Source organism: Streptomyces sp. DSM 42067 (assembly GCF_055792885.1).
On the sequence record NZ_CM147706.1, the window covers coordinates 445512 to 556702 of the forward strand.

103 protein-coding genes and 8 pseudogenes (2 of these 111 cut by a window edge) are annotated in these 111191 nt (G+C 70.1%); 49 read left to right on the top strand and 62 right to left on the bottom strand.

Annotated features, from left to right (window positions below):
• From ACSMXV_RS02360 to ACSMXV_RS02385, 6 genes are all read left to right on the top strand, one after another.
• Positions 1-509, top strand: the end of a protein-coding gene (locus ACSMXV_RS02360) for a cytochrome P450 (RefSeq protein ID WP_473176025.1). The gene continues 862 nt to the left of window position 1, outside the view; only the last 509 of its 1371 coding nucleotides appear in the window; its start codon lies off the left edge, out of view; its stop codon occupies positions 507-509.
• A 123-nt stretch (positions 510-632) separates the two neighbouring features.
• Positions 633-2303 (top strand): thiolase C-terminal domain-containing protein, encoded by a 1671-nt coding sequence (locus ACSMXV_RS02365; protein WP_473176026.1) that lies wholly within the window; start codon positions 633-635, stop codon positions 2301-2303.
• Positions 2300-3244: an alpha/beta fold hydrolase gene (locus ACSMXV_RS02370; RefSeq protein ID WP_473176027.1), complete on the top strand. Its 945-nt coding sequence runs from the start codon at positions 2300-2302 to the stop codon at positions 3242-3244. Before ACSMXV_RS02365 ends, ACSMXV_RS02370 begins: the two co-directional genes overlap by 4 nt.
• Positions 3241-3759 carry a DoxX family protein gene (locus tag ACSMXV_RS02375; protein ID WP_473176028.1) on the top strand — a complete coding sequence of 173 codons (519 nt, stop codon included), beginning with the start codon at positions 3241-3243 and terminating at the stop codon, positions 3757-3759. The genes ACSMXV_RS02370 and ACSMXV_RS02375 overlap by 4 nt, the downstream gene beginning before the upstream one ends.
• Positions 3760-3814: 55 nt before the next feature.
• Entirely contained in the window at positions 3815-4636 is an 822-nt protein-coding gene (locus tag ACSMXV_RS02380) for an NAD(P)-dependent oxidoreductase (RefSeq protein WP_473176029.1), read from the top strand.
• 95 nt (positions 4637-4731) lie between these two features.
• On the top strand, positions 4732-6177 hold the full coding sequence (locus ACSMXV_RS02385) for an aldehyde dehydrogenase family protein (protein WP_473176030.1): 1446 nt from the start codon (positions 4732-4734) through the stop codon (positions 6175-6177).
• A gap of 71 nt (positions 6178-6248) precedes the next feature.
• On the opposite strand, the gene ACSMXV_RS02390 is transcribed toward ACSMXV_RS02385, so the two are convergent.
• The 3 genes from ACSMXV_RS02390 to ACSMXV_RS02400 all read right to left on the bottom strand — a co-directional run bounded on the left by ACSMXV_RS02390 (position 6249) and on the right by ACSMXV_RS02400 (position 8790).
• Positions 6249-7016, bottom strand: coding sequence for an SDR family NAD(P)-dependent oxidoreductase (locus ACSMXV_RS02390; protein WP_473176031.1), 768 nt, complete (start codon positions 7014-7016; stop codon positions 6249-6251).
• Positions 7017-7159: 143 nt separating this feature from the next.
• The gene (locus ACSMXV_RS02395) at positions 7160-8458 is read right to left on the bottom strand and encodes an amidohydrolase family protein (RefSeq protein ID WP_473176032.1); all 1299 of its coding nucleotides are present in this window, start codon (positions 8456-8458) and stop codon (positions 7160-7162) included.
• Between the two features lie 11 nt (positions 8459-8469).
• Positions 8470-8790, bottom strand: a complete 321-nt coding sequence (locus ACSMXV_RS02400) for a hypothetical protein (RefSeq protein WP_473176033.1) — start codon at positions 8788-8790, stop codon at positions 8470-8472.
• 287 nt (positions 8791-9077) lie between these two features.
• Between ACSMXV_RS02400 and ACSMXV_RS02405 the strand changes: the two genes are divergently transcribed.
• Genes ACSMXV_RS02405 through ACSMXV_RS02415 form a run of 3 tightly spaced genes read left to right on the top strand, consistent with a single transcriptional unit; the run spans position 9078 to position 11387 of the window.
• On the top strand, positions 9078-9491 hold the full coding sequence (locus tag ACSMXV_RS02405; protein WP_473176034.1) for a nuclear transport factor 2 family protein: 414 nt from the start codon (positions 9078-9080) through the stop codon (positions 9489-9491).
• Positions 9488-10576 carry an acyl-CoA dehydrogenase family protein gene (locus tag ACSMXV_RS02410; protein WP_473176035.1) on the top strand — a complete coding sequence of 363 codons (1089 nt, stop codon included), beginning with the start codon at positions 9488-9490 and terminating at the stop codon, positions 10574-10576. Before ACSMXV_RS02405 ends, ACSMXV_RS02410 begins: the two co-directional genes overlap by 4 nt.
• Before the next feature lie 7 nt (positions 10577-10583).
• Positions 10584-11387: an acyl-CoA dehydrogenase family protein gene (locus ACSMXV_RS02415; RefSeq protein WP_473176036.1), complete on the top strand. Its 804-nt coding sequence runs from the start codon at positions 10584-10586 to the stop codon at positions 11385-11387.
• Positions 11388-11485: 98 nt separating this feature from the next.
• On the opposite strand, the gene ACSMXV_RS02420 is transcribed toward ACSMXV_RS02415, so the two are convergent.
• Together ACSMXV_RS02420 and ACSMXV_RS02425 are read right to left on the bottom strand one after the other, a co-directional pair.
• A complete protein-coding gene (locus ACSMXV_RS02420; RefSeq protein ID WP_473176037.1) occupies positions 11486-12268 on the bottom strand; it encodes an enoyl-CoA hydratase in 783 nt (260 codons plus the stop codon).
• A gap of 9 nt (positions 12269-12277) precedes the next feature.
• Positions 12278-12499 (bottom strand): hypothetical protein, encoded by a 222-nt coding sequence (locus tag ACSMXV_RS02425; RefSeq protein WP_473176038.1) that lies wholly within the window; start codon positions 12497-12499, stop codon positions 12278-12280.
• A gap of 130 nt (positions 12500-12629) precedes the next feature.
• Between ACSMXV_RS02425 and ACSMXV_RS02430 the strand changes: the two genes are divergently transcribed.
• Together ACSMXV_RS02430 and ACSMXV_RS02435 are read left to right on the top strand one after the other, a co-directional pair.
• Positions 12630-13307, top strand: coding sequence for a TetR/AcrR family transcriptional regulator (locus ACSMXV_RS02430; RefSeq protein WP_473176039.1), 678 nt, complete (start codon positions 12630-12632; stop codon positions 13305-13307).
• A gap of 76 nt (positions 13308-13383) precedes the next feature.
• Entirely contained in the window at positions 13384-14274 is an 891-nt protein-coding gene (locus ACSMXV_RS02435; protein WP_473176040.1) for an acyl-CoA thioesterase, read from the top strand.
• A gap of 77 nt (positions 14275-14351) precedes the next feature.
• Here the strand turns inward: ACSMXV_RS02435 and ACSMXV_RS02440 are convergent, their stop codons facing one another.
• Together ACSMXV_RS02440 and ACSMXV_RS02445 are read right to left on the bottom strand one after the other, a co-directional pair.
• Positions 14352-15518: a thiolase family protein gene (locus ACSMXV_RS02440; protein WP_473176041.1), complete on the bottom strand. Its 1167-nt coding sequence runs from the start codon at positions 15516-15518 to the stop codon at positions 14352-14354.
• Positions 15511-16968, bottom strand: a complete 1458-nt coding sequence (locus ACSMXV_RS02445; RefSeq protein ID WP_473176042.1) for a class I adenylate-forming enzyme family protein — start codon at positions 16966-16968, stop codon at positions 15511-15513. The genes ACSMXV_RS02440 and ACSMXV_RS02445 overlap by 8 nt, the downstream gene beginning before the upstream one ends.
• 54 nt (positions 16969-17022) lie before the next feature.
• Here ACSMXV_RS02445 and ACSMXV_RS02450 point away from each other — a divergent pair, with 54 nt between their 5' ends.
• From ACSMXV_RS02450 to ACSMXV_RS02475, 6 genes are all read left to right on the top strand, one after another.
• A complete protein-coding gene (locus tag ACSMXV_RS02450) occupies positions 17023-17787 on the top strand; it encodes an SDR family NAD(P)-dependent oxidoreductase (protein WP_473176043.1) in 765 nt (254 codons plus the stop codon).
• Between the two features lie 62 nt (positions 17788-17849).
• Positions 17850-18908, top strand: coding sequence for an NAD(P)H-dependent amine dehydrogenase family protein (locus ACSMXV_RS02455; RefSeq protein ID WP_473176044.1), 1059 nt, complete (start codon positions 17850-17852; stop codon positions 18906-18908).
• A 100-nt stretch (positions 18909-19008) separates the two neighbouring features.
• The gene (locus ACSMXV_RS02460; RefSeq protein WP_473176045.1) at positions 19009-19482 is read left to right on the top strand and encodes a VOC family protein; all 474 of its coding nucleotides are present in this window, start codon (positions 19009-19011) and stop codon (positions 19480-19482) included.
• A 40-nt stretch (positions 19483-19522) separates the two neighbouring features.
• Positions 19523-20359 (top strand): SDR family oxidoreductase, encoded by an 837-nt coding sequence (locus tag ACSMXV_RS02465; RefSeq protein WP_473176046.1) that lies wholly within the window; start codon positions 19523-19525, stop codon positions 20357-20359.
• Between the two features lie 55 nt (positions 20360-20414).
• Complete coding sequence (locus ACSMXV_RS02470) at positions 20415-20660, top strand: hypothetical protein (protein WP_473176047.1); 246 nt, start codon at positions 20415-20417, stop codon at positions 20658-20660.
• Positions 20657-22213: an acyl-CoA synthetase gene (locus ACSMXV_RS02475; RefSeq protein WP_473176048.1), complete on the top strand. Its 1557-nt coding sequence runs from the start codon at positions 20657-20659 to the stop codon at positions 22211-22213. The genes ACSMXV_RS02470 and ACSMXV_RS02475 overlap by 4 nt, the downstream gene beginning before the upstream one ends.
• A gap of 24 nt (positions 22214-22237) precedes the next feature.
• Here ACSMXV_RS02475 and ACSMXV_RS02480 read toward each other — a convergent pair whose 3' ends face one another.
• A complete protein-coding gene (locus ACSMXV_RS02480) occupies positions 22238-22906 on the bottom strand; it encodes a TetR/AcrR family transcriptional regulator (protein ID WP_473176049.1) in 669 nt (222 codons plus the stop codon).
• 88 nt (positions 22907-22994) lie between these two features.
• Between ACSMXV_RS02480 and ACSMXV_RS02485 the strand changes: the two genes are divergently transcribed.
• The 3 genes from ACSMXV_RS02485 to ACSMXV_RS02495 are packed head-to-tail and all read left to right on the top strand — an operon-like array spanning position 22995 to position 26696.
• Positions 22995-24290 carry a hypothetical protein gene (locus tag ACSMXV_RS02485; protein ID WP_473176050.1) on the top strand — a complete coding sequence of 432 codons (1296 nt, stop codon included), beginning with the start codon at positions 22995-22997 and terminating at the stop codon, positions 24288-24290.
• 11 nt (positions 24291-24301) lie between these two features.
• Positions 24302-25714 (top strand): acyl-CoA reductase, encoded by a 1413-nt coding sequence (locus tag ACSMXV_RS02490; protein WP_473176051.1) that lies wholly within the window; start codon positions 24302-24304, stop codon positions 25712-25714.
• Between the two features lie 19 nt (positions 25715-25733).
• Entirely contained in the window at positions 25734-26696 is a 963-nt protein-coding gene (locus ACSMXV_RS02495) for an aldo/keto reductase (protein ID WP_473176052.1), read from the top strand.
• Between the two features lie 26 nt (positions 26697-26722).
• Here ACSMXV_RS02495 and ACSMXV_RS02500 read toward each other — a convergent pair whose 3' ends face one another.
• From ACSMXV_RS02500 to ACSMXV_RS02510, 3 genes and pseudogenes are all read right to left on the bottom strand, one after another.
• Positions 26723-27871 carry a PP2C family protein-serine/threonine phosphatase gene (locus ACSMXV_RS02500; RefSeq protein WP_473176053.1) on the bottom strand — a complete coding sequence of 383 codons (1149 nt, stop codon included), beginning with the start codon at positions 27869-27871 and terminating at the stop codon, positions 26723-26725.
• Between the two features lie 119 nt (positions 27872-27990).
• Positions 27991-28301, bottom strand: a pseudogene (locus ACSMXV_RS02505) (hypothetical protein); the annotation flags it as partial.
• Positions 28217-29596, bottom strand: a complete 1380-nt coding sequence (locus ACSMXV_RS02510; RefSeq protein WP_473176054.1) for an MGH1-like glycoside hydrolase domain-containing protein — start codon at positions 29594-29596, stop codon at positions 28217-28219. The gene ACSMXV_RS02510 and the pseudogene ACSMXV_RS02505, both read right to left, overlap by 85 nt.
• A gap of 531 nt (positions 29597-30127) precedes the next feature.
• On the opposite strand from ACSMXV_RS02510, the gene ACSMXV_RS02515 reads away from it, so the two are divergent.
• On the top strand, positions 30128-30664 hold the full coding sequence (locus ACSMXV_RS02515) for an NUDIX hydrolase family protein (protein WP_473176055.1): 537 nt from the start codon (positions 30128-30130) through the stop codon (positions 30662-30664).
• Between the two features lie 79 nt (positions 30665-30743).
• Here the strand turns inward: ACSMXV_RS02515 and ACSMXV_RS02520 are convergent, their stop codons facing one another.
• Positions 30744-31640 (bottom strand): ketopantoate reductase family protein, encoded by an 897-nt coding sequence (locus tag ACSMXV_RS02520; RefSeq protein WP_473176056.1) that lies wholly within the window; start codon positions 31638-31640, stop codon positions 30744-30746.
• 51 nt (positions 31641-31691) lie between these two features.
• Here ACSMXV_RS02520 and ACSMXV_RS02525 point away from each other — a divergent pair, with 51 nt between their 5' ends.
• Entirely contained in the window at positions 31692-32297 is a 606-nt protein-coding gene (locus tag ACSMXV_RS02525) for a CGNR zinc finger domain-containing protein (RefSeq protein WP_473176057.1), read from the top strand.
• 871 nt (positions 32298-33168) lie between these two features.
• Here ACSMXV_RS02525 and ACSMXV_RS02530 read toward each other — a convergent pair.
• A complete protein-coding gene (locus ACSMXV_RS02530) occupies positions 33169-33519 on the bottom strand; it encodes a hypothetical protein (protein ID WP_473176058.1) in 351 nt (116 codons plus the stop codon).
• A gap of 512 nt (positions 33520-34031) precedes the next feature.
• Here ACSMXV_RS02530 and ACSMXV_RS02535 point away from each other — a divergent pair.
• The 3 genes and pseudogenes from ACSMXV_RS02535 to ACSMXV_RS02545 form a co-directional block, all read left to right on the top strand.
• Positions 34032-34175, top strand: coding sequence for a hypothetical protein (locus ACSMXV_RS02535; RefSeq protein WP_473176059.1), 144 nt, complete (start codon positions 34032-34034; stop codon positions 34173-34175).
• Between the two features lie 474 nt (positions 34176-34649).
• Positions 34650-35029 (top strand): annotated as a pseudogene (locus tag ACSMXV_RS02540) (helix-turn-helix domain-containing protein); the annotation flags it as partial.
• A gap of 314 nt (positions 35030-35343) precedes the next feature.
• Positions 35344-35499: pseudogene (locus ACSMXV_RS02545) on the top strand (IS5/IS1182 family transposase); the annotation flags it as partial.
• 79 nt (positions 35500-35578) lie between these two features.
• Here ACSMXV_RS02545 and ACSMXV_RS02550 read toward each other — a convergent pair.
• Positions 35579-36325: a phosphotransferase family protein gene (locus ACSMXV_RS02550; RefSeq protein ID WP_473176060.1), complete on the bottom strand. Its 747-nt coding sequence runs from the start codon at positions 36323-36325 to the stop codon at positions 35579-35581.
• Positions 36326-36621: 296 nt separating this feature from the next.
• Entirely contained in the window at positions 36622-38247 is a 1626-nt protein-coding gene (locus ACSMXV_RS02555; protein ID WP_473176061.1) for a hypothetical protein, read from the bottom strand.
• A gap of 435 nt (positions 38248-38682) precedes the next feature.
• On the opposite strand from ACSMXV_RS02555, the pseudogene ACSMXV_RS02560 reads away from it, so the two are divergent.
• The 3 genes and pseudogenes from ACSMXV_RS02560 to ACSMXV_RS02570 form a co-directional block, all read left to right on the top strand.
• A pseudogene (locus ACSMXV_RS02560) lies at positions 38683-38983 on the top strand (helix-turn-helix domain-containing protein); the annotation flags it as partial.
• Between the two features lie 70 nt (positions 38984-39053).
• Complete coding sequence (locus ACSMXV_RS02565; RefSeq protein ID WP_473179253.1) at positions 39054-39338, top strand: hypothetical protein; 285 nt, start codon at positions 39054-39056, stop codon at positions 39336-39338.
• A gap of 138 nt (positions 39339-39476) precedes the next feature.
• The gene (locus ACSMXV_RS02570) at positions 39477-40055 is read left to right on the top strand and encodes a dihydrofolate reductase family protein (RefSeq protein WP_473176062.1); all 579 of its coding nucleotides are present in this window, start codon (positions 39477-39479) and stop codon (positions 40053-40055) included.
• On the opposite strand, the gene ACSMXV_RS02575 is transcribed toward ACSMXV_RS02570, so the two are convergent.
• Positions 40037-40747, bottom strand: coding sequence for a helix-turn-helix domain-containing protein (locus ACSMXV_RS02575; RefSeq protein WP_473176063.1), 711 nt, complete (start codon positions 40745-40747; stop codon positions 40037-40039). The two genes, ACSMXV_RS02570 and ACSMXV_RS02575, sit on opposite strands and share 19 nt — an antisense overlap.
• A 79-nt stretch (positions 40748-40826) precedes the next feature.
• Positions 40827-41114, bottom strand: coding sequence for a DUF6461 domain-containing protein (locus ACSMXV_RS02580; RefSeq protein ID WP_473176064.1), 288 nt, complete (start codon positions 41112-41114; stop codon positions 40827-40829).
• A gap of 70 nt (positions 41115-41184) precedes the next feature.
• On the opposite strand from ACSMXV_RS02580, the gene ACSMXV_RS02585 reads away from it, so the two are divergent.
• The gene (locus ACSMXV_RS02585) at positions 41185-41538 is read left to right on the top strand and encodes an STAS domain-containing protein (RefSeq protein ID WP_473176065.1); all 354 of its coding nucleotides are present in this window, start codon (positions 41185-41187) and stop codon (positions 41536-41538) included.
• Positions 41539-41631: 93 nt separating this feature from the next.
• Here the strand turns inward: ACSMXV_RS02585 and ACSMXV_RS02590 are convergent, their stop codons facing one another.
• Positions 41632-43110: an MFS transporter gene (locus tag ACSMXV_RS02590; protein ID WP_473176066.1), complete on the bottom strand. Its 1479-nt coding sequence runs from the start codon at positions 43108-43110 to the stop codon at positions 41632-41634.
• A 479-nt stretch (positions 43111-43589) separates the two neighbouring features.
• On the opposite strand from ACSMXV_RS02590, the gene ACSMXV_RS02595 reads away from it, so the two are divergent.
• Entirely contained in the window at positions 43590-44804 is a 1215-nt protein-coding gene (locus ACSMXV_RS02595; protein ID WP_473176067.1) for an MFS transporter, read from the top strand.
• A 132-nt stretch (positions 44805-44936) separates the two neighbouring features.
• On the opposite strand, the gene ACSMXV_RS02600 is transcribed toward ACSMXV_RS02595, so the two are convergent.
• Positions 44937-45776: a siderophore-interacting protein gene (locus ACSMXV_RS02600; protein ID WP_473179213.1), complete on the bottom strand. Its 840-nt coding sequence runs from the start codon at positions 45774-45776 to the stop codon at positions 44937-44939.
• Positions 45777-45998: 222 nt separating this feature from the next.
• Here ACSMXV_RS02600 and ACSMXV_RS02605 point away from each other — a divergent pair, with 222 nt between their 5' ends.
• Positions 45999-46949, top strand: a complete 951-nt coding sequence (locus ACSMXV_RS02605) for an alpha/beta hydrolase fold domain-containing protein (protein WP_473179214.1) — start codon at positions 45999-46001, stop codon at positions 46947-46949.
• Positions 46950-47067: 118 nt separating this feature from the next.
• On the opposite strand, the gene ACSMXV_RS02610 is transcribed toward ACSMXV_RS02605, so the two are convergent.
• The 5 genes from ACSMXV_RS02610 to ACSMXV_RS02630 all read right to left on the bottom strand — a co-directional run bounded on the left by ACSMXV_RS02610 (position 47068) and on the right by ACSMXV_RS02630 (position 53599).
• Entirely contained in the window at positions 47068-48141 is a 1074-nt protein-coding gene (locus tag ACSMXV_RS02610; RefSeq protein WP_473176068.1) for an Ldh family oxidoreductase, read from the bottom strand.
• Between the two features lie 20 nt (positions 48142-48161).
• Entirely contained in the window at positions 48162-49880 is a 1719-nt protein-coding gene (locus tag ACSMXV_RS02615; protein WP_473176069.1) for a thiamine pyrophosphate-dependent enzyme, read from the bottom strand.
• Positions 49881-49893: 13 nt separating this feature from the next.
• Positions 49894-50754: an amidohydrolase family protein gene (locus tag ACSMXV_RS02620; RefSeq protein ID WP_473176070.1), complete on the bottom strand. Its 861-nt coding sequence runs from the start codon at positions 50752-50754 to the stop codon at positions 49894-49896.
• Positions 50755-50896: 142 nt separating this feature from the next.
• Positions 50897-52096: an L-2-hydroxyglutarate oxidase gene (lhgO, locus tag ACSMXV_RS02625; protein WP_473176071.1), complete on the bottom strand. Its 1200-nt coding sequence runs from the start codon at positions 52094-52096 to the stop codon at positions 50897-50899.
• A 54-nt stretch (positions 52097-52150) separates the two neighbouring features.
• A complete protein-coding gene (locus ACSMXV_RS02630) occupies positions 52151-53599 on the bottom strand; it encodes an aldehyde dehydrogenase family protein (protein WP_473176072.1) in 1449 nt (482 codons plus the stop codon).
• A gap of 226 nt (positions 53600-53825) precedes the next feature.
• Here ACSMXV_RS02630 and ACSMXV_RS02635 point away from each other — a divergent pair, with 226 nt between their 5' ends.
• A complete protein-coding gene (locus tag ACSMXV_RS02635) occupies positions 53826-54113 on the top strand; it encodes a putative quinol monooxygenase (protein ID WP_473176073.1) in 288 nt (95 codons plus the stop codon).
• Positions 54114-54179: 66 nt separating this feature from the next.
• Here the strand turns inward: ACSMXV_RS02635 and ACSMXV_RS02640 are convergent, their stop codons facing one another.
• The 12 genes from ACSMXV_RS02640 to ACSMXV_RS02695 form a co-directional block, all read right to left on the bottom strand.
• Entirely contained in the window at positions 54180-55229 is a 1050-nt protein-coding gene (locus tag ACSMXV_RS02640; protein ID WP_473176074.1) for a uroporphyrinogen decarboxylase/cobalamine-independent methonine synthase family protein, read from the bottom strand.
• A 3-nt stretch (positions 55230-55232) separates the two neighbouring features.
• Positions 55233-55760, bottom strand: coding sequence for a GlcG/HbpS family heme-binding protein (locus tag ACSMXV_RS02645; protein ID WP_473176075.1), 528 nt, complete (start codon positions 55758-55760; stop codon positions 55233-55235).
• Positions 55757-56560: an alpha/beta fold hydrolase gene (locus ACSMXV_RS02650; protein ID WP_473176076.1), complete on the bottom strand. Its 804-nt coding sequence runs from the start codon at positions 56558-56560 to the stop codon at positions 55757-55759. The genes ACSMXV_RS02645 and ACSMXV_RS02650 overlap by 4 nt, the downstream gene beginning before the upstream one ends.
• Positions 56561-56585: 25 nt before the next feature.
• The gene (locus ACSMXV_RS02655) at positions 56586-56957 is read right to left on the bottom strand and encodes a VOC family protein (protein ID WP_473176077.1); all 372 of its coding nucleotides are present in this window, start codon (positions 56955-56957) and stop codon (positions 56586-56588) included.
• Between the two features lie 23 nt (positions 56958-56980).
• Complete coding sequence (locus ACSMXV_RS02660) at positions 56981-57781, bottom strand: fumarylacetoacetate hydrolase family protein (RefSeq protein ID WP_473176078.1); 801 nt, start codon at positions 57779-57781, stop codon at positions 56981-56983.
• Entirely contained in the window at positions 57778-59247 is a 1470-nt protein-coding gene (locus ACSMXV_RS02665; protein WP_473176079.1) for an NAD-dependent succinate-semialdehyde dehydrogenase, read from the bottom strand. Before ACSMXV_RS02665 ends, ACSMXV_RS02660 begins: the two co-directional genes overlap by 4 nt.
• A 95-nt stretch (positions 59248-59342) precedes the next feature.
• Positions 59343-60260, bottom strand: a complete 918-nt coding sequence (locus ACSMXV_RS02670; protein ID WP_473176080.1) for a VOC family protein — start codon at positions 60258-60260, stop codon at positions 59343-59345.
• A 139-nt stretch (positions 60261-60399) separates the two neighbouring features.
• Positions 60400-61311, bottom strand: a complete 912-nt coding sequence (locus ACSMXV_RS02675; RefSeq protein WP_473176081.1) for a LysR family transcriptional regulator — start codon at positions 61309-61311, stop codon at positions 60400-60402.
• A 186-nt stretch (positions 61312-61497) separates the two neighbouring features.
• A complete protein-coding gene (locus ACSMXV_RS02680; RefSeq protein WP_473176082.1) occupies positions 61498-62451 on the bottom strand; it encodes a sugar ABC transporter substrate-binding protein in 954 nt (317 codons plus the stop codon).
• Between the two features lie 88 nt (positions 62452-62539).
• The gene (locus ACSMXV_RS02685) at positions 62540-63559 is read right to left on the bottom strand and encodes an ABC transporter permease (protein ID WP_473176083.1); all 1020 of its coding nucleotides are present in this window, start codon (positions 63557-63559) and stop codon (positions 62540-62542) included.
• Positions 63556-65067, bottom strand: coding sequence for a sugar ABC transporter ATP-binding protein (locus ACSMXV_RS02690; protein ID WP_473176084.1), 1512 nt, complete (start codon positions 65065-65067; stop codon positions 63556-63558). Before ACSMXV_RS02690 ends, ACSMXV_RS02685 begins: the two co-directional genes overlap by 4 nt.
• Positions 65068-65114: 47 nt before the next feature.
• Positions 65115-65735: a carboxymuconolactone decarboxylase family protein gene (locus ACSMXV_RS02695; protein ID WP_473176085.1), complete on the bottom strand. Its 621-nt coding sequence runs from the start codon at positions 65733-65735 to the stop codon at positions 65115-65117.
• Positions 65736-65922: 187 nt separating this feature from the next.
• Between ACSMXV_RS02695 and ACSMXV_RS02700 the strand changes: the two genes are divergently transcribed.
• Positions 65923-66327: a cupin domain-containing protein gene (locus tag ACSMXV_RS02700; protein WP_473176086.1), complete on the top strand. Its 405-nt coding sequence runs from the start codon at positions 65923-65925 to the stop codon at positions 66325-66327.
• A gap of 272 nt (positions 66328-66599) precedes the next feature.
• On the opposite strand, the gene ACSMXV_RS02705 is transcribed toward ACSMXV_RS02700, so the two are convergent.
• The 6 genes from ACSMXV_RS02705 to ACSMXV_RS02730 all read right to left on the bottom strand — a co-directional run bounded on the left by ACSMXV_RS02705 (position 66600) and on the right by ACSMXV_RS02730 (position 71879).
• A complete protein-coding gene (locus tag ACSMXV_RS02705; protein WP_473176087.1) occupies positions 66600-67550 on the bottom strand; it encodes a catechol 2,3-dioxygenase in 951 nt (316 codons plus the stop codon).
• Positions 67547-68632 (bottom strand): 4-oxalomesaconate tautomerase, encoded by a 1086-nt coding sequence (locus ACSMXV_RS02710; RefSeq protein WP_473179215.1) that lies wholly within the window; start codon positions 68630-68632, stop codon positions 67547-67549. Before ACSMXV_RS02710 ends, ACSMXV_RS02705 begins: the two co-directional genes overlap by 4 nt.
• Before the next feature lie 32 nt (positions 68633-68664).
• The gene (locus ACSMXV_RS02715) at positions 68665-69369 is read right to left on the bottom strand and encodes a 4-carboxy-4-hydroxy-2-oxoadipate aldolase/oxaloacetate decarboxylase (protein ID WP_473176088.1); all 705 of its coding nucleotides are present in this window, start codon (positions 69367-69369) and stop codon (positions 68665-68667) included.
• A gap of 100 nt (positions 69370-69469) precedes the next feature.
• Positions 69470-70219 (bottom strand): PIG-L deacetylase family protein, encoded by a 750-nt coding sequence (locus tag ACSMXV_RS02720; RefSeq protein WP_473176089.1) that lies wholly within the window; start codon positions 70217-70219, stop codon positions 69470-69472.
• A gap of 74 nt (positions 70220-70293) precedes the next feature.
• On the bottom strand, positions 70294-70944 hold the full coding sequence (locus tag ACSMXV_RS02725) for a GntR family transcriptional regulator (protein WP_473176090.1): 651 nt from the start codon (positions 70942-70944) through the stop codon (positions 70294-70296).
• Between the two features lie 107 nt (positions 70945-71051).
• Positions 71052-71879, bottom strand: a complete 828-nt coding sequence (locus tag ACSMXV_RS02730) for an EamA family transporter (protein ID WP_473176091.1) — start codon at positions 71877-71879, stop codon at positions 71052-71054.
• A gap of 177 nt (positions 71880-72056) precedes the next feature.
• Here ACSMXV_RS02730 and ACSMXV_RS02735 point away from each other — a divergent pair, with 177 nt between their 5' ends.
• Complete coding sequence (locus ACSMXV_RS02735; RefSeq protein WP_473176092.1) at positions 72057-72911, top strand: LysR family transcriptional regulator; 855 nt, start codon at positions 72057-72059, stop codon at positions 72909-72911.
• 70 nt (positions 72912-72981) lie between these two features.
• On the opposite strand, the gene ACSMXV_RS02740 is transcribed toward ACSMXV_RS02735, so the two are convergent.
• Positions 72982-74418, bottom strand: a complete 1437-nt coding sequence (locus ACSMXV_RS02740; protein WP_473176093.1) for a HAMP domain-containing sensor histidine kinase — start codon at positions 74416-74418, stop codon at positions 72982-72984.
• A complete protein-coding gene (locus ACSMXV_RS02745; protein ID WP_473176094.1) occupies positions 74415-75104 on the bottom strand; it encodes a response regulator transcription factor in 690 nt (229 codons plus the stop codon). The genes ACSMXV_RS02740 and ACSMXV_RS02745 overlap by 4 nt, the downstream gene beginning before the upstream one ends.
• A 162-nt stretch (positions 75105-75266) precedes the next feature.
• On the opposite strand from ACSMXV_RS02745, the gene ACSMXV_RS02750 reads away from it, so the two are divergent.
• From ACSMXV_RS02750 to ACSMXV_RS02780, 7 genes are all read left to right on the top strand, one after another.
• Positions 75267-76610: a ferredoxin reductase family protein gene (locus ACSMXV_RS02750; protein WP_473176095.1), complete on the top strand. Its 1344-nt coding sequence runs from the start codon at positions 75267-75269 to the stop codon at positions 76608-76610.
• Positions 76611-76620: 10 nt separating this feature from the next.
• Positions 76621-77073 (top strand): FMN-binding protein, encoded by a 453-nt coding sequence (locus ACSMXV_RS02755; RefSeq protein WP_473176096.1) that lies wholly within the window; start codon positions 76621-76623, stop codon positions 77071-77073.
• A gap of 1 nt (position 77074) precedes the next feature.
• Positions 77075-77797 carry an FAD:protein FMN transferase gene (locus ACSMXV_RS02760; RefSeq protein ID WP_473176097.1) on the top strand — a complete coding sequence of 241 codons (723 nt, stop codon included), beginning with the start codon at positions 77075-77077 and terminating at the stop codon, positions 77795-77797.
• Between the two features lie 180 nt (positions 77798-77977).
• Entirely contained in the window at positions 77978-78880 is a 903-nt protein-coding gene (locus ACSMXV_RS02765) for an aminoglycoside phosphotransferase family protein (RefSeq protein ID WP_473176098.1), read from the top strand.
• Between the two features lie 166 nt (positions 78881-79046).
• Complete coding sequence (locus ACSMXV_RS02770) at positions 79047-80450, top strand: type I glutamate--ammonia ligase (protein ID WP_473176099.1); 1404 nt, start codon at positions 79047-79049, stop codon at positions 80448-80450.
• A 3-nt stretch (positions 80451-80453) separates the two neighbouring features.
• Complete coding sequence (locus ACSMXV_RS02775; RefSeq protein ID WP_473176100.1) at positions 80454-81668, top strand: amidohydrolase family protein; 1215 nt, start codon at positions 80454-80456, stop codon at positions 81666-81668.
• Positions 81669-81866: 198 nt separating this feature from the next.
• Positions 81867-82715, top strand: coding sequence for an ATP-binding protein (locus ACSMXV_RS02780; RefSeq protein ID WP_473176101.1), 849 nt, complete (start codon positions 81867-81869; stop codon positions 82713-82715).
• Positions 82716-82929: 214 nt separating this feature from the next.
• Here the strand turns inward: ACSMXV_RS02780 and ACSMXV_RS02785 are convergent, their stop codons facing one another.
• Positions 82930-83562, bottom strand: a complete 633-nt coding sequence (locus tag ACSMXV_RS02785; RefSeq protein WP_473176102.1) for a GTP cyclohydrolase II — start codon at positions 83560-83562, stop codon at positions 82930-82932.
• Positions 83563-83665: 103 nt separating this feature from the next.
• On the opposite strand from ACSMXV_RS02785, the gene ACSMXV_RS02790 reads away from it, so the two are divergent.
• Positions 83666-84142: a MarR family winged helix-turn-helix transcriptional regulator gene (locus ACSMXV_RS02790; RefSeq protein WP_473176103.1), complete on the top strand. Its 477-nt coding sequence runs from the start codon at positions 83666-83668 to the stop codon at positions 84140-84142.
• Between the two features lie 89 nt (positions 84143-84231).
• Here the strand turns inward: ACSMXV_RS02790 and ACSMXV_RS02795 are convergent, their stop codons facing one another.
• On the bottom strand, positions 84232-84525 hold the full coding sequence (locus ACSMXV_RS02795) for a zinc-ribbon domain-containing protein (protein ID WP_473176104.1): 294 nt from the start codon (positions 84523-84525) through the stop codon (positions 84232-84234).
• 213 nt (positions 84526-84738) lie between these two features.
• Positions 84739-85256: pseudogene (locus ACSMXV_RS02800) on the bottom strand (DUF4188 domain-containing protein).
• Between the two features lie 90 nt (positions 85257-85346).
• On the opposite strand from ACSMXV_RS02800, the gene ACSMXV_RS02805 reads away from it, so the two are divergent.
• On the top strand, positions 85347-85991 hold the full coding sequence (locus ACSMXV_RS02805) for a MerR family transcriptional regulator (protein WP_473176105.1): 645 nt from the start codon (positions 85347-85349) through the stop codon (positions 85989-85991).
• Positions 85992-86073: 82 nt separating this feature from the next.
• Positions 86074-86694: an L-threonylcarbamoyladenylate synthase gene (locus ACSMXV_RS02810; protein ID WP_473176106.1), complete on the top strand. Its 621-nt coding sequence runs from the start codon at positions 86074-86076 to the stop codon at positions 86692-86694.
• 105 nt (positions 86695-86799) lie between these two features.
• On the opposite strand, the gene ACSMXV_RS02815 is transcribed toward ACSMXV_RS02810, so the two are convergent.
• From ACSMXV_RS02815 to ACSMXV_RS02845, 7 genes and pseudogenes are all read right to left on the bottom strand, one after another.
• Positions 86800-89010: a xanthine dehydrogenase family protein molybdopterin-binding subunit gene (locus ACSMXV_RS02815; RefSeq protein ID WP_473176107.1), complete on the bottom strand. Its 2211-nt coding sequence runs from the start codon at positions 89008-89010 to the stop codon at positions 86800-86802.
• Positions 89007-90002, bottom strand: coding sequence for an FAD binding domain-containing protein (locus ACSMXV_RS02820; RefSeq protein WP_473176108.1), 996 nt, complete (start codon positions 90000-90002; stop codon positions 89007-89009). The genes ACSMXV_RS02815 and ACSMXV_RS02820 overlap by 4 nt, the downstream gene beginning before the upstream one ends.
• Entirely contained in the window at positions 89999-90496 is a 498-nt protein-coding gene (locus ACSMXV_RS02825; protein ID WP_473176109.1) for a (2Fe-2S)-binding protein, read from the bottom strand. Before ACSMXV_RS02825 ends, ACSMXV_RS02820 begins: the two co-directional genes overlap by 4 nt.
• A 78-nt stretch (positions 90497-90574) precedes the next feature.
• Positions 90575-91183, bottom strand: a complete 609-nt coding sequence (locus ACSMXV_RS02830; protein ID WP_473176110.1) for an acetylxylan esterase — start codon at positions 91181-91183, stop codon at positions 90575-90577.
• 453 nt (positions 91184-91636) lie between these two features.
• The gene (locus tag ACSMXV_RS02835) at positions 91637-92983 is read right to left on the bottom strand and encodes an MDR family MFS transporter (RefSeq protein WP_473179216.1); all 1347 of its coding nucleotides are present in this window, start codon (positions 92981-92983) and stop codon (positions 91637-91639) included.
• A 252-nt stretch (positions 92984-93235) separates the two neighbouring features.
• Positions 93236-93523 (bottom strand): annotated as a pseudogene (locus ACSMXV_RS02840) (GNAT family N-acetyltransferase); the annotation flags it as partial.
• A 111-nt stretch (positions 93524-93634) separates the two neighbouring features.
• A pseudogene (locus tag ACSMXV_RS02845) lies at positions 93635-94371 on the bottom strand (hypothetical protein).
• Positions 94372-94753: 382 nt separating this feature from the next.
• On the opposite strand from ACSMXV_RS02845, the gene ACSMXV_RS02850 reads away from it, so the two are divergent.
• A complete protein-coding gene (locus ACSMXV_RS02850) occupies positions 94754-95074 on the top strand; it encodes an ATP-binding cassette domain-containing protein (RefSeq protein WP_473176111.1) in 321 nt (106 codons plus the stop codon).
• A 171-nt stretch (positions 95075-95245) separates the two neighbouring features.
• Here the strand turns inward: ACSMXV_RS02850 and ACSMXV_RS02855 are convergent.
• Positions 95246-96010, bottom strand: a pseudogene (locus tag ACSMXV_RS02855) (IS200/IS605 family accessory protein TnpB-related protein); the annotation flags it as partial.
• Positions 96011-96115: 105 nt separating this feature from the next.
• Between ACSMXV_RS02855 and ACSMXV_RS02860 the strand changes: the two are divergent.
• Positions 96116-96880, top strand: coding sequence for an SDR family NAD(P)-dependent oxidoreductase (locus ACSMXV_RS02860; RefSeq protein ID WP_473176112.1), 765 nt, complete (start codon positions 96116-96118; stop codon positions 96878-96880).
• Between the two features lie 55 nt (positions 96881-96935).
• Positions 96936-97637 carry an alpha/beta fold hydrolase gene (locus ACSMXV_RS02865; protein ID WP_473176113.1) on the top strand — a complete coding sequence of 234 codons (702 nt, stop codon included), beginning with the start codon at positions 96936-96938 and terminating at the stop codon, positions 97635-97637.
• A 21-nt stretch (positions 97638-97658) separates the two neighbouring features.
• On the opposite strand, the gene ACSMXV_RS02870 is transcribed toward ACSMXV_RS02865, so the two are convergent.
• Together ACSMXV_RS02870 and ACSMXV_RS02875 are read right to left on the bottom strand one after the other, a co-directional pair.
• Positions 97659-99101, bottom strand: a complete 1443-nt coding sequence (locus ACSMXV_RS02870) for an FAD-dependent oxidoreductase (RefSeq protein WP_473176114.1) — start codon at positions 99099-99101, stop codon at positions 97659-97661.
• Entirely contained in the window at positions 99079-100752 is a 1674-nt protein-coding gene (locus tag ACSMXV_RS02875) for a polysaccharide pyruvyl transferase family protein (protein ID WP_473176115.1), read from the bottom strand. Before ACSMXV_RS02875 ends, ACSMXV_RS02870 begins: the two co-directional genes overlap by 23 nt.
• 435 nt (positions 100753-101187) lie before the next feature.
• On the opposite strand from ACSMXV_RS02875, the gene ACSMXV_RS02880 reads away from it, so the two are divergent.
• Positions 101188-102159 (top strand): zinc-binding dehydrogenase, encoded by a 972-nt coding sequence (locus ACSMXV_RS02880; RefSeq protein ID WP_473176116.1) that lies wholly within the window; start codon positions 101188-101190, stop codon positions 102157-102159.
• Between the two features lie 108 nt (positions 102160-102267).
• Positions 102268-102825, top strand: coding sequence for a DUF6234 family protein (locus ACSMXV_RS02885; protein WP_473176117.1), 558 nt, complete (start codon positions 102268-102270; stop codon positions 102823-102825).
• A gap of 53 nt (positions 102826-102878) precedes the next feature.
• On the opposite strand, the gene ACSMXV_RS02890 is transcribed toward ACSMXV_RS02885, so the two are convergent.
• The 5 genes from ACSMXV_RS02890 to ACSMXV_RS02910 form a co-directional block, all read right to left on the bottom strand.
• The gene (locus ACSMXV_RS02890) at positions 102879-104108 is read right to left on the bottom strand and encodes a serine hydrolase domain-containing protein (RefSeq protein WP_473176118.1); all 1230 of its coding nucleotides are present in this window, start codon (positions 104106-104108) and stop codon (positions 102879-102881) included.
• Between the two features lie 209 nt (positions 104109-104317).
• A complete protein-coding gene (locus ACSMXV_RS02895; RefSeq protein ID WP_473176119.1) occupies positions 104318-106141 on the bottom strand; it encodes an alkaline phosphatase family protein in 1824 nt (607 codons plus the stop codon).
• A gap of 379 nt (positions 106142-106520) precedes the next feature.
• Positions 106521-107609, bottom strand: a complete 1089-nt coding sequence (locus ACSMXV_RS02900; RefSeq protein WP_473176120.1) for a sugar ABC transporter substrate-binding protein — start codon at positions 107607-107609, stop codon at positions 106521-106523.
• Positions 107610-107786: 177 nt separating this feature from the next.
• Entirely contained in the window at positions 107787-108389 is a 603-nt protein-coding gene (locus tag ACSMXV_RS02905; RefSeq protein WP_473176121.1) for a sarcosine oxidase subunit gamma, read from the bottom strand.
• On the bottom strand, positions 108382-111191 hold the 3' portion of the coding sequence (locus ACSMXV_RS02910) for a sarcosine oxidase subunit alpha family protein (RefSeq protein WP_473176122.1). The gene runs 472 nt beyond the window's last position; the window shows 2810 of its 3282 coding nt (coding positions 473-3282); the start codon falls outside the window, past its right edge — the gene reads right to left on this strand; its stop codon occupies positions 108382-108384. Before ACSMXV_RS02910 ends, ACSMXV_RS02905 begins: the two co-directional genes overlap by 8 nt.

A 111191-nucleotide genomic window follows, 5' to 3' on the forward strand; every position in this document is an offset into this window, starting at 1 on the left:
TCGACTCGGCGACGGAGGAGTTCCTGCGCTTCTACACCCCGGCACCGGGGGACGGCCGTACCGTCTCCGCCGACTGCGAGCTCGCGGGCACGGAGTTCAAGGAGGGCGACCGGGTGTGGCTGTCCTGGGCGATGGCCAACCGGGACCCCTCGGTGTTCCCCGAACCGCACACGGTCGATCTGGACCGCAAGGGCAACCGGCACAACAGCTTCGGCCTCGGCATCCACCGCTGCATCGGCTCGAACGTGGCCCGTACTGCGTTCAAGCGGATGCTGCTCCAGGTCCTCGACCGTATGCCGGACTACCGGTGCGATCCCGAGGGCACCGTCCACTACGAGACGATCGGCGTCATCCAGGGCATGCGCAAGCTGCCGGCGACGTTCACGCCCGGCAAGCGGCTCGGCCCCGGCCTCGACGAGACCCTGGAGACCCTCCAGAAGGTCTGTGACGAGCAGCGGCTCGCCGAGCCCGTCACGGTGCGCACGACGCGGGCCGACATCCCGCGTTGACGGCGATCCTCCGCTGAGCGCGCCGTCGTTCACACGTCGCACGTGGCCGTCCCGGGCGCGGACGGCCACGTGCGGGGCATCTACCACCCGTTGATCCGCGAGAACCGTCTGTGAGGAGATCCTGTGGCCAAGCCTTCGGGGCGTCCCCTGCCTCTGCTGACCGAGGAGAGCGAGTTCTTCTGGACGTCCGGGTCGGACGGCCGTCTGCGCTTCCAGGAGTGCGAGTCCTGCACGTCCCTGGTCCACCCGCCGCAGCCGGTGTGCCGCCACTGCCGGGGGCACGACTTCCGTGTGCGGGAGGTCTCCGGGTACGGCACGCTCGTCGGCTTCACCGTCAACGAGCGGTTCAGCCTGCCCGGACTTCCCGCCCCGTACGTCGTGGCGCAGGTGGCGATCGACGAGGACCCGCGGGTCCGGCTCACGACCAACCTCGTCGAGTGCGAGCCCGGGCAACTGAGCCTCGGCATGCGGATGGAGGTCGTCTTCGAGCACATCGAGGATGTGTGGCTGCCCCTGTTCCGCCCCGCGGCCGACCAGCCGGAGCCCGCCGAACTGCCGCCGGACGAGGTGGAACCGGACAAGTATCCGCGTCTGGTGCGGCCGCCGGTGCGTACCGAGAAGTTCGAGGAGAAGGCCGCGCTCACCGGCATCGGAGCCTCCGAGCTCGGGCGCCGGCTCATGCGCTCGCCGCTGTCGCTGACGATCGAGGCGTGCGAAAGGGCCGTCGCGGACGCCGGTCTGACGCTCGACGACATCGACGGCCTGTCGACCTATCCGGGGGCCGGTGCGTTCGGCGGCTTCGCCGAGGGCGGCGTCACCGCGCTCGAGTCGGCCCTGGGCATCCGGCCGACCTGGTACAACGGCGGCGGTGAGACCTTCGGTCCTGGCGGTTCGGTGATCGCGGCGATGCTGGCGGTGGCGGGCGGTCTGGCCCGGCATGTGCTGTGCTTCCGCACACTGTGGGAGGCCACGCACGCGGATCTGGCCCGCCGCGGCAAGCTGCCCCAGGCCGCGCCCGGTCGGGTGGACGGGACCCACGCCTGGCGGATGCCGTTCGGCGCCACGTCCGCCGCGCACGTGCTCGCGCAGGGCGCGCATCGCCACTTCCACCGGTACGGCACCACCCGCGAGACCCTCGGCTGGATCGCCCTCAACCAGCGGGCCAACGCGGCCCTGAACCCGACGGCGATCTACCGCGATCCGATGACCATGGACGACTACCTGTCGGCGCGGACGATCACGACACCGTTCGGGCTGTACGACTGCGACGTGCCGTGCGACGGTGCCGTCGCCGTCATCGTGTCGGCCGTCGACGCCGCACGGGACCTGGCCAAGCCTCCGGTGCTCGTGGAGGCCGTCGGCACGCAGATCATCGAGCGTCTGGAGTGGGACCAGAGCACGCCGACACACGAGCCGCAGGTGCTCGGGCAGGCAGCCCATCTGTGGACGCGGACATCGCTGCGGCCCTCCGACGTCGATGTGGCCCTGCTGTACGACGGCTTCACCTTCAACTGCCTGTCGTGGATCGAGGCGCTCGGCTTCTGCGGCATCGGCGAGGCCGGGGACTTCCTCGACGGGGGCAAGAACATCGCCCGCGACGGCGTACTGCCGCTCAACACCCACGGCGGCCAGCTGTCCCACGGGCGCACTCACGGCATGGGCCTGATGCACGAGGCCGTCGTCCAGCTGCGCGGCGAGGGCGGGGAACGCCAAGTGGCCGACGCCCGGGTCGCCGTGGTCAGTTCGGGCGGCCTCACCCCCAGCGGCGTACTTCTCCTCAGGACGGACACGTGACCTACAGCGACACCGAACACGCGGCGGAGGCCGAGGCGGACGATCCGCCGTACGCGCACGGCAGTCCCGTCGTGCCGCGCGTCGTCGACGTCGACGGCATTCCCCTGTCGGCGCTGGTGTGCGAGGCGCCCCGGCCCCACGCCGTGATCGTGGCCCTGCACGGCGGCGGCACCACGTCGACGTACTTCGACTGCCCAGGCCATCCGCGGCTGTCGCTGCTGCGGACCGGAGCCGCGCTCGGGTTCACCGTCGTCGCACTCGACCGCCCGGGGTACGGCGCCTCGGCCGACTACGCGGCGAAGGTCACCGACACCGCGCGCCGCGTGGACCTCGGCCATGCGGCGGTCGAGGAGCTGCTGGCAGGCCGGTCGCGCGGCGCCGGGGTGTTCCTGCTGGCGCACTCGGCAGGGTGTGAGCTGGCGGTGAGGATGGCCGCCGACGAGCGGGGGCGGGACTTTCTCGGCCTGGCGATCGGCGGGTTCGGACGGGAGCTCGACGCGCACGCGAAGCAGGTCCTGGACAGGACCGATGAGGAGGCGGGCGGGGATGCCAGGCCCGCCCGCGGCCGGCGCGCCGTGCTGTGGGGACCGAGCCGGCTGTACGCACCCGATGTGTACCGGGGCGCCGCGATCTCCTCGCCCTCTCCCCCGTACGAGACGGAGGACCGGCCCTGGAGGACCGAGTACCCCGAGCTGGCGGCACGGTTGCGGATCCCTGTGCAGATCAGCCTCGGCGACCACGAGACGGTGTGGCGGTCCGGGCCCGCGGCGCTGGCCGAGATCGCCTCGCTGTTCACCGCGTCGCCGCGCGTGAGCGTCAACGAGCAGGCGGAGAGCGGCCACAACCTGAGCCTCGGTCTCGCGGCCCTGGCCTACCACCTGAAGGTGCTGTCGTTCGTCGAGGAGTGCGTGGTGCGGCGCGAGCAAGGGAGGACGCGATGACGGGCGTCGACGCGGTCGCCGTGCTGCTGGTGCGGGCCGTCCTCGGCATCACCATGATCGTGCACGGTGTGAACCACTGGCGGGGCGGCGGCCGCATCGAGGGCACCGCCCGTTGGTTCTCCGGACTGGGCCTCAAGTACGGGCGGCTGCAGGCGTGGATGAGCGTCGTGACGGAGATCGGCGCCGGTGTGCTGCTCCTGCTCGGGCTGGCGACACCGCTGGCCTGCGCCGCCGTGATCTCGGTGATGCTGGTCGCGGGGCTCCTCGCGCACCGGAGCAACGGCTTCTTCGTCTTCAAGGACGGCTACGAGTACGTCCTCGTGCTCGCCGTGGCGTCCCTGGCGCTGGCCATGCTCGGCCCGGGCAGCCTGTCGATTGACGCAGCGGGCGACATCGAGGTGACCGGGTGGGCCGGCGGCGGCATCGCGCTCGGGGTCGCCGTGGCCGCGACGGCGGGACTCCTCGCCCTGTTCTGGCGCCCCGAGCGCCCCACCTCCGCGGACGAAGCCGCATGACGGCCGTGGCCCGCACGCAAGCACCACGACACGCACCCTCGGACCAGGAGGCCCCGTGACGCACGTCGGATTCATCGGCCTGGGCAGCCAGGGCGCCCCCATGGCCCGCCGGATCATCGAGGCGGGTCATCCGGTGACGCTGTGGGCCCGCCGCCCCGCCACCCTCGTACCGTTCGAGGGCACCCCGGCCAAGGCGGCCGCCTCACCGGCCGAACTCGCCGCGGCCAGCGACATCGTGTGCGTGTGCGTCGTCGACGACGCGGACGTGGAGGAGGTCGTCCTGGGCGAGCGGGGTGTCCTCGCCGGGCTGCGCCGCGGCGGCGTCATCGCCGTGCACAGCACGATCCATCCCGGCACCTGCAGGCGGCTCGAGGCGCGCGCCGCGGCACAGGACGTCCAGGTGGTGGACGCGCCGGTGAGCGGAGGCGCGCCGGCCGCGGCGGAGGGGCGGCTGCTGGTGATGGTGGGGGGCGAGTCCGGCACCGTGCGGTACTGCCGCCCAGTCTTCGAGAGCTTCGGCGACCCCGTGGTGCACCTCGGCCCGCTGGGGTCCGGGCAGGTCGCCAAGCTCCTCAACAACGTGCTGATGACCGCCAATCTGGCGACCGCAGCCGACACGCTCGCCCTCGGCCGCGAACTGGGCGTCGATCCGCGGGCTCTCGCCGAAGCCGTCGGGCACGGCAGCGGCGCCAGCTACGCGCTGGGCCGGATCGCCGGGCACGGCGGCTCACTGGAGGCGATGGCTCCGTACGCCGGTCGGCTGCTGCGCAAGGACGTACGCCTCCTGGCGCAGCTCACCGGCGCCGCCGGTGAGGGCGGGGGCACCGTGCTCGCGGCCGCCGACGCCGCGCTGGAGGAGATGGACCACCCCCGGTGACGCGCCTGCGGCGGACGCATCCACGAGGCCGCACGCCCTAGGCGTAAGCAGATTTCCACATCAGAGAATATGACTTCAGCGATGCAGGAGGCGGGATGCCTGTCAACGGGAAACTGCTGATCGACGGTCAGCTCCTCGACGCGCCACGGACCTACGAAAGCCTCAACCCGGCCACGGGCGAAGTCCTCGGTCGGGCGCCCGACGCGACACCCGCCGATGCCGAGGCCGCCGTCGCGGCCGCCCGCCGTGCCTTCGACACGACCACATGGGCGACGGACAAGGACTTCCGCATCCGGTGCCTCGACCAGCTCTATCAGGCGCTGAACGACCACAAGGAAGAGCTGCGCGAGCTGACGATCGCCGAGGTCGGCGCGACCCGCGCCCTCACTCACAGCGCGCAGCTCGACGACCCCATCAACATCGTCCGGTACAACGCCGATCTGCTGCGTACGCACCCGTTCACGGTCGACCTCGGCGAGATCGACTCGCGCGGGCAGCGCCACCACCGCTGGGTGGAGAAGGAGCCCGTCGGCGTCGTCGCGGCGATCCTGCCGTACAACTACCCCAACCAGCTGGCACTGGCCAAGCTCGCCCCCGCGCTCGCCGCCGGTTGCACGGTCGTCCTCAAGGCCGCTCCCGACACCCCGCTGATCACCCTCGCACTCGGCCAACTCATCGCCGAGCACACCGACATTCCGCCCGGCGTGGTCAACGTTCTGTCCTCGTCGGAGGCAGCGGTCGGCGAGGTGCTGACGACGCACCGCGACGTCGACATGGTCAGCTTCACCGGCTCGACCGCGACAGGGCGCCGCATCATGGCCGCCGCGAGCGAGACGGTGAAGAAGGTCTTCCTGGAACTGGGCGGAAAGTCCGCCATGATCCTCCTGGACGACGCCGACCTCGCCGCCGCCTCCATGCTCGCCGCGTACATGATCTGCACACACGCGGGCCAGGGATGCGCGCTCACCTCCCGGCTCCTCGTGCCTCGCGAGCACCACGACGCCGTCGTGGAGCAGGTCGCGCAGCACTTCGGCCGTGTCCGCCACGGCGACCCGTCAGATCCCAAGACGTACATGGGCCCCCTGATCAGCGAACGGCAGCGCGACAAGGTGGACGGCATGGTGCAGCGCGCCGTCGCCGCGGGCGCGAAGCTGGTGACCGGCGGCGAGCGCGTGAACCCCGGCTTCTTCTACACGCCGACGCTGCTGGCGGGGGTCGACCCGGACAGCGAGATCGCCCAGGAGGAGGTGTTCGGCCCGGTCCTCGCGGTCATCCCGTTCGAGGACGACGACGACGCGGTGCGCATCGCCAACAACTCGGTCTACGGGCTGTCGGGCGGCGTGCAGAGCCGCGACCAGGAGCGGGCCCTCGCGGTGGCGCGCCGCATCCGCAGCGGGACGTTCAGCATCAACGGCGGCAACTACTTCGCGCCCGACGCTCCGTTCGGCGGCTACCGGCAGTCGGGCATCGGCCGGGAGAGCGGCGTCGCCGGGCTGGAGGAGTTCCTGGAGTCGAAGACGTTCGCGACGGTGGTGGCGTAGGCCCGATGAAGGGGCGGCCTGCTGAGACGAGGTCTCGGCAGGCCGCCCCTTCGTTGGGCGCCGCGATGCCGTCACATCACCAGGCCGCCGTCCACGGGCAGCACCTGTCCGGTGATGAACGACGCGGCGTCCGACGCGAGGAACACGAACGCTCCGGCCACCTCCTCGGGGGCCGCCCAGCGTCCCAGCGGGATGCGCGCGAGCATCGGCGCGGCGAACTTCTCGTTGGTGCGGATGGTCTCCGTCATGGGCGTGGCGGCCAGCGGCGCGAGCGCGTTCACGAGGATCTGCTTGCGCGCCAGTTCGCGGGCGAGGGACTTCGTCAGACCGACGATGGCGGCCTTGGCCGCGGAGTAGTTGACCTGGCCGAGCGTGCCCGTGATGCCGGCGGACGAGGTGACGTTGATGATGCGTCCCGTGCCGTCGGCCGGCAGGTGGGGCAGGGCGGCCTGCGCGCAGTGGAACGCACCCATGACGTGGATGTCGATGACGCGCCGGACGTGCTCCTCCTCGAGGTCGGGGAACATGGCCGGCGCCGTCACGCCCGCGTTGTTGACGAGGATGTGCAGTGTCCCGCCGCCGAGCGCAGCCGCCTGGGCCGCCGCGTCGTCGGCCGCCGCCCGGTCGCGTACGTCGAGGCCGGTGCTGTCGGCCTTGCCCCCGTCGGCGCGGACATGCTGGGCCGTTGCGGCTGCGGCCGTGGCGTCGATGTCGGTGACCAGTACTGCGGCGCCCGCGCGGGCGAGTGCCTTCGCCACGGCGGCGCCGATCCCGCCGGCCGCTCCCGTGACCAGCGCCGAGCGCCCCGTGAGATCGAACGGCGCGGCGTGATTCGCCATGACATACCTCCTGCTTGAACTCATGAAGGGCGGGCCCGACCGTGAAGTGCCGCCGCCCGGACGGCGGCGGCACTGACTGCGCCTTGCTGTGTCCTCTCCCGCGCCGAGGAGCCTCCCAGGCCCCAAGGCGCTGGGCAGAGGACCTACTTCTTGGCAGCCGCCACGGCCGCCCGCGCACGCGACCGGAACGCCTCCAGCTTCTCGGACGGCTCGATCACGCGCTTACTGCGGGACTGGATGCTGACGTCGTGCCCGGCCACGGCGCGCCGCAGTGCCCCCACGGTGGCCTGCTCGCGCGGCACGTGGGCGAACGGGTCGAAGGAGTACCAGCGCATGGCGTTCTCGTGGGTCATCTTGTTGGTGTCCTCGTCCGGCACCTCGAACCGCTCCAGGACCTCGCCGAGTTCCTCGGGGGCCCCCGGCCACATCGAGTCGCTGTGCGGGTAGTCGGCCTCCCAGCAGATGTTGTCGATGCCGATCTCGTGACGGAGCTTCACGCCCAGCGGGTCGCTGATGAAGCAGGTCAGGAAGTGCTCGCGGAACACCTCGCTGGGCAGCTTCCCGCCGAAGTCCTGGAGGGTCCACGTCGCGTGCATCTCGAAGGTGCGGTCGACGCGCTCCAGGAAGTACGGGATCCAGCCGGTGCCGCCCTCCGACAGCGCGATCTTGAGGTCCGGGTAGTCCTTCACCGGACGCGACCACAGCAGGTCGGCCGCCGCCGAGACGATGTTCATCGGCTGGAGGGTGATCATCACGTCGGGCGGCGAGTCGACAGCCGGGACCGCGATCCGCCCCGAGGATCCGATGTGCACCGACAGCACAGTGTTCGTGTCGCACAGCGCCCGCCACAGCGGATTCCAGTACGGGTCGTGGAAGCTCGGGTAGCCCATCACGGCCGGGTTCTCGGTGAAGGTCAGCGAGTGGCAGCCCTTGGCGGCGACCCGGCGCACCTCCTGAGCGCACAGCTCGGCGTCCCAGATGGCGGGCAGCGCCATCGGGATGAACCGGCCGGGGTAGGCCGCGCACCACTCGTCGATGTGCCAGTCGTTGTACGCCCGCACCAGCGCGAGCGAGAAGTCGGGGTCCTCGGTGGCGAACAGGCGGGCAGCGAAGCCGGGGAAGGACGGGAAGTTCATCGAGGCGAGGATGCCGCCCGCGTTCATGTCCTTGACGCGCTCGTGCACGTCGTAACAGCCGGGCCGGATCTCGTCCAGGCCCTGCGGCTCGAGCCCGTACTCCTCCTTGGGCCGCCCGGCGACCGCGTTGAGCGCCGCGTTCGGGATCACCGTGTCCCGGAACTGCCACACATCGGTGCCGTCGTCCCGGTGGACGAGCTGCGGCGCGTCGTCCCGGTACTTCTTCGGCAGATGGTTCACGAACATGTCGGGCGGCTCGATGATGTGGTCGTCGACGCTGATGAGGATCAGATCGTCCCGTTGCATGTCGGTCCCTTTCAGTCGGACGCGGGCAGCGCCTTGGCCGCCTTGAGGGTCATCGGGACGCCGTCGCAGCTGAGCGATCCCGAACCGGAGGAGGTGCAGAGCAGCTCGAGCGTCTCGCCTGCGTCCACGTAGCGCTTTCCGATGAGCGTGGCCGCCTCGGGGCCCCCGGGTGGCGGTGCGGGCCTGGCGGAAGGCGCCGGAACCATCGGCCCGCCCCCGCAGGTGATGGCCGGCCGGCGGTCGGCCGGGGCACGGACGACGATCACCCGGGTACTGCACACGGTGCTGGCCAGCTGGAGACCGGGGCGCAGTTCCTGGGCCGGTGACGTCATGGCGATTTCCTTTCGGACGGGCGCCCACGGGCCGGGCACGGTCCATGGACACCAAGTCACCCTCTCAGTAAAGGGAAACTAGCTTCTCGCTACACGGCAATCAACCACTCGTACCGAACAATCGGCGAACCTTGCACAAGCCGCCGCGACGGCGGTTGACGCGGCCTCGCCTCCGTGAAACCCTGAAACGCACATCTGGAAACATCGTTCTCGATACAGAGAATCAACCGAGCGCCCGCCTTGTCGGCGGGGCGTCCCGTGCGTCGTAGGGAAGGACGGAATCACCCGTGTCCACTGACGACCTGATGGAGATCCACCAGTTGCTCGCCCGCTACGCGGTGACCATCACCAAGGGCGACATCGACGGCCTGCTCAAGGTCTTCACCTCCGACGGGACGTACAGCGCGTTCGGCGACACGTATCCCCTCGACGAGTTCCCGGCGTTGGTCGCGGCCGCTCCCAAGGGCCTGTTCCTCACCGCCACGGCGGTGATCGAGCTGGACGGCGACACGGCGACGGGAACCCAGCCGCTGTGCTTCGTCGACCACGCCACGCACGACATGCGCATCGGCTACTACAACGACACCTACGTACGCACACCGGACGGCTGGCGTCTGCGCACCCGCGCGATGACGTTCATCCGCCGCAACGGAGCGCACGACTCCGGCCGTCCGCACGCCTTCGAGCGCAACAGCGCATGAATGTCGCCGAGTTCCGGGCGGGCCTGACAGCCTGGCTCGACGAGAACGACCTACAGCCAGGACCCGACCACACCCTCGACGCACACGTCGAGCAGCTCTCGCGGGTACGCCGCGCGCTGTACGAGGCAGGGTGGATGCGGTACGGCTGGCCCGCCTCGATCGGCGGCCTCGGCGGCCCCGCCGTCCTGCGTGCCGTACTCGGCGAGGAGGTCGCAACCCGCGGCCTGGCCGAGCCCGGCATCTACTCGATGATCGAGGTCCTGGCCCCGACGATGATCTCGTACGCCCGTCCGGAGCTGGCGGCCGAGATGGTGCCGCTGCTGCTTGGCGGGCGCGAGCAGTGGTGCCAGGGCTTCTCCGAGCCCGGCTCCGGCAGCGACCTCGCCTCGCTGTCCACACGCGCCGAACAGCGCGGCGACCACTGGGTGGTGACGGGCCAGAAGGTGTGGACGAGCCTCGCCCAGTACGCCTCGCGCTGCGTCCTGCTCACCCGCACCGCACCCGGCCATGCCGGGATCACCGCGTTCTTCGTCGACATGGAATCCCCCGGCATCACCGTCCGCCCGCTGCGCACCATGCACGGCGTCGACGAGTTCGCCGAGGTGTTCTTCGACGAGGTGGTCGTGCCCGGCGAGCGGATGCTGGGCCGCCCCGGCGACGGCTGGCAGCTGGCGATGGACCTGCTGCCACACGAGCGCTCCACCTGCTTCTGGCACCGTGTCGCCCACCTGTACACGCGACTCGACCGGCTGATCGGGGAGACGAGCGTGCAGGACGAGGATGCCGTCGGTGCCGCCTACCTGGCGCTGCACACCGTCCGGTGCCGCTCCCACGCGACCCAGCGGCGCCTTGCCGAGGGCGCCAGGCTCGGCCCGGAGACGTCCGTCGACAAGGTGCTCCTGGCCACGGCCGAGCAGCGGCTCTTCGACACCGCACGGGACCTGCTGCCGGGGGTCGTCGAACTGGACGACACTCCCTGGCGCACCGAGTTCCTGTACTCGCGCGCGGCGACCATCTACGGCGGCACCGCGGAGATCCAGCGGAACATCATCGCCCGCCGCCTGCTCGACCTGGGAAAGGAGTGACCGCCACGTGGCCGTCGACGCCGGCGAACTGGACCTGCTCGCCGAAACCCTCCGCAAGTCCATGGCGACACACACGGGCGGCGCCCTGGACACCGCACTGAAGGAACTGGGCTGGGCCGAGATGCTCACCGAGATGCCCGACGAGACCGTCCCCGTCGTGTTCCGGCTGCTCGGCGAGACGGGGGCCCATGCCCCGTTGGTCAATGACGTGGTCCTGCACGCGTCCGGGCTCCCCACAGGCACCGCCCTCCCGCTGCCGTACGCGGGCGGAACCTGGGTCCTGTGGGATCGAGCGGACGGCGCGAACACGTCCGCGGGCAGCGAGTCCCTGGACGGCGAACTGCCGTTGCAGCGGGTGGCCGACGGGAACCCCGTGCCCCTCGCCGAAGGCCGCCGAGCGCTGGGCTGGTGGCTGGCCGGCACCGGCCGGGCCATGCTGTCCCTGGCCCGGTCGCACGCCGTGGACCGCGTCCAGTTCGGGCGCCCTCTGGCCTCCTTCCAGGCCGTACGGCACCGGCTCGCCGAGACCCTCGTCGCCATCGAGGGCGCCGAGGCGACCCTGCGAGCGGCCGAGGACGACCTCGGCTGTCTGCTGGCGAAGGCGGCGGCCGGCCAGGCTGCGCTGACGGCCGCCCGCCACTGCCAGCAGGTGCTCGGCGGCATCGGCTTCACGGCCGAGCACGACCTGCACCGCCATGTGCGGCGTGCCTACGTCCTGGACGGCCTGCTCGGCAGCGCCCGCGAGCTGACCCGCGAGGCGGGGGCGCTGCTGCTGCGGCAGGGTTCGGCACCGCGCCTGACCCAGCTCTGACGGACCAGCGCATCGCAGGGTCCGGCGCCTGGCTGCCCAACGGGTGGTGGGCCCGGACGCCCCCTCACCGTCCGGACCCACCCGCTCTCTTCCGCGCCCTACCGCAGCTTCTGCTTCATCTCGTCCAGCTTCGCGAGAATCGGGTAGCCGGTGACGCTCAGGGCGTTGCCGTGCCCGGTCTGGTGGATGTCGAAGACGGACTGGATCGCGGCGTGGAAACCCTGCACGTCCAGGCTCTGGTTGACGGCCCGTTTGGCCTGGCGGAGCCCGAAGGACGGCATCGTCGCGATCCGTTCCGCCAGTGCCCGTGCCTCGTCGTCGAGTCGGTCGCGTGGCACGACCTTGTTGACCATGCCGACGCGTTCGGCCTCATCCGCGGTGAGCGGGCGGCCGGTGAACAGGATCTCCTTGGCCTTACGGGCCCCCAACTCCCAGGTATGGCCGTGGTATTCGACGCCACCGATCCCCATGATGGCCACCGGGTCGGAGAACAGCGCGTCCTCGGCGGCGACGATCAGGTCGCACGGCCAGCACAGCATCAGCCCACCCGAGATACACCGGCCCTGGACAGCGGCGATCGACGGCTTCGGCACGTTCCGCCAGTGCAGGGTGTAGTCCAGATAGCGACGGCTCTCCGCCGAGTAGATCCACTCCAGGGTGATCTCGTCGGGGGACGGCCAGCGGTCGTTGAGGTCATGCCCCGCGGAGAAGTGCTTTCCCTCGGCGCGCAGCACGATCACCTTCACGTCATCGTCCTCGGCGGCCCGCGTCCAGGCCGCGTCGAGCTCGTCGAGGAGCTCGGCGTTCTGGGCGTTGGCGACCTCGGGCCGGTTCAGGGTGATCGTCGCGATGCGGTCCTTCGCCTCGTACAGGATGGTCACGGCGGCTCCTCAGCGTCGGGGCAGGCCGAGCAGGCGCTCGGCGATGATGGTGCGCTGGATCTCGGACGTGCCGCCGAACAGCAGCCGCTGCCAGCGCCGGGCCCAGTCCGGGATGTGGGCGGTGGACCGGGAGCGTTCGGTCGCCTCCGTCTCGGTGGGGAGGTGCTCTGTCAGGAACGCCGCGAACTCGGCCCGGAAGGCCTCGACGTCGTCGTCGAAGGTCAGCCGCATGACTCTCCCCTACTTGGCGACAACGCCGATAATATCGTTCTCGATCAGAGAAATGATAGTCTCTCAATCCACTGACATTCGCCTGCCATGGATGAATACGCTTCTCTCGTCTACGCAGTACCATCGCGACATGACACAGAAGGCAGATCTCACCGGTGGTCCACCGCTCGGCGAACCGACCTGGAAGCAGCGCGCCGTCGAGCGTTCCACGAGGACGATGCAGCTGCGGGCCGAGCAGCGGGTGCAGCGCTTCCTGGACTCGGCGCAGGCGATCATGGCGGACAAGGGCACCACGGACTTCACCGTCCAGGAGGTCGTGGACCGCTCCCGCCAGTCGCTGCGCAGCTTCTACCAGCACTTCGACGGCAAGCACGAACTGCTGCTCGCCCTCTTCGAGGACGCCCTGAGCCGGTCGGCCGTCCAGATCAGGGCCGCAGCAGATGAAGCGGACGCGCCGTTGGCGCGACTGGAGGCCGCCGTACGACTGCTCTTCGACGGCTCACGGCCCAACCCGGCGATGACACACCCGCTGTTCACCGACTTCGCCCCGCGGTTGCTGCTGACACATCCCGAGGAGGTGAAGGTCGCGCACGCGCCCGTCCTCACGGTCCTCAGCGACCTCATGACGGAGGTGGAGGCGGACGGCGGGCTGCGCCCTGGCCTGAAACCCCGCCGGGCAGCCGCGATGGTGATGCAGACAGCGATGTTCCTGGCGCAGTCCAGCGGACCCACGGAAAGCCCGACCGCCCACCCGCTGACCTCCGACGAGGTCTGGGAGTTCTGCTCCGGAGGGTTCACCCGCGACTGAGGCGCATACCGTTCACAGACCGCCTCGAGGCGAGAATCCTATTCTCGTATCCGAAGAACTCTCTTACACTCGGTGCATGTCAGACCTCTGGAGCGATCTTCTCGACTGCCTCGGCCTGCGTGCGCTTCCGTCGCCGCCCCCACAACCGGGCACGGGTGGGGCGGGCGTACAGCCCCCGAGCCCTCAGTCCGCCCGCCTGGTCTTCGAAGGCCCCAACCAGCAACTGAGCTACCACCGACTGTTCGGCGGGCAGCTTCTGGCCCAGTTCGTCCGCGCCGCGACACTGGCCTGCCCCGACAAGGCCGTCAAGTCCCTCCATGTGCTGTTCCCGCGCGCCGGCCGTACGGATGAGACCGTCCGCTATGAGGCAGAGTGCCTGCACGAGGGCGGCACGTTCGCCACCTGGACGATCGTCGCCCGGCAGCGGTCGGGCGTGGTGGCCACGGCGTCGGTGTCGATGCATGCCGACGAGGACGGACCCGACCACCAGACCGTGGCCCCCGTGGCCGCTCCCCTGCCCCCGGAGCACCGGGTGGAGCTCGATCTGCTGCCATGGGAAACGCGGGCGTCCGCCGATCTCGACGCCCCTGCGGCGCAGCCGCCGGAACTCGACCTGTGGATGCGCACGCCGGAAGCCGACCCCCACCTCGCCCCCGCCCTGCTCGCGTACGCCACGGACCTGACCCTCATCGGCACGGCGCTCCGCCCGCTCGAGGGAGTCAGCCAGCAGGACGCCGGAAAGGCTTTCACCTCAGCGGTCACCTCGCACACCGTGTGGTTCCACCGGCCCTTCCGTACCGACGAGTGGCTGCTGCTCCGCCAGCACTCTCCGCTCGTGGCGCACGGCCGCTGCCACGGCCGCGGTGACGTGCTCACCGCCGACGGCTCCCTCGTCGCGTCGTACGCACAAGAGGCCCTGCTGCGTTTTCGTCCGGCAGACCGCCCGGCAGAGCAGCCCTCCTCGTAGCCTGGCCGACGAGGCGGGGGCACCCCCCGTGGGTGCCCCCGCAGTCCGAGCAGGTCGTCAGAAGCGCTCGGTCAGCCTCACGGCGCAGCCACCTCGATCACCAAGGCCGATCCCATCCCACCGCCCGCGCACATCGACGCGACGCCGATCCCGCCCCCGCGGCGCCGCAGCTCGTGCACGAGCGTGACGAGCATGCGGCCGCCGGTGGCGGCCACCGGGTGGCCGAGGGAGCAGCCGCTGCCGTTGACATTGACCCTGTCCGGGTCGAGGTCGAGGAGGCGCACGGTCGCGACGCACATGGAGGCGAAGGCTTCGTTGATCTCGTAGAGGTCGACGTCTCCGGTCGAAAGACCGGCGCGGGCGAGGGCCTTGGGGATCGCCTGGACGGGGGCGAGCCCGGTGTCGGCGGGGTCGACGCCGACGGATGCCCAGGAGCGCACGGTGGCCAGGGCGGGCAGGCCCAGCCGGTCGCTGGCGACGGCCAGGACGGCGGCGCCGTCATTGCCGCCCGCGGCGTTGCCCGCCGTGATGCTGAACCCCTCGATCTCCGGGTGCAGTGGTTTGAGCGCGGCCAGCTTCTCCAACGACGTGTCGCGGCGCGGGTGTTCGTCGATCCGGAACGGGCCGTACGGCGTGTCGACGGGTACGGTCTCCGCGTCGAAGCGGCCCTCGTCGATGGCGCGTACGGCGTTGCGGTGCGAGCGCAGCGCCCAGGCGTCCATCTCCTCCCGGCTGACGCCGGCCTGGACGGCGGCGTTCCAGCCGACTGTGATCGACATGTCGAGGTTGGGGGCGTCCGGCCGCTCCGGGTGGGTGGGCGGCATCCATTGGTCCGTCCACTCACCGGCCACCCGGAAGCGCGACCTGGGCGCGGTGGAGGCGGAGTTGACGCCGCCGGCGACGACGACCTCGTCCATCCCGGCACGCACGGAGGCGGCGGCGGACTGGACGGCGGCGAGCCCGGCGGCGCAGTGCCGGTTGTGGGCCAGCCCAGGTACGGAGGTCAGGCCCGCGGTGATCGCGGCGTGGCGGGCGATGACGCCGCCACCGTACAGGCCCTCGCCGAGGACGACGTCGTCGATGCGATCCGGCTCGATGCCCAGTCCGGCGAGGCGCTCGGCTGCGGACCGGACGACGAGGTCTGCCAAGTCGTAGGCGGTGGTGTCGCGCAGCGTTCCCTTGAAGGCGGTACCGACGGGGGTGCGCAGGGCGGACACGATGACGGCTTCAGGCGCTTCAGGCATGGGTGGTCTCCAGGGAATCCAGGGTGTCCAGCTCGGCGAGGAGGGCGCGGCGCAGCAGCTTTCCGGTGTCGGTACGCGGCAGTTCGGGGCGGAAGACGATGGCGTCGGGGGTCTTGGAGGTGCGCAGTCGGGCCTTGGCCCACTGCCGGATCTCGTCCGGGTCCCCGTCGCCGACGAGGACCGCGACGATCCGCTGCCCCCACTCCTCGTCCGGTACGCCGACGACGGCCGCCTCCATGACGCCGGGATGGGCGAGGAGGACGTCCTCGATCTCGGCGGGAGCGATGTTCTCGCCGCCGCGGATGATGGTGTCGTCGGCGCGCCCCTCGATGAAGAGATAGCCCTCCGCGTCCAGGCGGCCCCGGTCCCGGGTGGGGAACCAGCCGTCGGCGTCCAGGGCGCTGCGCCCCCGGTACTCGCCGGAGATCTGCTCCCCGCGCACGAACACCAGGCCGGTCTCGCCTGCTTCGCAGGGCTTGCCCTCCTCCGTGCGCACGGCGATCGCGACGCCGGGCAGGGCGCGCCCCACGGAGGTGAGCCGGTCCCGGACCGCCGGGTCGTCGGAGGCGACGGCGGCGCGGTGGTCCTCGGGTCCGAGGACGGCGATCGAGGAGGCGGTCTCGGTGAGCCCGTAGGCGTTGACGAAGTCGGTGGCCGGGAAGGCGCGCAGCGCCTTCTCGACGACGGTCCTCGGGGTGCGGGCGCCGCCGTAGGCGAGGCTGCGCAGGGTGGGCGTGCCGGCGTCGCCGCCGTCGGGCACGCGGTCGACGATGCGGGCCAGCATGGTCGGCACCAGCATCGCGTGGGTGACGCGCTCCGCGCGCACGGTGTCGAGCCACTCCTCCGCGTCGAACGCGGGCATGTAGACGACGCGGCGGCCCGTGTAGAGGTTGGACAGCAGGTTGGTCAGCCCGGCGACGTGGTAGGGCGGAACCGCCACCAGCGCCGCGTCGCCGTCCGCGGCCGAGGCGAACTCCAGGGTGTTCAGCACATAGGCGAGCAGGTGCTTGTGGCGCAGGAGGGCCGCTTTCGGCGCGGCGGTCGTACCGCTGGTGTAGAGGATGACGGCGACGGCGTCCTGGTCCCATGGCGCTTCCTGCTCCGGGCCGGGGTCCGACTCCGTCGGGGCGGCCAGCAAGTCGTCGAGGTCGTCGGGTCCCAGGACCAGAGCCCCGGGATGCCGCTCCTCGATCTCCTCCAACTGGTCGCTTCCCAGGCGGTAGTTGAGCGGCACGAAGGGGACGCCGACCAGGGCCGCTCCGAACAGCGCCACGGGATAGGCGAGGTGGTTGACCCCCCGGTAGAGGACGGCGGGCGCCTCACGGAAGCGCCCGGCGGCGCGGCGCGCAAGTCCCTGGAGTTCGGCGGCCGTCAGCGAACGGCCGCCACCCGTCACGGCCGCCCGCTCGCCGCCCGAAGCAGCCATCTCGAGAATCATCGTGATATTCATGAGAGTGCTATTCTCATGCTGGAAGAGCGGGACTTTCAAGAGTGGGGAGCATAGATGCAGATCACCGGGAGCTCCGCGATCGTGGTGGGCGGTGCAGGCGGCCTCGGCGAGGCGACCGTGCGCCGGCTGCACGCGGCAGGGGCGAAGGTCGTGGCCGCCGACCTCGCCGACGACAAGGGCAAGGCGCTCGAGCAGGAGCTGGGCATCCGTTACGTACGGACGGACGCCACCAGCGAGGAGAGCGTGCAGGCGGCGATCGCGGAGGCCGAGTCCGCGGGGCCGCTGCGTATCGTGGTGGACGTCCACGGCGGCCCCGCCAGCGGCGGACGTCTGGTCGGCAAGGACGGCAGCCCGCTCGACCTCGACGGCTTCCGCACGACCATCGAGGTCTATCTCACGGGCGTCTTCAACGTGATGCGCCTGGCCGCCGCCGCGATCGCCCGGCAGGAGCCCCTGGACAGCGGCTCCCGCGGCGTCATCGTCAACACCGCGTCCATCGCCGCTTTCGAGGGCCAGATCGGGCAGATCCCCTACGCCGCCGCCAAGGGCGGTGTGGCGAGCATGACGCTGGTCGCCGCACGCGACCTGTCGCCGCTCGGCATCCGGGTCCTCTCCGTCGCGCCGGGCACATTCCTCACCCCGGCCTACGGGCAGGCGGGCGACAAGCTGGAGGCGTACTGGGGGCCGCAGGTGCCGCATCCTCGGCGCATGGGCCGCCCGTCCGAGTACGCCGAACTCGTCCACCACCTCTGCGAGAACGACTACCTCAACGGCGAGGTCATCCGCCTGGACGGAGCACTCCGCTTCCCGCCCAAGTAACCACTGGCAGACGGCCGTCGGGTCGCACAGCCGAGGAGCCGAGAGAGAGGCAGGGTCAGGGGATGCGATCACAGGGCGCTTCGGCGGCCGGGCGGCCGTACCGCGTCGTCCAGTGGGCCACCGGAAACATCGGCAGCCGGGCGCTGCGGGCCACGATCCAGCATCCGCAGCTGGAGCTGGCCGGGGTGTACGTGCACACCCAGGCCAAAGCGGGCCGCGACGCCGGAGACCTGTGCGGTCTGCCTCCCGTCGGCGTCGCGGCCACCGACGACATCGAGGAGATCCTTGCGCTCGGCGCCGACTGCGTGCTCTACGCGCCACGCGAACTGGACGTCGAGGTCCTGTGCCGGCTGCTCGCGTCGGGCATCGACGTGGTGACGACACGGACCGACTTCCACCACCGTGACCGCCTCGACCCGGCGCTGCGCGAACCGGTCGAAGCCGCGTGCCGCAAGGGCGCATCCTCCCTGCACAGCACAGGGAGCAGCCCCGGGTTCATCACCGAAGCCGTACCGCTGGTACTCAGCTCGATCCAACGACGGCTGGACAGCCTGCTGATAGAGGAGTACGCCGATCTGTCCCGGCGCGACTCTCCGGCGCTCCTCTTCGAGGTGATGGCGTTCGGCAAGCCTCCGGCGGCGTTCGACGCCGGGCGGGTGGAGAACCTGGGAGCCAGTTTCGGCCCGTCGCTGCGACTGGTCGCCGACACCCTCGGCGTCCGGCTCGACGGGATCGAGGCAACCGGAGAAGTCGCCCGCGCACGCAGCCGCATCCACATCGCGGCCGGCACCATCGAGCCCGGGACGGTCGCCGCACAACGGATCACCGTGGCGGGCGTGCGCGACGGCCGCCCGGTGCTGCGCTTCCGGGCCAACTGGTACTGCGGCACCGACCTCGACCGCGACTGGGAACTCCGCAGCACCGGCTGGCACATCACGTTGGAGGGCGACGCACCCCTCGACATCGACATCCGCTTCCCCATCCCGCTGGAAAGGCTGGCGGCCGTGTCCCCGTCGTACACGGCCAACCGCGCCGTCAACGCCGTTCCCTACGTGTGCCAGGCACCCCCGGGCATCCGGACCACGGCGGACCTCCCACAGATCGTGGCCGCACTCGGCTGAAAGCCCCGCCGTGAACTCGCCTTCAGAGAGTGAGCATGGATATCGAACACGCGAAGGACATGGTGGCCCCGACGAGGGCCGTCGCGGTGGTGACCCGGCGATGAAGGCCGAGGACCAGTTCCATCTCGGCATCGTCGCCGAGGACTTCGAGGCGACCATGGCCGTTCTCTCGTCCCTGTTCGGGTACGAGTGGGGCGAGGAGGTCGGCGGACCGATCCCGGTCGCGCTGCCCACCGGTGAAGCCGTCCTGGAGCTCAGGTGCGCCTACTCGGTGACAACACCCCGGCTGGAGATCATCCGGAGCATCCCTGGGACCCTCTGGGAACCGGCGACCGGCACAGGTATCCATCACATCGGCTACTGGTCCGACGACGTGGCCGCGGACTCCGCCGAGCTCGTACGCCACGGTTACGTGACCGAGGCGACGCGGACGGGCCCCGACGGCACCCCGTTCTTCACCTTCCACCGCAGCGCGAACGGATTTCGTATCGAGCTGGTGAGCCGGGCCGCGCAGCCGGGGCTGCAGCAGTGCTGGGCCGTCCCGAAAGGCGCCGTCCCGAAAGGCGCGGCGTGATGTCCCTTCCGTGCGGGCTGAGATCTGACAGGAGGAATCGATGACGACTGTGGGCATCGCGACCGGCGGCGGCCGCGGGATGGGGCTTGCGTGCGCGCAACGCCTCACCGGCATGGTGGACACGGTCCTGCTCGTCGACCGGGACGAGGCGACCGTGACCGCCGCCGCCAAAGAACTGTCGGCCGCAGGCCGAGGAGCCGCCGTCGAGCCCTTCGTCCTCGACATCACCGATGGTGACGGCCTCGCCCGGCTCGCCACCCACGTCCGCGATCTCGGCACACTCCGGGCCATCGCCCACGCCGCAGGCATCTCACCCACCATGGCCGACTGGCGCCGGATCTTCACCGTCGACCTCGTCGGGACGGCGATGCTGGCCGAGGCACTCCGCCCGCTCGCCACCGCCGGGACGGCGATGGTGTGCTTCGCCTCGATGGCGCCGCTGCTCGACCCCACCGAGCCGGATCCCGCTGCCCTCGCGGCCCTGGACGACCCGCTCGACGAGCAGTTCCTGGACCGGATCCACGATGCTCTCGGTCCGGCCATCGAGGACACCGGAGTGGCGTACGCGTGGGCCAAGCGCGGCGTCCACCGCTTCGTGCAGCAGGAGGCCGTACGGCTGGGGCCGTTGGGCGCGCGCGTCTGCTCGGTCTCCCCCGGTGTCATCGACACACCTCAGGGGCGGCAGGAGGCAGAGAGCCACCCGTTCATGGAGGTGCTCGTGCAGCGGACGCCGCTCGGGCGCCAAGGGCGCCCCGAGGAGGTCGCGGCCGTGGTCGCCTTCGCACTGTCGGACGAAGCCGGTTTCCTCAACGGCGTCGATCTCCTCGTCGACGGCGGCGTGTGCGCGGCACTGCACGGGCCGGCCGGTCGGCAGTAACCACACGGCGGGATCCATCCGCAGGAGAGCAACGAGGCTCGGTGAGAGGGGACACATGGCTGCGCCACGAATGGTGACCGGACGTACCGCCGACGGAAAGGGACACGTCGTCAGCGGCGGTCCGGCTCCGTGCGTGCCGGCGACCGAAGAGGTGCCGGGCTTCCAGACCGTACAGAACGGCACCGTGCACGGATGGTGCACCTCGTCCCACGAGCTCGAACTCGTCGCGTGCGCGGTCCTGGGCGCCGAGGCGGCTGAGGCGTCGTCATCGCGGGACGAGGTGCAGGAGGCGGCCCGATGACGGCCGCACCGATGACACCGAGCCGGTACGCCCGTCACACGCCGGACGCTCCGGCGATCATCATGGGATCGAGCGGCGAGGTGGTGACCTACGCGCAGTTGGAGGAGCGGTCGGCGCGCTTCGCCCAGGCGCTGCGGTCACGTGGTCTCGGCGTCGGCGACCACATCGCGATCCTCATGGAGAACAACCGCGCGTATCTGGAGGTCGCGTGGGCCGCGCAACGCTCGGGCCTGCACTACACGGCGCTCAACAGCCACCTCCGCCCGGGCGAGGTGCAGTACGTCCTCGACGACTGCGGCGCCGTCGCGCTCGTGACCAGCGAGGCGCTGGCCGACGTCGTCGCCGGCCTGGACCTCTCCCGCATCCCGGTGCGGGTGGCGGCGACCGGCGAACTCGCGGCATTCGAACGCTACGAGGACGTGCTGGCCGGAGAGTCCGCGGAGCCGCTCCCGGACGAGTGCGAGGGCCGCGAGATGCTGTACTCGTCGGGTACGACCGGCCGGCCCAAGGGCGTGTGCAAGCCGCTGCCGGGCACGCCGTTCGGTGATCCGTCGTCGGCTCCCGCGCAGATCGCGCGTGGTCTCCTCATGCTGGGCGCCTCAGCGGACTCGGTGTATCTGTCGCCCGCACCTCTGTATCACGGCGCGCCGCTCGTCTTCTCGATGTCGATGCACCGCATCGGCGCGACGGTCGTGGTGATGGAGAAATTCGACGCCCGCCGGTGTCTCGAGCTCATCGAGCGCCACCGGGTGACGCACGTGCAGTTCGTACCGACGATGTTCGTACGGCTGCTCCGCCTGCCCGAGGAGGAGCGCGAGCGCTGGGACCTGTCGAGCCTGCGCAACGTCACCCATGGGGCGGCGCCGTGCCCCGTCGCGGTGAAGCGGCAGATGATCGACTGGCTGGGGCCGATCGTCCACGAGTACTACTCGGGGACCGAGGACGTCGGCAACACGCACATCACATCGGAGGAGTGGCTGGCCCATCCCGGTTCGGTCGGCAGGCCGATGCAGGAATGTCACATCGTCGGTGAGGACGGTGAGGAGCTGCCGCTGGGCAAGGCGGGTGTCGTGTACTTCGGGGGTGGCCGCCCGTTCGAGTACCACAACGATCCCGGCAAGACCGCGTCGATCACCCACCCCAAGGGGTGGCGGACGCTCGGGGACATCGGGTACCTCGACGGCGACGGCTACCTCTACCTCACCGACCGCCAGGCCCACACGATCATTTCCGGCGGCGTGAACATCTATCCGCAGGAAGCCGAGGACGTCCTCACCGGCCATCCGGCCGTGGTCGACGTCGCCGTGATAGGCGTGCCCGACGACGAGATGGGCGAGGCGGTCAAGGCGATCGTGCAACCCGTCGACCGTGCCGCCGCCGGTGCGGACCTTGAGGCGGAGCTGCTTGCCCACTGCCGCGCGGCGCTGGCGACGTACAAGTGCCCGCGGACCGTCGACTTCGTCGACGAACTGCCCCGCGACCCCAACGGCAAGCTGTACAAACGCCTCCTGCGCGAGCACTACGGAGCAGACGGCATCCGGACGACGGAGTGACCGCCGCCGAACACACCATGCGCGCTAATCGGGACGAAGGCTCCGGAGAAACAGCTGCACCGCGCTCCGAGTGTGGCGTTCCTGCTCGGCGGGATCGCGCACGACGCCGAAGGAGGCGTGGCGTGCGGGTACGACCGAGACCATCCCGAGGAAGTGCTCGGCGAGCATCTCGGGGTCGTCGGCGACGATCGTGCCCGCGGCCGCATGCCGGTTCAGCAGGTCGACCACGAGCTGCCGGCGTGGCCACACCCCTGCGCCATACACCCGGCGGGCGATCTCGGGAAAGCGCGCCGCATGGGCGACGGCGAGCTGCCCGAGCTTGATCATCGACGGGTCGAGCGTCCGGCGCACGGCGGCGTGCGCGATGGCGGTCAACGCCCCTTCGAGGTCGTCGGGCTCCGGTGGGGGCGGTTCCTGCACGGGCCAGTCGGTGCGCTGGATCGCCCATGCGAGCACGGAGCTGAAGACGGCCTCCTTGCCCGGGAAACGGGCGTAGAGCGAGGCCTTGGTGGTGCCTGCCGCCGCGGCGATCGCGTCCATGGTGGTGCCGTCGTAGCCGTGCTCCAGGAACAGCTGGAGGGCGCACTCGCGGACGTTCTCGTCCAGCTGCCTGGCCTGCTCGCGAGTGGGCCGGCCGCCGCGGCGAGGCCGGGTGCCGCCCGGGTGTGGGCGGGATCGGGGCGGCGTCGTCATTCTCCGAAGTCTGCCAGAACCGCTCTCTGGACCGTAACTAGACCTATCAGTATAGTTTTTTGGGATCCCCAGGAGAGCTGGAGGCTCTATGTCAAAGACGACGAACCAGCGGGATTCCATCGAGGCGTTGGACGCCCGCTTCCAGCAACGGCGAAAGCAGGTGCCCGTGTTGGACCGGCGGGCCGAGGCAGAGGGCATCAAGACGATCCGGGCACGCGAGGACATGATCCCGCTGCTCTTCCCGCACACGACGTACAAGAGCTATCCCGAGTCGCTCATCGCGAAGGGCCGCTGGGCGCAGCTGAACCGCTGGCTCGACTCCCTGTCGACCTACCGCGTCACCGACGTCGACGTGTCCGGTGTCGAGGACATCGACGGCTGGATCGAGCGGCTCGAGTCAGCCGGGCACCTGGTGTCGAGCTCCAGCGGCACGAGCGGCAAGAGCTCGTTCCTGAACAAGACCCGGCGCGACCGCGAGGCCTCGCAGCAGAACCAGATGGCCTGCCTGGCCGATGCCGGCATCCCGGCCGAGCGCACGTGGCACGTCATCCCCGTGGGACCGGAGACCGGCCTCAGCGCGCACAACGCATCCCGCGAGATGCTCATCGCCGCCTACGCGCGCCCCGACGCTATCCCCGTGCCCCGCACGCAGGGCCGCAAGGACCACTACCGCTACACGACCCGCCTTGCCGCCATCCGCAAGGCCATGGCGGACGGGACGGCCGAACCGGACGAGATCGCGGAGGTCGAGGCGGCCGGCGCCCAGCGGCAGAGGGAGACCGAGGAACGCCTGCACCACTTCGCGGAGCACATCCTCAAGCGACGCGGCGAGCGGATCTTCTTCAACTCCATGGTCGCGCCGCTGTTCCGGCTGTGCGAGATCCTGAAGGAGTCGGGTGCGTCGGAAGGCGACATCACCGGTGAGAACGCACTGATGACCGGCGGCGGCCTGAAGGGCAACGCGCTGCCGCCGGACTATCAGGCGCAGATCTACCGCATGCTGAACATCACGCCTGCCCGGCATCTGCAGTATTACTCGATGCAGGAGCTGAACCTGCGCAACCCCAAGTGCCTCGAGGGGCGTTACCACGTACCCGAGGGGCTCGTCCTTTTCGTGCTCGACAAGGACGGGGAGTCGCCGGCGCCGGAGTCCGACGGTCAGGTCGAGGGCCGCGCCGCGTTCTTCGACCTCACCATCGACGGGCGGTGGGGCGGGACGATGAGCGGAGACAAGATCCTCGTCGATCTCCGCGCCTGCCCGTGCGGCCGACCGGGGCAGACCATCTTCCCGGAGATCACCCGGTACGCCGACCTGCGCGATGACGACAAGATCACCTGCGCCGGCACGATCGACGCCTACGTCCGCGGCTTCGTCGCGGAATGAGCGGAGGGTTCATGAGCACGGCAACCACGCACGCCCCCGCCGGCACGAAAATCCGGGTGCCCCACTTCGTGCGGGGCCGCCTCGTCTGGGGCGAGGACACCGAGTACCTCTCGCGCGACTTCGGCGTTCCGTTCGTCACGCCACGGCTCCAGCTCACCGAACTATTCGAGCCGCGCGCCCGGTTGGGGCCGGCGTTCGACGTGCCGGTGGCGGAGATCATCGACTTCCTCGTCGAGACCGCGAAGCATCTCACTCTCGAGAAGAACGCGTATCTGCAGGAGTCACTCGAGATGACCCTGCAGGTGAGTGCCCTGCCGCGGCGCATCATCGAGAACACCTTCCAGCGGCCGGGACAGTTCCTGACGCGGGAGGCACTGGAGTACCGCCTCGAGCGCACCTTCGGCGGCACCGATGTCCTCGACGGCTGGGTGGAGCGCACCGACCCCAACGGCCACGTCAGCCGGGTCCGCGCCTTCCCGCCACGGCTGGTCCACATGCTCGCCGGAAACTCCCCGAGCGCGGCCATGACGTCGATCGCGGACGCCGCGCTGGTCAAGGCGGTCAACGTGTTCAAAATGCCGTCGGCCGACCCGTTCACCACCGTCGCGGTGCTGCGCACCATGGCGGACATCGAACCCGACCACCCCGTGCTCCGGTCGATGTCCGCCGTGTACTGGCGCGGCGGCGACGCGAAGGTAGAGGGCGTGCTGTACCGCTCCCAGTACTTCGACAAGCTCGTCGCCTGGGGCGGCGGCGACGCCATCGCGAACGCCGCGAAGTACGTCGGGCCCGGCTTCCAGCTGATCTCCTTCGACCCGAAGGTGTCGATGTCGGTCATCGGCAGGGAGGCCTTCGCGTCCGAGCAGACCCTGCGAGAAGTGGCCGAGCTGGCAGCCACGGACGCCACCGTCTTCAACCAGGACGCGTGCCTCGCCGCCCGCCACATCTGTGTCGAGGGCGACATCGAGCAGGTCGACCGGTTCTGCGTCCTGCTCTGCGAACGGCTCGGAGTCGACCGGGAGTTCGCGTCGGCGGTAGGGCCGAAGCCTTCGGGCGACATCCGCGAGGCGGTGGACGGCCTGCGCTTCCTGGACCCCGAGTACCGGATCTGGGGCGACTACGACGGCCGCGGCCTCGTCGTGCGCTCGCCGGAACCGGTCGACTTCCACCCCACGAACAAGACCGTCAACGTCGTGCCGGTCGCCAACATGCTCGACGCCGCCGCCTTCGCCACGGTGGCGACACAGACGGTCGGGGTCTATCCGTCGCACCGTAAAGTGGAGCTCCGCGACCGCCTCGCCACCGCCGGCGTGCAGCGCGTGGTGAAGCTCGGCAGCGCCCTCACCGGCAGCATGGGCTCGCCGCACGACGGCATGTATCCGTTGCACCGGTTCGTCAACTGGGTGGTCGACGACGATGCCTGACGCGGCACAGGGAGGGGGTATGCGGCTGCGTGTGCTCGGCCGGTCCGGTCTGCGCGTCAGCGAACTGTGCCTCGGCACGATGACGTTCGGCACGGAATGGGGCTTCGGCGCGGAGGAGGCGACGTGCCGGGAGATCTACGACGCATTCCGCGAAGCGGGCGGCAACTTCGTGGACACCGCCGACGTCTACACCGAGGGCGCGAGCGAGACGATCACCGGGCGCCTGATCGCGGCGGAACGCGACGCCATCGTGCTCGGCACCAAGTACACGCTGCCGACTGACAAGAACGACCCGAACTCCGGGGGCAACCACCGCAAGAGCCTGCGGCGCAGCGTCGAGACCAGCCTGCGCCGCCTGGGCACGGACTACGTGGACCTGCTGTGGGTGCACGCGTGGGACCAGTGCACGCCGGCCGAGGAGACCCTGCGGGCGCTCGACGACCTCGTACGCGCCGGCAAGGTACTGGCCATCGGCGTGAGCAACACACCCGCATGGGTGATCGCCCGCTCCGACGCCATCGCCGAGCTGCGCGGCTGGACCTCCTTCTGCGCCCTGCAGCTCGAGTACTCGCTGGCCGCACGCACCCCCGATCGCGAGCTCCTGCCCATGGCTCGCACGCTCGGCCTCGCGATCTCCGCGTGGAGCCCGCTCGCACGCGGCCTCCTGGCCCGGGAGCCCGCTGCGGGCGATGCCGAGCGGCTGTCCCCATCCCTGGCGCGGGCGTTGAACATCGCCAAGGAGATCGCCGCGGAACTCGGCACAACGCCCGCGCAGGTCGCCCTCGCATGGGTCCTGCAGCATGGCCTCATGCCGGTGATCGGCGCACGCACCGTGACACAGATCCGCGACAACCTGACCGCGGTGAGCGTCCGGCTCGACACATCGCAGCTCGAACGCCTCGATGCCGCCACACGCGTCCGTGACGGCTACCCGCACGACTTCCTGCAGAGGCACAGCGCCGCCCTCGCGCCACCTGCGTGACGTGTTCCCTCGCTCCCTGGGCCCCGTCAGGAAGCGGTCTTCGGCTTGCCGTCGTTGCCGTACTCGCCCCGCGTGACGGTGACGGCGAGCAGGGCCATGTCGTCGTCCGCGCCGCCGCTCCCGGTGTGCTGGTGTACGTCGTCGACCACGGCGTTCAACACGGCGTCAGGGCCGGCGAAGCGGCGGCCTGCGAGGCCGGTGACCGGGTCGTAGAAGACTCCGGCACGGTCGCGTGCCTCGGTGACGCCGTCCGTGTACAGCAGCAGTGTGGCGCCTTCGGGGAAGGGGACGGCGTCCACCGCGGCCCGGTCCGGCTCGGCGTCCAGCACCGCCAGGCCGAGTGGAAGCGCCGCCCTGGACGGCTCGGCGGCCCGAACCGTGCCGTCCGGCAGGAGCAGAAGTGGCGCTGGGTGACCGCGATTGACCAGTCTGACCATGTCGCCGGAGGGCGCGATCTCGGCCAGGAGAGCGGTGATGAAGCCTTCCTGCCGGTCCAGACTCGGCCGCGACTCGACCTCGCGCATCAGAGAGCGCTCCAGTCTTCGCCAGACTCCGTCCAGCGTGGGTTCGTCGTGAGCGGCCTCGCGGAACGCCCCGAGGACGAGGGCGACGGCCTCGACCGCGCCCAGGCCCTTCCCCCGTACGTCGCCGATGATGCAGCGCAGCCCCTGCGCTGTCTTCTGGACGCCGTACAGATCACCGCCGATCTGCGCCTCCTTCAGCGCGGCCTCGTAGCGTACGGCGATCCTGAACGGGCCGATACGGTTCCGGGGGCGCGGCAGTACCGCGTTCTGCACGACCGTGGCGATCCCGCGCGCCGAGCGCAGCCGTACATCACGGTGGTACAGCAGGCGATTGATCACCACGGCCATGACCGCGACGGCCACGATCGACGCCAGTTCCGTCAGCCCGTCCTGATGGTCCAGAAAGCCGAAATGGGCCAGCACGGCCGCGTCGACCACACATGCGGCGAGGCCGGTCAGCACGGTTCCCCACAGCGACATCAGCGGGGCCGCGATGATGGGCGCGGCCGCGTAGAAGGCGGTCGCGCTGAACTTCGGCGGGGTCAGTACGTCCAGCACGCCGCCGCCGATCAGCAGGATGAAGGGGAGCAGCCGGAGGCGGCGCACCATGCCGCGTTCCATGTCGATACGGGGCTCACCGGCACTCCCCACGTCCGTGCTCCCGTCGTCTGGGGCTGTCCCCTCAGACTTGCCGGGACCCCGCCCTCCGGCCAGCGGTGCCCACCCCGTGGGTGAACTGATTACGCCGAAGCCGCACGCGCGCCGGGCCCCGATTCCAGGGCGGTTGCCGTCAGCGCCCAGCGCGGAAACTGCGGCAGGGCCACGTCGCAGGGATGAAGGTCAGCTGCTCACGGCCGTCGGCGGTGAGACGGACCGGGCTTGGAGCCGCGTCGAAGCCGTGGTCCTTCAGCGCGGTGAGGTGGGCGTGGATGGCACGCGCGTTCGGCGGCGCCGGCCGCTCCACCAGGGCGTTTCGGCGGAACACCGCGCCTGCGTTCACCGTGCAACCGGCCAGCGCCTCGTTGTCCGCTCCGCCTCCCCGTCGGCGCTGAGCAGGTCGAGGGTGAGCGCGGCGGTCCAGGAGAAGTGGAGCGTGCCGCGGCCCTCGCCGCTGTACGGATCGATGTACTCGGAGAACCGGGAGGCCCCTGCGGCCGTCAGGAAGGACGCGCGCAGTGAATCCGCCCGTCCCACGCGTTTGTGCATGCGCAGTGCGCGCTCGATGAGCCAGGCGGTGTTGAACCAGGCGGGTCCGCGCCAGTACCGCGAGCGGTCGAAGGCGTGACCGGCCAGGTCGTAGCTGGGCACCAGGTCGGTGGCCCGGGCGTGGAAGTGGGGTCCGGACAGGCTCTGCAGGAGCTGCTCGACGATGTCGGCCCGCAGGCCGGGGACGATGAGCGGGATCAGCCCGGCCACGCTGCGCTCGCGGATCAGTTCGTCGGCGGCCAGGTCCCGGACGAGGAACATGCCGGTCTCCGCGTCCCACAGGCGTGCCACGAGTGTGTCGGTGAGCCGCTCGGCGTGGGCCGCGTGGACGGCGGGGTCGGCACCCACGGCGGCGGCGATGCGGGCGAGGGCCAGTTCACTGACGATGAGGAGGGAGTTAACGGCGGGGTCCTCGACGGCGAAGTGGTGCACGGCGGCGTGGTCGTCGTAACCGTGGTCGCGGTAGTCGAGGGCAAGCCGCACGTAGCGGCCGTAGTCGAGGTCTGTGGGCCGGTCGGCGGCCGAGCCGTGGTCGAGGTCAGCGCGCCGGAAGGTGCCCGGGGCAGCCGGTTCGACGCGTGCGAGCGGGCTGTCCCAGCAGGGGCTGTTGTCCATGCCCGCTTCCCAGGGATGCACCATTGCCGTGAGGCCGGCGCCCGCCAGGTCCCGACAGCGGAGCAGATAGCGGTGCCAGGCGGTGAGCCGGGGGTACACGCGCGCGAGGAAGCCGCGGCGTTCGGACTCCATCGGGTCCGCGCGGTGCACGAGCCAGGCGGCCAGGGCGTGGACGGGCGGCTGCACGATGCCCGATGTCTCGGCGACGGCCGGGGCACCGGCTGCCTTTCCGGCGCGCGACGACTGCCAGAAGTCCGGGCTCGGGAAGTACGCGCCCAGAGGGAGGGCGGGGTTGAAGACGATGTGCGGGATCCGGCCGTCGCCCCACTGGGCGGCGAGCAGCGTCTCCAGTTCGCACTGGGCCCGGCGCACCGACAGGTGCCGCAGCCCGATCGCGATGAAGGCGGAGTCCCAGCTCCACTGGTGCGGGTAGAGGCTGCGCGACGGGACAGTGGAGGTACCCGTCCAGTTGTCGAGCAGGACCCGCGCCGCACCGCGCCACAGTGCCAGGTGGGCGGACCGGGTGGGCGTGGGTGGACCCGCGACTGCCCTCACGCGCCAGACCTCCGCGAGGAGGCAGCGGTGGCGTGGAAGGACCCGGGCTTCTGCCGCTCGGGATGCCGGGGACTACGACCCCGAATTGAGGAGTGGATACGTAACGGCAGGTCGTCGGCGGGCAGTTCGGCATCTGCCTGCTCGGCCGCCTCCGCACGGCGGGGACCGCTGAACTGCACGACGCGTTCCACGAAGCGCTCCGAAGAGTTGGGGAACCACCGGTTATGACGAGAGTATCCACAACTTTTGTCTTGTCAACGAACAAAAGTGATGTTGTGATGCGGTGTGGAGCGGTTTCAGTAGACGAAAGTCGCAGATGGGGACACGCGCGCGACTCGTCGGCGCCGCGGCGATGGTCGTCGACTTCCTCTACTCCCCCGACCGCGCCGACACCCGCCTCGCCGCCCTCAACCGCTGACACGTTGAACCGTCCTGACACGCAAGGGGCTCATCGTCACCGACCTGGAGCGGGCGCGCGCGAAACGGGAGCCGCTGACGCGAAACAGCGGGCACTGAAAGTACGATCAACCAATGTCTGACACGACCGAAACCATGCCCGGCTGGCTGTCTCCCGACGAACTCGAACAGGCGCGCGCAAGCATGCCGATCCTTTACGTCGAAGCCGTGCCGGTGCGAGTCGACGGCAGCGGCGAAGTCACCAGCATCGGACTGCTGCTCCGTATCGGGCCCGACGGGACGGTCAGCCGCACCCTGGTCTCCGGGCGGGTACTGCACCATGAGCGGGTCCGGGATGCCCTGCTGCGCCATCTGGAGAAGGACCTCGGCCCGGTGGCGCTCCCTCAAGTCCCGCCCTCCTTGCAGCCCTTCACCGTTGCCGAGTACTTCCCGACCCAAGGGGTCACGCCTTTCCACGATCCCCGCCAGCACGCGGTGTCCCTCGCCTACATCGTCCCGGTGGCCGGCGACTGCCGCCCCCGGCAGGACGCCCTCGACCTGGTCTGGTTCAGCCCGCAGGAAGCCTCGTCGCCGCTGGTCCAGAATGAGATGCCCGGCGGGCACGGAGTCCTCCTCAAGCAGGCCCTCGCACACGTCGGCTGCCTGTCCTGAAAGAGGGCGCCGGTCCGCCCTCCTGCACGGTGGCCGGACCTGAGCCTGGACACCAGCACCGCTGTGGCCCTCTCCGATCTCACTGGCCGGTCAGGTCGGCCACGAGCCGGGCAGTGGTGGGAGTGGGGAGGTCTTGGGCCTTGGCGATGCGGAGTACGGCGCCGGCGATGGCGTCCAGCTCGATCGAACGGTCGGCTTCGGCGTCCCGTTGCATGGAGGACTTCATGGTGGCGGGTACGCGGTCGAAGAAACCGAGGACCGCGTCGGCGTCGGCAGGCGCGCCCGCCGCGCGGGCGACAGCGGTGATCTCGCGGATCACGGTGAGCAACTCCTGCCGGTGCTCGGTGCGTACTGTGCCGACGTCCGTGCGGTGACGTGTGGTCATGAGCGCGAAGGGCGCGAGGAAGACGAGCTTGTCCCAGAGCATCGCCGTCTCGTCGTCGCGGACGGCCACATCGAGGCCCGCTCGTCGCAACTGCTCGGCAAAAACGTCAAGGCGGTCGCGCAGCGCGGTGTGGCCGGCCAGCTCGACGGAGGCGAAGGGGCTGGTGTGCTCGATCTGCCCTGGTGCGACGCGGGTGGACTCCACACGGATGGTGGCGGCCACCACCTGTTCGGCGGGATAGCGCTCACGGAGCAGGTCGAGGTGTTCGATGCCGTTGAGCAGAGGTACGACCAGGCCACCGCCGAGGGCTTCTCTGCCGACGCGGTCCAGCGCCGAGGCAAGCGCCGTCTCCTTGACCGTGATCAGGCATGCGTCCACCGGCTCGCGCAGGACGGTGTCGGCCTCCACCGGCACGGTGAACTTGCCATAGCGCTCGCTGGAGACCGTGAGGCCGTCCCGCCGCAGAGCATCCGCCGTGTCCTGACCGGCGATGCACAGCACACGGTGTCCTGCACGGGCAAGGAGTGCGCCTACGAGTCCCCCGACACCGCCGGGCCCGAGCACCGCGACGGTGGGACCTGACGTGCTCATATTTCCTCCTGCCTCCGACGCTCTTCGTTCGTCACGAGTTATACTCGTGACGTGATCGAACGCGCAACCTTCGACGACCTGACGGCGGCAGACCTGGAGTTCAGGTTCCGCTCCGGACGGCTCTGCCTGGCCTTCGCCGGCACCGTCGGAGCGCGCTGGCGCGACGGCGGCTTCGACCGCCTGCGCACTCCCGCGGACCTGGCGCGCTGGTACGTCGAGGCCGGGCTTCTGGACGATGCGGTCCCGGTCACGGAGGCCGGCCTCGTCAGGGCGCGCACACTGCGTGAGGCCGTCTACCGGGCGGCCAAGGCGCTGATGGCGGGCGAGTCTCCCGCCGCGGCGGACGAGGAGACCATCAACGCAGCCGCGGCCGAGCCTCCGCTGGTCCCCCGGATGCAGGGCACAATCGCGACCCTCGCCGTACCGGTCGCCGGCGCCGAAGGAGCCGCGCTCAGTACCGTGGCGCGGGACGCCATCGAGCTCTTCACCACCGCGGAGGCCGAGCGCATCAGGGAATGCGAAAGCGACGAGTGCTCACTGCTGTTCGTGGACCTCAGCCGCCCGGGCAGGCGGCGCTGGTGCTCCAGCACGGCCTGCGGCGGCAAGGAGAGAGCCGCCAACTACCGTCAACGGCAACGGAACCGGCCGCGCCACTAGGGCGTGTTCGGTGGCTCGCGCCAGGTCGTCGCCGCGCCCGGTCTGCCGGGCCGGCCAGACTGTTGTCCTTCGCCGATGCTGAGCATGTGACCGGGCGGGCGAGGTCACGGCCTCTTCCTGCGTGCGCGGTACTGGCCCCAACTCCTCGGCCTGAAGCCCGACCCTGGCTGTCGCCATGCTCCCAGCCACTGCCGCAGGGCGCTGTCGCGGTTCGGGTATGGGCGGTGGAGCCGCCGTTGGCAGGCTGGACGACGGAGTCGGCTCGGAGCGTGATCGGCTCGGGCAGTCCGGTGGTGCGGTTGACCGGCCTGCGCGCACCTGACACCGCCACGAGCGGCGCCCCGGTCGTGGCGGAAGCCGCGGCCGAGTCGGTGTCCGTCGGGTGGAGTTCGCGCCGCTCGCGTCCACCCGCTGCTGGCGAAAAACACCCGGCCGCGCGACGCCGCCGAGACGGCCCGCCAGCTCCAGGCCGTCGCCGCCTCCGCGTCAACCGCGACGGAGCGAGCTCCGCCGCACTCCTGACCAACTACCCGAAGCGGGTCTGACCCTGTTGTCGCGTTGGCAGGTCCGGCCGGTCCGCATCCTGCCTGCTCAGCAGTTCCGCTGCCTGGTGCTGCGTGTGTGCGGCTGCCCTCTGGGCTTCCGCTACGACGTCTCCGCGTTCGCGTACCAAGTCCTCATAGATCGGCAGGTGATCGTTTCCGGTGGGGGTGCGTGTCACAGTTCCGGTCCTTCCGCTGTCATGTTTCTTGCCCTCGCCGTGGCCTGGGCAACGTGCTCGGCGGGCGTCAGCCGTTGCTCGTACCGGGCAGCAGTACGAAGGTGCTCGCCACCTGTTTATGCCAGGCGTGGGCGAGTGCCCGTAATGCCGTCAGGCCTGGTTGAGACGGGCAGCGATCCCATGCCCGATCAGCAAATACATGACAGCGGGGAGACCGTAATTAAGGACAACGCGTAGACCTTCTGTGTCCATCGTGAAAATGTCCTGCGCCCATCCGGCCAGCCAGCCCGCCGTTCCGTGCACGAAATCGACGAATGCATTCCCTTGGTTCGCGTCGAGCAGGAAGAGCAGGATCCACAAGCCCAGCCAACCGGCCGCGATGTCGGCGATCGTGCAAACCGCGAGGGCTGCCCTCCGTGCAGCGGCCTGGTTACGCACGGAGCGGTCGGGCCCCGAAGGCTGCTCGTACGTCTGGTATCCGGAAACCGGGTCGGTGCTCACAAGAATCCGATCTGATGCGTTGTTCTGTCGACAGGGTCGCCCATGGAGCCGGAGACAGCCTTGGGTGGTGACCCTCTTCTGCCTACTTCTGCGTCATGCAAAGGCGACCGCGTTACACCGTCACCGGTAACAGCCCAAATATGGCGGCCTATTCGGGCACATACCCAAATGTTCACGCGCGAAGGTACATTTGCGGATGGCTTGGAAGAGGCTGTCCCGTATGGCCATCACCTCAGGTTGAGGAGGGTTTTATGCCGCGCCAATGGCCGGCGAGGCTCGGTCGGCCGTAGAGGCCGCATGTCTGCCCTCCTGCGACGCGAAGATGCCCCCTGGACATCGACTCGGACGCCTCCGTCGGCAGGGCGCTGGCGGTCGCGCCCAGCGGGCCTTTCCAGACAAGCTGCGGACTGCGGCCGAGTCGGCGCGGGTGCTGAATCCGGCTCTGGACGCCGGGGGCCCTCAGCCGACCCAGGCTGCGCACCACCGCGACCACCGTCGGCTACCCCGCCTCCGTGCTCGGTCTACTCGGCGTGGCCGTCGCCGGTCCGGCCGACCACGGCCCGCTGGGGCTGCCGACCGCAGCCCTGGCCATCTTCCTTGCCGGCGCGACGCTACTCCGTGCGGCCCGCATGGCAAGCGGCCATCGGGCCGGCTGAGTCGGCTGCCACGGAATTGTGGCGCCGCTGTGCGTGAGCCTCGGCATTGTGACGGCTCGCCAGTTCAACCGGCGGGTTGTTCCGGTCTGTTGGACTGGTGGCGGGCAGACTGAGGGCCCCGTCTGTCGGGCTGCCGCGGGTGGTGAGGCAGTGCTGGAGGCAGCCGATCACCCGGTTGAAGAGTCTGTGCCGAGCGGCGGTGTGGCGGTCTCCGTCGTTGCGTCGTCGGTCATATTGGGCCATGGCGCCGGGTGAGGCTGGTCAAGGCGGAGAAGGCCTACACAGCCGGGCCGCCATGAGTAGGCTCCGCCTGACTCGTTGCGGCCACCGCGATAGCCGCCGTCGGTAGCGAGCGTCCGCCATAGATGGTGCGGAGGTGGTGAGTGTGGTGCGGCGCTCCGGATCGCCGCCGAGATGAGCCCTGCACGCCATGGCTGTCCCGTAGCTGCCGGTCACGGACAACATGATCTTGGTGTGGCTGGTGAGATCACGGCGTCGGAGTCGACCTGGATAGCCCCGTACACCGGGCTTGGCCCCGCAGTTTCGGGAAGTTGGTGACCGCGCTACGCCGTGAGGGTGCGGACGCGGCGCGACGGGGACGACCGTGGCTCTGCCCCTGTAGGACCGCGTACTGCTGGTCGCCGTGTACTGGCACACGAACTTGACGCTTCGCCAGCTCGTTCCGCTCTTCGGCATCTCGAAGTCCGCCGCGGACCGCATCATCGCCCAGCTCCGTCCGACGCTCGCGCTCCGGCCGCGCCAGCGGTTCCGCAAGGGCACCGTCCTCATCGTGGACGGCAGCCTCGTACCCACCCGCGACCCCACGGTGGCCGCAACAGTCCAAGAACTACCGCCCGACGCACGTAATGGTTCGGGCCACGAAGGCCCGCAACCGGGGAATCCTGGCCGTCCAGCGAACCGCCTGGACGGCATTCGTGGAGTACGCCAAGCAGGGATAGTGCTGGGGGTGTTCTGTCGGGCCTCTGAGACGAGCAGCCGCGTAAGCCCCCGAATCAAGGGGTTCTGCGAAGAGATCCCGATCAGCCCGCCACACCGCGCCTGCTGCTGTTCGGCGCGTAGCCGAAGCTGCCTAGCGCTCGGCGGTGCCCCAGTGCTGCGTCGGTGCGCCGCGTTACCAGCGAGGTCCGCACGGGCAGTCAGCCTCGTGTACCGCTGGGTCGTGGAAGGAGCGATCGCGCTGCTGCACTGGTTCCGCCGCCTGCGCATCCGCTGGGAGATCCGCGACGACATCCACCACGCGTTCGTCACCCTCGGATGCGCCGTCATCTGCTGGCGACGACTCCGCACCGCACTTTGTCGGTAGTGAGGGCAGGCAATGCGCCCCAGGAGATGGCCTGCTCGATGCGTCAGAACGCATACGTAGCAGTCGGTCCCGCGCAGCCTCACATCCGGGATCTCAGCACGTCGACCTCACAGCCCGGCGCGAAGGGGTCGAAGCCGTGCTCGATCAGCCATCGAACTGCCAGCAGGCTTCGCAACGACCACCACGCGTGGATCACGTCGAGGTCGATGTCGATGCCATAGCCGGCGATGACGTCGTCGAGGTGCTCCTCGTGTCCGAGCGTGAAGGTGGCGAGGTCGTACAGGGCATCACCCTGGCCCGCCTCGGACCAGTCGATGATGCCCGTGACCTCGTCGCCTTCGACGAAGACGTGCGCGATCTGCAGGTCGCCGTGCGTGAACGCCGGAGTCCACGGCCGGAGCGCGGCCTCGGCGACCTGGCGGTTGCGGGTGACCAGGTCGGCGGGCAGGACGCCGTTCGTCACGAGCCGCTTGCACTCGTCGTCGAGTTCCGCCGCCAGCGCGACGATGCTCCGGCCGGCCCGGCCCGGCAGGGGCGGCAGGGGCGCTTCGTGCAGCTTCCGGATGGCGGCGCCCGCCGCGGCCCACGCCGCCGGCGACCCGGTCGACGGCCCGCCGAGACGCCCGAGCGTCGTCCCAGGGAGTGCGGCGATCGCGAGCACGGGCGGCTTGCGCCACAGGACCTCCGGGGTCGGGACCGGCGCCAGGGCCATCGCCTCGACCTCGACGTCGATGCGCGCCTGATCGGCGTCCACCTTCAGGAACACGTCGCCGACGCGCAGGGTCGCGCGCTCGGAATGGGCGACGACGACTTTGACCTCATCCATGGGCGACAAGTATCCCGGGAATGATCGTCGACGTCGCCGGGTTCATCGCGTGCGATTGCGCGGCTGACCGCGTCCCGCTACCCGGCGGCCTCGTGCGCGACACCGACCGCTGACCAGATCAAGCCCACCACTTTTGTTGGGAGCCCTAAGTCACCACGGGAGGCACCTGCTGACCGGACTTTGCGATGTCCCTTTGTTTTCAGGGCAGTTGAGATCACGTGTTGGGAGCCTGGATGTGGTCCTCCCATGTGCAGCGGGCCACCCGCCGTGGCGTCGCCGTGGCGGCGGACGATGTCTTACCCATCGGCAGCAGCGCGGCGGACTCTCCGATAGTCGTGGATGCGTCCGGCTGCATGCATATGGGCGGTGAGCGCGGCCCTCTTGGGAGAGGTGCCCTGCCTGGCGGCGAGCTCAAGCAGGCGGTCGGCGTCCTGATCGCGGTCGGCTTCACGCAGCAGGATGACCAGGTCGGCGAGGTCCTCGACCGTCCGCTCGGCCACGTGGGACAGCAACTTGTCCAGGTTGCCGTGCCAGGCAGACACCAGTTTCCCAAGATCCGGCACCGTCCTTTCGTCTGCGGCCGTCTTCAGCAGGTCGGTTGCTGTCCGGTGCCCGTCCGGAACCAAGGCCAGCAGGGTGAGGAACTCGGCGGGGCTGCTTCGGATACCGACGGCACGCAACAGGTCCGCCCGGGCTGGGGTGGAGTCCTCGGTGAGCAGCGCAACGACCTCGGGAGCGGGGCGTAGCGCCCCCGCTTCGGCCATGACCTGCTGGCTGAGCTCGTCGTGGCCGCTTTCCTTGAGCTGCCGGGCAGTCTCCGCCACACCGTCAGGCGTGGTCATGTCCTTGGCAATGATCTCAGCCCGTCGTGCAACCTCGGTGGGATGCACGGCCTGGCGCAGCCACAAGGCCGCGAGCGTGGGATTGCCCATCTCCGCCGGGCCGGTCAGCTCGGTAGGCATGTGCTGCAGTTCGCCGGTCCACCAGGCATGCAGGCGCTCGTACAGAACGGAGACCTCGCGGTAGACCGCGCGGAGCACCTTCTCCAGTTCGCCCACCCGGTTCTCCAAGTCCCGAATGCGTGCCCGTAGCTCGTCCCTTGCGGGCTCGCGGTCGGTGGTGCCGCCGCTGGTGGTGGTCTGGCCGCTGGAGTCGCTGCCGCCGCCGGTGGCGCCTTCCAGCCCGGCGAGTTGGCTGCGGAGCACCTCAAGCCTTTTCAGGGCTTGAGCATGCTCTTGTCGCAGGCGGACCGCCTCGGTCCTGTGCCGTTCCAACTCGCCGACCAAGCGCTGGTGTTCCGCCTCTCGTGGTCGCTTCACCTGCTGGGCCTCCTTGTACAGAACGTCCAGCTCGCCTACTTGCTGCGGGGCAAGGTCGGGATGCAGGTCTTGGATGGTGGCCAGCAGGAGTTCGAACATGGCAGAAGGCGGCAATCGGTCCTCGCTGAAGTAGCGTGAGAGCCTTCCCGGACTGACGTGCATGGCGTCTGCCAGGTCCTGCCGGCGGAGGGGCCGGACCAGTTCGTACATCTTGAGCTTGAGCTGGTAGACCTCCTCACTGCGGAAATCCTGCCGCTTCGGTTCCTTCGGCTGCCGTCCGCCCGGCCCCCGTTCCGGGCCATCCGCTCCCTGGCCGGGGCCGCTAGGGTCGACCGGTCCATCGGGGCCATCCAGTCCACCGTTTACGTCCGGGTCAGGATCCGCTTCCGGTACACGGCCCACGGCGGCCAGCGGGTCCAGTTCGATCGGGGCGGTCCACTGGTCATCGCGGCTCGGGAAGTCGTCCGAAGGGTCCGAGAACCAGTATTCGGCGGGCTCGGGAAACGCCTGCGGTCCGTTGGCCGGCGATGAAGGCCCCGGCTCGTCCGGATCATCCGGGCCCGGTGGATTCGGATCGCGCGGCCCCTGCGGCGGCCCTCCCATGCTTGGCCCCATGTCCCCTTGCCCCCCATGTTGTTGCGGATTGCTGCGGCAACAACTGTGCTGGGAAGGTGCCCCGTTGAGCAACAAATGGGCGCGCTGATGTCATCGCTTCAGAAGCACACACGACGACGGAGGGAAGCTCATGGGAAGCAGGGAGCAGGTGTGTCGCCTTCTTAGGCGGCTCCGGGTGGTTGCGGTGATGAGCCTAGTCAGCGGCATGGCCTATGGCTGCGGTAACGGGTTGGTCGGCCTGCTGCTGGAGCACTGGTGACGGCGGCCTGCTGGCCGTGCCTGACGGACGGCGGGGCAGTCCGCCTAAGTACAGCAGCAGCTCTGACGTACGGAGTGGTCAAAGACTCGGCTCCTGAGCATGACAGTTCCGCCGGTGCCTCTAAAGCGTGTTGCACAAGGCTGTGAGCTGGGCATCTCCTTGACATGGCCGTGGTCTTAAGGGCTGAGTGGGTGTGGGTGGAGACGTTCACCGGGCTACAGGTGGCGCAGTTTGCATGTCTGTTGAAGGTGGTGCGGGAGCGGGGCGAACGGCACCTTGCGGGGCCGGCCGTGGTCGCTGCCGTTGGCCGAGCGGGTGCTGATGGTCGCGGTGTACCACCGCACGAACCTGACCATGCGGCAGCTCAGCCCGCTGTTCGGTGTCGCTTCTTCCACGGTGTGCCGGGTCATTCAGCGGCTGGGTCCGCTGGTCGCGCTCGAGCCCGTCGCCCGCCCGGCCGATGCTCCGCCGAGCGCGCATCCGGCTGGGATGCCTCCGCTTTCCCGCAGCCGCGTCAGGGACCGGAGGAAGGCCGATGGGGCGGCGGGCTCAAGGTCTCCTCATCGGCCTGGCCATGCTCGCCATCAGCGGCGTCACGCTCGCTGTGTCCGCGCCGATCCCACTGGAACTACCGAACGGAACGCACACCACCGGCACCGTGGACGTACACGGTCGGCAGTGGAGGATGAAGTTCCAGGCGAACGGGCGCACCCAGCACCTGCTGCTCCTTCCCGAAGCACAGCAGCGAGGCACGGGTGACCGGGGTCGGCTGCGCATCGTCCCGGCCGACCCGACGCGGGGTGGCCGTGCGCGCCGATGACGTGCCCGAGGGCGGGCCGGTCGCGGCGGCGTTCCGGTACGCGTTTTTGAACCCGCTGTCGTTTCCGTCCAAGACGGCCGCTGCGGCCGCGATCTAGCGTGGGCCCAGCAGCTCGCCCGATCAAGAGGAGACAGCACAATGCGTGACCTGGTCTACACCGGTTTCATGTCGCTCGACGGCGTCGTGGACTCGCCCGGCGGCGGGCCGGGGGAGGAGCACCGCAGCGGCGGCTGGGTGGTCAAGGACCTCGAGTTCGTCCCAGAAGCCTGGTCGCTGAAGGGCGAGGAGCTCGCCGACACGACGGCGCTGATGTTCGGCCGCCGCAGTTACGAGGCGTTCGCGGCGGTCTGGCCCGGCTCGAAGGACCACGCCGACTACAAGGAGTTGCCCAAGTATGTGGTGTCGACCACGCTGTCGGACGATGCCCTCGTCGACGGGTGGGGGCCGACGACCATCCTGCGCTCGACGGAGGACGTCGCCGCGCTCAAGGAGGGCGAGGGCGGCGCCATCTTCATCCACGGGAGCGCGGAGCTGGCCCGGCGGCTGTCGGACGCGGGCCTGATCGACCAGTACAACCTGCTCCTCTTCCCGGTGCTGCTGGGTGCCGGGAAGAGCGTGTTCGGCCGGGCCGACCGCGACAAGCAGATGCTGACGCTGCGGGAATCGGAGAGCTACTCGAACGGGATCCTGAAGCTGGTCTACGACGTCAAGCGCTGATCCAGGTCGAGGGCGATCGCGCCGCCGGCGCCCTCGCGCAGCTGCCTGGCGGTGCGTCCGACGTAGGAGCGCAGTGCCCGGGCCAGGTGCGGCTCGTCGAAGTAGTCGAGCTTGGCGACGACGTCGGCGGCCGGGTCGCCGGCCGCCAGCAACCCCGCCGCCGTGCGGGCCCGCTCGATCTGCCGGACGGCACCCCGCGTCAGCCCGGTTGCGGCGCGGAACCGGCGTTCGACCGTACGCCCCGAGACGGCCGGGCGGTGACCCCGCAGCACCTCGGCGACGAGCGGATCACGGACCACAATCCCGGCCCGGACGAGACGCTCGACCAGGGCCTCGGCGTCGTCGGGGCTGGGCGTCTCCCAGCGCGCGCCGTCCAGCCGGAACGTCCGGCGCGTGGTGTCGGGGAGCTCGACACCGCCGTCGACCAGCGCCGCCATGGGCACCGCCCGCAACGAGGTGCCCACGGCGAACTCGATACCCGTGAAGGTCGCGCCCTCCGGCACCGGCGCCGTGCCGGTCCGGGTCTCAGGTCCGGTGATGGCCGCATACGCCCGGCCGTCCTGCTCCCAGAACACCAGGCCCCAGCACACCCCTGCGACGGACGTCATCGCCGTGACCTGCTCACTCGTGCAGGTCCACACGGTGCCGACCCACGGCGAGTCCGACGGGCGCGTCTCGAAGCGCAGTTCCACGGGCGAAGGATACGTCGCGCCGGGCAACCGCGTCGTGGCCGACGAACCCACCGGATGGATCGCGAAACCAGCTGGAGTACTAATCGCCCGAGAAGGTCGGATCCTGCGGCACGGTGTCCGAGGAGGGCGGGAACAGGACGCCGAGCCCCCGTCCCAAGCCTCCGCGCGTTGCCGGCCGTGGGCTCTCGCCGCCCGCGCCGGCGTTGTGGCCCACGTAGCCAGTGACGTAGGAGGCATGGGAGAGGAGATCGGCTGTGATACGCACGCCGGTGTGTTCCTCGGCGAGGGCGATCTTGATTCGTCGGCGTGGCGTACGGCGATCCAGATCGTGTCGGACACGCTCGGGCACAGTGACACCTGGATTCACGCTCGCCGCTACTCAGTGGATCCCCCGCCGGGCGGTACGGGACGAAACCTTTGCCCACATAATGTCCGTTATGTCAGCCATGCAGCCGAATTTCCAGATCAGCCACCGCGACGAGAACGACTGGACCGTGGTGGAGATCCACGGCGAGGTGGACGTGTACACCGTGCCGCAGATCCGCGATCACGTGGTAAGCAGAATCGACGAAGGCCGCCGCCGCATCATTCTCGACCTGCGCCGGGTGACCTTCATCGACTCGACCGGCCTTGGCGTGTTCGTCGGGATCCTCAAACGCATCCGCGAACACGACGGGGAGTTGCGGCTCGTGATCGCCAGTCAGACCGTCCGTAAGATCTTCGACCTCACCAGTCTGTACGGCGTCTTCCCCATCTACGACTCGCTCGACGCCGCGCTGACCGCGCCCTGAACGCACGCGCGCTCCGTGACCGACAGGAGCAGTGACGGTCCGGCGGGCAGAAGCCCGCCGGACCGGAGTTCGCTCACTGGCGTTCGTGCGGGGTCAGGCCGCGGCGCCGCCTGGCACGCGCTCCCGTACCAGGGCGTACAGCACCACCGAGACGGCCATGATCCCGGCGGCGGTGAACACGCCCGGCGCCCAGCTGCCGGTCGCGTCGCGCATCACGCCGCTGACGACCGGGCTGGCCACCGCGCCGATCTCGGCGACCAGGTTGAACACACCGAAGGCGGAGCCGCGCTGCTCGTCGGGCACCTGGTCACCGAGCATGCTGTGGACGATCGGCTGCAGGGCGTTGAAGAACAGTCCGGAGACGAACAGGATCAGCCCGAGCAGCCACAGCGACGGGCGCCCGGCCAGCAGGGAGAGGCCGAATGCCACCGCCAGCAGCGTGTGTGCGACGGCGCAGGCTATGGCGAGCGACTTGCGGCCCTTGCCGCGCCGCACCTGCCGGTCGGCGAGCCAGCCGCCGAGCGGGAAGCCGATGATTCCGGCACCGGCGTTGAACGCGGCGGTCAGGGCGGCCGCGATGAGGGTGCTGTGCGTGCTCTCCTTGACGATCTGTACGGACCAGAAGGAGAAGAACCACAGGTTCCACATCACGGCGATGAAGGCGATGTAGAGCAGCCACATGTTCTTGGTGAGCAGCACCCCGGAGCGACCGGTGCGAACGATCTCGCGCACCACCACAGCGATCATGGCGGCTGCCAGCACGCCGGAGCCCACGGCGGTGAGCCAGTCCGGCCAGCCGAGCCGCTCGGTGAGCAGGAACAGGCCGGTGATGGCGACGGCGGACGGCACCGAGTACGCGAGCAGCCGCACCAGCGGAGGCCCGAGCCGAAGGGGCCGGTCACCGCGAGCCCGGAAGAAGGCCCAAGTGGCCGCGGCCACGAGCAGCGAGACGATGCCCAGGACGTAGAGGGGCATGCTCCAGGCTCGCCCGCCCATGCCGAGCGAGCCGCCCCAGTCGATCAGGTACGGGGTGGCGACGACGCCGACGGTCAGGCCGATCGACAGTCCCGAGATGACGACGCCGAGGCCCATCGTCCGCCGCGCGGGCGGAGTGTGGCCGATGACGAGGGTGCGGTCGTTCGAGTAGAAGACACCCTCACCGAGGCCGGTGAGCACGCGCGCGACGACGAAGGCGACCAGTCCGGTGACCACACCGGAGACGAAGGTCATGACGCCCGCCCACACCAGGGACAGGACGAGCATCTCGCGGTGGCCGTAGCGGTCTCCGAGCCGTCCGCCGGCGTACTGGGTGAGCATGTAGCCCGTGAAGAACATCGAGCCGATGAGCCCGCCGAGGGTGGCGGGGTTGGCGGCGTCGCCGATGAACCCCGCCTTGTTCTCGATCATCCAGGCGATGACGGGGCCTGTGACCGTCCGGTCGGCGTAGCTGATCAGCCAGCCGAGCAGCAGGAACATCCACAACTGCTGGTAGCGGCCGCTGAAGACCGGACGTGGTTCGGCGGTGGCGACGGAGGCGGCTACGGGCCGTCCCGACCCAAGTAGGTCGCGCATGCATTCCCCTTGACGCGAGTGCCCTGTGGGACCGGCTGTCGACCGGTCACCACGGAGCGACTTAAGTAAGCGCTTGCTAAGGTCGCAGCAGGATGATCAAGCGTCAATAGAGATAACGTGGGGAAGCGCTAACTGTTGTGTCTCGGCGCCCGGCACACCGCAGGCATACCGGCCGAACAGGGATGAGCGGGCGAAGAGCAGCCACCACACGTCAGAGATAGTGAGTCCTGAACAGAAAGATGCAACGAGCAGCCAGGACGAATGTGGATACGAGTAGCAGCAGTACCGATCACGGCAGTACTGGTGACGGCAGCACCGACGCAGGCGGTACCGCTGACGCCAGCACGGACAAGAGCAGCACCGACGCAGGCGGTACCGCTGACGCCAGTACGGACAAGAGCAGCGCCGACGCCCGCACGGCATCGCACCCCACGACAGCAGCTCCGGCAAGACCCCACGGGCGCGGGTGGCGCCGTTGGATGATGGACACTCGGCCGCTGCGGCGCCCGGCCTTTCGCCGACTCTGGTCCTCGACCATCGTCACCGCCGTCGGCAGCCAGCTCACCGCCGTCGCAGTACCCAAGCAGATCTACGACATCACGGGCTCATCGGCGTGGGTGGGCTACGCGAGCCTCGCCGGGCTTGTGCCGTTGGTGGTTTTCGCGCTGTGGGGCGGCGCGATCGCGGACAGCATGGACCGGCGCAAACTGCTGCTGCTCACCAACGGCGGTATAGCCGTCACCTCGCTGCTCTTCTGGGTCCAGGCCGTCACAGGTCTGAACTCCGTGCTGGTGCTGATGGTGCTGCTCGCTCTTCAGCAGGCATTCTTCGGCCTCAACTCCCCCGCCCGCAACGCCTCCATCGCCCGCTTGGTTCCCAAGGAGGAACTGGCCGCTGCGAACGCGCTCGGATCGACCGTCATGCAGACGGGGTTGGTGGCCGGACCGCTGCTCGCCGGTGCCCTGATCCCCGTCATCGGCCTGGCCGAGCTCTATCTGATCGATGCCCTGGCCCTGTGCGTCACCGTGTGGGCGGTCTGGCAACTCCCCGCGCTGCCGCCCGCGACCACAGCGGCGACCGGGCGGGCGGGATGGCGCGAGATCATCGCAGGCTTCCGTTACATCGCGCAGCGCAAGGTACTGCTGCTGTCCTTCCTCGCCGACATCATCGCCATGGTCTTCGGCATGCCTCGGGCACTGTTCCCCGAGCTCGCCGCAGAAACGTACGCGCCGTACGGAGAAGGGCTCGCGCTCGGGCTGCTGTTCGCGGCCATCCCGATCGGTGCGGTGGTCGGCGGCCTGATGTCGGGCACGTTCTCGCGCGCACGCCGGCACGGACTGATGGTCATCGCGGCAGTGGTGGCCTGGGGAGCGGCCATCACAGGATTCGGACTGAGCACCAGCCTGTGGATTGCGGTGGTGTTCCTCGCCGCCGCCGGCATCGCCGACATGATCTCCATGGTCTTCCGTGGAGCGATCCTGTTGTCGGCTGCCACCGACGAGATGCGCGGCCGCATGCAGGGGGTGTTCACGGTGGTGGTCGCAGGCGGCCCACGCCTCGCTGACGTCCTCCATGGCACTGCGGCTTCGGCCCTGGGAGTGCGTACGGCTGTCGTAGGCGGCGGCCTGCTGGTCATCGCCACGATGCTGGCCCTGGCCGCCACGACGCCGGCCCTGCGTCGCCATCGAGCGTGATCGCGGGCTGCTGGGCCCGGCGCGGCGGCCCGGCGCCTCCGCCGTAGCCCCTGCCCGGGTTCGAAGACGGCGGTGCCGGGCACGCGAGGTGCGTACCCGGCACCGCCGACAGCCGTCGTCCCGTAGCAGCCCTTACGCGGTCGCGGCCTCCTGCTCCGCCTCGACCTCCGCGGTCCACTCCCGCTTGGCGACCTGCCAGCCGTCCTCGTCGTGGCCGCGCCGCCAGTAGCCGGAGACCGACAGGTCCTCGCGCGGGATCTCCCGCTCGATCCGCAGCAGCCGGCGCAGCTCCTTCACGAAGCCGGCCTCTCCATGAACGAACGCGTGCACCCGGCCCGGAGGGAACTCCAGGGCACGCACCGCCTCGACCAGCGCCTCCCCCACCGGCCGGCCCCCGCGGTGGAGCCACACCACCTCCGCATCGGAGTCGACGGTCTGCTCCTCCTCGGGCCCCGCCACTTCCACGAAGGCGCGGACCTCGGCGCCCTCGGGCAGCGCCTCGAGGGCAGCCGCGATCGCGGGCAGCGCGCTTTCGTCTCCGGCCAGCAGATGCCAGTCGGCGCCGGCGTCCGGCGCGTAGCCACCACCCGGACCCATGAACCGCACCACGTCACCTGGCTGCGCCCGCACCGCCCACGGTCCGGCGAGGCCCTCGTCGCCGTGAATGACGAAGTCCAGCGTCAGCTCACGCAGTTCGGCATCCCAGGCGCGCACGGTGTACGTCCGCGTCACCGGCCACTGCTCACGCGGGAACTCCGCGCGGATCGTCTCCAGGTCGAACGGCTCCGGGTAGCTCACACCCTCGGCCGGAATGAGCAGCTTCACATAGTGGTCGGTCCAGGTGCCCGCTGTGAAGGCGGTGAGCTCCTCGCCGCCCAGCACCAGGCGTTGCATGTGCGGGGTCAGCCGTTCGGTGCGCACAACCCGTGCGGTGTGCGGCTTCCGAGGCCTGCGTGCCGGTCGCCCTGTCATCATGACCCTCTCACCATTCCTTACTTAGTCTCACTAAACTAGCACTTCACTCTGCTCTGTCACCCCTCCACCGTCCGGCACAGCCCGATCCGTTCACCGCGGCGTTGTTACGATCAGCCATCAATCGACAGGAAACTTGATGATGCGATCGCTCGTGGAGGTACTGTCCCGTGGCGCGGGAGCCCGTCACGTGCGGGCGTGGCCTACACCGATCGGAGCCGTATGTCCCTCCTCGCCAGGCCGGCGGTGGCCTCCTTCGCCGCCAAGACGATGCAGAGTCTCACCGGGCTCGCGGGCCGACGCTCCGGCGGGCCCGGTTCGACGGCCTCCTGGTACGCCCGATTCCCTGAATTCCCACGTCAGGCCCGCCCGTTGACGGTCCCGACGCCCGTCGCACCGGCCCCGGTCACGGTGTACACACCCCCGGGCCGGGCGGCGAATCCGCCCGTCCACGTCAACTTCCACGGCGGCGGCTACGTCATGTCGATGCCGGAGATGGACGACGGGCTCTGCAGGTTCCTCGCCGCCGAGGCGGGGGTGGTCGTGGTCAACGTGAAGTACGTCGTCGCGCCGCAGCACCCGTTCCCGGCCGCGCCCAGGCAGGCCTTCGAGGTGGTGCGCTGGGTCGCCGAGCAGGGCGCACAGCACGGCTGGGACGGCAGCCGGCTCACCGTGGGCGGGCAGAGCGCCGGCGGCGGGCTTGCGGCGGCCGTGGCCCGCCAGGCGTTGGAGCAGGGCGGTCCTTCGATCGCGCTCCAGGTGCTCCACTATCCCCCGCTGGACCTCGTCACCAGCGCCAAGGAGAAACAGGCCACCGTCGCCAAGCCCATGCTGCGGCCCTGGATGGCGGAGGTCTTCGACACGTCGTACGTGCCGGATCCGAGCGAGCGCGCCGACCGGCTCGTCTCGCCCGCCCATCCGTCGGACGCCGCCGACCTGAAGGGCATCGCGCCGGCTGTGGTGATCACGGCCGAGTACGACCTGCTCAGGACCGAGGCGACGCGCTACGCGGAGCGGCTGGGCGCGGCGGGCGCCCTCGTCGAGCACCACGACGTGCGCGGAGCCGACCACGGCTACGACTCCAAGGACGACGAGAAGGCCCGGGAAACCTATGCCCTGATCGCCCGCCACATACGACGGGCGACCGGCGCCCAAGCCCCCAAGGCCCTTTGAGGGCACGGATGGCCGGCACGTCCGCCGCACCGGGCGACCGGCCATCCCTCCCGCCGGGAGCCGTCACTGCCGAAGCCGCTGTCCCCTATTCGGCTATTCGGCAGCTTCCGGTATTCGGCTATTCGGCAGCTTCCGGCAGCGCGACGCCCAGCTCCTCGGCGCGCTCCGTCAGATCGCGCCACACCTTCGGTGCCACCGGCACCCCCTTCGCGGAGCGCTCCGCGGCCACCGCGGCGCTGCGCTCGCCGGGGTAGAACACGCCGCCCACGCCGTCCGCCGCCGGCAGCCCCTTGAGCGTGCTCAGGGTGGTGTCGACGGCCGCGTTGAAGCCGTCCGCGTCGCCGAAGGCGGCCGGGTCGAGTGCGATGAGCAGCGCGTTCTGGCGGTGCTTGCGGCCCTGGGGGTCGTCCGAGTGGAAGGCGGAGAAGATCGGCGCACCGACGAGCACGCTGGTGAGCAGCTCGAAGGCGAGCGACATACCGGACCCCTTGGCGCCGCCCAGCGGCAGTGGCATGACCGCGTTCTCCGGGTCGGTAGTGGGGGTGCCGTCCTCTGTGGCGGCAGCGCCCTCGGGCAGCGGGGTGCCGCTCGCCTTGGCCTGGCGGATCTTGCCCAGCGCGATGGTGGCGGTGGCCATGTCCAGGAGGAGAGGCGCGTGGCTCTCTGCGGGGACCGCGATGGCGAGCGGGCTGGTGGCCACGGCGGCGCCCTTGACTCCGGTGTAGCCCATGTTGGGCATCCCGGCGACGTAGCCGATGCCGACGAGGCCCTGCTCGGCGATCTTCGACACGTAGTAGCCGATGGCGCCGGTGTGGACGGTGCGGCGTACCCCCACGGCGGCGACGCCGCTGGTCCTGGCCCGGGTCACGGCCTCCTCGGCGGCCGCGGTGAGGGCCACCGGGCCGGGTGCGCGGTCGGCGTCCAGGACGGCGGCGGCCGGCGTGCTGGACTCGACCTTGATCTCGGCCCCGGCGTTGGCGACGCCCTTGGCCAGCAGGTCGAGGTAGGCGGGGACACGCGCGATGCCGTGGGATTCGACGCCGCGCAGCGCGGCCCAGACGAACACGTCGGCGGTGGTGCGGGCGTGCTCGGGGCTGAGGCCCCCCTTCTCGAGGAGGGCGACCGCGAAGGTGCGCAGGTCCTCGGCGGGGACCAGGACCTTGCCCGGCTTGGGGGTCGGGGTGTTGCTCATGGTGGCGGGTGCCTCCTGGGTCAGCGGGTGACGAGAACGTCGACGACGGCGGTGGTGCCCTCTGCCACGGCCTTGAGGGCGCGCTCCAGCGCGGGCCCGAGCGCGTCCGGCGTGTCGACGGTCTCGGTGTGCATGCCGAACGGCTCGGCGAACTGCGCGAGCCGGGGCAGCCGGTGCAGGTCGGTGCCGAGCCACTCGCCGGTCTCGGCCGCCGCGCCCTCGGGGTAGAACCTGCGGTGGTTGAGGTTCATCGACTTGTAGACACGGTTGTTGAACACCACGATCAGCAGCGGCAGGTCGTACGCCTTGGCGGCGTCGTACGACTGGATGACCGGGTTGTACGCGAACGCGCCGTCGCCGATCGTGAGCACCACGGGCCGCTCCTTCGCGGCGAGCTTGACGCCGAGCGCCACCGCGATGCCCTGGCCGAGTCCGCCCTGCACGTAGAAGTACGAGTCGGGGTCGGAGGCCTGGACGTGGCGCTTGACGACACGGCTGTGCGTGATCGTCTCGTCGACGACGATCACGTTCTGGCCGTCGAGGAGCTTGCGCAGGGTCGCGGCGACGAGCACCGGGTCGATGCCCTCGGCCTCGTCGGCCTTGGCCTCGGCGCCGGCGATGGCGGCCTGCTCGGCGGCGTGCCGCTCCTCCTGCGCCGCTCGGCGCGCGGCGACGGCAGCCTCGACAGCCTCGTCGACGTTCTTGGCGCGCTTGGTGAGCTGCCGGAGCGTGTTGGCGACGTTGCCTTCCAAGTACTTGTCCGCAAAAAGGACTTGGTAGACAACGTGCGGGCGCTGCGGGACCTCGTCGATGACGACGATCTTCGCCTTGGTGGGGCGGCGCGACGGCGGGTAGAAGGGAGCCCGGCAGTTGACCAGCAGGATCAGGTCCGCCTCGTCCATCCACGGCCCGATGTCGCTGCCCGCGTGCAGCGGGTGGGTGCGCGGGAAGTTGCCGCACACCGCCGAGTCGGGCTCCACGACCGGGATGTGCCACGCCTCGGCGAAGGCGACCAGGGCCTCGAAGCCGCCTGCCTCACGGCCGGCCGTCTCCGTGACGATCACGGGGTTGGCCGCCTCGCGGATCATCTGGGCGACGGGGTCGACCTCTTCGGGCGAGCTGTGCGTGGAGCCCGGCTGCACGATGGGTTTGGCCTCACGGCCGTCCCACTCCTCAAGGAGGATCTCCAGCGGGATGTTCAGGTACGCCGGGCCCGCGGGGGCCCGCCAGGCCAGTTCCGCCGCCCGCGTGATCATCGTGGGCAGGGTGTGGACGCTGGCGGCCTCGTTGGACCACTTGGTGAACGGCTGCGCGATGTTGTGCGGGCCGCCCACGATCGACAGGTTGCGGTACCACTGGCCGCCCGGGTCGTGGCCGGGAGCGTCGCCGTACGTGGCCGACTCCGAGGAGGTGACCACCATCGGGACGCCGGCGAGGAGCGCCCCGTGCATGGCCATCGAGCCCTGCAGCAGCCCGGGAGCCGCGTGCAGGAGCACGCCCTGCGGGCGGCGCTTGACCAGTCCGTAGCCGGTCGCCATGCCGACCGCGACGGTCTCGTGGGTGAGGTCCAGGTACTCCGGCGCGGGCTCACCGTCTCGGTGCCGCCGGGCGATGGACTCCCACACCGGGGCCCACTCGGACCCCGATGAGCAGAAGATGTAGTCGGCGCCGACGGCGTTGAAGGCGGAGACGACGGCGTCACCGCCGTCGGCGCCTGGCGTGTTGTTGGTGTCCGTCATCTCTGGTGTTTCCTCAGCCCTCGATCGGCCAGTTCAGGACCTCGGAGATGCCGCGGCCCATGATCCATTCAAGCTCCTCGGGCGTGAAGTCCCAGTGCTTGGTGAACTGCTCGATGGTGTCGGTGTAGGTGATGCCGTGGCCGAGCAGGCGTGTGATGTCAGTGCCGTAGAAGCAGCGCTGCGGGCCCATCTTGTCGACCATCTCGCGCACGTACTTCTGGATGTTGTTGTTCGGGAAGGGCTGCGTCGAGTAGCCCGGGAGCGCCGACACCTTCACGTAGATGTTGGGGTGCGCGGCCAGGTCGGCGGTCTCCTGTACCCAGTAGCCGATCGCGTCGTCGACGCAGCGGGCCATGATGCCCATGTGATCGATGATGATCTTCAGCTCGGGGTGCTTCTCGGCGATCTGGCCGAGCTCACGCTTCCAGATCGGGGCGTGGACCATGGTGGGGATGCGCAGCTCCTCGGCTATCGGCCAGTACCAGTCGTTGGTGCCGTCGATCATCCAGTTGCGGTCGATCGGCCGGTGGAAGGTGAGACGGGTGCCCTTGACGTACGGGTTCTGGGCGAAGTCCTTCAGCATGGCCTTGCCCTCTTCGGGCTTGTTCTGCGGAATGCGGGCCATGATGCCGAAGCGGTCCGGGTGGGCCTCACAAGCCTCGAGGGCGTAGTCGATGCGGTCGCCCTCCCAGGACGGCGGCAGGATCAACGCGCGGTTGACGCCGGCCTCGTCCATCAGCTCGAGGGCCTCCTCGTACGAGAAGGGGTCCTCGCGGTGGCCGTTGAGGCGGATCCGCTCACGCGCGCCCGGGACCCAGGGGCGGTCCGGGGTCTCTTCCTTCCAGATGTGGATCTGCGTGTCGACAACGAACATGGGTTCAGCTCTTTCTCTCGAAGAGGGTGGTGGGGTGGTGCGGGAAGGAACGCTAGGCGGACCGTGAGGCCTTGCCGAGCCCTGGGAGCGCAAGCTGTTGTTGCGCGGAAGTGCGCTGTACGCAGGGCATTTTGAGACTGCTTCAGGAGTCGCCGAAGACGGCGTCGACGATGTGCTCGGCGATCGCCATGGAGGCGGTTGCCGCCGGCGAGGGAGCGTTGCGCACGGCGGTGATCCGGCCCACCTGGTGGATGCGGAAGTCGTCCACCAGAGTGCCGTCCCGGTCCAGGGCCTGGGCGCGTACGCCCGCGCCGCCACGGACCACGTCTTCGGCGCCGACGCCGGGGACGTACAGCTTGGCGTCCTTCATGAAGGCCGTCATGGAGAGCGAACCGCGGTACTCCCTGATGCCGGTCCGCCAGTGCTGGGCGGCCATCTTCCAGGAACCGCGGTAGGCGGCGAGGCCGATCAGGTCCCTGGGCGAGATCCTGCCGAGTCTGTAGCCCTCTCTGGCCAGGGCCAGGACGGCATTGGGCCCGACCTCCACCGAGCCGTCGACCCGGGGGGTGAAGTGCACGCCGAGGAAGGGGTAACGCGGGTCCGGCACCGGGTAGATGAGCCCCCGCACCAGGTCCGTCTTCCCCGGCTTGAGCAGCATGTACTCGCCCCGAAACGGGATGATCTTCGGCTCCTGCTTGTCCTGGGCGAGCTTTGCGACGGAGTCCGAGTGCAGGCCCGCGCAGAGGATCAGGCGGTCCACACGCACCCGCTGCTGACCTGACGCCACCTCGATCCCGCCGGGCACGTTGGTGATGCCGGTGACAGGGAAGCCGAGCCTCACCTCGCCGCCCGAGTCGACGATGTCCTTGGCGAACGCCCGGGCGATCGCCGGGTAGTCGGTGATCGCGGTGTACGGGGAGTGCAGGGCCGCGACGCCGCCGGCGTTCGGCTCGATCTCCTTGATCTCCTCCTTGGAGATCTTCCTCAAGTCGGGCACGTGGTTGTTCCTGGCCCGCTCGTAGAGGTTCTCCATGCGGCCGAGCTCGTCCTCGCGGACCGCCACCACCAGCTTGCCGATCTCTCGGTACGGGAGCGCCCGGTCCTGGCAGTACTCGCGCAGCAGGGACACGCCGCGCACGGTCAGGTCGGCCTTGAGGCTGCCCGGCGCGTAGTAGATGCCGGCGTGCACCACGCCCGAGTTGTGGCCGGTCTGGTGGACGGCGACCTCCTGCTCCTTCTCCAGCACCACGACGCGGGTGCCGGGGCGGCGCAGGGCGATCTCGCGGGCCGTGGCCAGACCCACGATGCCGGCGCCGACGATGCCGATCGTCTCGTCAGCCATCGGCATGCTCCTCTCTTGTCTTGCGGATCCCGCTGGTCCTGCGGGTCCCGGTCGTCAGGCGCCGAAGTGGATGGCGACGGTCTTGACCCGGGTGGAGAAGCGCAGGACCTCTTCGCCCTGCTCCTTGTAGGCCGTGCCGGAATCGCGGAACCCGCCGAAGGGCAGGTGCACGTCCCAGCCTGTGGTGGTGGTGTTCACCGCGATCTGCCCGCACTCGGCCTCGTCCGCGAAGCGGTAGGCGGAGGCGAGGTCGCGAGTGAAGACGGCGGCGGCGAGACCGAAGTCGGAGTCGTTGACGGCCTCGACGGCCCCCGGGAAGTCGTCGACCGCGCGGACGGCGAGGACCGGGCCGAAGACCTCCTCGCGCCAGATCGCCGTCTGGGGCGTGACGTCGGCGAGCACGGTCGGCTGCACATAGCAGCCGTGCGCCCGGTCGCCCTCGGTGTCCGCCTGGCCGCCGATGAGGACGGTGGCGCCCTGCTCGACGGCGCGGCGGAGGTCGGCGAGGACGGAGTCGCGCTGTTTCGGGCTGGACAGCGGGCACAGGGTGGTGGCCCGGTCGCTGCCCGGGCCGATCGTCAGTGCCTGGACCTCGGCGACCAGCAGGCGGGTGACCTCCTCGTACACCGGCTGCTCGACGATGACCCTGCTGGTGGCGGTGCACCGCTGACCGGCCTGGCCGAAGGATGCGGCGACGACGGCCTTCGCGGCCGTGGGCAGATCGGCGTCCTTCAGGACGACGGAGGCGTTCTTGCCGCCGAGTTCGCCCTGGAAGCGGACGTTGCGGTCGGCGAGGCGGCGGCGGATCCGGTTGCCCACCGCGTTGGAGCCGGTGAAGGTGATGCCGGCGATCCGCGGGTCGTCGAGGAGCGCCTCCTCGATCTCGGCCGTGCGGCCCGTCACCACGTTCAGGACACCGGCCGGCAGGCCCGCGTCGTGCAGGGCGCGGGCGAAGTGCAGGCCGGAGAGCGGGGTCTCGGTGGCCGGCTTGAAGACGGCCGCGTTGCCGGCGGCGAGCAGCGGGGCGAGCTTGCGGGCCGGGGTGATCAGCGGGTCGTTCCATGGGCTGATCACGAGGATCACGCCGATGGGCTCGCGCTGGGTGTGAGTACGGGTGTCGGGGCGGGCGTCGTGCAGCAGCGTGCCGTAGCCCTGACGGGCCAACCCCGCGTAGTACTCGAGGAAGTCGGCGGCCTTCAGGGTCTCACCGCGGGCCTCGGCCAGGGTCTTGCCGTTCTCGGCGGTGACGTCGGCCGCGATCTCCTCGACCCGCTCGCGGATCAGCCGTGCCGCGTCGGTGAAGATCCGGGCCCGCTCGAAGGGGCTGGTGCGCTTCCAGACGGCGAAGCCGCGCTCGGCGTGGTCGTAGGCCCGGGTGACGTCCTTGGCGGCGAGGGCCGGAATCCGGGCGATCGGGGTGCGGATGTCGGCCGGGTCATGGACGTCGATCCACTCTCCGGTAGCCACCCACTCTCCGCCGGAGAGCGCTTCCAGGGTACGCATTGAAGATCACTTCCTTCGTCCGCCGCGGTGCGGGTCCGCGGTCTGCACAGGGAGCGGCCGTACGGGACAGGGAGCGGCCGTACGGGCCGGATGCGACAACACACCATGTGGGAGCGGGCCACCAGCCCCGCGGGGGCAGGCATTGCTTGCGCTGCACGCGTGCCGTACGGCGCGCGGCCCGTGCTGGAATCGGCGGGCCCGATCCCGTAGATCAAGGAGGAGACCCATGGCTTACGCAGTCGTCGCCCACTACCGCTGCGAGCCCGCCGACGAGGCCACCGTGCGCGCGGCGCTGCTGAAGATGCGCGAGCACACGCGGACGGAGCCCGGCAATCTGGCGTACCAGGTACACGCCGAGGAGGGCCGACCGGGCGGGTTCGTGCTGTACGAGCAGTACAAGGATCGCGCCGGGTTCGACGCGCACGCGGCTGCGGACTACTTCGACGAGCTGATCGTGCGCACGGTGCGGCCCCTGCTCACCGAGCGCACGGTGACCTTCGCCGAGGTCCTGTAGGATCGGCGAAACGGCCACGGGGCCGGGAGGCTTGCACGCTTCCCGGCCCCGGCTGCTGCCACGGTGTCAGAACTCGTTGCCCCAGCAGTAGCGGGCGAGAGTCTCGACCAGGACGAGCTTGCGGCGCTGGTCCTCGGCGCCGAGCAGCGGGCGTGTGGCCGAGTCGGCGAAGCCGCGCGAGGGCGCGATCGCCATGTCCTCGATGTCCTTGACCTCGGCAGCGGCGTCGATACGGGTCATCACCGTGTCGATGTCCTCGAGTTCGGGGACGGCCGCGTCGACCACGGTGAGACACACGTCCCGGTCCTCGGGCAGGGACTTGAGCAGATCCAGCTCGGCTGCGGTGCCCTGGTAGTACGGCAGGACCCAGCGGTCCGCCGGGACGCCGTACAGCCGCTCGGCCTTGGCGCGGTCCACCGCGGCGGGGGCCTCCCAGCCGGGGCAGAGGCCGATCCGTACGCCCTCGGAGCGAGTGTCGAGACGGACGGCGATGGCCTCGACGGCGAGGGCGTCCTCGAGTGAGAGCGCTCCCGCCGAGGGGGCCTCGGGGGCGGTCTGGGCGAGCAGGAGCGGGTTGTTGAGCTGGATCAGCTTCACGCCGCGCGCCACGAGCAGCTCGATCTCCGCCTGGATGATCTCCGCCAGCGCCTCGCCGAGTTCGCGCGCCGAGGCGGGACCGCCGGAGCCGGCGAGTCCCGGCTCGAAGCAGGTGGCGGCCAGATACGCCGGCGACGGCAGCGACGCCTTGGCGGCGATCTGCGTGAGGCCGGCCACCGTGCCCGCCCAGTCGGCGAGCAGCGCGCCCTTCCCCTTCGGCAGGGACTCCGCCACCCAGCGCGGGAGGCCGTGCACCGTCTCCTCCGTGCGGCGGAAGCCGGATACGCCGTCGAAGACGGCGCTGCGGAAGTCCTCGCGCGGGAAGTCGCCGTCGGTGACCACCGTGGAGCGCAGCTTGCGCTGGAGGACCACCGCCTCCTTCACCGCCGCGTGCTCGGCCTCGCGGAGGGCCGCCTCGTCGATCTCGCCGCGGGCGAACTGCTCGCGGGCGGCGAGGAGTTCGACGGGACGGACCAGGCTTCCGTGGTGGTCGATGCGGTAGTTGAACGTATCCGCCATGGCTCAGTCCCTTCCGTCCTGCTGAGAACCGACCTGCTGAGGACCGACCTGCTCGGAACCGCCCTGCTGAGCCCCGCCCTGCTGAGCGGCGACGCCCCACGCCGAGAACTCCAGCTCGTAACCGAGGGATTCGAGGACCTCGTCGGCGACCTGCTGGTCCTCCCCCGCCGTGCCGCCGGCGACGCCGAGGCCGCCGATGATCTCGCCGTCCTTCTTGATGGTGACGCTGCCCTCGGTGGCCATGATCGGCAGCGCGGCGCCGGGGAGCTGGGAGAGCTGCGAGAAGAACACCGGCTGGCTCTCCTGCCACTTCTTCAGCATCTTGCCGGGTCGCTGCATCACAGCGGCTGTGTAGGCCTTGGCGCGCGCTATGTCGGGGGTAAGCGGGCGGGCGCCGTCCGAGCGGCGGATGGCGACGACGAAACCGCCGGCGTCCACCACGGCGACGCTGAACGCCTTGCCGACGGCCTGGCCGCGCTTGAAGCAGGCGTCGATGATCTCTTCGGCTGCGTCGAGGGTGAGCTTGCTCATGCTGCTTCCTTCTGGGTGGTGAACAGGCGGCGGAGCTTCGCGACCGCGGCGTTGTACTTCTCGGGGGCCTCCCAGTACATGGAGTGGGGAGCGTCCTCGACGATCTCGAGGTGCGAGCCCTCGACCAGCTCGTGGGCGCGCTGGACGGTCTTGACGCTCAGGACGGCGTCCTTCTCGCCCGCGAGGAAGGCGACCTTCAGACCGGAGGCCTTGATCTCGTCGAGGGTCGGGCCGTTGGTGTCGAGGTTGCGCAGGTCGGCCATCTTGGCGACGTTGAACGTGCCCATCTGGTGGAACAGGAACGTCAGATCGGGCCGCTCCTGCTGGAACTGCTTGGTGAGCAGCCGGTCGATGACCGGCAGCTTCACCGCCTCGGCGCGGTCGGCCTTGGCGAGCTCGGTCAGCTCCGCGTGGGCGATGGAGCCGAGGGAGTGGCCGAGGACGACCGAGCCCACACGCTCGGGGCGGGTGAGTCCTGCGCGCAGGGCGGCGACGGAGCCGATGGACTGGCCCACCAGCATCACGTCGGTGAGGTCCTCCTTGTCGAGGACGGCGACGAGGTCGCCAGGGAAGTCCTGGCCGTCGAACTCGGGCTTCGACGAGTGCGGAGGGGTAGGGGCGTCGGACTTGCCGAAGCCGCGCAGGTCCACGGTGACGACCGTGAACTCGTCGCGCAGCGCGGCCACCTGCTGCCACCAGGCGGCGTGATGGCCGCCGGAACCGTGCACGAACAGGATCGCCGGACCGCTGCCGTGGCGCTCGTAGTAGATGGAGGTGCCGTCGGAGTCGGCGAAGGGCATGGGGGTAACTCCTTGTTCGGGCCGGTCAGTTGGGGCGCTTGGCGTGGTAGACCAGCTCGATCATGGTGTGGTCGGGGTCGTGGATGTAGCAGAACTTGGACTGGTTCTCGGGGCGCTGGATCGGGCGGGTGTGCCGGATGCCCAGCTCCTTGAGGTGCTCCAGGAACTCGTCCCAGTCGTCGACCTCGACGGCGAAGTGGTACGGCGCCATCCGCTCCATCTCCTCGACCGGCGTGAAGTGCAGGTCGAAGTTGCCGCGGGTCATGAGGACGACGCGCGTGTTGGACTTGGGCTGGATGCGCTTCATCCCGAAGACCTTGGCGTACCACTCGGCGGTGCGGTCCGGGTCGGTGGTGGGGAAGTTGACGTGGTGGATGTAGCGGGGTTCCCTGCTCATCGTTCTTTTCCTTTCGGGGGTGTTCAGGGGCGGACGGACTCCTCGGCGGACTCCTCCTGCACGAGGTTGGACAGCACTCCGATGCCGCTGATCTCGATCTCGACGGTGTCGCCGGGCTCCAGTTGGCAGGTGGCCTCGGCGCCCATCCACAGGACGTCGCCGGGGTGCAGGGTGAGGTGCCGGCTCATCTCGACGATGAAGTCGTAGGGGTCGAAGACCATGCCGCCGGTGGCGAACTCGGCGCGCGTCTCGCCGTTCACACGCAGAGCGGTGGTCTGCGCGAGGGCGTCGACGGACGTCTCGATCCAGGGGCCCATCGGCTTGAAGGTGTCGCTGTTCTTGCTGCGCCAGAACGTACGGTCCTGGTGCTGCCAGGTGCGCGCGCTGACGTCGTTGCCGATGGTCCAGCCGAAGACTGCCTCGCGGGCCTCGTCGTACGAGGCGTGGCGGACGGTGCGGCCGATGACGGCGACCAGTTCGGGCTCGGCCTCGAAGCGGCCGGTGACCTCCTTGGGCTTGATGATGGGCGAGCCGTGCCCGGTGAGCGCGTTGTTGGCGCGGTAGCCGATCTCTGGGCGCTCCGGGATGACCGCCTTGGCGTCGCCGAGTGCGCGAGCGTGCTCGATGTGCCGGGTGTAGTTCATGCCGACGGCGTAGAAGACGGGCGGGATCACCGGAGGCAGCCAACGTGCTCCGGCCGCCGGGATCTTGCCGGTGACCTGCGGGATGCAGTCGAGTGGAGAGCCGGAGAGCAGCTCGAGGACGTCTCCGTCGACCCGGGCCCAGCTCGGCCGCCCGTCGATCTCGATCCGGGCATACCTCATACGGTGGGCGCCCCCAGCCGGTGCGAGATCCGCTTGGTGATCAGGTAGGAGTCCAGGGCCTCCGGGCCGCCCTCGCGGCCGTAGCCGCTGTCCTTGACGCCACCGGAGGGGGCCTCGTGGACGGAACCACCACAGTGGTTCACGGAGAGGATCCCGGCCTCCAGCTCCCGGGTGACGTACTCGGCGGTGGCGGCCGACTCGGTGAAGGTGTAGGCGGCCAGGCCGTACGGGAGGGAGTTGGCGGTTGCCAGGGCCTCGTTCAGGTCGGTGAAGGGGACGATGGGGGCGATCGGACCGAAGGGCTCCTCGATCATCAGCTCCGCGTCAGCGGGGACGCCGGTCAGGACGGTCGGCGCGAAGAAGTAGCCGGGCCGCTCCAGGCGGGTGCCGCCGGTGCGGACGGTGGCGCCGCGCTTGACGGCGTCGGCGGTCAGGCGCTCCAGGGCGGCCAGGCGCCGGTCGTTGGCGAGCGGGCCCATGGTGGTGCCCTCGGTGAGGCCGTCGCCGACCGAGACCGCCTCTGCGGCCTTTACGAACTCGGCGGTGAAGTCCTCGTAGAGGCTCTCGTGGACGAGGAAACGGCTGGGCGAGGTGCACACCTGGCCGGCGTTGGCGAACTTGGCCTGGGCGGCGCGGCGGGCGGCCTCGACGGGATCGGCGTCCGCGCAGACGATCACCGGGGCGTGGCCGCCCAGCTCCATCAGGGTCGGCTTCATGACCTGCCCGGCCTGGGCGGCGAGCAGCTTGCCGACGGGGACCGAGCCGGTGAACGCAACGAGGCGGGTGATCGGGGAGGCGATCAGGTGGGCCGAGACCTCGGCGGGCTCTCCGAAGACGAGGTTGAGCGCACCGGCTGGGACGCCCGCGTCCACGAAGCAGCGCACCAGCGCGCAGGCAGTGGCGGGGGTCTCCTCCGAGGCCTTGATGATGATGGAGCAGCCGGCGGAGAGCGCGGAGGAGATCTTCCGCATCGGGCCGCCAGCCGGGAAGTTCCAGGGCGTGAAGGCGGCGACCGGGCCGACGGGTTCGCGGCGCACGGTGAGCAGGGTGCCGGGCTCGGAGGGGATGACACGGCCGTAGGCGCGGCGGGCGTCGTCGGCGTGCCAGCGCAGCGTTTCGGCAACGCGGCGGGCCTCGCCGGTGGCCTCGGCGAGCGGCTTGCCCTGCTCCAGGGTCATGATCCGGCCGACTTCGGCGGCGCGTTCGGTGAGCAGGTCGGCGGCGCGGTGCAGGATCGCGGTGCGGCGGGCGATCGGAGTGTCGCGCCAGGTGCGGAAGCCCTCTTCGGCCGCGGCGAGCGCGCGGTCCAGGTCGTCGGTGGTGGCGAGCGGGACCTCGCCGATCGCCTCTTCGGTGGCGGGGTTGACGACGGGGGCGGTCTGACCGGCACCTCCCTGACACCATTCGCCCGCTATATACAGGTTGACGGTGGGGTATTCGGTCTCGGTTACGGTCTCAGTGCTCATGGGTGCAATGCCCTTTCAGGCTCGCGAAAGAAAAGATGGGGCGACACCGGGTGCGGCGCGCGCCTGTCCCGGCTCAGCAGGCCGGGGGGCTCGGCTCAGCGGGCCGGGGCCTCGGCGTCGCGGTTGGTGCGCAGCGCCCAAATGGTGTGCGGAGGCGCGGTCTTGTGCACGCGGGTCTCGTAGCTGTTGTCGACTCGGTCCATATCGGCCGCGTACTCGACCCTGCCGCCGCACGGGGCATGCAGGAAGCGGAAGACGTTGGAGCCGATGGTGTGCCGGCCAAGCTTGCGGGCCTCGCGCCAGCCGCGTTCGATCATGTGGTTGCCGCCCTCGACGACGTCGTCGAAGCCGGGCACCTCGTAGGCGATGTGGTTGACCTCGGCCCGGTCGGGGCGGTGGCAGAGCAGGAAGGTGTGCTGGTCGTCGTCGCCGGGTGCCTGCATGAAGACGCCCATCGGCTCGACGACGTCGGTGGGGCGGAAGCCGAGGCGCTCGGTGTAGAAGGCGACGGCCTCCTCGCGGCCCTGCTTGGGGATGTTGAGGGCGACGTGGCACATGCGCAGCGGGCGGACCTGGCCCACGGTCTCCAGCGCCGCGTTCCAACGCCGGACGGTGCCCGAGACGTTGGCGGGGCGGGGCTCGACGGCGAGCTTGCGCGGACGGGCGAGGGTGAGGCCGACGCCGAAGCCGGTCTCGTCGACGGTGTGGTGGACGCCGTCGGCGCTCTCGCGCACGCTGCGGTCGCGCCCCGCCTCGGCCACAAGGCGGGCCAGCTCTTCGGGGGTGTCCACGCCCCAGACCACCTCGCGCAGAGTGGGGCCGGACTCGACGGGATCCGGGAGCCACGAGCCGGGCCGGGTCTCCAAATGAAGGGTCTGGCCGGCGAGGGTCTCGAAGACGGCGTGCTCGTCGGTACGTTCCACCAGGAAAAGGCCGAAGTCCGTAAAGAAACGGATGCATTCCTCGAGGTTGTCGATGCTGTAGGTGACCGCCTCTATGCGCTGGATGCCCATCGGTTCCTCATTTCCCGTTCGCTGCCGAGGAATTCTCCCGGCCACTGATTCCCGGTGATCGTAGATGTGCTGTCAGGCCGCCTCAACGGCCGTGCCGCGCAGGGTCTGCAAGCCTTGTTTGCGAACCTTGCGCCCGTCCTCATCGCTTGATGCTCGGGATGGGATTCCTGGAGAACCAGTCGGTCAGGAACTCCAGGAATACGCCGATCTTGCGCGGGGTCGTTTGCCCGGGACCGTAGATCGCGTACAGCGGGCGGTCCGGCACCGGGACGTCGGGGAGCAGCACCTCCAGGGCGCCGGAGACCAGGTCATCGTAGGCGGGCCGCTGGGGCAGCAAGGCGATGCCGCGGCCGTGGACGGCCGCCTTCTGCAGCGCGATGTAGGAGTTGGACTGGAAGGCGATGTTGCGGATCTTGTGCAGGGTCGAGGTGTGTCCGTGGCCGAGGCGCCAGACGGGGTCGTTGACGTGCACGAGGCATTCGTGTGCGCCGATGTCGTTGGGCTCCTCGAGGGTTCCACTGCCGGCGAGGTAGTCGCCGGAGGCACAGAGCACGAACGGCAGTGAGGCGATCTTTTTCAGCCGGACACTGGAGTCCCTCAGGTCACGGGTGTGGAAGGCGACGTCGAATCCGCTGTCCAGGAAATCGTAGGTGCGGTCCGATATTCCGCCGAGTTCGAAGCGGACCTGGATTTTCGGGTGGGCTGCGGAGAACGCCGCTATCGCGTCGCCCAGATCCAGACTTCCTATCCACTTGGGGCAGATGATGCTGAGTGTTCCTTCGGCGCGGTCGTGGAGCTGCGCTATGCCGGCGTCCTCGGCGTCAATTTCGTCGAGTATGCGTGCGGCGAAGGCCGCGTAGCGCTGGCCCGGCTCGGTGAGGCTCACCGAGCGGGCGGTGCGGTTGACCAGGCGTACGCCCAGCTGCCGCTCAAGTTCGGCGACGTGTCTGGAGACGAGGGACCCCGAGGAGCCGAGCTTCTTGGCCGCGCCGCTGAAGGAGCCCACTTGGGCGACGGTGACGAAGCTGTGCATGACGAGCAGGCGGTCCATGGTGGTCCCTCCATTGGCCCTGGGCCTGACATGTCCCGGGCCGGTAGAACGTGCGGGTGGTGCGGGTGGTGCGGGTGGTGCCGACGGGCGCGGGCGGCAGATGTGCCGTCCGCGCCCGGGAGGGGCGGGGCGCCGTGCGCGGCGGAGCCGTTGCCGTGCAGGGAGACGGGCGCACCGCACCCGGTATCACTTCGGGCAGTACTGCGGCGCCTCGTCCAGGTTCTCCTTGGTGATCAAAGTAAGGGGAACCTTACTGATCTTGTCAACCTTCTTGTCGGCAAGAAGATCCACAGTGTTCTCGACCGCGGTCTGCCCGATCACCAGCGCCGAGTTCGCGACGGTCGCGGAGAGCTCTCCGGACTTGACGGCGGCGATACCGTCCTCGGTGCCGTTCACCGAGACGATCTTGACGTCCTCGGCGCCGGCGGCGTCGAAGGCCTTGCGGACGGCGAAAGCCATCTCCTCGTTGGCGACGAAGGCATAGTCCAGGTCGGGGTGGGCCTGGATCATGTTCTCGGCGACGTCCTGCGCCTTGGCCGGGTTGAACATGCCGGGCTGGTTGGCGACGACCTTCGCGTTGGGCGGCAGGCCTCCCTCGAAGCCTCCGACCAGCAGGTCCGAGGCGGCACCCGGGGCGCCGGCGACAATGCCGACGGTGACGTCCTTGCCGCCGGCGTCCTTCGAGATCCACTCGGCGTCCAGCGCGCCCACCTGCTTCAGGTCGACGACGGCAGCGCCCAGAACGTTTGACATGTCGTCAGTGGCCACGGACGTCAGATAGATCGGGATGTTCGCGGCCTTGGCCTTGGCTATGTCCCCTTCCAGGGCGTCGACGTTGACGGTCTGCACAATCAGGGCGTCCACGTTCCGGGAGATCATGTCCTCGATGTTGGACAGCTCGGTCCCGGCGTCCTGCTTGGAGTTGGCCGAGTAGATCTTGGCGCCTTTGTCCTTGGCCGTCTGCTCGACGGACTTGAGCAGACAGGAGTGGAAGTGGGTGTTGGCGCCGTTGACAAACCCGAGGGTGACGGAGTCATCGCTCGCGCTGCCGGTCTCCGAGCCGCAGCCCGAGAGCGTCAGGGCGGCGGCGCCGACGAGCGAGACCGCGACGGTGCGGCGGGAGCGGGCGATGGGCTTCATGGGGTTGGCCTTTCCTGCATCGTTGAAGAGAAGGTGGGTACGGAACGTGCGGATACCGGACGGCAGTTGCCCGTGCGGGCCGCGCCCCTCAATGGCCTGGCGCGGACTTGCGCTGGAACTCGTTGACGATGGCCGCAAGCAGCAGCACCGCGCCGGTCACCACGAACTGGTAGTAGCTGTTGACCTGGAGCAGGTTGAGAGCGTTGGCGACGACGCCAAGCAACATCACGCCGAGGATCGTGCCGGGGATGGTGCCGTGGCCTCCCGCCAGCGAGGTGCCGCCGATGACCACGGCGGCGACGGCGGTGAGCTGGAGTTGCAGGCCTCCCGTGTTGGGAGCGGCGGCACCCAGCCGGGAGAGCAGCATCAGGCCGGCCAGTCCCGCCAGTGCGCCGGCGAGCGCATACAGGGCGAGCTTGCGCCCGGAGACGTTGATGCCGCTCAGGCGCGCGACGTGCTCGTTGCCGCCCATCGCGAAGGCGTCGCGGCCGAAGGTGGTGAACCGCATGGCCAGGCCGATCGCCGCGAGGACCAGCAGCGCCACGATCAGCAGGTACGGGATGCCGAAGACCTTGGAGTTGCCGAGCGCCGACATCTTGGTGCCGATGGAGATGCTCGTGCCGTTGAGCACGAGCAGGGCGACGCCGTCAAGGAGCATGGCCGTTGCCAGGGTCGCGACGAACGGTGCGACCCTGGTGAAGGTCACCACCAGCCCGTTGACCAGGCCGATCACGGAGGCCAGCAGCAGGCTGATGACGACGGTCACGGCCGTGGAATGCCCTCCCGAGAGGAGCTGTGCGGCCACCGAGAGGGTGACCGCAGCGTTGCTGCCCATGGAGAAGTCCATGCCGCCCGCGGTCATGAGCAGGGTCAGCCCGGCCGCGATGACGGCGGTCACGCTGATCTGGCGCAGCACGTTGAGCAGATTCTGCGAGCTGGTGAACGAGTCCGCGTTCAGGGCGGTGAAGAGTGCCACCAGGACGAGAACGACGATGAGGCCGCCGTGCGGTACCCGCAGCAGGGACTTGGGCGTCAGGCGGGACGCGGTGCGCTCGGGCGGCGCGGCCGCCGGCATGTCCGGGGCGGCGGAGGGGGTCTTGAGGCTCACTGGGGCTGTCCTCCGAGTGCGGTGGCGACGAGTTCGTCGCGGGTGATGGCGGTGATGTCGTGCTCCGCGACGGTGCGCCCCGCCCGGACCACCAGGACGCGGTCGGCCAGGCGCATGACCTCTTCCGCCGAGGAGGAGGCGAGCAGCACGGCGACGCCGCGCGAGGCCAGTTCGTCGACGAGGGTGTGGATCTCCGCCACAGCGGCCACGTCCACGCCGTTGGTGGGGTCTTCCAGGAAGCAGGCGGCAGGGTTGGTCTCCAGCCACTTGGCCAGCAGCACCTTCTGCTGGTTGCCGCCGGACAGGCTGCCGACCGGCGGGTCGCCGCCCAGCGTGATGACGCCGTAGCTCCTGCGGCGCGGGGCCGCCCGGCGGGCCAGCTCGCCGCGCCGGTGCAGCCGCCTGCGGTGGAAGCGGTCCTCGGCCAGCATCAGGTTCTCGTCCACGGACAGGCCCTGGACCAGACCGAGGGCGCGGCGGTCGCCGGTGACGCAGCGCAGCCCGCCGGCGAGGGATGCGGCCACCCGGCCGAGCGGAACGGGCCTGCCGTCGACGCTCAGTTCGCCGTCTTCGGGCCGCACGCGCCCGGAGAGCAGGTCGAACAGGCGGGACTGAGCGTCCCCGGCGGGACCGAGGACGGCGACGACCTCGCCCTTGCGTACCTCGACCGAGAACTCCCGTATCGACCGGCCCTGGCTGAGACCGCGCGCGGAGAGTCCGATCTCGTCCTTGGGAGCGGGCCGTTCGGGGCGGTGCGAGACCACCTCGCGGCCGACCATGGCGCGCACAAGACCCGCGGGGTCGAATTCGGCAGCGGGCGCGGTGTTGACCACTTCGCCGTCGCGCAGGACGGTGAGCCGGTCGGCGACCGCCAGCACCTCGTCGATGTAGTGCGAGATGTAGACGACGGCGACGCCCTCGTCGCGCAGGGTGCGCACCAGTTCCCGGATCCTGGCCGCGTCCTTGGCCCCGAGGCAGGCGGTGGGCTCGTCCAGGATCAGGACGCGGCCGCCGCGGCGGACCTCGCGGGCCACCTCTACCATGGTCTGCTCGGCCACGGTCAGCTCGCCCGCCGGGCGCGTGACGTCGATGGCGATGCCGAGGTCGGCCAGGGCGCGCGCGGCCTGTTCGCGGACCGAGGTCCAGTGCACGGTGCCGCGCCGCCGGGGCAGCGCGCCGAGCATGACGTTCTCGGCGACGGTGAGCCCCATGGCCAGTTCGCGGCGCTGCGGAACCATGCTGATGCCCAGGTGCCGGGCGCGGCGCACGCTCAGCGAGGAGTGCGCCTGGCCGGAGACCTCGAGGGTTCCCTCGTCGGGCTGGTGGACGCCGCACAGGACCTGGACGAGGGTGGACTTGCCGGCCCCGTTCATGCCCATCAGCGCGTGCACCTCGCCCGGGTGCAGCTCCAGGCCGACGCCCTTGAGCGCGGCCGCGCCGCCGAACCTCTTGGTGACGCCGCGTACCCGCACCAGGGGCGCGCGGCCCTCGTCCGGTGCCGTCGCCATCGCGTCGGTCCCTCCTTGACCTGCGCTGTACGGAACTGCTGCGGCGGTCACGGCCGTGCGCCGTCCCCGTCGGCGGCCACCTCGGCCGTGCCCTCTCCGACGGCCACCCGGGCGTAGCCGCGGATGTCCGGGAACGGAGGCTCACGGTCGGGCTGGAGGTCCACCTGGAAGGTGTTGAGACACATCCCGAGCATCGTGAAGTTGCCGAGAGCGCCGATCGCGTCGACCAGGCCGCGGGAGCCGAAGTGGGCGTGGGCACGGGCGAAGGTCTCGTCCGAGACGAAGTGCTCCTCCAGCACCTCGCGGCAGAAGGCGTAGAAGGCCGCGTCGGCCTCGTCCGCGAACTGCGCCTCGCGCTTCTCGGCGATCGCCTTCACGGCGGCCTCCGGAATGCCGGCCTCGATCGCCTGCTTCACATGCGCGTTCCAGGAGTACTGGGCGTCCCAGTTGCGGGCCGCCATCAGCAGGGTCAGCTCGCGCAGGTGCTTGGGGAGACTGCAGTCGAAGCGGGCGAAGGCGCCGAGCGATTCGGCGCGTTCACACATCTCCGCGCTGTGCAGCCACACCCGGAACGGGCCGCGAACGGCACCGCGCCGCCCCGCGATCCGCTCGGCCAGCTCCTTCTGGCGCGGGTTCATTTCCTCTTCGGTGAGTACGGGGAGCCTCATGGCCGAGATCCGCCTTCGTAATCCGGGCACGGTCCGGGTTCGCCGTGCAACGGCTGCCGACCGTACCCGTGGGTTCGAGAACCTCACCCCTCCCGGAGCGCAAGGTAAACCTGCACGCCAGAACGCAGTCATTCGCGGGTCGGGCTCCTAACGTCGTCGACGCATCGCCGTTGAAAGGAATCCCTGGATGACCGTCATCATCAAGGCCGCGTCCGTGCCCCTCCTCGACCGAGGAGGGTCCGTCGTGACGACGCCCCTCATCACCACGCCGTCCGCTGGTGGTGAAAACCGGATCACGAGCGGCATAAGCGTCTATCCAGTCGGCTCAGGGGCGCCGATGCACTCGCACAACTGCGACGAGCACGTCACGATCCTCGAGGGCGAGGCAGAGGTGGTGGTCGACGGCGAGGTGACGAAGCTGGAGCAGTTCGACACGACGTACGTCCCCTCCCCCATCCCGCACCTGTTCCGCAACATCGGGGACCGCCCCCTGCGCATCCTGTGGGTGTACACGTCAGGCCATGTGACGCGGACGTTCACGGAGACCGGCGTGACAGTGGAACACCTCTCCGCGCAGGACCAGATGGGCTGAGCCGCCCCGCGAAGAGCTCACCCGTGAGCGGGTCGGCGGGCCTTCCGGGCGTGCCCGGCGCGGAGGCCTCGACGCTGCTCCAGCTGTCCGGAAAGGCCCGCCCCGGCGCGGTCTTCGTGTTCCGCAGCCGGCGCCCCATGTGCCGAATCGCCGGCCACCGCGTCTCGTGCGCCGGCCGGCGACCTTCCTTGCTTCCGGTGGCCGGGCGGCCCGGAAGACCGGCAGGGGGTGGGTACGCACGGCTGTGCGCACGCACCCCCTGTGCAGTCCGGCTACGCGACCGGCGGCGTGCCGTGCGTATGGAAGGACTCGATGGTCTTCAGACCCCAGGCCTGCCCCTTGGACCGCTCGGCCTCGGTCCAGGTGATCAGCGGCCAGTCGGGCGCCAGCACCAGACGCGTGAGCGGGTTGCACAGCTCGATGCGGTTGCCGCCCGGCTCGTAGACGTAAAGGAAGAACGTCTGCTGGATGGCGTGCTTGTGCGGGCCGGTCTCGATGAACACACCGGCGTCGATGGCGAGGTCGGCGGCCCGCAGGATGTCCTCGCGGGTGTCGGTGGCGAAGGCGATGTGGTGCAGCCGCCCGCTCGAGCCGGTCCAGTCCGAGGTGTAGACGACGTCGTACGACTTGTCGGTGAAGGTCAGCCAACGCGCCGCGATCTTCCCGCTGTCGAGCCGGATCTGCTCGGTGGGCCTGGCCCCGAGGAGGTGTTCCTGGAACTCCGCGTTGGCGAGGACGTCGGAGGCGAGGAAGTTGATGTGGTCCAGGCGGCGCACGCCCACGCCCCGGTTGGGCTTGGCCTGCGGCTGGTTCTTCAGCGCGGGCTTCAGCTCGTCGGGCGCCTGGTAGTGCTCGCTCTCCCAGTACAGGGCGTGCTCATGGCCGTCCGGGTCGGTGGTGACGTACAGCTTGCCGAGGCCCGGTTCGTCCTCGACCCACTGCCCCGTGCCGCCCGCGCCCTCGATGGCCTTCACCCGGCGCCGGAGGGCCTCCTCGCTCGAGGTGCGCAGGGCGAGCCGGCCGAGGCCAGGCTGCTCACGGGCGGTGAGCACCAGGCTGTGGTGCTCGTAGTCGTCGAAGGTCCGCAGATAGACGGTGTCACCGTCCTGCCCGTTGACGGTGAGCCCCAGATAGTCGGTGAAGAAGGCGACACTGGCGTCCAGGTCCGGGGTGAACAGTTGCGTGTGGCCGATGTGGGCGATGTCGCCGAGCGGCGGAGTCATCGTTGACCTCCTGGGAGTTGGGGGGTTGTCGGTGCCGTCTCGGCGGACCTTGGGAACACGGTGCCGTCGAAGATCTTGCGAGCCGTACGGACCACGGCCGTGCGGCGCGCGGAGGGCAGCCCTTCGGCGGTGCTGCCGAGGCTGCTTTCGATGTCGAGGAATCCCGTGGGATGTTCGATACGGATTCGGTCCCTCTGGGCCTCCGGGCCGGGCAGCTCGGCGAGCTCCGCACCGACTGCACCGTCGATGCGCAGACCCGCAGCGACACTGGCCGCGCCCAGCACACCGATCGAGGTGTGACAGCGCACTGGAATGAAGGTGCGGGTGGAGATCGCGCCGTCGTCGCGGGGCGTGGAGAGCAGGGTGAGCTTGGGCACGGTGGCGGCCGAGACGTCACCGAGGCCCATCAGGCGTCCCGCCTCCAGCCGGATCGTGCGCAGTCGCTCGGCCAGCTCCTGGTCGGCCTCCAGCTCGGCGGGCGACTCGTACCCGGTCACCTTGAGCGAGGAGGCCGCGATCAGCACCGTCGGCATGCCGTTGTCCACGCAGGTCACCGGAACACCGTCGATCACGTCGCGGACGTTGCCGGTGGGTAGCAGGGGGCCGGCGCCGGGCGGGAACTCGATCACCACGGCGGCGGCCTTGCCGGGCACGCCCGAGATCTCGGCGTCCCCGGTGTACTGCACCCGGCCGCCCGGGGTCGGGAAGGTCGCTGTGGCGTAGTCGCCGGAGTTGACCATCCGGATACGGACAGAGGTGCGCTCCTGCCCCGCCGTGACCAGACCGCGCTCGACGGCGAACGGTCCGATGCCTGCCAGGATGTTGCCGCAGTTCTGGCGGTCACTCACCTCGGGCTTGCCAACGGCCGCTTGGAGGAAGAGGTAGTCGACGTCGGCGCGCGGGTCGGACGACGGCGAGACCACGGCCACCTTGCTGGTGAGCGGGTGCGCGCCGCCCAGGCCGTCGATCTGACGCTCGTCCGGGCTGCCCATGATGCGCAGCAGCAGCTCGTCGCGTACGGCCGGGTCGGCGGGCAGGTCCTCGGCCAGGAAGTAGGCGCCCTTGGAGGTGCCGCCCCGCATCAGCAGGCAGGGCACCTCCTCGGGTACGCGAGTCACGACCGCTCCCCCTCGTACTCCTCATACGTCTTGTACTCGACGCCGAGCCGCTTCAGCGTGTCCCTCAACCCGTAGCGGTCCAGGCCCAGTTCGCCGTCGAGGAAGGCGGCGCGGGACTTGGCCTCCTTGGCCTCGCGGGCCTCGGACGCCTCGACCGTGACACGGGCGCGCTCCCGGGGGACGACCACCACACCGTCGTCGTCAGCGAGGATCACGTCGCCGGGGCGGATCATCTGGCCGTCGATGGCGACCGGCACGTTCACGGAACCGCCGGTGGCCTTGACAGTGCCCTGCGCGGAGACGGCCCGGGACCAGGCCGGAAAGTCCATCTCGCGCAGCTCCTGGGTGTCCCGGATGCCCGCGTTGGTGATGAGACCCCGGACGCCCCGCTGCTGGAGGGCGGTCGCGAACAGCTCACCGAACATGCCGTCGGTGGACGGGGAGGTGGTGGTGACGACCAGGATGTCGCCCTCACCGCACTGCTCCACCGCGGCGTGGATCATGAGGTTGTCGCCGGGCCAGCTGAGCACGGTGACGGCGGTGCCCGCAACGCGTACGCCCTGCTGGATCGGGCGAATCCCCGGTCCCAGCAGGCCGGTTCGGCCCATGGCCTCGCTCACCGTCGCGACACCGAAGCCCGCCAGCGCGTCGACGTCCTTGGCATCCGCCTTCGGCGGGTTGGTGACGATCACGCCGCTCATGCTTCCTCCTTCTGCAGAGCTCCGCTTCGGCTCCGCTGCGGCCGGGTGCCCACTCCGCTTCGCTCAGCGGACCCCCAGCCTCCGCTGCACCTCAGCTCGCTCATGCCAGCTCCTTCGCGATCTGCGGGTAGGGGCGCATGTACGCCTCGGCCATGGTCTTGTGCGCCAGGCCCAGGTTCGGGCCGGCGTTGCGCTTGAGCTGGACGCCACGGCGGACGGCGAGGTCGGTGTAGTAGTCCCACAGGTGCTGCTGGGCGCCGAGGCACTCCATGGCCTTGCGCTTGGTCTCCCACACCTCGGTGATGTCGAGCAGGACCTCGGGCTTGAAGCCGCTCATCTCCGGCTGGTGCGGCTCGAAGTAGAAGACCGGCGGGGCGCCGATGATCCCGCCGGGACCTGGGTAGCCGATGGCCTGGGCGAGCACGCGGGCCTCCAGCGCCATGCGGTTGGCGGCCGGGTGGTCTCCGTTGTACGGGTCCTCGGTGGGGTGGGTGAGGACGACGTCCGGCTGGGTCTCGCGGTAGACCTCGACCAGCTTGTCGGTCAGCTCGGCCGTGGCGACCAGCGGGTAGTCGCCGGCGTCGAAGAAGCGGACCTCGGCACCGAGTGTGGCGGCGGCACGCTCCGCCTCGTCCCGGCGTATCGCCTTGATCTCGTCGAGCTTCTTGCCCTCGCGCCACGCCTTGGCGGACTCGCCGCGCTCGCCGAAGGTCAGGCACGCGATGGTGACCTTCTCGCCTCGGGATGCGGCCAGGGCGATGGCTCCCCCGGCCCGCCACACGAAGTCCCCGGCGTGCGCCGTGATGACGAGTGTCGATCGTGGGGTGGCGGGCGCGTTGCCGTGCGTCATCAAATCTCCTTGGTGGACAGGTGTGCGCCCGCCTCGGCCTCGTCCGTCACACAGCCCGCTGGCCGCGCAGTGTGTCAGTCGCGCAGCGCGTCGATCACGCTGCCGAGATGGGCGCGGACGGCCGCTTCGGCCGCCTGCGGGTCCCGGGCCCTGATCGCTTCGATCACGGCCAGGTGTTCACCCAGGGACTTCTGCGGACGCCCCGGTCTGAGCGCCAACTGGAACCGGTGGCGCACCAGTTGCGCGTTCAGCCGCTCCAGGAGCTCCACGGCCACCTTCTGGTCGGAGAACTCCCTGATCTTGGCGTGCACTTGCTGGTTGAGCTCCGAGTAGGTGACCGGCTCACCGTCGGCCACAGCTTTCTGCATCGCCGCGCCCAGATCCGCCAGCTCGGTCAGCTCCTCGTCGCTGGCCGCGACGGCCGCCTTGGCCGCGCACAGCCCTTCGAGGACCATGCGGCACTCGGTGATGGCGACCGCTTCCTCCACGGTCACCACCCGCACCCGCGAGCCGCGGTTGCGGATCCGCTCGACCAGTCCCTCGGACTCCAGCTCGATCAGCGCCGCCCGGACGCTGGCCCGGGTCACCCCGAACTGCTCGGCGAGTTCGTTCTCCACCAGCCGCTGAGCCGGTGACATGTCGCCGCGCAGAATCGCCTGCCGCAGCTGCGCCAGTGCGTGCTGCTTCGCCTGCTCCCCGGTGCCCGGACGGGCTTCTTCCGGCATTCGTGCCCTCCCTGAGTGGGTGCCTGTCGAAGCTAAATCTAGGACAACAAGATTGTCAACAATTTTGTTCGCTATTGTTGCCGACGGGCTCCGGCCACGGCCTTCAGTCAGGTGCGCGACGTGAGGATGCTGACGGTGTTGGCCGCGACGACGGCCCCGATGGCGGCCCACTCCGTCCACCCCAGGCACTGCCCGAGGACGACCCATCCGACCACGGCGGCGAGGACCGGATTGACGCTCATGAAGAGACTGAAGGCCCGCGCCGGTACGCGGCGCAGGGTGAACAGGTCCGCGAGGTAGGGCACGGCCGAGGAGAGAACGCCGGCGGCGACGGCGTACACGGCGGCCCCCACGGTCGGCGGACGTTCGACGACGATGACGAGTCCGGCGGGCAGGAACATCAGGGCGGACAGTCCGGCCGCGGCAGCCGGTCCCTGCACTCCGGGGATGCGCTGCCCGACGGTGCGGTTGAGCAGGATGTACGACGCCCAGCAGACGGCGGCCAGCAGACCCAGGCCCATCCCGAGGTAGTCGGTGGAAGGCCCCGGGCGCATCAGGGTGACGACGCCCGCCGCGGCCATCACCGCGCAGCACGCATCCAGTCGGCGGCGTGAGGCGGCCAGGGCGATGCTGAGCGGGCCGAGGAACTCCAGGGTCACCGCCAGCCCGAGACCGATGCGGTCGATCGCGCTGTACAGGGACAGGTTCATCGTTCCGAACACCAGGGCCAGCAGCGCGACCGGCCACCACTGCCGCCTGGTGAAGGTCCGCAGACTCGGCCGGCCGACCGCGAACAGGACGATCGCGGCGACGTATTGGCGTACCGCGACGACACCGACGGGTCCGAGCACGGGGAAGGCGAGGGACCCGATCGCGGCACCGATCTGGTTGGACAGTCCGCTGCCGGCCATGGTGGCCACACCGGCGAGGCGCATTCCGTCGGCCTCCGGGGACGAAGGCAACAGGGACGAAGGCGCGGGGGAGGAAGGCACCCCGGCTGACCGGCGCGCGGAAGCTGCTGAGCGTTCGGATGCTGCATGCATGCCCCGCATCGTGGGACCACGCTGCTCTTGCACAAAATGCATCCGCAGGAGCATGTATACGCTTCAGTCATGGATGTGGAGCTGCGGCAGTTGCGCTGCCTCGTTGCGATCGTCGACGAGGGCACCTTCACCGATGCCGCCATCGCGCTCGGTGTCTCTCAGGCAGCCGTGTCCCGGACACTGGCCTCGCTCGAACACGCCCTTGGTGTACGGCTGTTGCGGCGGACCTCGCGCGAGGTGACTCCGACGGCGACCGGGCTGCGCGTGGTGGCGCAGGCCCGGCGTGTGCTCGGCGAGGTGGACGACCTGGTCGGGGAGGCCACATCAGGTCATACGTATCTGCGCATCGGCTACGCCTGGTCGGCGATCGGCCGCCACACTCTGGCCTTTCAGCGCCGATGGGCGGGCGCGCACCCCGAGACGGACCTGCAACTCATCCGCGTCAACTCCACCACCGCCGGACTCGCGGAGGGTGCCTGCGACCTCGCCGTGGTACGCAGGCCGGTGGACGACCGCCGCTTCGACTCCGCCATCGTGGGGCTGGAGCGGCGCCTGTGCGCCATGGCCGCCGACGACCCGCTGGCCCGGCGCCGCTCGATCAGGCTCGCCGACATCGGCGGGCGCAGGCTGATGATCGACCGGAGGACCGGGACGACCACCACGGAGCTGTGGCCCCCGGACTCCCGCCCGGCGACCGAGGAGACGCACGATGTCGACGACTGGCTCACCGTGATCTCCACGGGCCGCTGCGTGGGCATGACGGCCGAGTCCACCGCGAACCAGTACCCGCGGCCCGGCATCGCCTACCGGCCGGTGCGCGACGCCGAGCCGATCGCGGTGCGGCTCGCCTGGTGGCGGGACGACCCGCATCCCGCAACGCAAGCCGCGATCGAACTGCTCACGGAGCTCTATCGCAAGGCCTGAAGCCCGGCCACCAACCTCACTCCAGCCGGCTCACCCCGTTCAGCACTCCGTCCGGCTCACCCCGTCCAGCTCACTCCGTCCGGCCGAGAGGAATCCTGATGGTGAAGGCCGTGCAACCAGGCCGGCTGGCCAGCTCGATGGTGCCGCCGTGCGCGCGTACGAGTGACCGTGCGACCGCCAAGCCAAGGCCGCTGCCGCCCCGGTCGCGACTGCGGGCCTTGTCGACGCGGTAGAAGCGGTCGAAGACGCGCTCCTGATCAGCGGCCGGTATGCCCGGCCCGGAGTCGGCGACCCGCACCATCGCCTCGCCGGACGAGACGGACGTCTCCACGGACACCTTCGTGTCGGCCGGGGTGTGCACGGCGGCGTTGGTGAGCAGATTGTCCAGCACCTGCCGGATACGCAGGGGGTCGAGACGCAGCATCACCGGCTCGGGTCCGGCCGCCACGGTCAGCGGGTGGTCCGGCCGGCCCGCGCGGAACGCGTCCGCTGCTTGGCGCACCAGGTCCATCAGGTCCGTGTCCTCCGGCCGCAGCGGTGTCTCCACCTCGGCGGCGTCCAGGCGGGCGAGCAGAAGCAGGTCGTCAAGGAGCACGCTCATCCTGGCCGCCTCGGCGCGCAGCCGTCCCAGGTGCTTCTCCCGCTCCTCGGGCGCGTTGGCCGCCGCGTACTGGAACAGGTCGGCGTAGCCGCGCACCGACATCAGCGGGGTGCGCAGCTCGTGCGACGCGTCCGCGACGAATCGGCGCAGCCGCTGTTCGGCCTCCGTGCGGACGGCGAGGGAGTCGTCGATGTGTTCCAGCATGGTGTTGAACGCGGTGCGCAACTCCTCGACCTCGGGGCCGCCCTTCTCGCCGTCGACGCGCACCGGGAGTCGCGCCGAGTCGGTGAAGTCGTGCGAGGTGATGCCGTGGGCCGTGTGCGCCATGTCGCTGAGCGGCTTCAGGCCGCGCCGCAGCACCGCACGGCCGGCGACGACGAGGGCGAGCAACGCGAGCGCGAACGTGGCGACCTGAACCGTGACCAGCTGCTCCATGGTGTCCTCGATGCCCTCCATGGGGGCTGCGGTGACGAGCACCACGCCGGGTTCGACCTCGCAGGCGCGCAGCTGGTACGTGCCCTTCCCCTTGAGGTGCGCGGTGCGCAGGATCTCGGAGGAGCCCGCGTCGGGCAGTGCCGCGGCGACGGCGGCGAGTTCGCCTGTGTCCGCGGGCACGTCGGCGGACTTGCGGAGCACGGGCACGCCTTCCGACATGTCGTACACAGCGGTGTACCAGCCGTAGTACGGCTTTCGCTGAACGGTGCCGTGGACCAGGGCGTCCTTGGACTGTGTGACCTGGACGAGCTTCATCTGGTCGGCGAGCTGGTGCTGCAGGTAGTCCCGCATATACGTCGAGAGCGCCGTGCCGACGACGGCGAACACGATGAGCGACAGTACGGCCAGGCCCAGCGCCAGCCGTGTGCCGAGGCGCAGGCTGCGGTAGGTCTGCCTCAGCCGGCTGATCATTCGGTGACCTGCCTTACCACGTACCCGACTCCCCGCACGGTGTGGATCAGCGGCTCGCCGGTGTCCTCGAGCTTGCGGCGCAGGCGGCTGACGACCAGCTCCACGACGTTGGAGCGGCCGCCGAAGCCGTACTCCCAGACGTGGTCGAGGATCTGCGCCTTCGTCATCACGGTCGGTGACTTGCGCATCAGGAAGCGGAGCAACTCGTACTCGGTCGGTGTGACCGTGAGGCGCCGGTCGCCTCGCCGCACCTCGCGGGTGTCCTCGTCCAGCGTCAGGTCCGCCACTCTGAGCACGGACCGCTGGAATCCCGGCCCGGTGCTGCGGCGCAGCACGGTCCGCAACCGGGCCATGAGCTCCTCCACGGCGAACGGCTTGACGAGGTAGTCGTCGCCGCCCCTGGTCAGGCCCGCGACCCGGTCGGCCACGCCGTCGCGTGCGGTGAGGAACACGACGGGGACCATCGTCCCGGACTGGCGGAGCCGGTCCAGCACGGCGAAGCCGTCGAGGTCGGGGAGCATCAGGTCGAGCACCACGATGTCGGGCTGAAACTCGGCGGCTCGGCTCAGGGCCTCCTCACCGCAGTTCGCGGTGACCGCTTCCCAGCCCTCGTAGCGGGCAACCGTCGCCACGAGGTCGGCGATGGGAGGATCGTCGTCCACAACGAGGAGTCGCACTCTTTCCACGTGCTCATGGTGCTTCACGTGTCTTATGACGCCATACCCGCCCCCCAGTGGGGCCGGCCGGGTCCGTATCGATAACGACTTGAAAGTCGACCGACAGTAAAACGACAGCTCCCACCAGGCAGGCTCGAAAGTCCCCACACCCCGAGCGAGGAGTTGCCGTCCGTGACGACTGTCCAACGTGTCCAGCCGCCCCCGCCTGCGGCGGCGATACGCCCCAAGGTCGTCGCCCGCGCCGGCCTGTACGCCGTCCTGGGCGCCAACGTGTGCGTGGTGACCACGTTCTTCTTCCAGGCCGGGCTCGGCTCGAACGCCCTGATCCTGCTGGGCCGGCTGGCCGGGCTGTACGGCGCACTCCTGATGGCCTTCCAGCTGCTGCTGGTCGCGCGGCTGCCGTGGCTCGACCGCCGGATCGGCATGGACCGGCTGACCTCCTGGCACCGCTGGGTCGGCTTCGGTGTGCTGTGGACCCTGGTGACACACATGGTGTTCATCACCTTCGGCTACGCGCAGCTGTCGTCGCTGCCGCCGGTGGACCAGTTCGTGGAGCTGGCGACGACCATCGAGTACGTGCTGCGCGCCGTGGTCGCGCTGGCGCTGATCATCACGGTCGGCATCGTGTCGGCGCGCTTCGCCCGGCGCCGGCTGTCGTACGAGACGTGGCACTTCATACACCTCTACATGTACGTGGCGGTGCTGCTGGCGTTCTCGCACCAGGTCGCGGTGGGCACGACCTTCACGACGTCGCCCACGGCCACCGCGTACTGGTGGACCCTGTGGGGAGCGGCGCTGGGCTCGGTGTTCCTGGGACGGGTGGTGCTCCCCCTGCGGCGGAACCTGCGGCACCAGCTGCGGGTGTCGGCCGTGGTGCCCGAGTCCGACAACGTCGTGTCGATCTACGTAACGGGACGCGACCTGGATCAACTGCCGGCCCGAGCGGGCCAGTTCTTCCTGTGGCGGTTTCTGACCAGGGAGCGGTGGTGGCAGGCCAACCCGTTCTCGCTGTCGGCCGCACCGGACGGCCGGCAGCTCAGGCTGACCGCGAAGACGGCCGGCGACGGCACCGCAGCCCTGCGCCACATCCCCGTGGGCACGCGAGTGTTCGCCGAGGGCCCCTACGGCGCCTTCACCACCCTCCACCGCACCCGCCCCGACACCCTGCTCATCGCCGGCGGCGTCGGCATCACCCCGATCCGGGCCCTGCTGGAGGAGCTGCACGGCCACGCGGTGCTCATCTACCGGGTGGCCACCGACCGGGACGCCGTGCTCTACGACGAACTGCGGGAACTCGCCGCCGCCAAGGGCACCGAGCTGCACCTCGTCACCGGCCCGGCCACGCCGGACAAGCTGGCACCGGAGACGCTCGCGCGGCTTGTGCCGGACGTCTGCGAGCGCGACGTCTTCGTCTGCGGCCCGCCCGGGATGACCAGCGCGGTGCTCCGCAGCCTGCGCGAGCTGGGAGTGCCCAAGCAGCAGATCCACTTCGAGCGCTTCAGCCTGGCGGGATGAGAGGGACATCGTGAAACGAGCACTGCCTGTCTTCATCCTGACCGTCGCGGGCCTGGTCCCGATCTGGCGTTACGAACCGCCTACCGGTACGACGACCACCGAGGCCGCCGAACTCGTCCCGACGCCCTCGTCGACTTCTTCGTCTCCTTCGTCTTCGTCGTCTTCTTCGTCCGCGGCCTCGCCGTCCGCGTCGGCGGCCGCCTCGCAGGTCGTCCGGGGCAGCACCGTCAACACGTCGAAGGGCGCCGTGCAGGTGGAGGTGACCTTCGAAGGCGACAAGATCAGTTCCGTGCGGATGCTCCAGCAGCCGAACCACCCGCAGACCACGGCTGCCGTGCCGAAGCTGATCGAGGAGACGCTGGAGGCGCAGAGCGCCGACATCGACACGGTGTCCGGAGCCACGATCACCAGTGAGGGATACATCCAGTCGCTCCAGGCCGCCATCGACGCGAAGGACGCCTGAGGTGCGGCGCGTCGAGCACATCATGGGATTCCCGGTGTCGCTGCGGATCGACGACGGGGACGTCCCCGAGGAGGCGGCGGACGGGCTGTTCGCGTGGCTGCGCGAGGTCGACGCGCGTTTCAGCCCCTTCAAGCCCGACAGCGAGGTGTCCCGGCTGGACCGGGGCGAGCTGTCGGACGACGACCTCAGCGTGGATCTGGTGGAGGTCCTCGGCCTCTGCGAGGAGTACCGGGTCGCGACCGGCGGTGCGTTCGACGCCCGGCTGCCGGGCCGCGGCCTCGACCCCTGCGCGATGGTGAAGGGCTGGTCGGTGCAGCGGGCGGCGGAGCTGCTGACGGCCACGGGAGCGACGCGGTTCTGCCTGAACGCCGGTGGTGACGTGGTCGCGGCCGGCGGTCCGTGGCGCGTGGGCGTACGGCACCCCGAGCAGGCCGACAGGCTGTGCACGGTACTGGAGATCACCGACGGCGCGGTGGCGACCTCCGCGCGGTACGAACGGGGTGACCACATCCTTGACGGGCGTACCGGCCGTCCGGCGACCGGACTGCTCAGTCTCACCGTCGTGGCGCCCTCGCTGACCGAGGCCGACGCAACCGCGACAGCGGCGTTCGCCATGGGCGCGGAGGGCATCGAGTGGGCCGCCGCACGGGAAGGGTGCGAGGTGTTCGCCGTGGATGCCGAGCGCAGGGTCGTCCGGACGCCAGGGCTTCCCGTGGCCGCCTGATCGCACCCTGAGTGGCTACGGGCAATGCAGCCGAGTGCTACGGGCAAGGGGGCCGCCCCACAGGGAGAGAAAACCGGTCGACAGCCGCCCCAGCGACAGACTGTGATGGTCCGACGCCCGCCGAACGGAGCGGCGAGCGACTGCCCGCTGCAAGGAGCGGGGCCGACCACAGGAGCGCTCTTGGCGACGGAGACAACCGCGGACACCATCCGTCCCGCGATCAACGCCGCACTGGCCAGACGCCTGGTCGATTCGCAGTTCCCGCAGTGGGCCGACCTGCCCCTGGCGCTGCTCGACCCGGCCGGCTCGGACCATGTGATCTACCGGCTGGGCGAGGAACTGTCCGTTCGCCTGCCCCGCCACGCCGGGGCCATCGGGCAGGCCCGGAAGGAGTACGAGTGGCTGCCCAAGCTCGCCCCGCACCTGCCACTGGCCATCCCGGCACCGGTGGGGGTGGGTGAGCCCGGCTTCGGCTATCCATGGCCATGGGCGGTGTCCCGCTGGATGGACGGCGAGGTGGCGACCATCGCGGCACTGGCCGACTCGACCGAGGCCGCCGTCGAACTGGCGGAGTTCCTCACCGCCCTGCAGCAGTTCGCGCCCGAGGACATCCCTGTCGCGGGCGTCCGCGAGGACCTCACACCCGGGCGGCTGGCCGACCGGGACCACTCGACGCGGGCCGCCATCGCGGAAATTGACGGTACCTTCGACGCCGCTGCCATGACCGAGCTGTGGGACGCGGCGCTGAGCGCCCCCGAATGGGATCGCCCTCCCGTCTGGTTTCACGGCGACCTCCACACCGGCAACCTGCTGACCGTCGACGGCCGCCTCAGCGCTGTCATCGACTTCGGCAGCCTCGGCATCGGGGACCCGGCCCCCGACCTGAAGATCGCCTTCGCCCTGATGTCGGCCCGGAGCCGTGCCGCCTTCCGCGCCAAGCTCGGCGTCGACGACGCCACCTGGACGCGGGGCCGCGGCTGGTCCCTGGCCGCGGGCCTGAGCGCCTACACCGCCTACGCCGCCGTCGATCCCCGGGTCGCGGCGCAGACCACCCGTCAGATCAACCAGACCCTGATCGGTTAGGCGACCGATCACCGACCCGGCCGTGACCCGGACCGGGAACCACGCCCACGACACCCGGCGGAAAGCGATCATCTGGTGCTCGGGATGGGCTTGCCCGGGTACAGAGCTACGTGAAGACCAGGACGGCCCGACGGCCGCCGTCTGCCCCGCTCGCCAAGGAGGACGTATGACCACCCTTGCCGACCCCGTCATCGGCGGACGCCCCGGTGATGTCGAGCGGGCCACCGCGCTGAGCGTGGAGCTGTCCGGGCAGGGCGTACACGGCATCGTGCTGGCCTATGTCGACACCGCGGGCATCGGCCGGGTGAAGACGATCCCGACGGCCCGGCTCGCCTCGGCGACCGCCTGGGGCGTCGGGATGTCACCGGTGTTCGACACCTTCCTGGCCAACGACTCCATCGTCTCCACCGATGTGCTCGGCTCACCGGACGGCGATCTGCGCCTCTACCCCGCCCTCGACCAGCTGGTGGTGCTGTCCGGACAGCCGGGCTGGGCGTGGGCCCCGGTCGACCGGATCACCCAGGAGGGCGAGCGGCATCCGGCGTGCAGCCGCACCTTCCTGCGCCGGATCGTCGCGGACGCGGCCCGGCAGCACGGCATCACGTTCAAGGCGGGCATCGAGGTCGAGTGGTCCATCGGGCAGGGGTCGGCGGCCGGCGACGAGTTCGTCCCCGCGACCTCGGGTCCGGCCTACAGCGCCACCCGGCAAGTCGAACTGAGCGACTACGCCGCCGAGTTGATGGCAGCGTTCGCGGCACAGGGTGTGGACGTCGACCAGATCCACCCCGAGTACGCCGCCGGTCAGTTCGAGATCTCGGTGGGCGCGCTCGACCCGGTGGCCGCGGCCGACCGGAGCGTGCTGGTGCGGCAGACAATCCGGGCGGTGTCGCAGCGCCACGGGCTCAAGGTCTCGTTCTCACCGGCCGTCTTCGCCGAGGGCGTCGGCAACGGCGGCCACGTGCACATCTCGGCCTGGCGCGACGGGGTGAACCTGCACTCGGGTGGTGACCGCCGGTACGGCATGACGGCCGAGGCCGAGTCCTTCGCCGCCGGGATGCTCGCGCACTTGCCCGCGCTCACGGCCGTGACCGCCCCCAGCCCGGCCAGCTATCTGCGACTCAAGCCCTCGCAGTGGGCCGGGGTGTTCACCGCCTGGGGCCGCGAGACCCGCGAGTCCGCGGTGCGCGTCATCACCGGTACGGCGGGGCGGCGCGAGCAGGCGGCGAATCTGGAGGTGAAGCCGGTCGACCTGGCCGCCAACCCGTACCTCGCGCTCGGCTGCCTCATCGCCTCCGGGCTCGACGGGCTGGAGTCGTCCGCGCCCCTGGCCGAGGAGATCACCGGGGATCCCGCGCGGTTCAGCGCCTCGGAAGCGGCGGCCCGGGGCGTGCGCCGCCTGCCGACGTCGCTGGACGAGGCCGTGGAGGAGTTCCGCAAGGACGAGCGGCTCCGCGCCGCGCTCGGACCGGTCCTGGCCGACGCCGTGATCGCCGTGCGCCTCGGGGAGATCGCGGCCGTGGCGGGACTGGACGACGAGCTGGTGGCGGCGGCGTACCGGTGGAAGTACTGACAGGTGAGCACGCCATCCCCCACCAACGGGCCGGTCCACGAGTTCCTCGCCGGTCTTCCGCTCGTGGATCACCACTGCCACGGCGTCGTCACCGCCGATCTGAGCCCGCAGAGGTTCGAGTCGCTGATCACCGAGGGCGGCTTATGGCCTGGCAGTGGCATCACGCCTTTCGACAGTCCGGTCGGCGTGGCCATCCGCCGGCACTGCGCGCCCGTGCTGGGCCTGCCGCGGCACGCCCCCGCCGCGGAGTACCTGGCACGGCGAGCCGAGCTGGGCTGGCACGAGGTGAACCGGAGGTTCGTCGCCGCCGCGGGCACCGGCGTGTTCTGCGTCGACACCGGGTACAGCCCGGACCCGGACCGCCTCACGACACCTGCCGAGCTCGCCGCCGCGGGCGGTGCGGCCGCCGCGTACGAGGTCGTACGTCTGGAGAGCGTCGCCGAGGCCGTGGCGGCCAAGGGAGTGGAGCCGGGTGAGTACGCCGCGGCGTTCGTGGCGGCCTCGCACGCGGCCGCCGAGCGGCCGGGCGTGGTGGCGGTGAAGTCCGTGGCCGCGTACCGCACCGGGTTCGACCTGGACCCGAGCCGCCCGTCGGACGCGGACGTCACCGAAGCGGCCCGGCGCTGGCTGCGTACCGGGGAAAGCGCCACGAAGACGCACGGACCCCATGAGGAGACCCCTGTCCGCCCCCGGCTGGACGACCCCGTACTCGTGCGGCACCTGCTCTGGACGGCCGTGGATCTCGGGCTTCCTCTTCAACTGCACACCGGCTTCGGGGACAACGACATCCGGATGCACAGGGTGGATCCCGCCCATCTGACCGACTGGCTGCACCTGACCTCCGGCACCATCCCGGTGCTGCTGTTGCACTGCTGGCCCTACCAGCGCCAGGCCGCCTATCTGGCGACGGTCTTCGAGCAGGTGTACCTCGACGTCGGGCTCACTCTGCACTATGTGGGACCCGCCCGCGCCCGGGCGATCCTGGAGGAGGCGCTCGAGATCACCCCTTTCCGCAAACTGCTCTACAGCTCGGATGCCTACGGGGTGGCGGAGTTCTACCAGCTCGGCGCGCTGGCCTTCCGGCAGGGCCTGGCCGGGCTGCTCCAGGAGCGGGTGAACACCGACGACCTGAGCCTGCCGGACGCGCTCCGTATCGCCGCCTGGACCGGACGCGACAACGCCTTCCGCGTCTACGGACTCCCCGCAGGGCTCCCCTGAAGCACTCCCCGAACGCGATCCCGTACCTGACGGCGACCACGCTGAGCGCGGAACCACCTGGCGGCTGCCGCGGCCAGCGCACCGGGATAATGGGCAATAGGGGCAAAGTGTGCGCTTTCGAGCACGGCAGGCGCAGCAGCATCCGGGTGTCTCGTCCCCTCAGGGGCGAAGATCTCAGCGAGAGCGAGATGAGCGACCATGGACCGGCGCATCACCGCCGACCAGGTAACGAGTCCCCTCGAAGAGGTTGTCGATGAGGCGCTCACGGCTCGCGCCACAGTCGACGAACACGGAACCGTGACCGGGTGGAGCCGTGGTGCCGAGCAACTGCTCGGGTACTCCTCGGCGCAGATCCTGGGACGCCCGGCGGCCGCTCTCCTCGCCGATGAGGCCACGGCACGGGATCTGCCGCCACTCACCCAGTTGCCGAGGTGGCACGGAAGGCTGGCGCTCAGGCACCGGGACGGCCACCGCCTGGAGATCAAAGTGCTGGCGCACCACAGGATGCCGGACCACGGGAGCCGCGAATGGCTGCTGCTCTCCGCCCTGACCCAGACCCTCACCCGTCCCGCGGCATCCCTGGACGCACTGTGCGACACGGTGCTCGCAGCCGTGCTGCCCCAGCGGCCGATCGACGACGTGGCCCTGCTCGTCGCGCGCACCCGCGCGCTGAACGCCGACCAGGTCGCCACCTGGGACGTGGCCGCCGATCCAGCCGCCGTCGCCCAGGCCCGCAAGGACGCCGTCGGCCGGCTGGAGGCCTGGGGTCTGACCGACGCCGTCTTCGTCACCGAGCTGGTCGTCAGTGAACTGGTCACCAACGCCATCCGGCACGCCGAGCCGCCCATCCAACTGCGTCTCATCCACGACCGCAGCCTCATCTGCGAGGTCACGGACGCCAGCAGCACGGCGCCTCACATGCGCCGCGCCCGCACCTACGACGAGGGCGGCCGCGGACTGCTCCTGGTCGCGCAGCTGACCCAGCACTGGGGCACCCGCCACACCGCCAAGGGCAAAACAATCTGGGCGGAACAGACCGTGACGTGACGAGCAGAGCAACGGCCCGCACGCGTGCCGCGAACAAGCTCCAGGCCACTGCGCAGCAGCGGCTCACCACCGACCGGGACTGCCAGTGGCGCTTTCGAACCTCGGCGCGGCTGCTTACACGCCCGGCTGTCAAGCCGTTGTGTGCCGCCGTCGGCCAGGCCAGGACGATGCTCAGGCGCTTCGGGCCCGCCCCGTGCCCGCACTCCGGGCCGGGTCAGCCGGCGACGCAGGCAAGCTCGATGGTGTGTCCGGTGTGCTGGGCCTTGGCTTGCAGATAGCGCACATTGCTGCCGGTGGCGAAGACGCCGGTCGGCACGGTGGTGCGTACCGAGATGCCCAGGTCGTCCAACTGGCTCGCCTTGTCCGGGTTGTTGGACAGCAGATCGAGCTTCCGGACGCCGAGAGCGGTGAGCATCTGGGCGGCGGCGGTGTAGTCGCGGGCGTCCTCCGGAAGGCCGAGGGCGGTGTTGGCCTCGTACGTGTCCAGGCCGGTGTCCTGGAGCGCGTAGGCGTCGAGCTTGTTGTAGAGACCGATGCCGCGGCCCTCCTGGCGGAGGTAGAGCAGGATTCCCCCGGCGGCGTCGATGCGCTGGACGGCCTCGCGCAGCTGAGGGCCGCAGTCGCAGCGTGCGGAGCCGAACACATCCCCGGTCAGGCACTCGGAGTGCAGCCGCACCAAGGGGGTGTCGGAGCCGGTGGGGTCGCCCAGGACCAGCGCCACATGCTCGGCGCCGTCGGCGAGGCCGTGGAAGGTGACAGCCTCGGCGGTGACCGCGTAGCCGTCGGCGAAGCGCAGGGGGATACGGACCCGGGTGCGCACCGTGGCGCCGGCAGGGGTGGCGTGCATCTCGTCTCCGGTGGTCGAAGATCAGGCTCGATTCAAATTTGAACGAGCGGCCGCCACGGTACCGCAGATATTTGAATTTGAACAACCCATGTAGGGTGGAGACATGGGTCACCCGAGATGGCTGAGCGAGGAAGAGTCGCGGGCCTGGCATGCCTTCCTCGCTGCCGGCGCGCTGCTGAACCGGCGCCTGGACCAGCAGCTCAAGGACGAGGTGGGCCTCTCGCACCTGCAGTACGAGATCCTCGTCCGGCTCTCCGCCGAACCCGGGCACGAGATGCGCATGACGGAACTCGCCGACGCCCTCTTCAACACCAAGAGCGGACTGACCTACCAGATCACCCAGCTGGAGAAGGCCGGGCTGGTGCAGCGCCGCGCCTGCACCTGGGATGTTCGCGGGGTCAAGGCGGTCCTCACCGACGCCGGACAGGAGATGCTCAAGCGGGCGGCCCCGGGCCATGTCGCCACCGTCCGCGAGCTGCTCATCGACGTCCTCACCCCGGAACAGCTCATCGCCCTCGCCGACGGCCTCGGCGAGGCCAGTCGGCGCATGTGCGACGGGAACGCCTCCGGCCCCCGGTAGGGACCCGCGGCTTCGACGACGGGCCGCTCGTGGTCGCGGAATTCGAGGACAGCCGGCCTGGCTTTGCCCAGCAGCTCTCCCCAGCCCTTTCAGGACTGGTACGGCTGCTGGTGCGGTTGCCCGTACGTCTGATCGCCCTGGCCGCGCGCGCCGCCCTGCCCCTGCAGCTGCTCCGCCTGCTCCTTGGTCACCTTCTGCTCCGCGCCACAGAAGGTGCACTGCGTGGCGTACTTCGTCGAGAACGCGAACAGCGGCACGAAGAACAGCGTGAACTTCGTGACGCGCTTTTTGAGCGTGTGCGCGGAGGGATTGCCGCAGTGGCCGCACACCAGCGTCAGTATCGCGAGCTGGTACAGGTATCCCTTGGTGCCAAAGATGATCATGCTGTTGGTCCTTCCCGGGTCAGTGCCTGCCGCCGGAACAGTGCCGGCGTGCCGCAAGGTGTGGTCACGGAGCCCAGTCTCGTGCACGGTCGGTGCGTTCGGCGGAGGGCGCGGCGCGGTGTCGTCAGCGTAAGGCCCTGAACCGGGGGGAACATCACCGAGGAGGGCCTGCCTCGATGCCGCGGCAGGCCCTCCTCGTCCCCCGGTCTCCGGTCACCCGGCCTTTTCAGCCGCCCCGGACGAGCGGTGCGCGAGCCTTCCGCAGCCCGCCGTCCGCGGCTCTCGACGGGCAGCACCCCCGTGGCTGCCGCGAGGCCGAACGGAGGCATGTCGAAGTAGATCGACTCATACGATCCCTCGGGCACGACATAGGCCTCGTGCCACAGCCCCACGTGCTGGCGCACCTTCCCCGCGCGCTCCTTGCGGCTGGTGATCGCCCACACCTTGTGGTGGAACATGTCGGGCGAGGTCGCGTACGCGTAGAGCTTCTCCTTGGACTCCCAGTACTGGACCACGTAGTACGTCCGCGGCGAGGCGGTGAGCAGGACCCGCCCCAGCAGCCCTCGGCCCCTGTCTTCGGCAAGCTCCCCCAGCATGCGAAACATCGACAGCATGACCGGCAGCCACTGGTGCACCGCCCAGAAGTGGTTGATACGCATACCGATCAGCAAGACCACCGCATCACCTTCCACTGCGGCGGTTGTCCGGCCCGGAATCGGTTTCGCGAACATGGCGACCCCCGGATCTGCTGATCGGATAGCGGCACTATCCTTCTCTGGCGGTGCTTGGATAGTTGCACTCCCCAAGGAGAGGCGCAAGAGATGCGGCTGGCCGAGTTGAGCGAGCGCAGTGGCGTGTCCATCGCCACGATCAAGTACTACCTGCGCGAAGGGCTGTTGGCGCCGGGCCGCCAGGTCAATGCGACGACGGCCGAGTACGACGAGGATCATCTGCGCCGGTTGCGTCTGGTGCGCGCGATGATCCAGGTCGGCCGGGTCCCGGTGGCGACGGTCCGGGAGGTGCTCGGGCACATCGACGACGACTCCCTCGGCCGTACGATCCGGCTGGGGGCCGCCCTGTGGGCGTTGCCGCAGGTCCCCGAGCCGGACGAAGAGGACGAGGCCGTCCGGGACGCGCACCGCGAGGTCGACCGACTGTTGGAGACACTCGGCTGGTCGAACGCCCAGGCCCTGATCACCATCTCTCCCGCCTACCGTTCGCTGGTGGTGGCGGTGGCCACGTTCCGACGGCTCGGCTACGACTGGGGCGCCGAACTGATGGCGCCGTACGCCCAGTTGATGCACCGGGCGGCCACCCTCGACCTGGACTTCGTGGAGACCCACCCGTCGGAGGCTGAGAAGGTCGAGACCGCGGTCCTGGGGGCGATCCTCGTCGAGCCGATGCTGCAGGCCCTCCACCGGCTGGCCCAGGAGGAGGAGTCGGCGCGGCGGTACGGCTTCGAGTGAGCCCGACCGCGCGCGCCAGGAAGCTGCTCAGGGCGGGTCTTCGGCGTCGGTCCGGGCCGTCCGGTCGGTCTAAGCTCGGCGCATGGCGAAGTACTTCGACGTGCACCCGGAGAATCCGCAGCGACGCAGCATCAGTCAGGTGGTCGAGATCATCCGTGACGGAGGTCTTGTCGCCTACCCGACGGACTCCTGTTTCGCACTCGGATGCCAGCTGGGCAACCGAGACGGGCTCGACCGCATCCGCTCGATCCGTCACCTCGACGAACGGCACCATTTCACACTGATGTGCCAGGACTTTGCGCAGCTGGGCCATTTCGTACGCCTGGACAACACGGTGTTCCGCGCAGTCAAGGCGTCGACCCCCGGCAGCTACACCTTCATCCTTCCCGCGTCGAAGGAGGCACCGCGCAGGCTGCTGCACCCGAAGAAGAAGACCGTCGGAGTCAGGATTCCCGACCATGTCGTCGCGCAGGCGCTCCTCGCCGAACTCGGCGAGCCGCTGCTGTCCAGCACGCTTCTCCTGCCCGAGCAGGACAAACCGCTCACCCAGGGCTGGGAGATCAAGGAAGAACTCGACCATGTGGTGGACGCGGTGATCGACTCCGGTGACTGCGGCGTCGAACCGACGACCGTCATCGACTTCTCCAGCAGAGAGCCCGAGATCGTCCGCCGTGGAGCGGGCGACCCCACGCCATTCGAATAGCCGCCACCGCGCCGCGTACAACCCTTTCACCCGCCGGCGCCTTCGTGCCCGACCACAACGAGGCGAACGACGCCTCCGGCGCCGATGTCCACATCGACGCCGCGACTACAGCAGTTCCTCGATCGTGATCGGCAGGGAGCGGATGCGCTTGCCCGTCGCGTGGTACACCGCGTTGGCGATCGCCGCCGGCGCGCATGTGATGCCGACCTCGCCGATGCCCTTGATGCCCATGGGGTTGTAGCGGTCGGGCTCGCCGACGAAGACGACGTCGAGGTCGGGGACGTCCGCGCTGACGGGGATCAGGTAGTCCCCGAACGTCGCGTTGGTGATGCGGCCGGTCGCCGGGTCGAACGCCGTCTCCTCGAACTGCGTCATGCCGATGGCCATCACCATGGCCCCGGCGACCTGGCTGCGTGCGGTCTTCTCGTTGAGGACCCGGCCCGCGTCGACCGCCGCCACCAGCCGCGTGACCTTGAGGAGCCCGAGCTCCTCGTGGACCCGGACCTCGGCGAACTGGGCGGCGAAGGCACCTGCGGGCGACATCGTCATGCCCTCGGCCTTCGGCGTGGGGTCCGTCTCGCCCTCGGCACTGAGTTCGTCCTTGCCGTGTCGCTCGAGGATGTCGGTGTACGACTCGCCGACGCCGGGGTCGTCCGACAACTGCAGGCGCCCGTTGGTGGCCATGACCTCGTCGGGGTCCCTTCCTCGCAACGGCGAGCGGTCGTCGTCGCGGACGAGGTCGAGGAACGCCCGTACGAGATGGGCGGCGGCGTCCTCGATGGCGCCGCCGAACGCGACCGCGAGGCCGGAGCCACCGGACGGCGGGGCGAGGGGCAGGGCGCTGTCGCCGATCTCGACGTGCACCTGGTCGACTTCGAGGCCGAGCAGTTCGGCGACGATCTGCGCGGCGATCGTGTACGTGCCCGTCCCGATGTCCGTGGCCGCGGCGCGCAGCCGTGCGACGCCGTTCCGGCCGAGGGACAGGGTCGCCCGGCAGGGCGTCGCCCACCAGCTGTAGGCGACGGCCGCCATGCCGTGGCCGATCAGCCATTCGCCGTCCCGCATGGATCCGGGTCCGGCGTTGCGGTGGTGCCAGCCGAAGCGTTCGGCGCCCACCCGGTAGCACTCGCGCAGGGCGTTGCTCGACCAGGGCAAGCCTGTCTGCGGGTTGACCTCGGCGAAGTTGCGCAGCCGCAGTTCCAGTGGGTCGATTCCCAGGCGGTGGGACAGCTCGTCCATCGCCGACTCGAGCGCGAAACTGCCCTCCGCGTGGCCGGGGGCGCGCATGGCCCCCGGGTTGGGGATGTTGAGGGCCACCAGCCGGTCGTGCGTGGCGAGGTTCGGACAGTCGTATGCCTCGCGGGTCACCACCGTGATGGGTTCGAGGTTGGACTCCTCGGCTCCGGTGGTCGACGTCCCCTCGTGGTCGATGGCGACCAGACGGCCGTCGGAGGTTGCGCCGATCCGCAGGTGCTGGACGGTCTCCGGCCGGTGGCCGACGGACGTGAACATCTGGGGCCGTGGCACGACAAGCTTGACCGGGCGGTCGAGGATGCGTGCGGCGAGCGCGGTGAGCACCGTGTGCGGCCAGGTGCGCAGTCCCGCGCCGAATCCGCCGCCGAGGTACGGGACGAGAACCTGTACGGCCGACTCGTCCAAGGAGAAGATCCCTGCAAGGACATGACGCTCCATCACGGGCCACTGGGTCGAACTGTGGATCAGCAGCCTGCCGTCGTCCCAGCGTGCGACCGCGGCGAACGGTCCCAGCGGATTGTTGGTCACAGGCGCCGTGTGGAACCGCTCGTCGTAGACGATGTCGGCCGCGGCCAGGGCCTTCTCGACATCGCCCCGCTCGACGTCCATCTGGTAGGGGTTCGTCGTGACCTGCGCCCTCGGGTCGTCGATGTCGAGGATGGCCGCCGTCTCGTCGTACTCGACCCGCACAAGCCGGGAGGCCGCTCTCGCCTCCTCGAGGGTCTCCGCCACCACGACGGCCACGTGCTGCCCGTGGTGGACGATGCGGTTGTCCTTGAGCGGGAACCGCGGAGAGGGACCGAACGGCGTCATCACCTCGTGCACGAGCTTGGGGACGTTCTCGTGGGTGATCACCGCGAGGACCCCGGGCGCCGCGAGCGCGTCCGCCGTGTCGATGGCGCGGATCGTGCCCGCAGCGATGGTCGACTGCACGAGCACGGCGTGCGCCATGTCCGGGTAGCCGACGTCCGACGGATAGCGGGCGCCTCCGGTGACCTTGAGCTGTCCGTCGATGCGGTCGACGGGCTCACCGACGATCTTGTTGGGCGAAGGTGCGGTCATGCCTGCGCTCCCGAGACGTACTTCAGCGTGCGGACGATCAGGCGCTGGGCCAACCCGACCTTGAACTCGGTACCGGGGACCGTGTAGAGATCCCGCAGCGCCACCTCCGCGGCCGCCCGGAAGTTCGCCTCGTCCGCCTGCCTCCCACGCAGCAAGTCCTCCGCCGCCCAGGCCCGCCAGGGCACCGTTCCCACGCCACCCAGCGCGAGACGGGCCTCGGTGATCGCACCCTCCTCGATGCGCAGTGCCGCCGCCGCGGAGACCAGGGCGAACTCGTACGAGGCCCGGTCCCGGACCTTCACGTACTGCGCGCGCAGGCCCGCCGCAGGCAACGGCACATCCACATGCGTGATCATCTCTCCGTGCGCCAGCACGTTCTCCACATCCGGCCGCTCGCCCGGCATGACGTAGAACGCGGTCAGCGGCACGCTGCGCTGCCCGTCCGGGCCCTCGATACCGACCACCGCGTCCAGCGCCACCAGCGCCACGCACAGGTCCGACGCGTGCAGCGCGATGCAGTTATCGCCGGCCCCCAGGATCGCGTGCATCCGCGCCGGTCCCCGCACCGCGGCACAACCCGAACCCGGGAGGCGCTTGTTGCACGCCGCCACGGCGCGATCACGGAAATAGCGACAGCGGGTACGTTGCAGCAGGTTCCCGCCGATCGTCGCCATGTTCCGCAACTGCGTGGACGCCCCGGACAGCAGCGCTTCCCGCACCATCGGCAGCCGCTCGATCACCACCGCGTCCGCGGCCAGCTCCTCCATCGTGGTCAGCGCGCCCACCCGGAGCACACGGCCGTCGACGACGCTGGTGCCCCGCAGGGGCAGCCGGCCGATGTCCACCAGCGTGCCGTACTCCACCACCCCGTCCTTGAGCAGCAGGTCCAGCTGCGTGGTACCCCCCGCCAGATACGCCGCACCCGGATCCGCGCTGACCAGCGCGATCGCCTCCGCCAGCTGCTCCGGACGCCGATACTCCAGCACGCTCACGACATCCCACCGCCCTGCTGAGCGATCTCACGGATGGCCGCCACGATGTTCGGATACGCACCGCACCGGCACAGATTGCCGCTCATGAACTCACGGATCTCCGCGTCCGAACCGGCCCGCTCCTCCGCCAGCAGTGCCACCGCGGACATGATCTGCCCCGCCGTGCAGAACCCGCACTGGAAGCCGTCGTGACGGATGAACGCCTCCTGCAGCGGATGCAGTTCGCCCCCAGGCGCCAGACCCTCGATGGTGGTCACTTCACGGCCGTCGCACTGCGCAGCCAGCGTGAGACACGACACCACCCGCCGACCGTCCAGCAACACCGTGCACGCACCGCACGCGCCCTGGTCACAGCCCTTCTTCGTACCGGTCAGCTCCAGGTGCTCCCGCAGCATGTCCAGCAGTGTCACGCGGCTGTCCAGTTCCAGATGCCGCTCTTGCCCATTGACCTGCACGGTCACCGTCGTCCTGCCGACGACGGACGCACCACCCATGGAACTCTTCCTCACGATTCGTTCGCTCTCGGCTCGCTCGACAGCACACACGCACCACCGCGCGCGGGCCCCGGTGTCCTACGGTGCCGACCTGACGGAGGCGGTTGCCGCCTCACCCAGGGGTTCAGCAGCGCCCAGCAGGCCTTCCGCGAAGGCCAGTTGGACTTCCTGATGATGTGGTCCGCCGCCTTCGCGGTCGTTGTAGTGGTAGACGTGGATCTCCTTGCTGCCGGCGTAGTGGTGGTGTGCGGCATACACGGTGGACGGCGGTCGGGAAAGTCCACGTCCTCCCAGATGTGGCTGGAGTCGATCACACAGCAGACGTAGTCGTTGTGGCGGAGAACATCGCCATGCTCGGACTCCCAGTACTCCTCCATGGGCGGTTTCTTCGGAAGCGTCCGGTCCCGGTGGCCCGCGTAGAACCGCTCGTTGCTCCGCCCCACCTCCTCGATCTCCTCGTCGGAGAACACTTGCCGGGACAGGTACCAGCCATGGTCCCGGTAGAAACGGACCTCTTCGGGCGACGGCAGCAGCGCTTGTTCTGCCGGCGTCAGGGAGAAACCCGCCATGACTGTGCTTCCTTCGATCCCTTGTGGCGTGAGGTGAGCACTGGTGCTTGGGGTCGTCAGTATCGTTTCGCCACTTCCGCTCGGGCCGCCCGCCGCTCCGGGTGGTCCGACGGTTCACGCGGATGCAGGGAGGACGGGCGACAATGAGCCGCGATGACCACCGCCGGTTCCGCCGCCCGTGCCATCCGGGTCCCGGGGCGCCGAAGAGCGCAGGTTCTGACGCTGCTTCTGGTGGGCCGCGCCCTTTCGGGACTGTCCGCCGCGCTGATCACCGGAGCGGCCACCGCCGGCCTCACCGAGCTCGCGCCCGCCGCGCTCGCGCGGGCATCCTCGCCCTCGCCGCGAACATGGGCGGCCGCGCCTGCGGCACCGTGCTCGGCGGCGTCTGCGCCCAGTCAGCGCCCGCACCCGGTACACCCCCTTCTTGCTTCCCCCACGCAACCGGTCCACCCCGGCGATCCGGCATCCCGCCCCCAGCGCGTCGCGCACCACTGCTGACAGGTCCTCGGTCCCGGCGAATCCACGCATCCGGGGAACGCACTCAATTCCGTGCCGACGCGCGCACGGTTATTCAGCGTGCTGTGGACCTTGCGGACGGAAATCCGACCAATTGCCCCCGCTCGCTCCGGTGCGGCAGCAGTGCGATCGACGCCGCGGCGACGGCCGCGAGTACGAGCCAGGGCGCAGCCGGCGGCAGGCCGGTGTCGAGGAGGGATCCGGCTCCCGCGCTGCCGGCCAGCACGATCAGGCCGGATACGGACGACATCGCACCGGTGTAGAGGCCGAGCCTGCCGTCCTCGGCGAGGTCGGGCACCCAGGCGCGGGCGGCGGGCGCGACGAGCATCTGGCCGAGGGTGAGCAGGACGACGAAGCCCGCAAGGGGCAGCAGCCCCGCCGTTCCCGTCCACGCGGCGGGACGGGCAAGGGCCACGACGGCGAACCCGGCGGCGATGAGCAGCATGCCGGCTGCCATGGACCGGCGCAGGCCGAGCCGGTCCACCGTCCACCGCGTCACCGGCAGTTGGGCGGTGACGACCAGCAGCGACGACATGGCGAACAGCCACGCCAGCGGCGCCTGTGAGCCCGCCGCGCGCTCCACCTCGTCGGGGAGGAGGAGATAGAGCTGGTTGTACGCCAGCAGATAGGCACCGTATGCGCCGCACAGGCGCATGAAGCGGCGGTTGCGCAGCAGGGTCGCCGCGCCGCCGGACACCTTCGGCCGCGCCGCCCGTCCGGGAGTGTGCCGCGGGAGCAGCCACAGGTGCCCGGACAGAACGAGTACGAACACCCCTGCGCCCGCCAGGCACACCGCGCGGAAGTCCGCCCACAGCAGCACCGCCCCGAGGAACGGGCCGACGAACGCGCCGGCCTGGCCCGCGACGGTGAACAGGGCGAGCACGTGCGTACGGGAGCCGCCGCCCGCCTCCTCCCGGCGCAGGGCCTGCCGCGCCACCTCGGACTCCACGGCCGGTGAGAACAGCGCGGCGGCGAAGCCGATCAGCAGGACGGCTCCGATGACCGACCAGGTCTGTTCCGCGTATCCCAGCCAGGCGAAGCCGGCGATGCGGAGCACGCAGCCCGTCAGCACCACCGGCCGGGCACCGTACCGGTCGGTCAGCGCGCCGCCCACGACGAACAGTCCCTGCTGGCTGAAGGTCCGCAGCCCGAGCACGAGGCCGACCAGCCAGCCTGCCATCCCGATGGCCGTGCCGAGGTGTTCGGCCAGGAAGGGCAGCACGGCGTAGAAGCCGATGTTGAAGGCGAGTTGGGTCAGGATCAGCAGGCGCAGGAGGGGTGAGAGGGTGCGCCAGGTGCGCTCGCGGTGCGGCTTGGCGCGGTCGGCCGGGTGGGTGGTGGCGGCGGGCGCACCGCGTCCCGGCCGAAGGCGGGCAAGGGCTCGGGCGGGCTGTTCGGTCATCGGGCACCCTCTCGTACGGTGGCGGCTTCCTTCCGGGGCGTCGGTGTCGCCCCGGCGTGTGGCTGGTCGGGCTCGGACAGGAGCCGGTCGGGGAGGGTGCCCGGGTGGCGCTCCCGGGGTGGCCTTGCCCGCCGGGGCGGCCGCGGCCACCGCACACCGTCCGCCGCGGTCACCGCGAGTGCGCCCAGCAGGGCGTACACCGCCCGGTAGCCGCCCTCCGCAGCCGCGAAGTCCAGGCAGCTCACCTACCAGTTGGCGGGCAAGCCCGCGCCGCCGGTGCTCGGGGCGTACGTACACCCGCCGCAGTTGAGCGGTCTCCCCCGACGGGTAGCGCTCGGCCAGCCACCGCGGACTCGGCGGATGGGCCGGCCCTCGGGAGTCCAGCGCCGCCGTCGCGACGACCGCACCGTCCCACTCGTCGACCGCGACCAGCAGAGTGTGCCGCGTGGGCGCGAGATAGGCGCCCTGCAGATCGATGATGTCGCGGTGCCAGCGCGGGACGTATCCCGTGCCGAAGTCGCGGTAGACGGAGTCGAGCATCACGACGCGCCCGCCGTCGAGTTCGTCGGGGGTCGCCGTCTACTGCCAGTGTCACGCACCTGCACATCATATGCATTAAGGAGATGCATGCTTGACCGGCGGCTCGGGCCGCTACCGCGGTCGCATCAGCTTCAGGTCCTCACCCCAGGCGTCCAGGACGGCACCGTGCCCGGCGCCCCGGGCCGCTGCCTCGACACGGGCGAAGAGGCGCCGTTGCAGAGACACGTCACCCGTTGCAGAGATGCGGTCCACGGCCTCCAGCAGCAGGTCGGCGCCCCAGCCCGGCAGCGGATACCGGGCGAGTTCCCACTCCAGGTACTTGTTGTAGGGGCGAGGGCGACGGTCGAGCGCGAAGAGCAGTTCGAGCAGAAACCGGATGCTGTCGGCGGCGTCGAGGCGGGCGGCGAGTGCATGTCCGTCGCGGTCGTTCTTGACGGAGCGGTAGAGGGAGTTGGCATAGGCATCCAGCCACCCCTCCGCGTCGCGGAATGCTTCATCGGCGTCGAGCCGCGCTTTGGCGGCAGGATCTGAGCGATTCCTCCGTCGAGCCGGTCCAGCACGATCTGGGCGCGGGCGAGGGCGTAGCGCTCGAAGCCTGGCATTCCGGCTTCCCGGAATGCGGAGAGGGTGAGGACGACGAGGTCGAGGGCGGCCGTGCGGTGGCCGGCGAACCCAGTGAGAGCCGTGGTGGCGCCATCCGCGACGACCACATACAGGTCATGGTCCGAGTGCTCCGTCGTCATGCCCTCGTGGGCGTGGGAACCTTTGAGGACGAGACCGACTACTGCGGAGTCGGCGGTGGCGAGTTCGACGAACCGGTCGTAGGTGAGGGGCTGCAGGGCAGTCATCGGAAATTCTCCGGTTTTAGGACGAGGAAGGCGATTGGGTATGCCTGCCGGCGGCCCCGTCGGACGGAGCCGCCCGCACGTCAGGGCGGCACTCGGCCACCGTTCGGAGAATCAGCGCACGGGCGGACCATATCGTCCGGGTCGTGCACGAGCTACCGAGTTCTGAAGGCCTCGGAAGGAATCGCGGCCGCCGACCGTCGGCCTTCAGCCGCGTCGCGCTTCGTGTTTGGGCGTGATGATCTCATCGACGAGCCACTGTGCGATCTGTGGAGGTTACGGCCTCCGCAGGCACAGGCTGTGCACGATGTGCGTACCGACCGCCGACCGCCACACCCGATGCCCCGGGACACGGAACTCAGCACGCTCAGCAAAGGAGGCGACCGTGACCGAACGACTTCTGGACGTCCATGACTTGCGGGTTCTCTACCGCGAGCGTGGTCGGCGTCGGGGCCCCGCCACGCCCGCCGTCGACGGCGTCACCTTCCACCTCTCGCGGGGCGAAACCCTCGGCCTGCTCGGCGAATCCGGCTCCGGCTCCGGCTCCGGCTCCGGCAAGTCAACGATCGGCAACGCGATCCTGGGTCTCGTGCGCCCCACCGGCGGACGCATCCTCTTCCACGGCGAGGACATCACCCACGCACCGCCCGCGGGACGCCGTCAACTCGCCCGGCACATCCAAGTGGTGTTCCAGGACCGTCCCTAGAGACTGAGCATGAGTTGCACAGGCTCAGCCGCGTGCCCCGAACGGTGTTGGGCACACTGGTCCCCCACTTTCGCTCCGCATCCGGGCGGCACGCATCGTGTGCGTGGTCCGGGGATGCGGGGGCGGGTTCCCTCACGCCCCGAGGCACCCGGTCCGGCCTGAGCGGTCCGACGCCAGCGGGGCGGGGAGCTTGATGCTCACCTCACCGTCGGGGGTCACACGGATGGTCTCGTTGCCGTACCGCTTCCCCGACTCCCCGTCGGCCTGCAGAAACTGGCGCCCAGCCTGCCAGCGGGCACGCCACGCGGCCTCGCTGAGACCGGCCGCCCGAAGGTGATGGCGCGTGGTCAGCAGCTGTTTTCCGCCACGCACCACGTGCACGATGCCGGGTCTGCCAGTCGCTCCGTGCCGCTTCGAGCCGGTCCTGAAGGACTCGCAGGCGGCGCGACTTCGCGTGCCACTCCCGCCGCGAGCGGTAGCCGCCCGGGGCGTGCCTGCCGCCCTTCTCCCCCACCGGCAGCGAGAGCCGGTGGGCGATCGTGCGCACCCCCACCTCCAGACTCTGCACATGCGCGAGCTGGGCCCGCCGGGCCAGACCCCACTGGTCGTGCGTGGCCTTCGTGATCGACCCCGCCCACCGCGAGGACGACTGCCCGGTCAACACCCTCTTTCGCTCCGCCCACCCATCGCCGTCGTGATCCAGCCCGGCCGCGCAGCGTGCCTTCAGGTCGCGGGAGGCGAGCGAGCCGAGGTGGTCGCCGACCAAGCGGATCACCTGCTCGTCGTCGGCGGTCAGGTGCTTGAGCCGGTCACGGACTGCCACCCCGGACGGGCCAGGCACCACGAACGTCGCCGCCACCTCCCGCAGCACCCTCACCCCGATCCCCTTCCCTATCAGGGACAACGCACTCCGCCACCCCGCCCAACGGCCAACATCCGAAAAGGTCACGCATTCGACAGACGAACCAGCGTTTCCCTGTAGCCCGACGGCCCCTGCCCCGTCCCACCCCATGTCACCAACCCGGCAATGAGGAGCACCCGTTGGACATATCAGGGAATGTCGCGCTGATCACCGGAGGCGGTTCCGGGCTGGGGCTGGCGACCGCACGCCGCCTGGTCAAGGCCGGCGGAAAGGTGGTGCTGGTCGATCTGGAGACCTCCCAAGGGGCGCAAGCCGCCGAGGAACTGGGCGACCAGGCGGTCTTCGTCACGGCGGACGTCACCAGCCCGGAGCAGATGACGGGCGCCCTGGACGCCGCAGAAACGCTGGGGCCCCTGCGTATGGTCGTCATCTGCGCCGGGATCCTCCGGGCGTTCCGCATGGTCAGCCAGGACAGGGCCACCACCCGACGTGCCGATTTCCGACGCGTGGTCGAGGTGAACCTGACCGGGACGTTCAACGTCGTCCGACTCGCCGCCGAGCGGATCGCCGCGCAGCGGCCGGTCGCCGGCGAGCGGGGCGTCGTGATCATGACGGCTTCGGTGGCCGCCTTCGACGGGCAGATCGGCCAGGCCGCCTACGCCGCTTCCAAGGCCGGCGTCTCCGGAATGACCCTGCCCGTGGCACGGGACCTCGCCGACAATCTGATCCGCGTGGTGAGCATCGCACCGGGCCTGTTCGAGACTCCCATGCTCGCCGGTCTGCCCGACAAGGCACGAGCCGCGCTCGGCGCCCAGGTCCCGCACCCGTCGCGGCTCGGCCGTCCGGACGAGTACGCCGCACTCGTCGAGCATATCGTGGCCAATCCCCTGCTCAACGGGGAGACCATCCGCCTGGACGGCGCCATCCGCATGGCTCCCCGCTGAGCCGAGCCCCTGGGAATCGAGGCCGGTTGTCAGACCCCTGCGCTACGTTGCGGCCATGTCGGAATTCGTATTGGTGGCGGGTACGTGGCTCGGATCGTGGGTCTGGGACGAGGTGGTGCCGGAGTTGCGTGCGGCCGGGCATGGCACGCACCCTCTGACGTTGTCCGGCCTCGCCGACAAACAGGGCGTGCCGGCCGGACAGCAGACTCACGTACGCGACATCGTCAGCGAGGTCGAACGCCTCGATCTGCGCGACGTCGTCCTGGTCGGGCACAGCTACTCGGGCATACCGGTCGGCCAGGCCGCCGAGCGCATCGGTGACCGGCTGACCCATGTGGTGTTCGTCGACTCCAACGTTCCGGCCGACGGCGAGTCCTTCGTTTCGGCCTGGCCGGACGGCCGGGCGATGGTGGAGGCCTCGATAGCGGAGAACGGGGGCTTCTGGGCGCCCCTGACCGCCGCCGACTACGCCGGCCAGGGTCTCACCGACGAGCAGATCGTGCGGATCGTAGGCGGCTCGACACCGCACCCGGGCGCAACGCTGACCGAACCGGCGGTGCTGGCACGCCCCCTCGGCAAGCTTCCCGCGACGTACGTCAAGTGCCTGCTCGACGGTGCCGAGCCGAACGACGACGTGGCCGAGCTGCTGAAGAGCGAGCACTGGCGGCTGGTCGAGATGGACACCGGCCACTGGCCGATGTTCTCCCAACCACGCGAGCTTGCGCGGATCCTGCACCGGGCAGTCGTGGAGTCCTGAGCCCATTCGGGTGCGGCGCCCTCAGAGCGACGAGCCGACCTCCTCCCGGATCCCCTCGCGGACGTAGGCGCCCTGCTGGACCAGTTCGCGCTGCACCAGCGCCGCGGGGACCTCCCGCGGGCTGCGGTCCATGCGTACCGCGAGGGCCGCGCACACACCGGCGGCCTGTCCGGTGGCCATGGCGATGGGCATCACCCGGTACGAGGAGTGGGCCACGTGCGTGCCCGAGATGCAGCGGCCGGCCACCAGGATCCGGTCGGTGTCGCGGGGCAGCAGGCAGCGCAGCGGGATGTCGTACATGCTGCCGCGGGGCACCCGCCGCAGCGTGGTCCCTGAGCCCCGCGGATTGTGGATGTCGACGGGGTACGCGCCGTGCGCGATCGCGTCCGGGAAATGGCAGGCGGCGAGGATGTCATGGCCGGTGAGCTGGTAGTCGCCCACGATGCGGCGGCTCTCGCGTACGCCGATCTGTACGCCGCTCTGCGCGATGTACGAGGCCTCGAAGCCCGGTACGTGATTGCGCAGGAAGCGGTCGATCTGCTCCATCTGGCGGCGCGCGACGTGTTCGGCGCGGGTCAGGTCCCAGACGCTGGTGCCGAATGCCCGGGTGACGCGGGTGCTGTTGACGCTGACCTCGTGGGGGTGCGGCGTGGCGAAGAAGAGGATGTCCTCACGCGGCAGGACCAGTTCGCCGTGCTCCGTCGCCTCCTTGACGAGGTCCCACAGGCCATGGACGCCGCGCCACTGGTCGGGGTGGTCGCGCACGTAGGCGGCGAATTCCGGCTGCATGAAGTCCACGACGCGGAACATCAGCGTCATCGGCTGCGTCAAGTGGTCCTCACGCCGTCCGATCTCGTACCGGGCGCCGGCGGCCGCCGCGATGTCGCCGTCGCCGGTGCAGTCGACGACCACCTGCGCATCGATCACGACGGGGCCCGACTTGCTCTCGAAGACGACCCGCCGGCCGTCCTGAAGCGGCAGCACGGTGGACGCGAAGGAGTGGAGCAGCAGCCGCACGCCCGCCTCGTCCAGCATGTCCAGCGCGACGAGCTTGAAGATCTCGGGGTCGAACGGCACGGTGTAGCCGGTCTCGACCGACGGCGGGATGGCGCCGCCGTGCTCGGTGAGCCGCTCGAGGAGCCGTGACACCACGCCGGCGACCACCGGTTCGCCCTGCCCGTGGTCGGTGGGCAGCAGACGGGTGGAGTCGCCCTCCAGGGCCTGCTTCTTCTCGTTGTGGAAGGACATCAGCGGCATGACGAGGGCCACGGTCGCGTTGCCCCCGAGGAAGCCGTACCGCTCGACGAGGATCACATCGGCCCCGGCTTCCGCGGCGGCGAGCGCCGCGCCGAGGCCGGCCGGTCCGCCGCCCACGACGAGTACGTCGGCCGTGCCCGCGTGCATGGCCTCGCGCGGCGGAAGCACGACGGTGCGCGGCTTCTCAGGTGGCTTGAGAACCGGCATCGGCTTCTCCCTCCGCAGGGGACGGAGTGGCGGCGCTCAGGTCGGGCATGTACGCGCCCGGCACCGCGGGGGCCGGCGAGGTCGGGGCTCCGGCGCCCGACTCGGATGTGTCCGCGCCCGGTACGGCTGGCGCGGAAACCCCGGCGCTCAGCTCCGGCGTCTCCTGGCCGGCCAAGGGACGCTTGCCAGAGCCGTCCGGCGGGCGCTCACCCGAGCGGGCCAGGGAACGCTCGCCCGAGCCATCCGGCGAGCCCTCCCCCGAGCCGACCAAAAATCGCTCACCCGAGCCGCCTGGAGAGCGCTCACCCGAGCCGGCCAAGGACCGCTCCCCCGAGCCGCCCGGAGAGCGCTCACCCGAGCTGGCCAAGAATCGCTCACGCACGCCGTTCGGCGAGCGCTCACCCGAGCCGGCCAAAGATCGCTCGCCCGCGCCGGCCAAAGACCGCTCGCCCAGAGCGGCCGAGGGCCACTCGTCCGGACCGGCCAAGGGCCGTGACCCGGCCGCGTCGATGTCCGCCAGCAGCGCCGCGCAGCGCCCGCACGTCACCTGGGACAACTCGCGCAGCTCCGCGACACGTGCACGAACCTGGTCACGCTGTTTCGGATACTCGTCCCACAGCCGGTCCACCTCAGCGATCAGCAGCCCCGCCTGCTCCCTCGCCACCCCGACCAGCGCCGGAGCCCCCAGTCTGCGGGCGAAGTCGAAGACCTTCCCCGCGTACGGAAGCGGCAGGAACGGCACACCGGACAGCGCGGCGAAGATCAGGAAGTGCAGCCGCATGCCCACGGCCAGGTCCACGTGCCGCATGAATCCCAGAAACTGCGCGGGGCTGTACTCGCCGTGGAGGATGCGCCCCCGGTCCGGCGCGGTCATGTGGGACAGGACCGCGTGCGCATGACGTACGTCCTGCCGCTCCATCGGCATGAAGACCACGTACGCCTCGAGGCGCCGCACCAGGAAGTCCGCGACATCGGCCAGCAGCGCATGGTAGTCGCCCACGTCCAGATGCTCGGCCGCCCTGCCCGGCTCCCGTACGGACATCGCCACCAGGCGCGCACCGTCCGGAATCCCCTCGTACCGCAGCATCCGCTCGCTGAACTGGTCCGGCGCGAGCATCATCGCCGGGTCCGCGGTGACCGCGATGTCCCGCTGGACACCCGCCTCCTCCAGGACCAGCCGGGACTCGTCGTCACGCACCACCACGTCGTCCATCCTCGCCAGAGCGGTGCGTACGGCCTTGCGGTCCTCGGCCTCGCGCAGCGGTCCGGCGCCCACGGCGTATGCGAACGTGCGTACGCCCAGCTCCTGCGCGGCGCTCACCAGCCGCAGGTAGCGGCGGGCCTCCCCGTCGTACAGGACACCGCCACCCCCGAGAACCAGCAGGTCGAGGCCGGACAGCGACTGACGCATCTGCTGCTGGCTGATGCCCTCCCAGCACGTCACGTCGTCCGCGGCGATGTGATGTGCCTTGGTGTGGTCGGGATTCCTGCTGAAGAGGACCAGCCGCGCGTCCGGCCGGCAGGCGCGCAGGCACCCGATCACGCAGGCCAGGATGGATTCGTCACCGATGTTGATGCCGCCGTACGAGCCGAGCACCCCGATGGCGGGCGTCCGTGCGCCGGCTGTCCCTGTGCCCTGGTTCCCGGTCATCCGTACCTCCGACACGTGGCTCTGTGATGGGGCAGCTCCCTGACGCCTCCTGCCGTGCTGATCGGCTGCTCAGCTGCCGAGCCCCGGACCTCTGCAGCTCAGTAGCTCAGCTGTTCTGCGTGGGCATCTTCCTGCGGCGTATGGATCGGCTGGAGGACAGCGGCCTGCGCAGTGGCCCGCTGCTCGGGGAGAGTGGGTCCGCAGCTCGAGGATGAGCGGGCCCACTGCGCCCTCTTCATGATCCTCAGCTCCGGACCGACACCCGACGGCTGCCCCGTGGAAGCGGTTGGAAACAGGATTGAACGGGATGAACGGCCCGCCACCCGGTCGGCCCCACGACGCCTTGACCTCAAGTCTGGTCGAGGTTTGAGACTGGCACGGCGACCGGGCAGGCCGGGTGGTCCGCTCCCGGCCGAATGGAGGGGTGTGAACCGCATGCGTGCTATACGAGTGGCCGAATACGGAGGGCCCGAGGTCCTGGTGCCGGTGGAGGTGCCGGACCCGGTGCCCGGGGACGGGGAGGTCGTCGTACGCGCCGAGGCCGTCGACACCATCTACGTCGAGACGCAGATCCGCCGCGGAGACTGGGGTGAGACGTTCGGCATCGCCCTCCCCTACGTGCCGGGCGGCGCGGCCGCCGGGACCGTCGTCTCCGTCGGCCCGGGCGTCGACCCGTCCTGGATCTGCCGCCGGGTCCTCGCCGGGGCCGGCACGAGGGGTGCGTACGCCGAACTCGTTCTTACCGGCGCGGACCGTCTGGTGCCCGTACCGGAGGGCCTAGGTTCCCGCGAGGCGGCCGCTCTCGCGCACGACGGCGTGACCGGCATGGGCATCATGGAAGGCATCGCGATCAAGCCGGGCGACCGTGTGCTGATTCTGGGAGCGGCGGGCGGCATGGGAACGCTGCTGGTCCAGCTCGCCCACTCGGCCGGTGCCCAGGTCGTCGGGGCCGCGCGAGGCCCACAGAAGCTGGCACTGGTCAAGCGGTTGGGTGCCGACGCCGTCGTCGACTACTCGGAGGACGGTTGGACGCAGCGGGTAGGGGAAGCGTTCGGCGGACTGCCCGTGGACGTGCTGCTGGACGGGGTGGGCGGCGAACTGGGCCTCCACGCCTTCGAGTTGGTGACGGACGGCGGACGCGTATCCGCCCATGGCGCGTCGAGCGGTGGCTTCGCCGAGCTGGACCAGGAGGGCGCGCGCAGCCGCGGAATCGTCCTCCGGGGTATCGCAGACGTGCAGTTCGAGGCGCCGGAGATCGTACGGCTGGCCAAGAAGGCGCTCGCCGAGGCCGCTGCGGGTCGGCTGCGCCCGGTGATCGCACGGGAGTTCCCGCTGTCCCAGGCGGCTGACGCCCACCGCGCGATAGAGGCCCGCTCGGTCGCGGGCAAGGCCCTGCTCATCCCGTAACGCACCTGCCGGCGGCCGGGCGGGCGAATGATGTGCCGCCGGCCACGGGTTGATCTCGGCTCGGAGAACGGGCGCATGGAGCCTGCGGTTCCGTAGGAACGTACGAGCATGTCCCTCGGTCCCGGTTCCCGTATGCCGCCTCTGCCGGAGACGCGGCCCCGGCGTCCTGCGGCTTCGGGCACCCGGGGCGACGCGTTCGCGGGTGGCTGCATCAGCCTGATCCTGCTGCTCGTGGAGATCCCGGTCGGCTTCCTGCTGGTCATGGCGCTGGGGTTGCGCGGCTGGGCCCGTTCGAGCGGGTCCGGATCCGCGGATTCCACGGTGGGCGCCGGGGCGCCGCCGATGGACTGGGTGCCGGTGCTCTGGCTCGGCGGGTTGACGCTGGCCGTCCTGGTGATCGCCGTGGTCCTCCTGCGCTCGGCGCATCCGTTCGCGGGTTCCCTCCAACTGCTCGTCGCGGCCATCGGACTGGTCGTCACGATCACTGCCTGGCAAGCCGAGTACGAGCGTGCCCATCCGGCTCCGCTGCCGCCGTGCCCGACGCGGGCCGGTGTGCCGTGCACCGACGACGGCCCGTCGCCCTGGTTCTCGTACGACCCGGGCCGCACCGGACACCAGTGCCGCAGCGGCGGGAGCAGCGACGAATGCGCGGACAGCGGACGCTGAGGCGGGTGCTCTGTCGTCGTGGCCGCCAGGCGTTCGGCGCGGCCGGTGACGGTTCAGCGCGACGGTGACGCCGAGGTGGGCGGTGTGGGCGGCAGGTCGTAGACGTTGCCGGGCGTGACGATGGTGGTGACGGCCTTCGCGAACAGCGTGCTGTTCTCGTTGTTCTCGTAGGGGGTGTCCGTGTTGGTGAGGACCACGAGCGTCGCCTCGGCGGAGGGCAGATAGACGGTCACCGACTGGTAGCCGGGCAGTGAGCCGTTGTGTCCGATCCAGCCGTGGTTGTCGAAGATGCCGAGGCCGTATCCGGTTCCGGCGTAGCCGGTGGGCAGGGTGCGCAGTCGCTGTGCCTGCGTGGCGGGCTTGAGCAGCGTGCCGGTCGCGACGATACGGGCCCACTCGCGGAGGTCGGACAGATCCGAGATCAGCGCCCCGGCGGCCCACGCCCAGGACGGGTCCCAGTTCGTCGCATCGGCGACCTCGCCGTTCAGTGTCTGGGTGGTGTAGCCGTGTGCGTGCGGTTCGGGGAACTCGGTTCCGGTGGGGAAGAGCGTGTTGTCCAGGCCGCTCGGCTCCAGGACCTGCTGCCGCAGATAGTCGGCGAGGGGCCTGCCGCTCGCCTTCTCCACGACCAGGCCGAGCAGGATCAGGTTCGTGTTGGAGTAGTTGAACTTCTGCCCGGGCTCGAAGCCCGGGGGGTGCTTGAAGGCGTAGTCGAGCAGTTGCTGCGGTGTGAACCGCCGGTTGGGGTCGGAAAGGAAGGCTTTGTCGAAATCCGGGTCCTCGGTGTACGAGAACAACCCGCTGCGCATCTCGGCGAGCTGACGCAGGGTGATCCGGTCGCCGCTGGGGACGCCGTCCACGTACTTCGAGATCGGATCGTCGAGGCCGATCTTCCCCTCGTCCACCAGCCGCAGCATCGCGGTCACGGTGAAGGTCTTCGTCTCGCTGCCGATCCGCATGTGCAGCCCTTCCGACATCGCGGCGCCGCTGCTCTTGTCGGCGACGCCGAACGCCCGGACGTAGCTGCCCTTTCCCGGGATCCACAGCCCCACGATGACGCCGGGCACGTCCGCCTGACGCTGTGTGCGGGTGATGGCCGTGTCGAGTTCGTCCGCCACGTCGGGAGTCAGTGCGCGGACCGAGGCACCGGGAGAGGGCGACCCGGACGTCGCGACCGCCGCGGCCGGCGGGGCGGACGTCGGGGTGCCGGTGCACGCCGCGGATGTCAGCAGCCCCGCGGCGGCGAGTGCCGCCGCTGCGATCCTGCCGTGTCTGCGCTTCATCCGGGGTGTCTCTTTCGGCCGAGAGGTCGTGACGCCGGCACGCGGACCGGAAGCGGGTCGGGCCCCGGAGACCGGACGCCTGCCGCCCCCAACGTACGTCGGGGATAAGCGTCCTACGGTGTCACCGGGCCCGGCGCTGACCCGTTCGGCGGCGTCCTGGCGGCCGACTGCCCGCCGCTCCTGACGCGTCGACAGTTACTGGAGCCGGATTACGGTGTCGAGGCGGACACGGAGGGCCCGGCTCCCGGCCCGTACGCCGTCAGGAAGCGGTCGCGGAAGGCGTCCATGCGCCAGACCGGGGCATCGGGGCCGGGCTTGAGGCCTTCCTGCCAGGCCCAGTCGGAGATGCGGTCCAGCACGGCCTGGTCGCGGGCGGCGATGGCGATCGGCACGTCACTGCTCGCGCTGTCGCCGGTGACGGTCCGGACGGGCTCGTGGTCGCCGAGGAAGATGAGCACCGTGTTCTTGTTGCCGTACTTCTCCACGTAGGAGACGAGGGTGTTCAGGGAGTACTCGATGGAACGGCGGTACTCCGTGCGCACCTGGCCGGAGTCCTTCCATACCTGCTTGGGGTCCTTGCCCGCCTTCTCGATGGCGTTGTAGACGGAGCCGTCACCGACCTCGTCCCAGCCGATCGTCCTGGGGACGGGAGCCCAGGGGTTGTGGCTGGAGGTCAGGATGATCTCCGACATCAACGGCTTGTCGCCCGGCCTGCCGTGCTCGAGACGCTCGAAGGCCGTGAGGGCGTACTGGTCGGGCATGGTGGACCAGCTGAACTTCGGGCCTTCGTACCCGAGGTCGCGTGAGTCGTAGACCTTGTCGAAGCCGTAGAACCTTCCCTCCGGCCAGGACTTGGTGACGCCCGGCATGATGCCGACCGTCCGCCAGGCGTCGGTGCGGCGGAAGGCGCTGACGAGGGAGAGGCGGTCGCTGGCGGTGACGCTGCGGTAGCGCTGCTGGTTGTCGATCCACAGGCCCGTCGCGAAGGTCGAGTGGGCCAGCCAGCTGCCGGCGCCGTACGTCGGTGAGGTGAGCCAGCCGCTCCGGGATGCGTACCCGGCCGCGCGCAGCCGCCGGGTGCCGTCTGCGAGCACGGCGCCGATATGCGAGGCCATCTCCGGGTCCTCGATCGCTGTGCGTCCGTAGCTCTCGATGAAGGTGAAGATGACGTCCTTGCCGCGCAGCCCGGTCAGCAGCTCGTCGGGCGGGGTGTCGGCGAAGCCGTCGACGCCCGCCTCCCTGGCGAACGCCTTCTCGTCCTTCAAGGTCGCGTTCACTCGGTCCACGCGGTCCTGGACGAGCTCGGCCGTGCTCCTGGAAGCGAGTGGTGCGCCGGCGACCTGCACGCCGAGGGCCGTGGAGGTGATCCAGACAGTGCCCAGCACCAGGGTGGTACGGGTCGCCGCGGCGCTGTGCCGGGTGATGAGGCGGCTCAGCCTGAGGACCGCCAGCGCCATGAGGACGAACAAGGCGATCACGAGGACCACGACCGCGATCACCACCAGGATGGCGCCCGTCCGGCCCACGGAGTCCCTGAGGAACGACTCGCCGTCGTCGAGGAGGATCCAGTCCAGCACCGGGTTGAAGCTTCGGCCGAAGACCGCGTTGAAGCCCATGTCGAGGAAGTTCAGGACGGTCAGCAGGCCGAGGCCGACCCCGGCGAGCACGGCCGCCGCCTGCCTGCCCCTCGGTGGCAGGACGAGGAGTGCGGCTGCGCCGAACATCGCCTCCACCGGTATGCGTATGAACGCGCCGGGCGTGAGGCGGGTCAGCGCGTTCGGCAGGAGCAGGGCCGACAGCACCAGGACGGCGGCCAGGGCTGTGATCAGCGTGGCCACGACCCGCGCCACGGCCGGGTACTTGTCCCGCCAGCCGGCGCCACCGCGCTTCGGAGAGCCCTCCGGGGCCGGGTCGTCCTCCGGGCTCGTGCTTGGCCTGCCCGTGTCCGGCGCCGTGCTTGGACTGCCCGTATCCGGCGCCGTGCTTGGCCTGCCCGTGTCCGGCAGCTGACCGGAGCGTATGAAGAGGGACAACCCGAAGGTCCTTCCGTGCGAAGCCCGGCGGTGGCGCGGCGGACCAGGCTCGGAGATCGGGCCGCCGTTATCCGTACGGCCCGCGCATGCCTTCCGTTCAATCACCGCCGTGTCCGCCGAGGGGAATCGCTCGCCGGGCGCGCCTTCCGCTGAGGAGCGGGCTCTCCACGTATGTTGATCTCAGGCGCCGCCGTACAACGGTGCCGCCTCGCGTTGGTGGTCCAAAGAAAGACGCTCCGCCCCCGGCGGGGAGATGCAGGTGCAAGACCTGCCCAACGCTCTGCAGATCAACGGATCAGGCTCCAGGGTTTTCACGCCCTGGGGCCTTCTGTTGCGAGTGCCGTCACTGCCCTGCGTGGCCTGCGTGGCGGCCCGTCTGTCACCTGGTGAGTCCGGCCTTGTCGCAGGCGGAGCGGAACTCCGGGGTGCAGATATCGTCGATCGTGTACATGCCGTCCTTGACGACGGTCTCTTTGATGTTGTCGACGGTCACGGGCAGCGGAGTGAGCAGGACAGTCGGGATGTCCTTGGTCGTGGCGCTGTCGAGCCGGGTCTTGGCGATGCCCTCGAGGCTCTCTCCGCGGCCCAGTGCGACGGCCATGGTCGCGGCGGCGTCGGCTTCGGGCTTGAAGGGCTTGTACACGGTCATGTACTGGTCGCCGGTCAGGATGCGCTGCACGGCCGCGAGGTCGGCGTCCTGGCCTGTGACGGGCGGGAGCGGCGTGACTCCGGCGGCCTTGAGCGCGGCGATGGCGCCGGAGGCGAGACGGTCGTTGGCGGCGTAGACGCCGTCGACGCTGTCGACACCCAGGGCTGCGATGGCACCGGACATGTTGGCGTGGGCGTTCTCCTCCCGCCACTCCACGGTGTCGTACGTCTTGGCGATCTTCACCTTGTCCTTGAGGACGGACATCGCGCCCCTCTTGAACCAGCCCGCGTTGGGATCGGTGATGGCACCGTTCATCATGACGATCCGGCCACCGTCCGCCTTGTGCCCCATGCCCTTCAGGAGCGCCTCGGCCTGGATCCGGCCGACCTGTGCACCGTCGAAGGTGACGTATCCCGAGATCGGACCCTCGGCGAGGCGGTCGTAGGCGACGACCGGGATGCCGGCTTCCTTCAGGTCCTCGACGGTGGAGCGGAGCGCCGGGGGGTCGACGGCCCCCAGGATCAGGACCTCGACCCCTTTGTTGATCATGGACTCCATCTGCTGCCGCTGGATCGCCGCATCACTGATGGTGTTGTCGTGCAAGAGCCTGCAGTCGCCGCACAACTCCTTGATCTTCTTCTCGATCAGGGGCTTGTCGAACTGCCAGAAGCGGGATTCACGGTCCCCCGGGAGCAACAGGCCGATGGTGAGGCCTCCCTCGTCGGAGCCCGAGCGGTCGCTCTCGGCGCAGGCGGCGGCACCGAGGACCATCGTCAGCGCGGTCAGGACGAGCACTGCACGACTCGGGCGCACGTTCATCCGAGGTACCTCCCTGAGTCGTCTCCCGCCTGGTCCCCCCTGGGTTCGTATCCTCGACCGGCCGACCACGCCATTCAACGCTAACCAGACAATAGACCCATATCGAAATCAGCAGGGTCGTCGCTCCTCCAGCTCTGTTGCACCTCTGGCGAGCTGATGCCTGAGGGCCAGATGAGCTCAGAGGTATTCCGTGGCGGCGTCCAGAAGCCAGTCCGTCAGGTATCCGGCGAAGGACGAACGGACCAGCACCCAGAAACCGTGCTCGCTTTGGTCCCGTGCGACCAGGACGACCTGTGTGCGGGCCAGCGTGGTCTGGGCGCATCGCCCGGGGCGGAAGGCGCGCGGATGGAGGTCCAGCGGGCAGCCGTGGGCCAGCAGGTCGCGGGCGTGCCGACCCGACACGAGGAGAGTGGTGCGCTGGGCCGAGACGTCGGTGACGGCCGCGGGCTCGTCGCCGGTGGCCTCCCGGATACGGGCCTCCAGGTCCGCCTTGCCGTCGGGCGGGCCGACGACGAGCCACTCGTCCGGGCCGAGCCAGAGGGCTGCGAGGTCCCCGGAGCGTACGACCGTGTTCGGTTCGAGCGGCAGGTGTAGTCCGAGAGCGAGCCCGACGGCGTCCGCGGCCGCTCCCTTGGGGTCGAGGCGGACGGTGATCTGGGTGACGAAAGGCACCTCGGCCAGCCGCAGGGCGCCGTCGGAGGCTCGGGTGGCGGCGGCGAGACGTTCGGCGGCGCCCGCCAGGGGGCTGCGGCGGGAGGTGCGACGTGCGATCTCAGCCATCGCGGCGGGCTCCCTCGGGGTCGTAGAGGACGGGGCTTGCGACGGTCACCGGCACCAGTCGGCCGCCCACGGGCGCGTAGAGCCGTTCGCCGATGCGGTCGCGGCCGCCCTTGATCAGGGCGAGGGCGAAGGTGCGGCCGAGGGCCGCGCTGCGGTAGCTGGAGGTGATATGGCCGAGCATCGGCACCGGCGGCTCGGGCAGCACGCTGTCGGCGACCAGGTGGGTGCCCTCGGGGAGGAAGGTGCCCGGGTCCTCGGGGAGGAGGCCGACGAGGTGTTTGCGGCCGGGGCGGACGGTGTCGGCGCGGGCATAGGAGCGCTTGCCGATGAAGTCGGGCTTCTTCTTCGACACAGCCCAGCTCATGCCGAGGTCCTGGGGGGTGACGGTGCCGTCGGTGTCCTGCCCGATGATGGGATAGCCCTTCTCGGCGCGCAGGACGTGCATGGTCTCGGTGCCGTACGGGGTGATGCCCAGCGGTGCCCCGGCCTCGTACAGCGTTTCCCAGAGGGCGAGGGCGTCCCACGGCGACACATTGATCTCGTACGCCAGTTCACCGGAGAAGCTGATCCGGCAGACGCGCGCCGGGATGTCGGCGACGGTCGTCTCGCGCCAGGCCATGAACGGGAAGCTGTCGTTGTCCACGGCCAGGTCCGGCGCGAGCGTGCCGAGGAGTTCGCGGGATCGGGGGCCGACGAGGGCGACGGTGGCCCACTGCTCGGTTACGGACGTGCAGTGGACGCGCAGGTCGGGCCACTCGGTCTGCAGCCACTCCTCCATCCAGTCCAGTACGGCGGCCGCGTTGCCGGTCGTGGTGGTGACGAGGAAGCGGTCGTCGGCGAGGCGGATGACGGTGCCGTCGTCGAACACCATGCCGTCGAGGCGGCACATGACGCCGTAGCGGATCATGCCGACCTTGAGGGTGCTGATCATGTTGGTGTAGAGCCGGTCGAGGAAGACGGCGGCGTCCGGGCCCTGCACGTCGATCTTGCCGAGCGTGGAGGCGTCCATGAAGGCCACGCCCTCGCGGGCGGCGCGGCACTCGCGCAGCACGGCCGCCTCCATGTCCTCGCCGTCCTGGGGGTAGTACCAGGGGCGCTTCCACTGGCCGACGTTCTCGAAGAGCGCGCCGTGGGCGGTGTGCCAGTCGTGCAGGGCGGTGACCCGGACCGGGTCGTGGAGCACGCCCCGGTCGCGGCCTGCGAGGGTGGCGAAGGAGACGGGGGTGTACGGGGGGCGGAAGGTCGTGGTGCCGAGGGCGGAGACGTCGACGCCGAGGAGGTGGGCGACGGTGCCGCTGGCGAGTACGCCGGAGGTCTTGCCCTGGTCGTTGGCGGTGCCCGCGGTGGTGTAGCGCTTGGTGTGCTCGACCGAGCGCATTCCCGCGCCGGTCGCCCGGGCCAGGTCGTCCACGGTGACGTCGCGCTGGAGGTCCACGAAGCGGGGGCCGTCGGCGGCGCCCGGGACGACGAAGACGTGCATGGGCGGGGACTGCGGTTCGGCGGGCACGTCGGGGAGGCGGGGTGCCTCGGCGGTGTAGCCCTCGGCCTCGATGGCGCGGGCGCCGGCAGCCGCGCCCTGTTCGAGGACGGCTGGAAGGTCGAAGGCGCCGTTCGCGGAGCCTGCGACCTCGACCGCCTGACGGCAGGTGTCGGGGACGAAGGTGCCGAGCGCCTCGTCGTAGCGGAGCTTTCCGCCTGCTTGGCTGAAGAGGTGGGCTACGGGGTTCCAGCCGCCGGAGACGAGGAGCAGGTCGACGGCGAACTCGCGCTGTCCCACGGATTCTCCGTAGGGAGCGACGGTCACCGCGGTGAGGCGCGCCCCTCCTTCGGTATCCACGACCGCGTGCCCGGTCAGCACCTCGATCCCGGTGGCCCGGGCGCGGCGCGCCCACTCCCCCGGCTCGGAGCGGGTGTCGATGATCGCGGCGATGTTCACGCCCGCTGCGGCCAGGTCCAGGGCGGCTGCGTAGGCGCTGTCGGTGGTGGTGAAGACGGCGGCGTGGCGGCCAGGGAGTACGCCGAAGCGGTTGACGTACGTGCGGGCCGCGGCGGCCAGCATGATGCCCGGGCGGTCGTTGTCGGGGAAGGCCAGCGAGCGCTCGTGGGCCCCGGTGGCCAGGACGACTCTGCGGGCGCGGATGCGCCAGACGCGCTCGCGGGATACGTGCTGGGGGGCCGCTGCGCCGAGGTGGTTCCTGCGGCGCTCGACAGCGAGGAGATGGTTGTCGTCGTAGTAACCGAAGACGGTGGTGCGGCGCAGCACGCGGACTTCGGGTGCGTCGTCCAGCAGGGCGCCGATCTCCTCGGTCCAGTCCGTGAGTTGCCCCCTGCCGAGCAGACTTCCGCCCAGTTCGGGCTGGTCGTCGGCGAGGATGACGCGGGCGCCGCTGCGGGCGGCGGCGGCCGCGGCGGCGAGTCCCGCCGGGCCCGCGCCTACGACCAGGAGGTCGCAGTGGGTGTGGACGGCGTCGTAGCGGGCGGGGTCGGGTTCGGTGGCGAGCCTTCCCTGGCCGGGGAGGCTGGTGGCGACGAGTCCGTCGTACAGCTCGACGGCCGTCGCCGGGAGCATCGGCTCGGGGAAGGGTTCCTCGACCTGGATGACGGCGTTCGGCTCTTCTACGCCGGCCGAGAAGATGCCCCGGGGGCGACCGAGTTTGATGCTGGTGCCGGTCTGGATGACGCCGTTTGCCAGGAGGGCGGAGGCGAGGGTGTCGCCGCGGTAGCCCTCGTACTGGGTGCCGTCGAAGACGAAGGTGAGGGGTTCATTGCGGTGGACTCGGCCGCCGGTGTTCAGCCGGAACG

What these genes read in the sequence shown, in the direction of transcription:
- ACSMXV_RS02375 (WP_473176028.1), top strand. Translation starts at nt 3,241, where the DNA reads ATGACGGGCGTCGACGCGGTCGCCGTGCTGCTGGTGCGGGCCGTCCTC.
- ACSMXV_RS02385 (WP_473176030.1), top strand. Translation starts at nt 4,732, where the DNA reads ATGCCTGTCAACGGGAAACTGCTGATCGACGGTCAGCTCCTCGACGCG.
- ACSMXV_RS02390 (WP_473176031.1), bottom strand. Translation starts at nt 7,016, where the DNA reads ATGGCGAATCACGCCGCGCCGTTCGATCTCACGGGGCGCTCGGCGCTG.
- ACSMXV_RS02395 (WP_473176032.1), bottom strand. Translation starts at nt 8,458, where the DNA reads ATGCAACGGGACGATCTGATCCTCATCAGCGTCGACGACCACATCATC.
- ACSMXV_RS02400 (WP_473176033.1), bottom strand. Translation starts at nt 8,790, where the DNA reads ATGACGTCACCGGCCCAGGAACTGCGCCCCGGTCTCCAGCTGGCCAGC.
- ACSMXV_RS02410 (WP_473176035.1), top strand. Translation starts at nt 9,488, where the DNA reads ATGAATGTCGCCGAGTTCCGGGCGGGCCTGACAGCCTGGCTCGACGAG.
- ACSMXV_RS02425 (WP_473176038.1), bottom strand. Translation starts at nt 12,499, where the DNA reads ATGCGGCTGACCTTCGACGACGACGTCGAGGCCTTCCGGGCCGAGTTC.
- ACSMXV_RS02430 (WP_473176039.1), top strand. Translation starts at nt 12,630, where the DNA reads ATGACACAGAAGGCAGATCTCACCGGTGGTCCACCGCTCGGCGAACCG.
- ACSMXV_RS02435 (WP_473176040.1), top strand. Translation starts at nt 13,384, where the DNA reads ATGTCAGACCTCTGGAGCGATCTTCTCGACTGCCTCGGCCTGCGTGCG.
- ACSMXV_RS02440 (WP_473176041.1), bottom strand. Translation starts at nt 15,518, where the DNA reads ATGCCTGAAGCGCCTGAAGCCGTCATCGTGTCCGCCCTGCGCACCCCC.
- ACSMXV_RS02445 (WP_473176042.1), bottom strand. Translation starts at nt 16,968, where the DNA reads ATGAATATCACGATGATTCTCGAGATGGCTGCTTCGGGCGGCGAGCGG.
- ACSMXV_RS02450 (WP_473176043.1), top strand. Translation starts at nt 17,023, where the DNA reads ATGCAGATCACCGGGAGCTCCGCGATCGTGGTGGGCGGTGCAGGCGGC.
- ACSMXV_RS02455 (WP_473176044.1), top strand. Translation starts at nt 17,850, where the DNA reads ATGCGATCACAGGGCGCTTCGGCGGCCGGGCGGCCGTACCGCGTCGTC.
- ACSMXV_RS02460 (WP_473176045.1), top strand. Translation starts at nt 19,009, where the DNA reads ATGAAGGCCGAGGACCAGTTCCATCTCGGCATCGTCGCCGAGGACTTC.
- ACSMXV_RS02465 (WP_473176046.1), top strand. Translation starts at nt 19,523, where the DNA reads ATGACGACTGTGGGCATCGCGACCGGCGGCGGCCGCGGGATGGGGCTT.
- ACSMXV_RS02470 (WP_473176047.1), top strand. Translation starts at nt 20,415, where the DNA reads ATGGCTGCGCCACGAATGGTGACCGGACGTACCGCCGACGGAAAGGGA.
- ACSMXV_RS02475 (WP_473176048.1), top strand. Translation starts at nt 20,657, where the DNA reads ATGACGGCCGCACCGATGACACCGAGCCGGTACGCCCGTCACACGCCG.
- ACSMXV_RS02480 (WP_473176049.1), bottom strand. Translation starts at nt 22,906, where the DNA reads ATGACGACGCCGCCCCGATCCCGCCCACACCCGGGCGGCACCCGGCCT.
- ACSMXV_RS02485 (WP_473176050.1), top strand. Translation starts at nt 22,995, where the DNA reads ATGTCAAAGACGACGAACCAGCGGGATTCCATCGAGGCGTTGGACGCC.
- ACSMXV_RS02490 (WP_473176051.1), top strand. Translation starts at nt 24,302, where the DNA reads ATGAGCACGGCAACCACGCACGCCCCCGCCGGCACGAAAATCCGGGTG.
- ACSMXV_RS02495 (WP_473176052.1), top strand. Translation starts at nt 25,734, where the DNA reads ATGCGGCTGCGTGTGCTCGGCCGGTCCGGTCTGCGCGTCAGCGAACTG.
- ACSMXV_RS02515 (WP_473176055.1), top strand. Translation starts at nt 30,128, where the DNA reads ATGTCTGACACGACCGAAACCATGCCCGGCTGGCTGTCTCCCGACGAA.
- ACSMXV_RS02520 (WP_473176056.1), bottom strand. Translation starts at nt 31,640, where the DNA reads ATGAGCACGTCAGGTCCCACCGTCGCGGTGCTCGGGCCCGGCGGTGTC.
- ACSMXV_RS02550 (WP_473176060.1), bottom strand. Translation starts at nt 36,325, where the DNA reads ATGGATGAGGTCAAAGTCGTCGTCGCCCATTCCGAGCGCGCGACCCTG.
- ACSMXV_RS02555 (WP_473176061.1), bottom strand. Translation starts at nt 38,247, where the DNA reads ATGGGAGGGCCGCCGCAGGGGCCGCGCGATCCGAATCCACCGGGCCCG.
- ACSMXV_RS02565 (WP_473179253.1), top strand. Translation starts at nt 39,054, where the DNA reads ATGGGGCGGCGGGCTCAAGGTCTCCTCATCGGCCTGGCCATGCTCGCC.
- ACSMXV_RS02570 (WP_473176062.1), top strand. Translation starts at nt 39,477, where the DNA reads ATGCGTGACCTGGTCTACACCGGTTTCATGTCGCTCGACGGCGTCGTG.
- ACSMXV_RS02585 (WP_473176065.1), top strand. Translation starts at nt 41,185, where the DNA reads ATGTCAGCCATGCAGCCGAATTTCCAGATCAGCCACCGCGACGAGAAC.
- ACSMXV_RS02590 (WP_473176066.1), bottom strand. Translation starts at nt 43,110, where the DNA reads ATGCGCGACCTACTTGGGTCGGGACGGCCCGTAGCCGCCTCCGTCGCC.
- ACSMXV_RS02595 (WP_473176067.1), top strand. Translation starts at nt 43,590, where the DNA reads ATGATGGACACTCGGCCGCTGCGGCGCCCGGCCTTTCGCCGACTCTGG.
- ACSMXV_RS02600 (WP_473179213.1), bottom strand. Translation starts at nt 45,776, where the DNA reads ATGACAGGGCGACCGGCACGCAGGCCTCGGAAGCCGCACACCGCACGG.
- ACSMXV_RS02605 (WP_473179214.1), top strand. Translation starts at nt 45,999, where the DNA reads ATGTCCCTCCTCGCCAGGCCGGCGGTGGCCTCCTTCGCCGCCAAGACG.
- ACSMXV_RS02610 (WP_473176068.1), bottom strand. Translation starts at nt 48,141, where the DNA reads ATGAGCAACACCCCGACCCCCAAGCCGGGCAAGGTCCTGGTCCCCGCC.
- ACSMXV_RS02615 (WP_473176069.1), bottom strand. Translation starts at nt 49,880, where the DNA reads ATGACGGACACCAACAACACGCCAGGCGCCGACGGCGGTGACGCCGTC.
- ACSMXV_RS02620 (WP_473176070.1), bottom strand. Translation starts at nt 50,754, where the DNA reads ATGTTCGTTGTCGACACGCAGATCCACATCTGGAAGGAAGAGACCCCG.
- lhgO (WP_473176071.1), bottom strand. Translation starts at nt 52,096, where the DNA reads ATGGCTGACGAGACGATCGGCATCGTCGGCGCCGGCATCGTGGGTCTG.
- ACSMXV_RS02630 (WP_473176072.1), bottom strand. Translation starts at nt 53,599, where the DNA reads ATGCGTACCCTGGAAGCGCTCTCCGGCGGAGAGTGGGTGGCTACCGGA.
- ACSMXV_RS02635 (WP_473176073.1), top strand. Translation starts at nt 53,826, where the DNA reads ATGGCTTACGCAGTCGTCGCCCACTACCGCTGCGAGCCCGCCGACGAG.
- ACSMXV_RS02640 (WP_473176074.1), bottom strand. Translation starts at nt 55,229, where the DNA reads ATGGCGGATACGTTCAACTACCGCATCGACCACCACGGAAGCCTGGTC.
- ACSMXV_RS02645 (WP_473176075.1), bottom strand. Translation starts at nt 55,760, where the DNA reads ATGAGCAAGCTCACCCTCGACGCAGCCGAAGAGATCATCGACGCCTGC.
- ACSMXV_RS02650 (WP_473176076.1), bottom strand. Translation starts at nt 56,560, where the DNA reads ATGCCCTTCGCCGACTCCGACGGCACCTCCATCTACTACGAGCGCCAC.
- ACSMXV_RS02655 (WP_473176077.1), bottom strand. Translation starts at nt 56,957, where the DNA reads ATGAGCAGGGAACCCCGCTACATCCACCACGTCAACTTCCCCACCACC.
- ACSMXV_RS02660 (WP_473176078.1), bottom strand. Translation starts at nt 57,781, where the DNA reads ATGAGGTATGCCCGGATCGAGATCGACGGGCGGCCGAGCTGGGCCCGG.
- ACSMXV_RS02665 (WP_473176079.1), bottom strand. Translation starts at nt 59,247, where the DNA reads ATGAGCACTGAGACCGTAACCGAGACCGAATACCCCACCGTCAACCTG.
- ACSMXV_RS02670 (WP_473176080.1), bottom strand. Translation starts at nt 60,260, where the DNA reads ATGGGCATCCAGCGCATAGAGGCGGTCACCTACAGCATCGACAACCTC.
- ACSMXV_RS02675 (WP_473176081.1), bottom strand. Translation starts at nt 61,311, where the DNA reads ATGGACCGCCTGCTCGTCATGCACAGCTTCGTCACCGTCGCCCAAGTG.
- ACSMXV_RS02680 (WP_473176082.1), bottom strand. Translation starts at nt 62,451, where the DNA reads ATGAAGCCCATCGCCCGCTCCCGCCGCACCGTCGCGGTCTCGCTCGTC.
- ACSMXV_RS02690 (WP_473176084.1), bottom strand. Translation starts at nt 65,067, where the DNA reads ATGGCGACGGCACCGGACGAGGGCCGCGCGCCCCTGGTGCGGGTACGC.
- ACSMXV_RS02695 (WP_473176085.1), bottom strand. Translation starts at nt 65,735, where the DNA reads ATGAGGCTCCCCGTACTCACCGAAGAGGAAATGAACCCGCGCCAGAAG.
- ACSMXV_RS02700 (WP_473176086.1), top strand. Translation starts at nt 65,923, where the DNA reads ATGACCGTCATCATCAAGGCCGCGTCCGTGCCCCTCCTCGACCGAGGA.
- ACSMXV_RS02705 (WP_473176087.1), bottom strand. Translation starts at nt 67,550, where the DNA reads ATGACTCCGCCGCTCGGCGACATCGCCCACATCGGCCACACGCAACTG.
- ACSMXV_RS02710 (WP_473179215.1), bottom strand. Translation starts at nt 68,632, where the DNA reads ATGCGGGGCGGCACCTCCAAGGGCGCCTACTTCCTGGCCGAGGACCTG.
- ACSMXV_RS02715 (WP_473176088.1), bottom strand. Translation starts at nt 69,369, where the DNA reads ATGAGCGGCGTGATCGTCACCAACCCGCCGAAGGCGGATGCCAAGGAC.
- ACSMXV_RS02720 (WP_473176089.1), bottom strand. Translation starts at nt 70,219, where the DNA reads ATGACGCACGGCAACGCGCCCGCCACCCCACGATCGACACTCGTCATC.
- ACSMXV_RS02725 (WP_473176090.1), bottom strand. Translation starts at nt 70,944, where the DNA reads ATGCCGGAAGAAGCCCGTCCGGGCACCGGGGAGCAGGCGAAGCAGCAC.
- ACSMXV_RS02730 (WP_473176091.1), bottom strand. Translation starts at nt 71,879, where the DNA reads ATGCGCCTCGCCGGTGTGGCCACCATGGCCGGCAGCGGACTGTCCAAC.
- ACSMXV_RS02735 (WP_473176092.1), top strand. Translation starts at nt 72,057, where the DNA reads ATGGATGTGGAGCTGCGGCAGTTGCGCTGCCTCGTTGCGATCGTCGAC.
- ACSMXV_RS02740 (WP_473176093.1), bottom strand. Translation starts at nt 74,418, where the DNA reads ATGATCAGCCGGCTGAGGCAGACCTACCGCAGCCTGCGCCTCGGCACA.
- ACSMXV_RS02770 (WP_473176099.1), top strand. Translation starts at nt 79,047, where the DNA reads ATGACCACCCTTGCCGACCCCGTCATCGGCGGACGCCCCGGTGATGTC.
- ACSMXV_RS02780 (WP_473176101.1), top strand. Translation starts at nt 81,867, where the DNA reads ATGGACCGGCGCATCACCGCCGACCAGGTAACGAGTCCCCTCGAAGAG.
- ACSMXV_RS02785 (WP_473176102.1), bottom strand. Translation starts at nt 83,562, where the DNA reads ATGCACGCCACCCCTGCCGGCGCCACGGTGCGCACCCGGGTCCGTATC.
- ACSMXV_RS02790 (WP_473176103.1), top strand. Translation starts at nt 83,666, where the DNA reads ATGGGTCACCCGAGATGGCTGAGCGAGGAAGAGTCGCGGGCCTGGCAT.
- ACSMXV_RS02795 (WP_473176104.1), bottom strand. Translation starts at nt 84,525, where the DNA reads ATGATCATCTTTGGCACCAAGGGATACCTGTACCAGCTCGCGATACTG.
- ACSMXV_RS02805 (WP_473176105.1), top strand. Translation starts at nt 85,347, where the DNA reads ATGCGGCTGGCCGAGTTGAGCGAGCGCAGTGGCGTGTCCATCGCCACG.
- ACSMXV_RS02810 (WP_473176106.1), top strand. Translation starts at nt 86,074, where the DNA reads ATGGCGAAGTACTTCGACGTGCACCCGGAGAATCCGCAGCGACGCAGC.
- ACSMXV_RS02815 (WP_473176107.1), bottom strand. Translation starts at nt 89,010, where the DNA reads ATGACCGCACCTTCGCCCAACAAGATCGTCGGTGAGCCCGTCGACCGC.
- ACSMXV_RS02825 (WP_473176109.1), bottom strand. Translation starts at nt 90,496, where the DNA reads ATGGGTGGTGCGTCCGTCGTCGGCAGGACGACGGTGACCGTGCAGGTC.
- ACSMXV_RS02835 (WP_473179216.1), bottom strand. Translation starts at nt 92,983, where the DNA reads ATGACCGAACAGCCCGCCCGAGCCCTTGCCCGCCTTCGGCCGGGACGC.
- ACSMXV_RS02865 (WP_473176113.1), top strand. Translation starts at nt 96,936, where the DNA reads ATGTCGGAATTCGTATTGGTGGCGGGTACGTGGCTCGGATCGTGGGTC.
- ACSMXV_RS02870 (WP_473176114.1), bottom strand. Translation starts at nt 99,101, where the DNA reads ATGCCGGTTCTCAAGCCACCTGAGAAGCCGCGCACCGTCGTGCTTCCG.
- ACSMXV_RS02875 (WP_473176115.1), bottom strand. Translation starts at nt 100,752, where the DNA reads ATGACCGGGAACCAGGGCACAGGGACAGCCGGCGCACGGACGCCCGCC.
- ACSMXV_RS02880 (WP_473176116.1), top strand. Translation starts at nt 101,188, where the DNA reads ATGCGTGCTATACGAGTGGCCGAATACGGAGGGCCCGAGGTCCTGGTG.
- ACSMXV_RS02885 (WP_473176117.1), top strand. Translation starts at nt 102,268, where the DNA reads ATGTCCCTCGGTCCCGGTTCCCGTATGCCGCCTCTGCCGGAGACGCGG.
- ACSMXV_RS02890 (WP_473176118.1), bottom strand. Translation starts at nt 104,108, where the DNA reads ATGAAGCGCAGACACGGCAGGATCGCAGCGGCGGCACTCGCCGCCGCG.
- ACSMXV_RS02900 (WP_473176120.1), bottom strand. Translation starts at nt 107,609, where the DNA reads ATGAACGTGCGCCCGAGTCGTGCAGTGCTCGTCCTGACCGCGCTGACG.
- ACSMXV_RS02905 (WP_473176121.1), bottom strand. Translation starts at nt 108,389, where the DNA reads ATGGCTGAGATCGCACGTCGCACCTCCCGCCGCAGCCCCCTGGCGGGC.